Origin of the sequence: Streptomyces sp. NPDC016845 (genome assembly GCF_044332585.1) — a bacterium.
Lineage (GTDB): Bacteria > Actinomycetota > Actinomycetes > Streptomycetales > Streptomycetaceae > Streptomyces.
This window is the reverse complement of record NZ_JBIRPI010000026.1, coordinates 1-86,442: the sequence shown is the minus strand read 5'-3', so window position 1 is coordinate 86,442 and position 86,442 is coordinate 1. Positions and strand designations below refer to the sequence as shown.

Below are 86,442 nucleotides of genomic sequence, written 5' to 3'. Positions count from 1 at the left end.
ACAACCAACCCGCCCCCATCGGCATCCCCGGACACGCCCTCCTCGGCGGCATCTGCCTCGCCCGCAACTACCACAACCGACCCCAACTCACCACCCAACGCTTCACCCCCAACCCCCTCCACATTCTCGAAGACCCCCGCACCTACCACACCGGCGACCTCGTCACCCGGCGCCCCGACGGCACCCTCGAATTCATCGGCCGCATCGACAACCAGATCAAACTCCGCGGCTACCGCATCGAACTCGGCGAAATCGAAAACGCCCTCCACACCCACCCCCACATCCACACCACCACCGTCACCGTCCGAGAAGACACCCCCGGCAACAAACAACTCACCGCATACATCGTCACGAACAAGCCGGTCGACAACGACGCCCTGCGCGCCCACCTCCGGCAGCAGCTCCCGGACTACATGGTCCCGGCCACCTACGTGACCCTCGACCAACTGCCGCTCACCCCCAACGGCAAGGTCGACACCAAAGCCCTCCCCGCCCCCGGTTCGGAACGCCCCGACCTCGCCAACGCCTACACCGCCCCGCGTACCGACATCGAGCGCACCCTGGCGGCCGTGTGGACGGACGTCCTCGGCATCGAGACCGTCGGCGTCCACGACAACTTCTTCGAGCTCGGCGGGCAGTCGATCAGCGCGGTGCGGCTGGTGTCGCGGATCCGGGAGGCCGGGCTGCCCGTCGCCCTCCAGCAGATCATGCGGCATCCGACAGTGGCCGGTCTGGCCGCCGTGCTGGACGCACCGGAGGTGAAGCCCGGGACCGGACCCGGCGGGCTGGTCGTCCTGCTCTCGTCCGAGGACGACCCCGCCCTGCCCCGGCTGTTCTGCGTGCATCCCGGAGGCGGCAGCACCCATCCGTACCGCGGACTCGCGCAGCGCCTGGCCGGAGCGTTCACCGTGTACGGGGTCCAGGCACCGGGGCTGAACGAGGGTGAGTCGCCGCTCGTCGGCTTCGAGGCGATCGCGGAACGGTACTGGCGGGAGATCCGCCGGGTGCAGCCGGAGGGCCCGTGCACGATCCTCGGCTGGTCGACCGGCGCGGTGATCGCGCACGCTATGGGGGTGCGTGACCCGCAGTCGGTGGCCGCCCTGCTGCTGCTGGAGCCGGCGGTCACCGGGGACGACCAAGAGGACCGGTTCCAGCGGCACGCCGAGGTGTACCGCCGGGTGAACGACCTCTGGCGGCTGGGTCAGGACCAGACCGGCGAGCAACGGAGCGCCACAGAGCGGGAGATGAAGCGCCTGGCTCCGGAGATGAACATCGAGGAGTCGGCGATCACGCTCGACGAGTGGCTGCCCTACGCCGTCCTGGAGGCCGAGGTGCGCTCACTAGCCGCCTACCGGCCCGAGGGCTCGGCGGCTCCCGCGACCTTGTTCGTCAGCGACACGGTGCGGCATGGCAGTGGCGACGAGGTGCCGCAGGGCCGGTACGTCGCTCACTGGATGGGGCTCTACCCGCTGGGCCTGGACATCCGCCCGATGCCGGGTCGCCACATGGAGATGGTCAAGGGCGAGGAGCAGTTGTCCGTGGTGGCCGCGGCGGTACGGGAGGCCGTGACGGAGGGCGCCGGCCGCGAGGCCGGGGTGCTGTTGTCGGCCTGACAGGTACCAGCACAGCACAGAGCCGCCCCCCGCTCACGCGGGGGGCGGCTCTGTGCTGCCAGTGTCCCAAGGGCCGGTAGGAGCCGGACCGGTGGTCACGCTGCTCCGGCCGGACCCCGTTACGCATGACGACGGCGAACAGTGCCCGCGCTGTAAGGGCGAACCCTTCCTCCGCCTCGAGCGGTGCCGTCGCTGCCACATGCCCGGCGCCCGCGCACCGGAACTGCCCGGCGGCGGCAAGCGCTGCCATCCCCTCCGGTCCGTACACGCGGAAACGCCCCGGTCCCGGGTCCTCCGATGGGAGCGGAGGGAACCCGGGACCGGGGCGAAGAGGGGTCGACGCGCGGTGGTCAGTTCACCAGCGGGTCAGCTCGGGGAAGAAGTGGGGAATCTCGGTGGCGCGGCCGGTGTCCAGGGCGGTCCGGTAGATGTGGCAGCCGACCGCCAGGTCCAGGACGCCGAGGCCGAACGGGGAGAAGACGGTCGGGCGGTCGCGGTCGAGGGCGACCGTGCCGCGCAGGACGTCGGCGAGGGTGCCGTCGATGAAGTCGCGGGTGCCGTACTCCGTCTCGGTGAGGTGGGGGGAGGTCCGGGCTTTCAGGCAGTGGTCGATGTCGTCCAGGATGTTGTGGCACTTGACCATGACGGTGGGGTGGATGTCGCGCAGGGACAGGTTCAGGATGAGCTGGTCCGGCATCAGGGTCTGGCCGTCCGCGAGCCAGGGCTCCGGCGCGGTGGTGGCGAGGACCACCAGGTCGGCGGTGGCCAGGGCCGCGTCGATCTCGGAGACGGCTCTGGCCTGCCATCCGTGGTTGTCGGCGGTGTAGGCGGCGAACTTCTCGGCGTACGCGTCGACGTGGTCGTGGACGAGGCACTCGCGGACGTTGAGTCCACGGGCGGCGAGGAAGTCGGAGACCGTGCGGCCGATGATGCCGGCGCCGACGAAGAGGACCGTGCGGGGCGCCTCGTCGGGGGCCAGGGTCTCGACGGCGAGCGCGGCGGAGGCGGCCGTGCGGGCGGCGCTGATGAGGGACGCTTCGAGGCAGGCGAAGGGGTATCCGGTCTCCGCGTCGTTGAGGAGCAGGGCGGCGGAGGCGCGGGGCAGGTTCTGCCGCACGTTCTCCGGGTAGCTGGCGATCCACTTCAGGCCGGAGACGGGTGCCTCGCCGCCGAGGTGGGCGGGGAGGGCGATGATGCGGGCGCCGGGGTTGTCGGGGAAGCGGAGGAAGTAGCTGTCGGGGTTCACGGTGGCGCCGCGGCTGTGCTGGAGATAGGTGTCCCGCACGATCTCCAGGATCTCCGACGGCGCGGAGGTGATGACGTCCTGGGCGACAGTGCCGTCGATCACGTGAAAAGTCGACATGCGTGGGTGCCTTTCGCAGGTGGGAGGGGTGCGGGACGGTGATCAGGCGAGGACGCCGAGGTGCTGGCCCACCCAGGCGTCGTTGTAAACCGTGCCGAGGTAGCGTTCGCCGAGGTCGGGTGAGATGGCGGCGATGCGGGAGCCGGCGGGGAACGCGTCGGCGCACTGGCGGATCGCGGCCAGGACGGATCCGGTGGACCCGCCGACCAGGAGCCCGTGGGTGCGGGCGAGCAGCCGGCACTCGTGCACCGCGTCCTCCTCCGCGACGAGGACGACCTCGTCGGCGAGGCCGGGTTCGAAGAGTTCTGGGACGCGGCTGGCGCCGAGGCCCGGAATGCGGCGGGGTCCGGGCGGGGCTCCGAAGATGATCGAGCCGAGGGCGTCGACGGCGACGATCCGGGTGTCCGGCGAGTACTCGCGCAGGTAGCGGGAGCAGCCGACGAAGGTTCCGGTGGAGCCCGCGCCGACGAACAGGTAGTCGATGTGCTGGAGTTCCTTGAGCAGGGTGCGCGCGGTCTGCTCGTAGTGGGCCCGGGGGTTGGCCGGGTTGGCGTACTGGTTGAGCCACACCATGGAGGGGTCGGTCTCGACGCACCGCCGGATGTGGGCGATGCGGGACTGGAGGAAGCCGCCGCCCGCGTCGACGGTGTCCACGACGACGACCTCGGCGCCGAGGGCGCGCATGTGCTCGATGCTGGTGGCGTTGGTGTTGGGGTCGACCACGCAGGTGAAGGGGTATCCCTTGGTGGCGCAGATGGAGCTGAGGGCGATGCCGAGGTTTCCGGAGGACGACTCGATGACGCGGGCGCCGGGGGTGAGGACCCCGCGGTGCTCGGCGTCCTCGATGAGGCTCAGCGCCGTCTTGAGCTTGACCGAGCCGGCTGGGTTCAGCCCTTCGATCTTGAGGAAGACGTCGGCGCCGGGTACGACGCGGGCCAGCCGGACGAAGAGGTCGTCGGTGACCAGCTCGTAGGTGTGCTCGTAGATCATGACTCGGGCCTCCACAGGTCCTCGGGCCCGGTCTCGTCGGCCGCGTATCTGCCGAGCGAGCTGACGGCCATGCGCATCTCCAGGGCCATGGCGCCCAGGAGGCGTTCGAGTCCGTGGTCCGGGTCCTCGTCGGCGGCGACCAGGGCTGCGCGGCCGAGGCCGACGGCACGGGCGCCGAGGGCGAGCAGCTTGACGGCGCGGATGCCGTCCCAGACGCGTCCGCTGGCGAGCAGGGTGTGGCCGGCGGGGTCCACCCGGCGCAGGCACTCGGCGAGCGGCAGTCCGACGTGGCCGAGGAAGCCGGTGGGGGCCCAGCCGGTGCCGCCCTCGGCCCCGTCGACGGTGACGGCGTGGGCGCCCGCCTCCCAGGCGATGGCGGCGGCGCGGCCGACGTCCCGGCCGGGGAAGAGCTTCACCCAGCAGCGGGCGCGCGGGTAGTTGTTGCGCATGAGCTGGATCTGCCGGCGGAAGATCTCGTCGGTGTAGGTGCCGGGACTGGAGCAGCGCAGGACCGCTCCCCCGTCGGGGCCGAGGTGTTCGACGGCGTACTGTCCGTCGAGGTCGGCGGCGACCGTCTCGCTGATCATGGTGAGGCCGCCGAGGCCGGGCTTGGCGCCCTGGCCGACCTTCATCTCGAAGCCGAGGCGGCCGCTGGCGAGGAGTCCGGAGACGGCGGGGTCGCTGTAGACCTGGTTCCAGACCTCGGAGTCGGCGTCCTCGGTGCTCTGCTGGACGCAGACGCCGCCGACACCGTCGGGGAGTTCCTCGCAGTAGGCGAGGATGCGTTCGAGGAGGCCCTTGCGGTGGTCGTCGCCGCTGCTGCGGAAGCCGTTCATCGGGGCGACGTTCTCGCCGATGACCATGGGGATGCCGAGGCGTCCGGCCTGGCGGCTGAGGGCGAGAGAGGTCCCGGCGACGCGGGTGGAGCCGAGGGCCGACACGTACACGGGCACCGGGGCGTCGAAGCCGCCGAGGGCGGTGGTCAGGCGGACGTCGGAGTAGAGGGGTTCGCGGCCGAGGTCGATGAGTCTGGCGAGGCGGCCTGGCATGAAGACGGGCGGGGCCAGGCGCAGTGCGTCGATCTCGTCGCCCGGCTCGGGGGTGCCGCCGAAGACTGCGGTGCCGTAGCTGTCGGCCGGCGGGAAGACGGCGGCGGCTCCGTCACGGGCGCGGGCGCGGATGGCGTCCTCGGGCAGGCCGGGTGCGGTCAGGTACGTCACGGGGACACGACCCCCGCGAGCTTGGGGAAGGCCGTGGCCTGCCAGACGGAGTCGAGGCCCGCGACCCAGCGGGTGAGGCGTTCCAGGCCGATGCCGAAGCCGGCGCTGCGGGGGATGCCGTGGCGGGCGACGTCTAGGTACCAGGCGTACTTGGAGGGGTTCTCGCCGGTCTCCCGCATCCGGGTGACCAGGGTGGCGTACTCGTTCTCGCGCTCGCTGCCGCTGCACAGTTCGCCGCAGGACTCGGGGGCGATCAGGTCGAAGTTGAGCAGGGTGCCGGGCTCGGCGGGGCTCTCCTTGTCGTAGAAGCCGCGGGAGCCCTTGGGGTAGCCGACGATGAAGAACGGGGCGTCGGCCTGGCGGGAGATGCGCTCTTCGGCCTCCCACTCGATCTCCGTGCCGGCGGCCTGCGGGTAGCCGTCGGCGCGCAGGCGTTCGACGACCTCGCCGTGCGGGACGCGGGCGAAGGGCTCGGCGACGAAGCGGCGCAGGGTGTCGGGGTCCCGGCCGAGGACGGCGAGTTCGGCTGCGCACTCGTCGGCGACGGTGGTGACGGCGTGGCGGACGAGCCCTTCGGCGATGTCCATGGCGTCGTCGCGGGTGGCGCCGGAGTACTCGACGTCGATCTGCCGGAACTCGGAGAGGTGGCGGTGGGTGGAGCTGGTCTCCACCGGCTCCAGACGGACGTTGGGCGCGACCAGGAAGATCCGGTCGTAGGCCAGGAGGGACGCCTGCTTGTAGAGGATGGCGCTGGTCATCAGCTTGTAGCGGTGGCCGTAGTAGTCGACGTCCACCTGCTTGGCGCCGCGCGAGCCGGGGTCGGTGACGGGGCCGATGATCGGGTGCGCCATCTCCACCGCGTCGTCGCCGCGAAGGTAGGCGCGGGCGCCCGCGACCAGGGCCTGCTGTACGCGCAGGGCCGCCCTGGTGCGCGGGTCGCGCAGGTGTTCCAGCGGCGAGGGCAGGGCGGGAGCGGCGGCGAATGTCAGGGGGTGATCGATCTGGAGTGTCATGTCGGTCCTTGTCCGGTCGACGTACGGTTCACCGGCCCGGGAGGGCTTTGGAAGGGGGCAGTTGACGAGCGGTCAGCTCACTCGGGCCGGCGAGCCGGCGGGCCCGTCGTAGCGGGCCTTGACGTGCTGGAGCGCGCGCATCAGTCCCGACGAGGTCAGGCGTCGGGAGCGGTGCACGGTGGCGGCGGGGCCGAGCGGCAGCGATCCGGTGTCGGACCACTCGAGGCGGCCCTGCTCGCCGATGACGCTGCGGGTGCGGCCCGCGTTGTCGGGGTGCAGGCAGTAGGGGACGTCGAGGTAGCCGCGGGCGAAGGCCCGGACCAGGGCCTGCCCGAGATCGTCGTGCAGGCCGAGGACGGCCTCCACGAGGGCGCGGGCCTCCTCCTCGATGCCGGTGGACGGCGGCGGAGCGGTGCGCCGCGCGGAGAGTGCGGCGCTTGTCGCCGTCTCCAGCGCCGTGACGTTCTCGGCGATCGACGGGATGCGGGTGGCCTCGGCGGCCGTCTTGACGATGAGGCGCGCGGCTCCGGTCCGCACCGCGAGCCGGGCCGCGTCCGCGACGAGGGCGAGCGCGCCGGGTCTCGTCTCCGGGTAGACGCCCATGTAGGCGTAGACGACCACGTGCCAGGAGGTGTCCGCGAGGTGGTCGGCGGCCAGGGCGCGCAGGGCGTGGACGGCTTCCTCGTCCTGCGCCGCGCTGGTCTGCTGGGCGTAGCTCAGGGAGACGCTGTGCAGGCCGTTCTGCCGGAAGAACATTCCTTCCAGGACGGAGAGGGCGATGAGCAGCGACGGTGGGCAGAGCTGGCCCAGCATGCATCCGCCGAAGCTCTCCAGGTGCGGTTCGACACCGGACGCCCGGAGCGCGGCGAGCGTGCGGCACGCGTCGCGCCATGCCCGCACGGAGGTGGCGAGCGGGGTGCGGCCGTAGGGCAGGCAGTAGGAGACGGGGCCGCCCTCGGTGGCGTCGAGGCCGGCGTCGATCAGGGCGTCGACGATGCGGCCGGGCTGTGCGGAGCCGTGCCGGACCTGGACGGGAAAGTCCTCGCCGCGGACGCCGTCGAGCAGCCCGGTGGTGGTGGAGACGGGCATGCTCACCAGCGGGTAGCCGTTCAGCGGGTGTCCCTGGGCGGCGGCGCGGGCGGCGGCGGCGTAGTCACCGACGCGGGTGAAGCTGTCGAGGGTGAGGGTGCCGACGGTCGTGGCGTCGGCACCGCGGGTGGCGAGCAGGCCGGCGCGCATCCTGGCGGGGTCCGCGAAGCCCATACGGGGCTGGACGACGAGCGTGCCGGCGCGCGCGGCGGCGTCCATGAAGCGGTGGAACGCGCCACCGGGTGCGGAGCCCGTGAACGGTCCCGCGCCGACGGAGACAAGATCAGCGGGCGGCATGGGCGTGGACCCTTCCGTGCGCGCGCTGCGACAGGGAGTCGAGCAGGGCGAGCAGCCGCGGTACGGCGTTCGGCCCGGTCAGGACGGCGTCGAAACCGGCATCGGTGAGCTCGGGACGGGCGTCGGGGCCGGTGGCTCCCCGGGTGTCGAGCTTGCCGCCGATGACGAGCGGCACTTGAGCCAGGGCGGGCTCGGCGCGTACCGCGCGGGCCAGGGCCGGGGCCTCCTCCGCGCCGTGGCCGTTGACGGTGCTCACGACGATGAGGCCGGGGGGCCGCGCCGCGGACTCGGTGACCAGGGTGGAGACCGGGACACAGGCACCGAGGTTGGTGACCTCCCATCCCTGTTCCTCCAGGACGAGTTGGAGGAACAGCAGGTTCCAGGTGTGCGAGTCCGAGGGGATGGTGCTCAGGACCGCGTGGGGCGGGCTCTCCGAAGGCTGGTGACGCACGTACACGACCGGCTTTCCTCTCGACACCATAGGGGGCCGCGACCGTTGCGATCGGGCCGGTCATCCGGGCCTCGCCCGGCCTGATCGAGCCCTCGAAGTCGACGCCGCCTCAGGGGTGTTGGGCGGCACTTCGGTGAGCCGGCTCCAGACGTCCGGGCTGTCGGCGGGTGACGTCGTCCATCGTGGCCAGCGGTGTTCCCGCGCGGCACTGGGCACTTGTGGCCAGCCGCCGGGGCGTCACTTGTGCCCACTGGGGGCACCCTCGCCCACCTCCTAACGTGCTCATCGCGGACGTCTCGCCTTGGACCGCTTGTACCGCTTGTACCGCTGACAACGTGCTGACGATGGGGAGTGAACGGTGGCTGATCACCAGGTGGAAGAGTGGCGTCACGCGCTGGCGGGCCTGGAGCCGCTGGAGCTGCCGGCGGACCGCCGCCCGGCGAACGACGAGGCGGGGCCCTCGGACCGGGTCCTCTTCGGCGTGCCCGCCGTGACCGCGCGGGCGCTGTCCGCGGTGGCGTGCGAGCGGGGGACGCAACTCTCGGCGGTCCTGCTGACGGTGTTCCAGGCACTGCTCGCACGGCACGCCGGGCGGGGCGACGTCCCCGTGGTGGTGCGGGGCGAGGGCGGACGGGTGCTGGCGGTGCGCGGCCCCCACGGCGACCCGCCGTTCGAGGACGCGCTGGCCGGCGTCGCACACGCCATGGGAGCGCGCGGCGGACTGCCGTACGCGGCGCTCGCCGAGGCGGCCGACGGCGCGCTGGACGGTGCGCCCTGGTTCACGTGGCGCGATGCGGGTGACGAGCCGGCCGTGTGCGCACCGCAGGCGCAGGTCACTCTGGAGCTGGCCGCCGACGGTGATGTGCTGCGGGGTGTCCTGGGCTTCCGCACGGACCTCTTCGACCGGGCGACGGCGGAGCGCCTGGCGGACCACTTCGGGGTTCTCGCCAAGTCCGCAGCCGCGGCACCGGGGGCGCGGCTGGCCGCGCTGCGGATGCTGACGGCGGCGGAGCGGACGCGGATCCTCACCGAGTGGAACGGCCCCCGGTCCGCGTTCCCCGACACCTCGACCGTTCACCGCCTGGTCGAGGAGCGGGCTGCCCGGCAGCCGGACGCGGTCGCCCTGGAGCACGACGGCCGGCTCCTTTCCTACCGCGAGCTGGATGAGCGGGCGAACCGGCTCGCGCGCCACCTCGGCGGGCGGGGCGTCGGACCGGGCGCACTGGTCGCGGTGTGCCTGGACCACGGCCCGGACCTGGTGTGCGCTCTGCTCGGGGTGCTCAAGTCCGGTGCCGCGTACGTACCGTTGGACCCGTCGTACCCGGCTGAGCGGCTGCGCTACATGGTCGGCGACAGCGCCGCGCCCGTGGTGATCACCCAGTCGGGACACGCCGGTCTGTTCGCGCCGGGCTCCGAGCTGTTGCTCACCGACCGCGGCTGGCCGGACGGTGACGGCGCGGCCCCGGCGGTCGAGGTCGGGACGAACCCCGACGACCTGGCCTACGTCATCTACACCTCGGGCTCCACGGGCCGCCCCAAGGGCGTACGGGTGGCGCACCGGGGAGTCGTCAACTACCTGCACTGGTGCGACCGCAACTACCCGGCCGCGCCCGGCGCCGAGATCGGCTCACTGCTGTGCTCGTCAGCGGCGTTCGACCTGACGGTCACCGCCCTGTTCCTGCCGCTGGTGCAGGGGTTGCGGCTGGTCGTACCGGACCCCGGTCCGGGGCAGACGGTGTTCGACGCGGCCGTGGATCTCGTGGCGGCCGGCGCCCGGGTCAGCTTCCTCAAGGCGACCCCCTCCCATCTGGAACTGCTGGTCGGACGGCTGGAGCGGGAGGGTCTGCGGCACGCCGTCGCGACGGTGGTGGCGGGGGGCGAGGACCTCACGCCGGCGCTGACGTACCGGGTGCTTGCGAGCGGCGCGGTCGACACGGCCGTCGTCAACGAGTACGGGCCGACCGAGGCGACCGTGGGCAACGTGGTCAGCCGGACGGTCTCGGTGGACCCGGTGGCGGACCACGTGCCGATGGGCCGCGCGATCGACAACACCGAGGTGTTCGTGGTCGGCGCGCACGGCGAGGTCCAACCGGTGGGCGTGCCGGGCGAGTTGCTGATCGGCGGTGTGAACGTGGCCCTCGGCTACCTGGGGCGGCCGGACCTGACGGCGGAACGGTTCGTGCCCCACCCGTTCTCGGCGGACCCGGACGCCCGGGTGTACCGCACCGGGGACCTGGTGAAGTGGCTGCCGGACGGGCAGCTGGTCTACCTCGGCCGGATCGACGACCAGGTCAAGCTGCGCGGCCACCGGGTGGAGCTGGGCGAGGTCGAGAACGCCCTCCTTGCCCGGCCGGGTGTGGCGGCGGCGACCGTCGTGGTCCGCGAGGACGTCCCGGGCGACAAGCGCCTGGTGGCGTACCTGGTGCCGGCGGATGAGACCGGTCCGGCCGCGCCCGAGCTGCGCCGGGCCCTGTCGCGGGATCTGCCCGCGCACATGGTGCCCGCCCGGTACGTGACGCTGGAGCGGCTTCCTCTGACACCGAACGGAAAGGTCGACCGCAAGGCGCTGCCGGCGCCCGAGAGCGGGCGTCCGGATCTGACCACGGCGTACGCGGCGCCCCGGACCTCCACTCAGGTGGCCGTCGTCGGCATCTGGGCCGAGTTGCTGGGCGTGGAACCGGTGGGCATCGACGACGACTTCTTCGAGCTGGGCGGGCACTCGCTGCTTGCCGTCCGGGTCGCTTCCCGACTCCGCCGGGACCTGGGCGTACACGTTGCCCACCGCACTCTGTTCGAGGCACGGACCCCCGCGAGGCTGGCGGCCGCCCTCGACGCGCCCGGCATCCTCCGCGAGGCGACGGCGCCGCGCCCGGAGCGGCCCGCGGGACCGGTGCCGCTGTCGTTCGCCCAGCAACGCCTCTGGTTCCTGGACCAGCTGGATCCCGGTCGAGCCGAGTACGTGGTCCCGGCCGGGCTGCGGGTCACGGGGCCCTTCGCACCGGACGCGTTCGCGGCCGCGCTGACGGCTCTGGTCGCCCGGCACGAGATCCTGCGGACCCGGTTCGTGGCGGACGCCGCGGGCCGTCCGGTCCAGATCGTCGAGCCGCCGCGCGAGGTGACCGTCCAGGTGCACGACGCGAGGGGCCTCGGGGACGACGCGGCGCCCGGCATCCTGCGGGAGGCGGCGGGGCTGCCGTTCGACCTGGCGGCGGGAGCGCCGCTGCGGGCGGTGGCGGTGCGTGTCGCCGAAGAGGAGTGGCTCCTGCTTGTGGCGCTGCACCACATCGTCTCGGACGGCTGGTCGGAAGGCATCCTTGCGCGGGAGTTGCGGGAGTTGTACGGGGCGGTGGTCACGGGCCGTGACGCCGGTCTCGTCCCGCTGGAACTGCAGTACGCGGACTTCGCGGCCTGGCAGCGCGCGGCCTTGGAAGGCCCCGAGCTGGACGGACAGGCGCAGTACTGGCGCGAGCGGCTCGCCGGTCTCCAGCCGCTCGAACTGCCGACCGACAGGCGTCGGCCGGCCGAGCGTTCGGGCCGCGGTGACGAGGTCGCCTTCACCGTCCCCGCCGACACGGTCGACGCCGCCCGGCACATGGCGGCCGGACAGGGCGCCAGCCTGTTCATGTCGCTGCTCGCGGTGTTCCAGCTGCTCATGGCGGAGTACAGCGGGCAGGAGGACATCGCGGTCGGCACTCCGATCGCCGGCCGCAACCGGTCGGAGACCGAGGACCTGATCGGCTTCTTCGTCAACACCCTCGTGATGCGCACCGACCTGTCCGGCGATCCGAGCTTCGGTGACCTGCTCGACCGGGTCAGGGACACCGCGCTCGGCGCGTACGACCACCAGGATCTTCCTTTCGAGCGCCTGGTGGAGGAGCTGGCGCCGGAGCGGGACCTGTCCCGTACCCCCCTGTTCCAGACCATGTTCGTGCTCCAGAACACTCCGGACGGGAACGGGTGGGGCCTGCCGGGTCTCGGGGTCGAGCCGTTCGCGGTGCGGACGGAGGAGGCCAAGTTCGACCTGACCCTGTTCCTCACCGAGCGGCCCGACGGTTCGCTCGACGGGAGACTGGTCTTCGCCACGGACCTGTTCGACCCCGCGACGGCGGCCCGGCTGGCCGGTCACTTCACGACCCTGCTCGAAGGGGTGACAGCGGACCGGGGCCGGCGGCTCTCGGAGCTGGAGATGCTGACCGGGGCCGAGCGCGTCCGTGTGCTGGCCGAGTGGTCCGGGGTGGCGTCCCTGGGCCCGGACGCGGCCACGACGGCACACCGGCTCGTCGAGGAGCGTGTCGCGCGACTGCACGCCGTGACGGCGGTGTTGTCGGAGACCGGGGAGGTGACGTACCGGGAGCTGAACGAGCGGGCCAACCGCCTCGCGCGGCACCTGCGGACGCTCGGCGCCGGGGCCGGCCGGGTGGTCGCGGTGTGCCTGGAGCGCGGGCCCGACCAGATCGCCGCCCTGCTCGCGGCGCTGAAGTCGGGGGCCGCCTACCTTCCGTTGGACCCGGACCTTCCGGCCGACCGGCTCGCCTTCATGATCGAGGACTCCGGGGCGGCGCACGTGGTGACCGATGCCGCGCACGCGGCTCTGCTGCCCCGCACACCCCACCGCTTCCTCACCGACCGGGACTGGCCGCTGGTCCAGGATCTGGCGGCGCACGACCCGGAGCCCGCCGCGGCCCCGGACGACCTGGCCTACCTCATCTACACCAGCGGTTCGACCGGCCGCCCCAAGGGCGTCCAGATCGAGCACCGCAGCCTGGTCAACCTGATCCACTGGACGGTGGAGAGCTTCGGCGCGGCACCGGGCCGACGGGTCGCGCACCTCGCCGGTCTCGGTTTCGACGCCGCGGCGTGGGAGCTGTGGCCCGCGCTGGCGGCCGGCGCCACCGTGTGCGTCCCCGACGACACGGTGCGGCGCGCACCGGAGCTGCTCCAGCGCTGGCTGGCGGAGCGGCGGGTGCACGGCACATTCCTCTCCACGCCCATGCTGGAGGCGCTGGCCGCCCTGGACTGGTCGGAGCCGACCTCGCTGGCCTACGTCCTCACCGGCGGTGACGCGCTGCGCCTCCCCGCCGGGCTGCGGCTGCCGTTCCGCGTCGTCAACAACTACGGGCCGACCGAGTCGACGGTGGTCACGACCTCGGCCGAGGTGGAGCCGGGGGTGCCGGTGCCGCCGATCGGCCGGCCGGTGCGCAACACCGTCGTCCACGTCGTCGACCGGCATGACCGGCCCGTACCGATCGGCGTCGCGGGCGAACTCCTGGTCGGCGGTGCCGGGCTGGCGCGTGGCTACCAGGGGCTGCCGGAGCAGACCGCGGAGCGGTTCGTCACGGTGGAGGTCGACGGCTCGCCCCGGCGGGTCTACCGGACCGGGGACCGGGTGCGGTGGCTGCCCGACGGGCAACTGGAGTTCCTGGGGCGCCTCGACGACCAGGTGAAGCTGCGCGGTCACCGCATCGAGCCGGGTGAGATCGAGTCGGTGCTGCTGGCCGGCGACGACGTCGCGACCGCGTCCGTGATCCTTCGGGAGGACGTCCCGGGTGACAAGCGCCTGGTGGCGTACGTCGTACCGGACGGGCAGGCGCCGACCGCGGAGGGGCTGCGCGCCCGGCTCCGCCGTGACCTGCCCGCCTCCATGGTGCCCTCCGCGTTCGTCGTCCTCGACCGGCTGCCGCTCACCCCGAACGGCAAGGTGGACCGGCGAGCCCTGCCCGCGCCGGAGCCCCGCCCGGCCGAGCGGGGTGTCGCGCCGCGCACACCGGCCGAACGCGCGGTGGCCACGGCCTGGTCGCTGGTCCTCGGTACGGACGTCACCGGCGTCGACGACAACTTCTTCGAGCTGGGCGGTCACTCGCTCCTCGCCACCCAGGTCACCTCGCGGCTGCGGGCCTCGCTCGGCGTGGAGGTACCGGTACGGGCCCTGTTCGCGGCGCCCACGGTGGCCGGTCTCGCGGCCCTCGTCGCCGAGCTCGACACGCACGACCCGCACGGCCCGCACGACCCGCACGACACGGAGCGGATCACCCCCGTCGCGCGGACCGGCGGTCCGCTGCCCCTGAGCTCCGCCCAGCAGCGGCTGTGGTTCCTGGACCAGCTGGAGCCGGGGCGCGCCGAGTACGTCGTACCGTTCGCGCTGCACGTCCGTGGCGTACTCGACATAGCGGCCCTGGACACCGCGCTCACCTCGGTGGTGGCGCGGCACGAGGTCCTGCGGACCCGCTTCGTCCCCCAGGACGGTGAACCCGGTCAGGTCGTGGATCCCGCGGCACCGGTGGGCACGGCCGTCCACGACCTGCGTCACGTCGCCGATCCGGAGACACGACTCGCCGAGGCACGGCGGTTCGCGGAGGCCGAGGCCGGTCGCCCGTTCGATCTGGCGACGGGTCCGCTGGTGCGGGCGCATCTGGTGCGGCTCGCCGACGACGAGGCGTTCCTCCTGCTGTCGGTGCACCACATCGCGGCCGACGGATGGTCGGAGGGGATCCTGGCACGGGAGCTGCGCGAGGGGTACCGGGCGGCCGCGGCCGGGGTGGAACCGGCCGGTCTGCCCGAACTGCCGCTCCAGTACGCGGACTTCTCCGTGTGGCAACGTGAGCGGCTGGCCGGCGGCGTGCTGACGGACCAGCTGGCGTACTGGCGCGACCGGCTCGCCGGGGTGGAGCCTCTGGAGCTCCCGGGCGACCACCGGCGCCCGGCGGGACCGCCCGAAGGCGGCGGCTCCACCGTGGCGTTCGAGGTACCTTCCGAGGTCGCCGCACGCCTGCGGGCGCTGGCGACGGCGAACGGCGCCAGCATGTACATGGTGCTCCTGGCGGTGTTCCAGGTGCTCCTCGCGAAGTACAGCAGGCAGGACGACATCACGGTCGGCAGCCCCATCGCCGGCCGCAACCGCGCCGAGACCGAGGACCTGATCGGCTTCTTCGTCAACACCCTCGTGATGCGCACCGACCTGTCCGGCGATCCCGCGTTCACCGAGCTGCTCGACCGGGTCAAGGACACCGCGCTCGGCGCCTACGACCACCAGGACCTCCCCTTCGAGCGCCTGGTGGAGGAGCTGGCACCCGACCGCGACCCGTCGCGCAACCCGCTGTTCCAGACCCTGTTCGCGCTCCAGAACACCCCGGCCGGCCACCTCTGGACCCTTCCCGGTGTCGAGGTGGAGCCGTTCGCCGTGACGCCGCCCGACGCCAAGTTCGACCTGAGTCTGATCATGTCCGAGGATCCGGCCGGCGGTCTGCGCGCGACGCTGGAGTACCGCACCGACCTCTTCCGCCAGGACACCGTCGAGCGGCTCGCCGGCCACCTGGGCACGCTCCTCGAGACGGTCGCCGGAGCTCCTGGATCCCGCCTTTCGCAGCTGTGCCTGCTCACGCAGGCGGAGCGGCAGACGACACTCGTCGAGTGGAACGACACCGCCACCGCCTTTCCGGACGGTGCCACCCTGCACGGCCTCTTCGAGGAGCGGGCGGCCCGGCAGCCGGACACCGTGGCCGTCGAATCGGCGGAGGCCACGCTCACCTACGGCGAACTGAACGCGCGCGCCAACCGCATCGCCCACCACCTGCGGACCCGGTACGACGTACGGCCGGACATGCCTGTCGCGGTGTGCCTGGGCCGTGGCGCCGACCTGGTGACGGCGGAGCTCGCGGTGCTCAAAGCCGGGGCGGCGTATGTGCCCCTGGACCCGGAGTACCCCGTCGAGCGGCTGGCCTACATGGTGCGCGACACGCGGACCCCGGTCGTCCTCACCGACACCGCGCGGGCGGACCGGCTCCCGTCCGGTGCACCGCTGTTGTTCCTCGACGAGTGCGACGCCGAAGGGGGACCGCTGGACGGCGTGCCGGTCACCGACCCGGAGCCCGCCGCCGGGCCGCACAACCTGGCCTATCTCATCTACACCAGCGGCTCGACCGGCCGTCCCAAGGGGGTCCAGGTCGAGCACCGCAGCCTGGTCAACCTGATCCACTGGACCGTCGCCGAGTACGGACTCGAGCCGGGCCGGCGGATCGGGCTGCTCGCCGGGGTCGGGTTCGACGCGGCGGCGTGGGAGCTGTGGCTCGGCCTCACCCGGGGTGCGACCTGCTGCGTCACCGGCGAGCGGGTCCGGCTCGCTCCGCATCTGCTGCGGGACTGGCTGAACGAGCAGCGCATCCACGCCACGTTCCTGTCGACACCGATGCTGGAGTCGCTGGCGGCGCTCGACTGGAACCCGGACACCACCCTCGACTACGTACTGACCGGCGGCGACCGGCTGCGCATGCCGCCGCTCGCCCGGCTGCCGTTCCGGGTGGTCAACAACTACGGCCCGACGGAGACCACGGTCATCGTCACGTCCACCGTGTGCGTCCCCGGGGACACCGTTCCGCCGATCGGCCGGCCGGTCGCCAACACCCGGTGCTTCGTGGTGGACCAGCACGGCGCTCAGCAGCCCGTCGGGGTTCCCGGTGAGCTCCTGGTCGGTGGCGTCCAGGTGGCGCGCGGCTACCTGGGGCGGCCCGACCTCACCGAGGAACGATTCGTCCCGTTCGAGACCCGGGAGGTGAGCGGCCGGGTGTACCGCACCGGCGACCTCGTGCGGTGGCAGGAGGACGGACAGCTGGAGTTCCTGCGCCGGATCGACCACCAGGTCAAGATCCGCGGCAACCGCATCGAACTGGGCGAGGTCGAGGCCAACCTGCTCACCCACCCGGGTGTCGGCGAGGTGTCCGTGATCGTCCGTGAGGACGTGCCCGGCGACAAGCGCCTTGTGGCCTATCTGGTGGCCGCCGGGCCCGACGCCCCGAGCATCACCGAGCTGCACACGCATCTCGGACGCCACCTGCCCGACTACATGATCCCGGCGGGGTTCGTGCTCCTCGAGCGGCTGCCGCTGACCGCCAACGGCAAGGTGGACCGGGCGGCACTGCCTGTCCCGGACGGCAGGCGGCCGGACCTCGGCACGTCGTACACGGCGCCCCGCAACACGGTCGAGCGGCACATCACGGCCGTCTGGACGGAGCTTCTGGGCATCGAACGCGTCGGCGTCCACGACAACTTCTTCCAGCTGGGCGGCCATTCGCTGCTCGCCACCCAGGTCGCGTCGAGGCTGCGCAAGGCCCTGCGGGTCGACGTACCGGTCCGGGCGGTCTTCGACCACCCGACCCCCGCCGAACTGGCGCAGAACATCGCGGATCTGATGATGGCCGCGATCAACGCGCAGTTCGCACCGGCCGGATGACGCAGCACGCCCCCACCGTCGTGGCCACGGTGGGGGCGTACGGCCGGGCCCACCACAGTGGCGAAGGTGGAGGCCTACGGCCGGGGTGGATCGCGTCAGGCCACGTCCTCGGCCTGGATACCGCCCTGGGCGATGGCCAGGGCGCCGAGCTGGAAGCGGCTCTGCGCGCCGAAGCGGTCGGTCAGTTTCTCGGAGAGCCGGCGGACCGTCCGCAGCGAGACGTCCATCCTGCGGGCGGCGGCCGCGTCGGTCAGGCCCTGCGCCCACAGCCGCAGCACGTGCTGCTCCTGGAGGGAGAGACCGCCGCGGGTACGGGGGCGCGCCTCGGTCAGCGGAAGCGCCTCCTTCCAGAGCCGGGTGAACAGGGCGGCGAACGCCTCGGTGACCGACTCGACGCCGCACACCATGGCGCCGACGACGGACCGGGCGGTGGCGACCGGGACCACGACATGGGTGCGGTCGCAGAGGATCATCCACGCGGGCAGCGAAGGCAGCGTACGGACGGATGCGACGCTGTCCTCCCTCCCCCGCACCCGGTCCATCACCTCGGGATCGTTGCGAACGCTCTCCAGGACGATCGCGCGGGATGCCGCGCCGCGCCGGCGCAGGATCTCGTCGACGGGCCCGGCGGACCCGGTGACGGACTCCGCGAGCCGTTCGGTGGGACCGACGGTCAGCCACTCCTGCTCGCACCCTTCGGCCAGTTCCGTGACGCGCCGCCACACGGCGTCCGCGCCGGCCAGCCACTCGACGCCGGGCATGCCGTCCCGGCCGCGGGCGTGCTCGGACAGCAGCCGGGTCACCTCAAGGCGGCTGTCCTCCACCTGGAGCCGGTGGCGGGCGAGTTCGTCCTGCTCCCGGGCGAGCATCGCGGCCAGGCCCACCTCCGGGGCGACGGGCCGCCAGCCGGAGGCGGTGTCCCCGGGCACCACGAGCAAGAGGGCCGACAACCCCTCAAGCCGCTCCCTGACCGTCTCCTCGTCCTCCTTCAGCCGCTCCGCCAACTCGGATACTCCGGCGCCGGGCAGGTCGACCATGGCGAGATAGACGCTCCGTGCGAGGGGGTCGATACCCAGAGAGGTCCGCATTCCTTCACTCCTGTTGTCTCGGCTGTACGGCACCTGGTGGTCGGTCACGCATCGAGTCGGACGACGTTCGACGGGTCGCGGCACGCTCTCGTACCGCTGCCTGGTCATCGACCGGACATCAGTAGACGGGGAGCCCGGCCCGTGGGGGATGCGGGCCGACCACCCAAGTTGTGGGGCGGTGCTCCGAACCGCGCGCGGCTCCCCGCACGACGGCACCCGTCCCGGGCGGGCGGTTCACGGAGTCCCCGGACACCGGCCGCTCCCGTGCTGCCGCGCGAGGGCGACGGGGTGGGTGGAGAAGGTCCGAAGCCACGCCCGCAGCCGCCCGCCGGGGCACCCGCTCCGTGCGCGCGGGCGGCCCGGCGACGGGAAGGACGTACCTCAGGAACGAGCTGCCACGGTGTGCCGCGCGCCACGGAGGCATCTGGGTACGCGCTCTGACCTGCGGTTGCGCCCTTCGGCCCCGCGAGCTCGGGCCGCCTGGCCCAAGGGGCTGCGCGAGCGCCCCCACCCACCGGCGGGGGCGCTCGGAGAATATGGGGGATGCTCCCCCATGTGGGGGTCGCGCGGTGTCTGGGAGGTTCTTCCCGTGACCGAGACAGCCGCACCCACGACGCCCCGAAGCGCGCACCTGCCGCTCGCCTGGTGGGCCCCCGCGCTCACCCTCAGCGAGCGCGTCGCCGCCCCCGGACGTCCCGCGGCGTCAGCCACGACCGTCCTGTCCGGCCGTGCCCCGTGGGCGGCCGGGGACACGGCGGGCTTCACGGCCCGGCTCGCCCACCTGGGCCTCGACGAACTCGCCGTCCGGACGCTCGTCGCCGAGGCACCGGAACACCTGGCGGCCCGCGCGGGCACTCCGCGCTGGGCCGACTACGTCGAAGAGGCCCTGCTCCACGCCGACACCGCCGCACACCCGGCGCTCGGCCACGACGCCACCGGGCCCGAGCTCTTCGCACCGGTCGTGGCACCGCTGGTGGTGCCCGCCTCGGCCGACCTCGACCGGCGCCTGGCGCCGCTCCCCCCGGCGGAACGGACCATGCTGCGCGCCTCGTTCGAGCAGTGGCTGCTGAGCCGGGTGGCGCGGCAGGCGGCCCGCACACTCGTCCGCGAACTCGACGGCGCCCGGCGTGCCGGACGGCTCCCCGGGGCCACGTCCCGCGATCGCTTCGCCTCCTTCCTCGCCGCCGGCGGCAGCGCGGACGGCCTGCGGGCGCTGTTCACCTCCTACCCGGTACTGGCCCGGCTCCTTGGCCAGGCCGCACTGGACGCCGCCGACGCCGTCGCCGAACTGGGCCTGCGGCTCCACAGCGACCGGGCGGAACTGGTGGCCGTCCTGCTCGCCGGCCGCGACCCCGGTCCGCTCACCCGCGTCGACCTGGGCCGCGGCGACGCCCACTGCGGCGGGCGCTCCGTGGCGGTCCTCGAGTTCGCGGACGGCTCGCGGGCGGTCTACAAGCCGCGCCCCCTCGGGCAGCACGCCCTCCTGGACGACCTGGCGCACTGGCTCACCGGGCGGGTCGCCGGCCTCGAACTGCGCACTCCGCGCACGGTGCGGCGACAGGAGCACGGCTGGCTCGAGTACATCGAGCACCGCTGGTGCGGCTCGATGTCCGAGGCGGACGCCTTCTACCGGCGCCAGGGCGCACTGCTGTCGCTGCTGTACGCGGTGGACGGCGCCGACATGCACTACGAGAACCTCATCGCCGCCGGGGACCAGCCCGTCCTGGTGGACGCCGAGACCCTGCTGCACACCGGGCTTCCGCAGGCCGCCACGGCGGGAGCGGACCCGGCCGCCGACGCCCTCCAGGCCTCCGTGCACCGCACGTGTCTGCTGCCCCACCTGCTGATCGGTGAGCACGGCGCGCTGGACATCTCCGCGCTCGGCCGCTCCGAGCAGGGCGCGTACCCCAGCGAGGGCCTGTGCTGGAAGGACAGCGGACTGGACACCATGCGGGTCGTGCGGGGCCCGGTGATCAGTCCCGCCGCGCAGAACCAGCCACTGCCCGCCGGGCACCGCCTCCAGGGCGCCGACCACCGCGCCGCGCTCCTTGACGGCTTCCGTACCACCTACGCCGCGATCCAAGCGCACGGCGACGAACTGACGGCGCCGGGCGGTCTGTTGGCCCGGCACGCGAAGAGCCCCGCACGGCTGATCGTCCGCTCCACACGGCTGTACTCCACGCTGCTGGAGGAGTCCACGCACCCGGCCCTGCTCGGCGACGCGCTCGCCCGGGACGCCGCGTTCGCGGTGCTGTGGACCGAGTCGGCGCACGACCCGGCGCGCGGCCGCCTTGTGGAGCACGAGACCGAGGACCTGTGGCGCGGGGACGTACCCCTGTTCGTCCACCGGCCGTCCGGAACGGAAGTACGGGCATCGGGTGGGACCTGGCTGCCCAACCTGCTGCCGATGGCGAGCATCGACGCGGTTCGCGCCAAGGTCGCCCGGATGGACGAGGTCGACTGCCGCAACCAGGAGTGGATCGTCGCGGCCGCGCTGGCGGCCCGCGAGGCGGGCTCCCCGCTGGTGCGGCCACGCTCCGAGCTGGTGGCGGCTCCCCTGCCGGCCGTGGTGCCCGAGCCGTCACGGCTGCTCGCCGCGGCCTGCGGGATCGCCGACGAGATCGCTGCCCGCGCCGTGCGGTCCGGCGGCCGGGCCAACTGGATCGGCCTGGAGCGCCTGCCCGGCGGTCACTGGTCGGTCCTGCCGATGGGGGCCGGACTCGGCCAGGGATACACCGGGGTCGCGCTCTTCCTCGCGCAGGCCGGGCTCCTCGCGGGAGCGGACCGCTACACGGCGCTCGCCCACGAGGCGGTGCAGCCGCTTCCGGCGCTGCTGAAGACGCTGGCCCACGACCCCGAACTGTGTGCCGTGGTGGGACCTGGGGCGTACGACGGGATCGGCGGCATCCTGTACGGCCTGATCCGGCTGTCGGCCCTGCTCGACGCGGACCTCGCGGACTCGCTGCCCGACGCGCTCACCGCACTCGAACACGCCGTGGCGGCCTGCCCGGACCCCTGGTTCGCGGACGGAGCCGCCGGGGCTCTGGCAGCGGCGGTCGCCGCTCATGAGGCCACGGGCGCGCACCGCGCCCTGGAACTGGCCGACGCGTTGGCGGACGCCTTGGCGGACGCGGCCGCGCAGGGCGGGGGCGCCGCGGGGTTCGCCGACGGAGCCGCGGGCATCGGCTGGGCGCTGTGGCGCCACGCGCACCACCGGACCGACGGGCGGCGCCGGGAGACGGCGGCCAGGCTGCTGCGTTCGGCCGCCGCCACGACCGGGACCGCCGCGCACGGTAGGTCGTGGACCACCGGCCTGCCCGGCATCGCCGCCGCGGCCGTGCACCTGCCGCGGTACGAGGCCGGGCTCGCCGCCCGGCTGTCCGCACTCGGCGACGGCTCTGATCTGAGCGCCGGCCTCGGCGCCTTCGGCGCCGTGGAGGCCCTGTCGGTCCTCGCAGGCCGTGGCGACGCCACCGCGTCCACCACCCTCACCCGCACCGGCGGCCGACTGCTCGCGGCGATCGAAGGCCAGCAGCACCGCTGCGCGACCCCTGACCAAGTACCGTCTCCCGGCATGCTGGCCGGTCTCGCCGGCATCGGGTACGGGCTGCTCCGCCTCTGCTCCCCCGACCATGTCCCCTCAGCGCTCCTGCTGGAGCACTCCCGTCCACCGAACCCGGCCACCACGCAGACCTGTTGAGGCCGAGCCGCACGACCGGCCGCTCCCCGTCCTCTTTCCCTCTCCGTCCCCTCCCGCTCACCCGGCACACCCCCCACGAAGGAGTTCCCTCATGGACCTGCGGAACCTGCACTCCGACCACGTCGCTCCCGTTTCCGCCGAGACCGACGCCGCCCCGGCCGCCGTCGAAGAGCAGGACGCCGCGGGCGGCATCACCCTCTCGGGCCGCAACCGCGCTTGCGCCCGCGCCCGCGTCCTGGCCGGAATGGTGCTCACCAGCGGCATCGTCATCACGCTGAGCTCGATCGACACCTCGGTGTCCGCTCCCAACTGACCTCCCCCGGCGGCCCGGCCGGCCCGGCGGGTCCGCCGGGCGGAGCGCAGCGGAAAGCCGAGGACCACCCCGCGCTTCCGGACAATCCGATTATGCTTGGAGATCATGCGCCTCCAAGCATCGTCTCTTGTCGGCCGGGATGCCCAACTGGGGCTGCTCGGACGCGCCTTGTCCGAAGCTCGGCAGGGCCGCGGTGGTGTGGTGTTCCTGGTGGGCGAAGCCGGGGTCGGCAAGTCCCGGCTGGCGGCCGAGGTCGTGGGCAGCGCGGTCGGGGCCGGGATGGGCGTCCTGCGGGGACGCAGCAGCACCACCGGCCCGGCGATTCCGTTCCGGCCGCTGACCGAGGCACTGATGTCGCTGTTCCGCACCGGTGAATCGCTGGACGACCTGTCCCTGGGGCCGTACAGACCGGTACTCGGACGGCTGATACCCGACTGGAACACCGGCGCGGGCGACAGCAGTTCCATAGTCATACTGGGTGAGGCCATCCTGCGCCTGCTGATGGCCACCGACCACGGCCGGGGCCGGCTCCTGGTCCTTGAGGATCTGCACGACGCCGACCCCGAGACGCTGGGCGTCCTCGAGTACCTCGTGGACAACCTGGAGTACAGCCCGGTCCTGCTGCTCGCCACCGCACGCACGGACTTCAGCGACGCCCTGGACCTCGCCCAGTCCGCCCGCCGGCGCGGCACGGCCTCGGTCCTCGAACTGTCACCACTGACCCGCCCCCAGGTCCTCGACCTGGTGGCGGGTCAGTTGGGCACCTCCCCACAGGATGTGCCCGCCGCGGTGCTCGAGCAGTTGTGGGAGGGCAGCGCGGGCAGCCCGTACCTCGTCGAGGAGTTGCTCCAGTCGATGATCGGCGCGGGCACCCTGGTGCAGGGACCGGGCGGCTGGCGAACGGTCGGTGACCCGCGGGGCGACGTCTCCTCCGCTCTCGCGCGGGGAATCCTGCGCCGCATCGACCGGCTGGGCACGGAGGGCCTGACGCTGCTGTCGGCGGCGGCCGTGCTGGGCAGGCGGTTCCCGCTCACCGTCCTCCAGCAGATGACGGGGGTCGACGACCGAGCGCTGCTCAGCCACCTCCAGGCCGGCGTCGCCGCCCGGCTCGTGGTTCCGGACGAGCCCGCCCCGGACTGGTACTCCTTTCGCCACTCCCCCACCGTGGAGGCGCTGTTCACCCAGCTGACGCCCGGCCAGCGGGCGGACCTGGCCCGTCAGGGCGCGGAGGCGGTGGAGAAACTGCACCCGCAGCTGCCCGGCGACTGGTGCGCGCTCGCCGCCGGCCTGCGGTCCGAGGCCGGCGAGGACGCGGCGGCCGGCAAACTCTTCGCGGAGGCGGGGCGGCGGGCCCTGACGGCGGGCGCGCTCGGCTCGGCGGTGACCCTGCTCAGCCGGGCCGAAACCCTGCTGGCGCGCGCCGGTGACCCGCAGGAGAGAGCGAGCGCGCTGGAACCACTGCTGCCCGCACTGGCCGAGTCCGGCGACTTCGACCGGGCCTTCGACCTGGTCGAGCATCTGCACGCCCTGGACAGCGCCGGGCTGGGCGCGTCCCGGCTGGCGATCCTGCACACCCGGCTGGCCAAGGTGGCGCACACGGCGGGACGCTGGAACGACGGGAACCAGCAGATCGACCGGGCCCGCGAGGTACTCGGGACGAACCCGGACCCCTCGGCGGCAGCGTCCGTCGACGTCACCGCCGCCTATCTCGCCCTGGACACCCCCGGCACCGACCGCACCCAGCAGGCGGAGAGACTCGCGCGCTCGGCGGCCGACGCCGCCGAACGCTACGCCCTGCCCGCGGTCGCCTGCCAGGCCTGGGAGCTGCTGGCGACCGTGGCCCGCGAGCAGGACCCGCAGGAGTCCCGGGCCATGCTGCAAAAGGCCCTGACCACGGCCGAGCGCCACCAGCTCCCGCTGCGGCGGATGTACGCCGCGACCCGTATCGGCGGCAACGACTGGCTGTCGGAAGGTGACACCGCCGGCCTGTTGTCCGCCCGGGAGGAGGCGCTGCGCCTGGGCTCGATCAACATCGTGCACACCGTCGACGGCATTCTCGTCCTGGACGCGGTGATGCGGGGCGCACGCGAGGAGACGCGTCAGGCCGCCGTCGAATGCCTGGCGATCGTCCGCCGGCTCCGACTCGCCCCGGCTGTCCGGTATCTCCTGATGTCACTGGCGTCGCTGGAGGCACACCGGGGCGACAGGCGGGCGATGGAGGAGGCCCTCGGCTCGTTCGCGGAATGGGAAGGGGCGGGTTCGCAGGAGGAGCCGCTCACGTTCGGCATGGCCCGCGCGTTCTGCGCCCTGATGGAGGAGGACCGCGGCCTGGCCCGGGAGGAACTGGGGGCGGTGTCGGCGCTGGAACGCCACAATCCCAGCACCTACCACCTCAGCGGCACGCACGGTGTGGGGGTGCTCCTTGACGTGCTGGCCGGGGACGCGGACCGCCCCCGGTACGAGGCGGTCGCCGAAACCGCGGCCGGACAGATGCGGTGGAACCGTCAGTTCGTCACGCTCGCGGACGCGGTCCTGCTCGGCAGGGAGGGGCAGGGCGAGCGGGCGGGCGAGCGCATCGACACGGCGCTGCGCGACGCCGCCGTGTATCCGAACGCCCTGCACCTGGGCCTGCGGCTGGTCGCGGACGCGGCGCTCGAGGACGGCTGGGGCGAGCCGGTCGCCTGGCTCAGGCGGGCCGAACACCATTTCCACGAGCAGGGGGTGCCGGCCGTCACGAACGCCTGCCGGGCCGCGCTGCGGCGGATCGGTGTCCCCGTGCATCAGCACCGCAGCGGCACGGATGGCATCCCCGAACATCTGCGGGCCCTCGGCGTCACCGTGCGCGAGTACGAGGCGTTCCGGCTCCTCGCCGACCGGCTGAGCAACAAGGACATCGCCGAGCGCCTCTTCATCTCGCCCCGCACGGTCGAGAAACACATCGCCAGCCTGATGAACAAGACGGGCGCGGCCAGTCGCGCGGACCTGTGCACGCGCTCCACTCAACTGCTGAAGCAGTGAGGCGGTGCCTGGCTCGTGTGGACGGCCGCGTCCTGATCGGCCGCGGGGGCTGTCAGCGTCGGGCGATGACGACGAAGGGCATGCGTCCGCTGATCGAAGTGGTGGAGTTGCGCAGCGGCTCGGTCGGGGGCATGGGGCCGTCGAGTGAGGTGGTGACGGAGACGGATACGGCCGCGGAGTGGAAGCGACCGCGCGGCGCGGTGAACTCCGGCGCCTCATTGCCGAATCGGAAGGCGTAGCCTTCGCCGGTGGCGGCCACCATGACCCTCGAGCGGGGCGGGGAGACCGTCTCCACCGGGGACGGTGCGGCCTGTCCGGGTGACCCGCTGGCCGCCCTGGCCCGGCTCGCCCGCACCGCGCGCGATGCCGGCGATCCGCTGCGCGCGGGCCAGGTCGTGCTGTCCGGCGCGCTCGGCCCGATGGTGCCCGCCGCGGCCGGGGACGTGTTCAGCGCCGAGATCACCGGTCCCGGCTCCGTCTCCGTCCGCTTCCACGCCTCCAGCGACTCCAGCGACTCCAGCGACTCCCGGAACGAAGGAGCCTCCGTATACAGACCAAGGTCGCCGTCATCGGCTCGGGCGACATCGGCACCGACCTGCTGATCAAGGTGCTCCGGCTCTCGGACACCCTGGAGAGGGGTGCGTCGGTCGGCATCGACCCCACCTCCGACGGACTCGCGCGCGCCGAGCGGCTCGGGATCCCGGTGACCGCCGAGGGCGTCCGGGGCCTGATCGGCATGGACGGCCTCGAGCGCCCGATGCACAGGCGACGTTCGACCTGTTGCGGCAGGCTGCGCAGCGCTACAACACCGCACTGCACCAGATCGCCGCCGCCCTGACCATCACCCCGCCGCCCCGCTCCGGAGCCCAGCGATGGCTTCCCGGACGCACCCGCACCCCCGCACCACCTCTTGGGCAGCGAGGCCCCGTCAGCGGTTTCTGACGGTCTGCCGGCTCATCGGGCACATCGGAGAGTAGACAGCGGCCGAGCAGCAGCCCCCGCGCCAGGGCGATCCGAGTGCGGGCCTGCACCTGTGTGCGCAGGCTCATCACCTGCTCATCCAGCGCCCGCACCCGGCCCTGCGGCGCCCCTTCGTCTTCGTCCGCGGAGCGCGCCCGGGCCGCGGACTGCCGTCCATCATGCTCCCGCTTGGTCCCGCATCTCGCGCATCACGTCCGCGAGCCGGTGAACGCCTTCGGTGATCACCTTCTCGTTCGCGCTCAGGCTCAGGCGGAAGCACCGAGTCGCGTGGTCGGCGAGGCCAGGGGTGAGCTGCGGATTTGTGAAGAAGTGCCGGCCCGGTACAACGAAGACGTGCTTCTCCTTGAGCCGGCTGTACAGCGTGATGTCGTCGAACCAGGGGTGGTCCACCCACACCCAGCAGAACATGCCTCCGTCCCCGGAGTGCATGCGCCAGTCGATGTCCTCCGGCAGCAGTTCGTTCAGCAGTTCCTCGACGGCGCGCTTCTTCTCGCGGTAGTGCGGCGCGATCGCATCACGGGCGGTCGCGTCGAGGCGTCCGTCGTTCAGCACCCGGGCGAGAGCGAACTGGCCGAGCTGAGGCGCGTGCAGGACGGAGTTGGACATGAACGCCGTGAGCGGAGCGATGTACTCCGGATGACCGATCGCGAAACCGATCCGTTCGCCGGGCAGTCCGGCCTTCGACGCGGAGAAGCAGTTGACGACGCTGTCGCTCAGCACCGGCTCCGTGAGCACCTGCGCTATCCGGGGAAAAGGCGCGCCGTAGGCGTGGTCGACGAACAGGGGCACCTCACGCTCGGCCGCGAGTACCGTCAGCGCGTCCAGGTCGGCGCGGCTGAGGGCCCGTCCGGTGGGGTTGCCCGGACTGGAGATGAGCAACATTCCGATGTCCGCGCGACGCCGCAACGCTTCGACATCCAGCGCGTAGCGGAAGCGATGGCCCTCCTCCCGGCGGATCAGCGGGGCGACTCCCGCGATGCCGTCGTCATGCATGCACAGTCCCTGGTAGCCGGTGTAGTCGGGCACCATGGGGAGGAGGATCCGTCGCTCTCCGTGGACCCCCGGCCCGGCGAAGAGGGCGGCCGCGGCGAAGCAGACCATCTGACTGCCGGGGCCGACGGCGATGTTCTCGGGGCCGAGCTCCCAGCCGTACGCCCGGTGGAAGTAGCCGGTGATGGCCTCGACGAGGGCGTGGCTGCCACGGGACGGGCCGTAGCGGCAGCCCGCCTCGTCGAAGTCCTCGGCGATCGATTCCGTCAGGGCGGCCCGCCACATGTCGCGCACCGCGGGGATGGGGGCGGGGTTGCCCACACTCAGGTTGAGCCATGCGTCGGCCGAGGCCCCGGCCGTGCTCGCGGCGACGTCTTCCATGATGCTGCGCAGGCCGGAGAGTCCGGCCATCTTGGTGCCGCTGAGCGACAACCGCATTGATTTCTCCTTGGACAGCGACAGCGAGTGGTGTTGGTGCCGATGTACGTGGCCGGGCGGTCACTTCGCGAGGTCGGTGACGGATTCGGCGAACTCCGCGGCCGAGGACGCCTCGAGGACGAGGTGCATGGGGACCATGAGACCGGTCCTGTCCTGCAGCTCTCGCACCACGCGGACGGCCCGGAAGGAGTCCCCGCCCAGCGCGAAGAAGTCGTCGAGGGGGCCGACGTCCGAAACCCCGAGCACCTGGCCCCAGACCTCCGCGACGAGGTCGGCCATGTCGGCCGTCTCCGGCCCGCCGCTGCCGTCCTCATGACCCGCAGGGCCCACGACCGAGCCGCGGTCGGTGGCGATGGCGATGGCGGTGTCGGTCTCGGTGGCGGTGTCGGTTCCGACGGTCACGGGTACGGCGTCGGCGGCCGCCTCGGTGAGCCTGCCGTGGTCGAGCTTGCCGTTGGGCGTGAGAGGGAAGCGCTCCAGCGGCACGATCACCGCCGGCACCAGGTGCGCGGGTAGCCGGGCGGCGAGCTCGCTCCGTACCCGGTCGGACTCGCGGGCCGAGGCGTCGCCGGTGTCCAGGACGACGAAGCAGACCAACCTCGTCGCGGACCCCGTGCCGTCGGCCACCACCGCCGCCTGGCGCACTCCGGGGACGCGGAGCGCGGTGCCCTCGATCTCGCCCGGTTCGATGCGGAACCCGCGGATCTTGACCTGGCGGTCCACCCGGCCGAGGTACTCCAGGTCGCCGGAGGGATGGGCGCGCACGAGGTCCCCGGAGCGGTACAGCCGGCCGCCGGTGGCGCCCAGGGTGTCCGCGACGAAGCGCTCGGCCGTCAGCTCGGGCCGGTCGTGGTAGCCGAGCGAGACGCCGACGCCGCCGATGTACAGCTCGCCGGGCTGTCCTTCCGGAACGGGTCGTCCCTGCTCGTCGAGGATCCACAGGGTGGTGTCCTCGACGGCCGAGCCGATCATGACGGTCCGTAGCCCGGGGTCGCGCGGACACACCCACGCGGTGCAGTACATGGTGCACTCGCTCGGCCCGTACAGATTGCTGAGGGTGGCGCGGGACCGCTCGTGGAAGCGGCGGACGAGCTCCGGGCCGAGCGCCTCACCACCGGTCAGCACCTGGCGCAGGTGGTCCACCCGCTCCCCCGGGCCCAGGGCCAGGAGGAACAGTTCGAGCAGTGAGACCACCCACCAGACGGTGGTGACCTCGTGCTCCCGGATCAGCTGGGCCAGATGGCCGGGGTCACGCTGCCGGCCCGGGGCCGCGACGACGATCGGCGCACCGTGCAACAGCGGCCAGTACACCTCGACGAGAAACATGTCGAAGGTGCAGGCCGTGTGGTGCAGAACGCGGTCGTTCTCGTCGATCGGGTGGCTCTTGTGCAGGGACCGCAGCCGGGCGGTGACTCCCCTGTGGCTGAGGAGTGATCCCTTCGGCCGGCCGGTCGACCCGGAGGTGTAGATCACCACCGCGGGGCAGTCGGCGAGCGCGTCGGCCGGCCGGAACTCCGCCGGGCTGTCCGCGTCGGCGCACTCCTCCACCGTCAGGACCCGGGTGCCGAGATCCCCGGACAGGCCGGCGCGCAGGGCCGTGGAGGTCAGCAGCAGGCGCGGGGCGCAGTCCCGCAGCAGGAAGTCGACGCGTTCCGCCGGATTGCCGGTGTCGATCGCCACGTGGGCGCCGCCGGCCAGGACCACCGCCGCGACCGCGATCACGAAGTCGGCCGACCGTTCCAGCAGGACGGCCACCCGGTCGCCCGGTCGCACGCCGCGCTCGCGCAGCAGGGCCGCGATCCGCACGGCGCGGTCCCGCACCTCTCCGGCGAGGACGACGTCGTCACCGTCCAGGACAGCGGTCCGCTCGGGGTGCGCCTCCCACCGGGCCAGCAGGGCGATGTCGAGCCGGTGCTCGGCGTCGAGGGGCGTTCTCATGGTTGGGGGACCTTTCTCGTTCAGTTGCCCGCGGCGGTGATCCGGGCGATGCCTGCGGCCAGTTCACGCACCGTCGAGTAGTCGAAGAGCAGCTCGACGTCGAAGTCCGCGTCCAGCTCCGACTGGATGCGGGCGGCGATGCGCATGGCGCGCAGCGAATCCCCGCCGAGGTCGAAGAAGTCGTCGTCGAGGCCCACTTCGGGAAGGGCCAGCACGTCCCTGAAGATGCGGGCGACCGTCTCCTCCGGTCCGCCGGGCGAAGCCTTGTCCGCCGTGACGTCCGGGCCGGTCGCGGTCGCGCCGCCGGACGCCTCGCCGGACGGAACGGTCAGGGCGAGGAGGTCGGTCTTCCCCGCGGCGGTGAGCGGCAGTTCGTCCAGCGTGACCAGGACGTCGGGGATCATGTACGAGGGCAGACGGCGCCGGAGCCGTTCGCGCAGCCGGTCCGGTGCCGCCGGAGCGGCGCGGTCGGCCGGCACGGTCCAGGCCACGAGCTGGTCGTCGCGTACGGCGACGGCGGCCGCGGCGATCTGCGCTTCCTCCAGCAGTACCTGTTCGATCTCGCCGGGCTCGATGCGATAGCCGCGCAGCTTGAGCTGGCGGTCCATGCGTCCGAGGACCTCGACCCGGCCGTCCGGGAGGGTGCGCGCGTGGTCGCCCGTGCGGAACATGCGCGAGCGTCCGTCGGTGTACGGGTCGGGTACGAAGCGTTCGGCGTTCAGTTCGGGCCGGTTCCAGTAGCCTTCGGCGACGCCGTCGCCACCGATGCACAGTTCGCCGACGCAGCCGATCGGCGGGAGGCCGCCGCGCTGGTCGAGGACGCGGAGGGTGGTGTGGGAGATCGGGCGTCCGACGGTGACGCGGGTGGTCGTCGCGTGGATCTCCTCGACGCTTGAGTACACCGTGGTCTCGGTCGGCCCGTACATGTTCCACACGGACTCGCCCCGCTTGGCCAGGGGTTCCGCGAGGTCCGGCGGGAAGGCCTCGCCGCAGCTGTACAGCCGCGGCGAGCCGTCGCCCTGCCAGCCCGAGTCGAGCAGCGCCCGGTAGCGCGAGGGCGTGGCCTGCAGTGCGGTGATGCCGTGCCGGGTGACGTAGGCGTCCACTTCCCTGCCGCTCAGTCCGAGCGTCCGGCCGCCGACGTGGACCGTGGCCCCCACCGCGAGCGGCACCAGGAGTTCGGCCAGTGACGTGTCGAACGTGAGCGTGGTCAGCGCGAGGAAGCGGTGGTCGGGGCCGAGGCCGGGGTGGCGCAGCGCCAGGCTGTCCACGAGGTTGGCCAGGGCCTGGTGGCCGATGGCGACGCCCTTGGGGCGCCCGGTGGAACCGGACGTGTAGATGACGTAGGCCAGGCTGCCCGGGTCGGCGCCCGGCAGCGCGGCGGCCGCCTCGGCAGGGGCGTCCCACTCCTCGCGCGACAGGTCCAGTACGGTGCCGCTCCAGCCCTCCGGGATCAGGGCCGTCGTGGCGTCGGTGAGTACGAGGGCGGGGTCGGCGTCGCGCAGTACGTAGGCGGTGCGGCCGGCGGGGTGCGCCGGGTCCAGCGGTACGAAGGCGGCTCCGGCGCGCGCGACGGCGAGCAGGGCGGTGACCAGGTCGGCGCCGCGGCCCAGGCAGACGCCCACGCGGTCGCCGGGGCCCGTGCCGAGGGCGGCCAGACGCCGGGCGAGCGCCGTGGCCCGGGTGTCGAGTTCACGGTAGGTGTACGTGGTGTCGCCGGAGACGACCGCAGGGTGGTCCGGCCGCTCGGTCACTGCCCGGTCGATCAGGCCGGCGAGCAGCGCGCGCGGCGGCGTGCGGTCGACGTCCGTGCCGTTCCAGCGGTCCACGAGCAGGGCGCGGGTCTCCTCGGGCACCGCCAGGAGGTCGCGGACGGGCATGTCCGGCCGGTCGGCGAGCCGTTCCAGGACGGTGGTGACGTGCCGGAGGACCCGCTCCGCCTCGCCGTCACCGAACGCGGCGCCGTCGACGACGAGTTGGAACCGCAGGTCGTCGGCGGCCCGTACCACGAGTGTGGCGGTGTAGTTGGTGCGGGTCTCGTAGCGGACGTCCGTGACGCGGAGCTCTCCCCCGGACAGCACGGACCGGGAGGCGTCCGGGTAGTTCTCGAACACGACGACGGTGTCGAAGAGCTGTACTCCGCGTTCTGTTCCGGCCCAGCGCTGGACGTCGGTGAGCGGCGTGTGCTGGTGCTCGAGGACGGGGTGGCGGGAGGCCGCGTACCCGGACAGCCACTCCTCGGCGGCCAGGCCGTGGTCGACGCGCGCCCGTACGGGGACGGTGTTGATGAACATGCCGATCATGGATTCGGCGCCGGCCAGCGGCGGCCGTCCACCGACGGTGACGCCCACGACCACGTCGTCCCGGCCCGAGTAGCGGGCGACGGTACCCGCCCACGCGGCCTCCACGACGCTGCCGAGGGTGGTCGACCGGGCCGCCGCCAGGTCGCGCAGCCGGGCGGTGGCCCCGGCGGACAGGGTGCCCCGCACGGTGCGGAACTCTCCCGACGGCCTGGCGCCGGGGCGCGTTCCCCGCAGGGTGAAGACCGCGGGCTCCCGGTAGTCGGCCAGGTAGCCGCTCCAGAAGGCGCGGTCGCGCTCGGGGTCCTGTCGGCGCAGCCAGCTGATGTGGTCGCGGAACGGGGGCGGCGGGGTGGGCGCGGCTCCCCCGGGATGTGCCAGTTCGGCGGTGACCTCGGCCATCAGCAGGGCGGCCGACCAGCCGTCGAGGATCATGTGGTGGTACGTCCACACCATCAGGTGCTCGTCCGCGCGCAGTCGCAGGGCCAGCAGCCGCATCAGCGGCGGGCGGGCCGGGTCGAACGGTTCACCGCGGCGCCGCGCCACCTCCTTCTCTCCCGCCTCGGCGCGCGCCGCCTCGTCCAGGTCCGTCAGGTCGCGGAAGTCGACGCGGACTTCCGCGTCCGGCAGCACCACTTGGCGGGGGGCGCTGATGCGTTCGTGGACGAAGGCGGTGCGCAGGGCGGGGTGGCGGGCGACGACGGTCCGCCAGGCCGCCGTCAGGGCCTGGAGGTCGAGGGCACCGAGGATCTTGAAGGTGGTCGTTTCGACATAGAGGCCGTGCTCCGGCGAGGTCGTCGTGTGGTAGAGCATCCCTTCCTGAGCGGGAGAGAGAGGGTAGATGTCCTCGATGTCGTTCACTGCGTGTCCTGTCCGGACCGGAACAGGTTCATCACCTGTGCCAGGTCCTCGTTGCTGAGGTCGGCGTCCGGGAAGTGTCCCGGCACGTCGGCGGGCGGCTCGGCGGCGGGAGGGGCCGCGTCGGGCGGGCCGTCCGTACCGGGGCCGGCGGATCCGGAGGCGTCGGCGCCGAGCCGTTCCGCGAGCGCCGCGGCGGTGGGGTGGGCGAAGAGGTCGCCGGGTGACACGGCCAGGCCCACGTTCCGCATCTCGGCGGCGATCTGCACGATGGCCAGGGAGTCGGCACCGAGCTCGAAGAGGTTGTCGTCGGAGCCCACGCCGGGCAGGCCCAGCATCCGCGCCCACACCTGCGCGATCCGCCCCGGCAGGTCGTCCGGGAGGTCGTCCTGCGGTCCCTTTCCGGCGCCGGGTGCCGCGGTTGCGGCGGCCGCGCGCGGAGCGTCCGCCGGAGCGGACCGGATGGTGCGGGGGGTGACCAGGACGTGCGGCAGATGGGGGTTGGCGAGGATCGTGTCGAGGGCACGCAGGCCGTCCCGGGTGGTGATGCCGTCGCTCTTCCCCGGCCCGTCACCGCCCGGCGGGTTCTCCCCCGGTGCGGCGGGCACCGGACGCAGGACGAAACCCTCGACGGTCACGGCCGCACGGCCCTGCGGATCGGTCAGGGTGACGTCCGCCACCAGGGTGTCGTCGGTCTGCGGATCGCCTGAGACGGGCACGACGCGGGCGTACCCCGCGGCGCCCGGGTCCTGATGGAGGATCAGTCTGCGGTAAGCCACGGGAAGGTGCCGGCCGGTGCTCTCGGCGACGGCGCCGGTGGCGGCGTCGAGCAGCGCCGGGTGCAACGGATGGGCCGTGATGTCGTCGTGGTGGCGCTCGGGGAGCCGCAGCGACAGCAGAGCGTGTCCGGCACCGCGGTGAGTCTGCGTGACGCACTCCCATCGCGGCCCGGTGGTCAGCACGCCGCCGGATGCCCGGCCGCCCCGCGCCACCGTGACGGGGGTGGTCCCGGCGCGCAGCGCGGCGAGGTCGATGTCCTGCGGCGCGGGGCCGTCGTACGGGCGGACGCGGCCCTGGCCGTGTGGGCGGTCGCCGGCCGTGGAGGACCGTACCTCCCATTCGTGGCCGCCCTCCGTGTGGGGCCTCAGCCGTACGAGGACCACCGGCGGTGCGGCCTCGGCGAGCCGCACGGGGCTGGTGAAGACCGCGTCCAGCTCGACCGGTGCGGGCGCTTGGGCCCGTTCGTCGGAGCCGTCGCCCGCCTGTGTCAGCCACCGGTGCGCCGCGAGCGCCAGGTCGAGCAGCGCCGTGCCGGGGAGCACCGGCTCGCCCGCCAGGCGGTGTTCAGCGGACAGCCACGCGGTGTGCGGGCCGCGGCGCAGGCGGAACTCGGTCCACCCGTCGGAAGCGTCACGCCGGGCGTCGAACAGCGCGTGGTCGAGCGGCTCGCCCTCTTCGTCCGTCCAGTCGACGGTGGCGCTGCGCACGGCCATCCCCGTCTCGGACCAGCGGTCCCAGCCGATGGAGACGGCCGTGTCGGTGGTGTGCGCGAAGCAGTCCAGGAAGGCGTTGGCGCCGGTGTAGTCGGCCTGTCCGGCCACACCGGTCACGGCAAGGACGGACGAGCACAGCGCCATGACCGGCCGGTCCCGCTCGGTCAGCCGGTGCAGCAGCACGGTGCCCAGCACCTTCGGTTCCATGACCCGCGCGACGGCCTCCTGGCTCCGCAGGGCCAGCACACCGCCGCCGGGCAGGCCGGCCGCGTGCACGACGCCGGCGATCCGGCCGTAGCGTTCGCGGACCCGGTCGAGCGCCTCGCTCAGGCTCCGCTCGTCGGTGACGTCGCACTGGACGAGACAGACCTCGCAACCGTTGGCGGAGAGTGCCGCCAGCGTGCGGGCCAGCTCCGGGGAGCAGGCAGCGGCGGGCTTTCCCCCCTTGGGCCTGATCGCGTGCCAGGCGGGCCCGTCGGGAACCGGCCGGCGTGAGACGAGGACGAGGTGGCGGTCCGCCCGGTCGGCGAGGCGCGTGGCGACGGCGGTGCCGATGCCGCCCAGGCCTCCGGTGATCAGCCAGGCTCCGGCGGGGAGGTCGGCGGGCACCCGACTGTCTTCGCCGAGCGCCGGGCGCGCGGCCTCGGGCACGAGCCGGAGGCGGCCGCGGACGGCGACGACCGGGTCGGCCGCTCCCGCACCGTGGACGAGCGACGCGAGTTCGGCGATGACCGCGTCGGCGGCCCGGGCGTGGTCGGAGCGTTGGCCGGGCGCGCAGTCCAGGTCGAGGGCGCGCACCGCGCTGCCCGGGAGTTCCAGGGGCAGGACCCGCGCCGGTCCGACGGCGGCGGCCGCGTGCGGCGTACGGGGGCGCTGTCCGCCCACGGCGAGGGCCGCGTCGCTGACGAGGAGCGCGCGCAGGGGCCGGCCGGGGAACCGCTCGCTCAGCGCGTGGGCCAGCGCGGCGGGCACGGTGACGGCGCGCAGCGCGCAGCGCGCCACGACGTCGGCGGTGGCGAGGTCGATGGCGGGGTCGTCGACGGCCCAGCACGAGACGACCGCGTCCGGGACCGTCCCCCGGGATGCCAGTTCGGCCGCGAGGGCGCGGAAGGCGTCCGGGTGCTCGGGGTCCAGCAGGTGGCCGTCGGCCTCGGCGCTGATACCGCCCGGCAGCCCGGGCGCGCCGGGGCGCACCCGATGCACCTGGGCGCCGTCGCGGACCAGCTTCGCGGCGATCTCGTCGGCCAGGCCCGTGGCGTCGGCGAGCAGCAGGACCGTGCCGAGACCCGTTCGGGGCGCGGGGGCGGGCGGCACGGAAGGGGACCACGCCAGCACATGCAGCCGGTCCTCGGGTCGGCCCGCCGCGTCGGTCGTGGCCGCGATCGGCGGGCTCACGGAAGCCGGTCGGCCGGAGGACGGGGCGGAGGGCTCGAACCAGTGCCGGGTCCGTTCGAACGGGTAGGCCGGCAGGGGGACGCGGCGGCGTCCGGTCCGCTCGCCCAGCGCCGTCCAGTCGATGTCGGTACCGCGTTCCCACAGCCGGGCGACCGCGGTGAGCCGGGCGGGGGGCTCGTCCTCGCCGTCACGGAGCAGTCCGAGCGCGGGGAGGACCAGCCGGTCCGCGCCGAGAGTGCGGCGGGCGAAGCCGGACAGCGCTCGGCCGGGCCCCGCCTCGACCAGCGCAGCCGTCTCCGGCAGTGCCCGCAGGGCATCCGCGAAGCGCACCGTCTCGCGCAACTGCCGCGCCCAGTGGGCGGGCGAGGCCGCCTCTTCAGGGGTGAGCGGCCGACCGGTGAGAGAGGAGACGACGGGGATCCGCGGAGCCTGCGCCGGCGTGGCGGCGACGAGGGCGGCGAACTCGTCGAGCAGCCCGTCGGCGTGGCGGCTGTGGAAGGCGTGCCGGACGGACAGCGGGCGGGCCGCCACGCCCCGCTCGGCGAGCAGCTCCCGCAGCCGTTCGACGGCGGCCGGTTCACCGGTGGCCACACAGCGGTCGGGCGCGTTGACGGCGGCGAGCTCCGGCCGGAGGTCCGGGGCTTTGCCCGCGTCGCCGTACGAGGCGTCGATGATGTGGCGCAGTTCGGCTTCGGGCAGCGGAACGGCGAGCATCGCTCCGGCTCGCATCCGGCTCATCAGCGCGCCCCGGCGGGCGACCAGCCGGGCGGCGTCCTGGAGGGTGAACACCCCGGCGGCGCAGGCGGCGGTGAGTTCGCCGACGCTGTGTCCGGCCAGCGCCACCGGGCGGACCCCCAGGGCCGTCCACCACTCGGTGAGGGCGTACCCGGCGGCGAAGAGGGCGGGCTGGGCCACCTCGGTGCGGTCGAAGGCGTTGTCGTGCCCGGGGTCGAGAAGCAGTTCGCGCAGTGGGGCGCCGGTCCACTGGCGCAGGGCTTCCAGGCACCGGTCGAGGGCGGCGCGGAACACCGGTTCGGTGGCGTACGGTTCCGCCGCCATGCCCGGGGTGCCGGCGCCCTGGCCGGGATAGAGGAGCGCGACGCCGCCGAGCGCGTCACCGGCGCGCGTCGGAGCGGGCCGGGACGGGGTGGAGGCCGTGCGGCCGGGTGCCGCTGTGACGGCACGGCGCCAGGGGTGGGCCGTACGACCGGTCTGCAGGGTGTGCGCCGCGTCGGCGAGTGCGGGAGCTGCCGGGCCGGCCAGGGCCGTGTCCAGCCGGGCTGCCAGCCGGTCCAGCGCCTCGGGCGTGCGGGCGGACAGCGGCAGCACCTGCCATCCGCCGGCCGTGTCGTGGCGTGGTGCGCGACGGGCCGCGGGCGGGGCGTCCCGCAGGATGACATGGGCGTTGGTGCCGCCGATGCCGAAGGAGCTGACTCCGGCCGTACGGGTGCCGTCCTCGCCGGTCCAGGGTTCGGCGGCGGTCAGCACCCGCAAGCGGCTCCGGTCCAGGCCCGGCGAGGGGGTGTCGAAGTGTGCGGTGGGCAGCAGGGTGCGGTGCTGGAGCGCGAGGACCGTCTTGATCAGTCCGGCCATGCCCGCGCAGGTGTCCAGGTGGCCGACGTTCGACTTGACCGCGCCGAGAACCCGGCGGGGATCGGGGGCGTCGGCGAAGACCCGGTCGAGGGCGGCCAGTTCGATGCGGTCCCCGAGGGCCGTGCCGGTGCCGTGGGCCTCCAGGCAGGAGATGTCCTCGGGGCCGACTCCTGCGACGGACTGCGCGGCGCCGATGACGCGGACCTGCCCTTCCAGGCCCGGTGCGGTGAAGCCGACTTTGCGGTCGCCGTCGTTGTTGACGGCGGAGCCGAGCAGCACCGCGCGGACGGTGTCGCCGTCCGCGACGGCGTCGGCGAGCCGTTTGAGGACCACGACGCCGACGCCGCTGCCGAAGACGGTGCCGCCTGCGGCGGCGTCGAACGGCCGGCAGTGGCCGTCCGGCGACAGGATGCCGCCTTCGGTGTGGAGATAGCCCAGGCCCTGGGAGACGCCCGCCGAGACGGCCCCGGCGACGGCCACGTCGCACTCTCCGCTGAGCAGCGCCTCGCCGGCCAGGTGGAGGGCGACCAGCGCCGACGAGCAGGCGGTCTGCACGCTCAGGGAGGGGCCGGTGAGTCCGAGCCGGTAGGACGTCTGGGTGGCCAGGTAGTCCTTGTCGCCCGCGGCCAGCCACTGCACGTCCGCACGGTCGGCGAGTTCGGCGGCGTGCGGCAGCAAGTGGTGGGTCAGGTACGAGTTGAAGCCGGCCGACGCGTAGACGCCGATGCCGCCGTCCACCCCCCGGGTGGGCTGGCCCGCGTTCTCGAGCGCGGAGACGACGCACTGCAGGAACAGCCGGTGCTGGGGGTCCATCAGCGCGGCGTCGCGCGGGGTGATGCCGAAGTACTCGGCGTCGAACTCGTCGACACCGTCGAGCACTCCCCCGGCGGGCACGTAGCGGGGGTCGGCCAGCCGGTCGGCCGACACACCGAGCGCGGCCAGCTCCTCGGGCGTGCGGAAGGTGACGCTGTCCCGGCCTGCCACGAGGTTCGCCCAGAAGGCTTCGGCGTCGGGCGCGCCGGGGAACCGGCAGGCGAGTCCGGTCACGGCGATGGCGTCCGGCAGGTCCGGTACGTCTGTGGTGCTCCCGGTGCCCTGGCTGGTCATTCGGTCTGTCTCCTTAGGGGCGGTGCGTGCCGCGTTTGCGGGGGCCGGGAAGAGTGGCGGGGCCGCGGCCGCGCCACTCTTCCCGGGTTCTCTCAGCCGTCGGACGGGCTGCCGGGTTCACCGGCGCGGCGCGCGGCGCGCCGTCGCTCGTGGTGACGGCGCCGGCCGGACGCGGGGGCGGCGGAGTCCTGCGGCTGCGCCGGGGCCGCGTCCGTCGTGGCGGGGACGGGCACGGGGGCGGCGGGCCCGGCGCCCTCGAGCAGCTCGGCGAGGAGCCGGACGGTCGGGCTGTCGAACATCGCGACGACCGACAGTTCCGTGCCGAACTCCTCGGTGATGCGGCGCTGTACGCGCACCAGGTGGATGGAGGTCGCGCCGGCGTCGAAGAAGTTCGCGTCGACGTCGATCTCCTGGCCGTCCATCACTTCGCGCCACAACGCCACGAGCCGTTGCACGGTGGTGCCGGGGAGGGTGCCGGACGGCGCCGGTGCCGGGACCGAGGGGGCACTGGGCACCGCCGCCGGAGCGGCGGGCGCGTCCGACGGCGCGGGCAGCGCGGCTGCGCCGCCCAGCCGGGCGAGCGCCTTGCGGTCCACCTTGCCGTTGGCCGACAGGGGCAGCGCGTCGATCACCCGCAGGTGGCGCGGCACCATGTAGACCGGCAGGCGCCGGGCGAGTTCGTCCCGTACGACGGCCGCCCACCGGTCCTTGTCGTCGGTGGCCGTGACCGCGCCGGCCGGAACCCCGCCGAGCAGCGTGTGGAGGACCGTCTGGTCACTTTCCAGGCTCAGGACCTCGTGCAGCGGCTCGGCGTACACGTCGCCGATCGGGCACAGACCCACGCGGCAGTCCGTGGCCCGCTGGCGCAGCAGCTGGGCCATGGCCCCCGCCTCCAGCAGCCCGAACCGGTCGGCGAGTTCGCCGTACGCGGGCTTGACGGCGGCGTTGCGGACGACCAGGTGGACGGCGAACCCGGCCTGCCCGGCCAGGGGCCTGTTGGACTCCCCGTACAGCACGGGGTCCAGGGCCCGCCGGGCACCGTCCGGGCCGTCCAGCTCCACCAGGGCGGGGCCGGCCGGGTCCAGGTAGTAGGTGCCGGCCTCGATCCCCTCGACGCCGCCCGGGGCGACGGCCAGGTACGTCTGGACGGGGTAGAGCCCCCCGGCCGAGCCGTACGCGTACCGGGGCACGCCGTCGTCGTCCTGGCGCGCCAGGACGGTGAGCAGCGCGTACACGTCGGCGGCCGGGACGGGGCCCGTGCCGAAGCCGGTGGCCGCGCCGCGTGCGTTCGACGCGGCGCGCAGCGCTGCCGTGTCCGACGGCAGTGCGAACGGCATGACCCTGCGTCCCGACAGGTCCTCGCGCCGCCCCGGCTGGCGCAGCCGCGTCTCCAGCCTGCGCACCCGCTCGGCGTCGAGTCCGGCGGCCGCAGCCGCCGCGGGCGCGGCCGGACCGGCCGGCGCGTCCGGCACGACGTAGGCCGCCAGCTGGGCCGACATGCCGGAGCCCTCGACGAGCGCGGCGGCCTCGCGGACGCCCTCGGTGCGCACGAGCGCCGCCTCGATCTCGCCCAGTTCGATGCGCATGCCGCGCACCTTCACCTGCGCGTCCTCGCGGCCCAGGAACTCCAGGTCGCCGTCGGGCATCAGCCGGGCCAGGTCGCCGGTCCGGTAGAGCCGCTCCCCCGTGACGGGGTGCGTGGGGAAGGCCCGGGCCGTGAGGGCGGGCGCGTTGCGGTAGCCCGTGGCGAGGCCGACACCACCGATGTACAGGGCGCCGGGCACGCCGGTGGGGCGTAGCCGGAAGGCGTCGTCGAGGACGTACATCGTCTGGTTCCGCAGAGGACGGCCGTAGGGGATGCTCGGCCGCTCCGGGTCGACCGTGCCGACCGGGTGCAGCACGGACCAGATCGACGCCTCGGTGGCGCCGCCCATACTGATGACCTCGGCCTTCGGGGCGACCGACCGGATGTGGTCGGGCATGCCGACGGGGATCCAGTCGCCGCTGAGCATGACAAGGCGCAGGCTCTCCACGTCCACGGCCGGGTTGCCCGTGGCGTGCACGAGGAGCATCTCCATCAGCGCGGGCACCGAGTTCCACACCGTGACGCCGTGCTCGGCGACGAGCCGCGCCCAGCGGACCGGGTCGCGTTCCTCGTCCGGACCCGGCAGGACGAGGGCGGCGCCCGCGGCGAGCGTGCCGAAGATGTCGTACACGGAGAGGTCGAAGCCGAGGGACGACAGGGCGAACACCCGGTCGTCGGGGCCCACTTCGAACCGGTCGTTGAGGTCGGTGACGGTGTTCAGGGCGCCCCGGTGATCGGTCATCACGCCCTTGGGTTCGCCGGTGGACCCGGACGTGTAGATCACGTAGGCCAGGTCGGCGTGTGTGGTGGCGGGCCGCGGGTCGCTTTCGGGGCCCGCCGCGCCGCCGGCCGCCACGGCCTCGTCGAAGCGGAGGACGGTGACGCCGTCCGGCGCCCCCTCCCCCGCCGGACAGGAGGCGGGCACGAGCAGCGCCACGGCCCCCGCGTGTTCGAGGGAGCGGGCGACGCGTGCCGGGGGCAGGCCGCTGTCCAGGGGCAGGTAGGCGGCTCCGGCGCGCAGGACGCCGATGGCGGACGCGACCTGTTCCCACCCCCGGTCGGCCAGGACGCCGACGAGGTCGCCGGTCCGCACGCCGGCCCTGTGCAGGCTGCGGGCGACGGCGAGCGACGCCCGGTCGAGCTCCCCGTAGGTGACCGTGCCGGTGCCGGAGACGACCGCGACACGGTCGGGCTGCCTGCGGGCACGGTCGAGGAACGGCTCGTGCAGCAGGCCGTCCGGGAGCGGGCCCGCGGTGTCGTTGAGCGCGGTGTACCGCGCGGTCTGCCCGGGGGGCAGGACTTCCCTGTGCGCGTCGGTCCAGGCGGCGGGCTCCTGCGCGAGGGAGGTCAGGAGCGCCGTGTACGCGGCGAACATGTCGTCGAGCACGCCGGGCGGGAAGAGCGCCTCGACGGCGTCCCAGGTGAGCCGCAGGCGGCCGCCGTCCTCGGCGATCTGGTGGTCGAGCCACACCTGGGGGGTCTGGGTGATGGTGTACGCGACCCGTGCGCCCAGCCCGGACGGCGGGGTGCCCCCCGCGTCCGCGGCGCCCAGTTCGCTGGTGAAGACGACGGGCATGACGGCGTCGGCGACGCCGCGGCGGCGGGCCAGCTCGCCCGCGACCCACACACCGCTGACGAGCTGGTGGTCCAGGTCCTCCCAGAGCCGGTTCTGGATCCGGCGGGCCCGCTCCTCGAACGCCCCGGACGCGGCGCCGTCCACCTCCAGCATGGTGAGGGCGGTGAAGTCCCCGACAAGAGCGGGCAGGTCGGGATGGTCGCCCGCCCGGTTGAACAGGGTGAGGTTGAGCGTGAAGCGGTCCGTGCCCGCCCAGGTGCCGAGCACGGTGGCGTACGCGGAGAGGGCGAGCGCCGACGGGGTGATCCGCGCGGCGGCGGCCCGCTCCTTCAGCCGGCCCCACACGTCGGCCGCCAGGTGCGCCTCACGGCGCCTGAACCGGGTCTCCGTCAGTTCTTCGGGGCGCTTGGCCAGCGGCAGCGGGGGCGCGGGCGGCAGGGTGTCGAGCCGGTCGCGCCAGTAGGCCAGGTCGCGTGCGCGCTGGGGGCCGCCGCGGCGCCGCTGCTCGGCCATGACGTAGTCCCGGAAGGACAGGTCGAGCGGGCTCGGCCGGAGCTCGCCGCGGTAGACGGCGAGCAGTTCGCGCAGCAGGATCTGGACGCTGCCGCCGTCGGCGATCAGGGTGTCGATGCCGAAGTGGAGCCGTGCGTCGGCCTCCCCGGTGCGGCTGGCCCGGATGTCGAACAGCGGCCACGTCTCGGAGGGCAGCACCTGGTGGGACATTGCCCGGCGGGTCGCCTCCAGCCGGCCGACGCGTCCGGCGTCGTCCAGACCGCGCAGGTCCTCCACCTCGATGCGGTAGTCGGGGACGTCCGCCAGGATGCGCTGGGCGCCGTCCTCGTCCACCACGATGCGCAGCGCGTCGTGCCGCCGTACCAGCGCCTGCCACGACCGCTCGAGCCGGGGCAGGTCCACGTCGTCGACATCGAGTTCGACGTACAGGTGGCAGGAGACGTCGCCGCCCACACTGCCGCTGCGGCCGATCCAGTAGGCGCGCTGCACGTCGGTCAGCGGGAACGGGTCGTGCCGGTGTTCCTGGTCCGGGGTGAGCGGGGCCGGGCCGGCGGATTCCGCGTCTCCCGCCGCCGTGCCGGCGCTGACGGGTCCTTCCACGGCGCGGGCGAGCGCGGCGACCGTGGGCGCCTCGAACAGGGTGCGCAGCGGAAGGTGGACGCCCAGCGCGCGCCGGATTCCGGCGACGACCTGGGTGGCCAGCAGGGAGTGGCCGCCGAGTTCGAAGAAGTCGTCGTGGACGCCGACCCGTTCGATGCGCAGGGCGTCGCGCCAGACGGCCGCGATGAGCTCCTCGGCCGGGGTCGTCGGCGCGGTGAACTCTCCGGTGGCGCCCCTTTCCGGGCCTGGGGCGGGCAGCGCCCCGCGGTCCACCTTGCCGTTGCTGGTCAGCGGCAGCGCGTCGAGCAGGACGAAGTGGGACGGGACGAGGAACGGCGGGAGGCGGCGGGCCAGTTCGGCGCGCAGCTCGGCCGGGGTCGGCGGCGCCTCGGGGGTGGCGGGCACGAGGTGGGCGGCGAGGGAGGCGGCGGCCGTGCCGAGGCCGTGTCCCGTGACGACGCACTGGCGGACCGCGGGCAGGGCGGCGAGCACGGCCTCGACCTCGCCCGCCTCGACCCGGAAGCCGCGGATCTTCAGCTGGTGGTCGTTGCGGGACAGGTAGTCGAGCCGACCGTCGCGGCGTACGCGGACGATGTCGCCCGTGCGGTAGAGCAGTTCCGCGGGGGCGGCAGGACCGGTGACGCCGGGCGGAGGGACGAACCGTTCGGCGGTGAGCTCCGGGCGGTCCAGGTATCCGGCGGTCACGCCCGCGCCGCCGATGTACAGCTCGCCGGGGACACCGGCGGGGACACGCCGGCCGTGCGGGTCGAGCACGCGGACCGTGGTGCCGGCGACGGGCCGTCCGATGGTGACGGTTCCCGCCGCCGGGTCCACGAGGTCCGTGGTGGACCACACGGTGGTCTCGGTCGGACCGTACATGTTCCGGATCGTGCCGCGCACGTGCTCGGCGAGCTCGTGGACGAGCCCGGCGTCGAGGGGTTCGCCGCCGAGGAGCAGCTGGCGCAGTCCGCCGAGGGCGGCGGTGTCCGCCTCCTCGAGGAGCGCGCGGGCGTGCGAGGGGGTGCACTGGAGGTGGCTGACGCCGTGCGCGCGGATCAGTTCGGTGAGCGAGGCCGCCTCGCGAGGTGCGCCGCCCGCGATCGTGGCGGCGGCCCGCTTCCTGAGGTCGGCCAGTGCGGCCAGGGCCCCGATCGCGGCGTCCGCGTCGACGCCGAAGTCGAGGAGGCAGCCGAGCTCGTCCACGCCCGCCTCCGTGAGCCGGCGCACCAGGGGCAGCCGGTCCTCGACCGTGCCGATGAGCGAACTGTCCGCCAGGTAGCGGGCGCAGGCGTGGTCGAGAAGGGCTTCCTGGTCGTCCTCGGTGAAGTCGTCGGCCGTGATGTCGACGCCCATGGCGCGGGCCATGTTCTCGATCAGGCCGACGGAGGAACGCAGGTAGTCGCGGAACGGCTGCCAGGCGTGTGTGCGGACGTCCTGGGCGTCGCCGCCGATGAAGGTGTGCAGCATCAGGGTGACGTGGGGCTCGCCCGGGTGCCCGGCGCGCCGCCATGCCTCCCGGTACACCGCGATGCGCTCGGCGAGCTCCTCGACGCTCTGGCCGAGCAGGTGGGTCAGCAGCCGCGCTCCGGCCTCGCCCGCCCTGCGGCACGTCTCGGGGTTGCCCGACGAGGTGAGCCACACCGGCAGTTCGGCCTGGACGGGGCGGGGCAGTACGCCGACCTCGACGCTCCGGCCGCGGGGGCCCTCGAAGGCCACCTGCTCACCGCGCCACAGTCTGCGGACCTCGTCGAGCCCATCCAGCGTGCGGGCCTGCCGGTCCTCGTAGGCGTCCTTGGCGAGGACGAAGTCGTCCATGTGCCAGCCGGAGGCGAAGGACAGTCCGACCCGGCCGCCGGAGAGGTTGTCGACGACCGACCACTCCTCCGCCACCCGGACCGGGTGGTGGAGCGGCATGACGACGCTGCCGGCGCGGATGCCGATGCGCCGGGTGACGGTGGCCACGGCGGCGGCGAGCACGGACGGCGCGGGGAACGAGCCGCCGAAGGCGTGGAAGTGCCGCTCCGGGAGCCATACGGCGCTGAAGTCGTGCTCGTCGCCGAAGCGGGCGCCGTCCATCAGCAGCCGGTACTGGTCCGGTCCCGTCAGGCCGGAGCCGCTGGCGAAGTAGAAGAGGCTGAACTCGGGTGCCGCCGACGCCGCTTCGGGCGCGCCTGGTACGGGCGCGGACGCGGACTCCTGGACGGTGGTGGTGCCGCCGTCCGCGGTGAGGACGACCCGGTGGCCGCGGCTGACCGTCCACAGCAGTTCGAGCACCGAGATGTCGAAGGAGACGCTGGTGACGGCGAGCCAGGTCACCGGTGCGTCGCCGGTGTCCACGACGCGGTCCATGGCGGCCAGGAACGCCGTGAGGTTGCGGTGGAGTACCACCACTCCCTTCGGCCTGCCGGTGGAGCCGGAGGTGTGGATGACGTACGCCGGTGTGCCGGGGTCGGCGGCCGGTGTGGCGTCATCGGTGGCGCCGGCGTGGTCGGCGGGGCTGTCGATGTCGACCAGGGCCACGCCGTCCGGGACCAGGCCCGCGGCGAACGTCTCCCGGGTCGCGGTGTGGACGAGGACGGCGGTGGGCGTCGCGTCCTCGCACACGTACCGCAGTCGCTGCTGGGGATAGTCGGGGTCGAGCGGCAGGTAGGCCGCGCCCGTCATGAGCACACCGAGCAGCGCCGCCGGGAGGTCCGCGCAGCGGCGCATCCCGACGCCGACCCGGTCGCCCGGCCGGACGCCCGCGCCCCGCAGTCGCGCGGCGATGTCCGTGGCACGGTCGTGGAGTTCGCGGAGGGTGAGCGAGGTACCGGCGCAGACGACGGCCTCGGCGTCCGGGCGGTCGCCGGTGGCCGCGGCGAAAGCGGTGAGGACGTCCACGGTGCCTTCGGGCAACGGTCCGCCGTCACCGGACGCCTCGAGCAGTGCCTGTTCGGCGGCGGTGAGGGCCAGGAGTTCCGAAAGGCGCAGGTCCGGGTCGGCCGTGGCACGGCGCAGCACCCGTTCCAGCGCGTCGGTGAGGGTGCGCGCGGTGTCCTCGTCGAACAGGTCACGGCTGTACTCGCAGATGCCCTCGGTCTCCTCGCCCCGCCGGGCCAGTTCGAGGCTGAGGTCGGTGCGGCACAGGCCGTTGTCGAGGTCGGCGACCCGCACCTCGACGCCGGGCAGGGTGAGCGCACGCTCGGGAACGTTGCGATAGCCGAACTGCACCTGGTAGAGCGGCGCGTGGCCGAGGGCGCGGTCGGGGCTCAGCTCCCGCACGAGCCGTTCGAAGGGGACCTGGGCGTGCGCCAGCGCGCCGAGGGAGGCCTCCCTGACCCGCGAGAGGAGCTCCCCGAACGTGGGGTCGCCGGACAGGTCGGCCCGCAGGACCAGACTGTTGACGAACATGCCGACCAGGGAGGCCGTCTCCGGCCGGTCACGTCCCGCGGTGGGCACGCCGACGACGACGTCCTCCTGGCCGGAGTGGCGCATCAGGACGGCCTGCCAGGCGGCGAGGGTCACCATGAAGGGTGTGGCCCTGGCCTCCCGAGCGGCGCTCTCCACGGCCTCGCTGAGGCGGGCGTCCAGCGTGAAGCGGACGCGGCCGCCGCGGTGGGTGGGGGTCGCGGGGCGCGGACGGTCGGTGGCGAGGTCGAGCAGCGGCGGCGCGTCGGCCAGGGCTTCCCGCCAGTACGTCAGTTGGCCTGCCAGGTGCTCGTCGGTGAGTTCGCGGCGCTGCCAGGCGGCCCAGTCGGCGTACTGGACGGGCAGCGGCCGGCCGGCGGCCGAAGTGCCGTCGAGGCGGGCGCGGTAGCCGGCGCACAGGTCGTCCACGAGGACGGCCCTGGACCAGGCGTCGCCGGCCATGTGGTGGTTGACCACGACGAGCAGGGCCCGGTCGGACGCGGACCTGATCAGCAGGGCACGGAACAGCGGGCCGCCGTCCTGGTCGAAGGGGCGCGCTGCCTCCTCCTCGGCCAGCGCCCGTTCGGCGGGCAGCAGGCCGTCCTCGCCGGGTGCGGTGGCCGCGTCGGCCCCTCGTCCGGCGTCCACGACCCGCAGGACGGTGTCCGGCGTGGGCAGCACACGCTGCACCGGAGTGCCGCCGGCGGGGTCGACGACGGTGCGCAGGGCCTGGTGGCGGTCGACGAGTCCGGTGAGCGCCGCGTCGAGCGCGTCGAGGTCGAGCCGGCCGGTGAGGAGCAGCGCCACGTACTCGTTGTGGACGCCGAGACCCGGCGTGAGCTGGTCGAGGAACCACAGCCGCTCCTGCCCGAAGGAGAGCGGGGCCGGGCCCTGCGCGGGCCCGATCGGTTCCCCGGCGGCGCCGGGGGCCGTGCCGGTGGTGTCGGGTGCGGTGGCCGCGCCGGCGGCGCGGCCACGGAGGCGGGCCTCGAAGGCGGCCCGCCGTTCGGGGGTGAGCCGGGCAAGACGCTCTTCCCGGTCGGTGGGCTTGGTCACTGGTTCTCCAGTTCGGCGAGGATGTGCTCCTCGATCAGCTCGGCCAGGTCGGCGACGGTGCCGCCCTCGAAGAACGCACGGGCGGGCACGTCGACGTCGAACTCGGCGCGCAGCCGGGCCACGATCTGCGCGGCGAGCAGGGAGTGCCCGCCCAGTCCGAGGAAGTCGTCGTGGACGCCGACCCGGTCGATGCCGAGCATCTCGCCGTAGATCTCGGCGAGCCTCTCCTCGGTCGGGGTGCGCGGGGCCGCGTAGGGGATGGCGAGGTCGGGGCGGGGCAGGGCGACAGCCGCGGGGCGTGCCCCGGCGGGTTCGTCCGCGAGCCGGAGCGTTCCGTCCGTGACGGAGGCCGAGGAGCGGGCCACCACCGCGCGGCCGGCGGGTGCGTCCAGCAGGGCCGCGAAGGCGCGGGCGCCCTGCTCGGCCGTGAGGGCTCCGGCGAGCATGCGCTCCTGCAACGCCTTGAGGTCGGCGGGCACTTCGGCCTCGCCGGCCATGCCGACCTCCGCCCACATGTCCCAGTCGACGGCGACGGCGTGCCGGACCCCGCCTGCCGCCTCGGCCTCCGCCGCCGCGGCGAGGTAGGCGTTGGCCGCCGCGTAGTCCGCCTGCCCGTAGGTGGGCACGACGGTCGCCAGCGAGGAGCAGACGAGGAGTACGCGTGCCTCGTCGGGGCGCAGGGCGGCGAGGAGGTTGCGCGTGCCGGTCACCTTGGGGCCGAACACGGCCCGCGCGTCCTGGTCGTCGCGCAGGGCGACGGAGCCGCCGCCGGGCACACCGGCCGCGTGGACGACGCCGTCGATGGCGCCGAAGGCGGCGCGGACCTCGTCCAGTGCGCCGCTCAAGGAGCCGGCGTCGGTGACGTCGGCCCGCAGCGCGAGGACCTCGGTCCCGGACGCGCGCAGGTCGCGGAGGAGTGCGGCGCCCGGCCCGCCGTCGTCGCCGTCGGGGGTGTGCCGGCCCAGCAGGGCCAGCCGGGTGCCGGGGACGCCCGCCAGGCGGGTGGCGAGGGTCCGGCCGATGCCGCCGAGACCTCCGGTGATGACCCAGGTTCCGGCCTCGCGGAGGCGGGCGGCGGAGTCGGGGGCGGGACGTTCGACGGCCTCGACGGTACGGGTGAGCAGAGCACCGCCGCGCAGGGCGAGGAGCCGGGCGGGCCCGGCCAGTACGGCGTTCAGCACGGCTTCGGCGCGGGACGCGTCCAGGGCGTCGCCGGCCGCCAGGTCGACCTGGGAGCAGCTGAGGTTGGCGTACTCCTCGGGGAGGACCTGGACGGGGCCACTGAGCATGGCGGCCGCGGGGTCGGGGCGCTCCTCGGCGGTGGTGCGGAACGCGCCCCGGGTCAGGACGCCGAGGCGCACCTCGTTGACGACACTCTCGTCGGCCATGGCGCGGGCGAGTCGCACGAGCCCGAAGTAGCAGGCGGTCTCGTCGGGGGCGGCGGCCGCGGTGTCCTGACCGGTGTTCAGGCCCCAGGCGTAGAGCACGGCGGTGGGGGTGCGCACCAGTGCCCGCAGGTCGGCGAAGAGCTTGCTGTACTGGGCCGGGTCGGCAGGGTCGAGTTCGTAGACGCCGCGCCGGACGCGGCGGTACGCGGCGCCTGGCTGCACGACCGTGACGATCTGTCCGCGCGCGGTGAGCAGGTCCACGACGGGCTGGGCCGCGCCGTCGGGGTCCATCAGGACGAGCCAGGTCCTGCGGCGTCCGGAGAGCTGGTCGGCGCTCTCGTCGGCGGCGGCCGGACGCCACACGTGGGTGGCGTGCACGGCGTCGGCCGTCTCCCGCGGTACGTGCCCCGCGGGCTCGGAACCGGGCGCGGGCGCGGTGGGCAGGGCCTCGGTGAGGGGTTCAATCCAGTGGTGCCGGCGCTCGAAGGGGTAGCCGGGCAGGCCGGTCACCCGTGCGCCGGGAGCGGCGGGCTCCCACTCGACGTGGGCGCCGTGGGCCCACAGTCCGGCCAGGGACAAGGCAGCGCCGGCGGGCTCGTCCTCGGGGCCGCGGCGGCCCCGGGAGGGCAGCGGGGGCGGGGCGAGCCTCGTCCCGCCGGTGCCGGGACGGACCGAGCGCACCAGGTCGGTGAGGACGCTGCCGGGCCCGTTCTCCACCAGGACGAGACCGTCGTCCAGCGCGGCCAGGGTGTCGAGCCCCCGGTCGAAGCGGACCGGCTCGCGCATCTGGCGGGCCCAGTGGGCGGGGTCGGTGGCCAGTTCCGCGGTGATCCAGTCACCGCTCACGCCGGAGACGAACGGCACCGCGGGCGCGTGGCGTACGACGCCCGCGACCTCCTCGCCGAAGCGCGTGGCGGCCTCGTCGCACAGGGCGCTGTGGAACGCCCGGTCGACCGGCAGCCGCAGTGGGCGCAGACCGCGTCCTTCGAGGTCGGCGTGGGCTCGGTCGACCGCGGCGAGCGGGCCCGACAGCACGGTCGCCGCCGGACCGTTGACCGCGGCGAGGTCGAGCCCGTACCGGGCGGCCGCCTCGGTGGCGTCGGCCTCGCCGAGCGGCACCGCGAGCATGGCCCCGGCCGCCGTGTCCTCCATGAGCCGGCCGCGCACGGCGGCCAGCCGCAGGGCGTCGGGCAGTTCGAAGACGCCGGACAGGGCGGCGGCGGTGAACTCGCCGAGGCTGTGTCCGAGCAGGGCCGTGGGGCGTACGCCCCAGTGCTCCCACAGGCGGGCGAGCGCGTGCCCGACGGCGACGACGGCGGGCTGCAGCAGGGACGTACGCCGCAGTTCCTCCTGGCCGCCGGAGTGCAGCAGGGCGGTCAGGTCCTGTCCGAGGTGCGGTCGCAGGAGGTCGGCGCACTCGTCGAGCGCGGCCCGGAAGACCGGGTGGGCGTCGTACAGGCCCGCCGCCATGCCCGGCAGTTGGGTGCCCTGGCCGGGCAGCAGGAACGCCACGGGCGCGTCGACGCGGTCCGTGCGGGCCCGTACGGAGTCGCGGCGCCCGCCGGTGCGCAGCGCGGTGACGGCCTCGGCGGTGTCGCGGGCGAGGACGACTCTGCGGTGGTCCAGGCGGCGCCGTCCGGCGCGCAGGGTGCGGGCGACGTCCGCGAGCGGCACCTCCGGATCGGCCTCGAGGTGTGCGGCGAGCCGCTCGGCGGCGGTGTCCAGGGCGGTGGAGGTGCGGGCCGACAGCGGCAGCGCGACCGGGAACGCGGTGTTCTGCGGCGTGCCGTGCTCGCCGTCGGGCCGGCCGGCGGGGCGCGGCGCCTCCTCCAGTACGACGTGGGCGTTGGTGCCGCCGATGCCGAAGGCGCTGACGCCCGCGCGGCGGGGTCCGTCACCGGCCGGCCACGCGGTGGAACGGTCGGGCACGAAGAACGGTGTGGAGGTCAGGTCGGAGGCCGGGGTGTCGCCGTCGGCGTGCAGGGTGGCGGGGATCCTGCCGTGGCGCAGGGCCTGGACGGCGCTGATGAAGCCGGTGATGCCGGCCGCGGTGTCCAGGTGGCCGACGCGGGACTTCACCGAGCCGAGCGCGCACCAGGCAGCGGCGTCCGTGCCGGGGTCGGCGGCCCGGTAGGCGGTGGTGAGCGCCTCGACCTCGATCGGGTCGCCGAGCGCGGTGCCCGTGCCGTGGCCCTCCACGTACCCGATGGAGCGCGGCGACACGTCGGCGACGGACAGCGCCTCGCGGACCACGGCCGCCTGGCCCGCGACACCGGGAGCGGTGTAACCGGCCTTGGCGGCACCGTCGTTGTTGACGGCCGAGCCGAGGATCACCGCTTGGACGCGGTCGCCGTCGGCGAGGGCGTCGGACAGCCGCTTGAGCACGACGACGCCCGCGCCGTTGCCGAACACCGTGCCGTTGGCACCGGCGCCGAAGGGGCGGCACCGGCCGTCGGGCGACTCAATGCCTCCGTCGACGGGCAGGTAGCCGGAGCGGTGCGGCACGGTGACGGTGACACCGCCCGCCAGGGCGAGGTCGCACTCCTGCGTGAGCAGGCTCTGTGCGGCCATGTGCACCGCGACGAGGGAGGTCGAGCAGGCGGTCTGGACGCTGACGGCCGGTCCGCGCAGGTTCAGCTTGTACGCGGCGCGGCCGGCCAGCTGGTCGGGCTGGTTCCCCTGGAAGAGCAGGGGGACGCCCAGCTTGGCGCGCAGATCGGTGCGGGGCAGCAGATTGTGGATCAGATAGGTGCTGAGCAGCGATCCGGCGTAGACCGCGACGGGCCCCTGGGCCCTGTCCGGGTCGCAGCCGGCATCCTCGAGCGCCGCCCACGCGCACTCGAGGAAGATCCGCTGCTGGGGGTCGATGACCGAGGCCTCCAGGGCGTTGTAGCCGAAGAGCTGGGAGTCGAACCCGGCGATGTCCGGCAGGACGCCCTTGGCGGGTATGTAGCCGGGGGCCGCCGCGTCGGCGTCGGGGACGCCGGAGGCGCGCAGTTCCTCCGCGGTGAACCGGGAGATCGCCTCGGTCCCGTTCTCCAGGAGGTCCCACAGTTCGTCGGCTGACTCGGCTCCGGGGAACCGCCCCGCCATGCCGACGACGGCGATCCGGCCGTCGGTGTCGACCCGGTCGTCCCGATCCGGCTGACCCAGCTGTGCGTTCAAGATGTTCTCCCGTTGGTGGCTCGGTGCGGCCCTGCGTGTCGGCGGGCGGGGGCGGTGGGGTTGTCCCTTCCGGGGTCAGACCGCCATCAGGTAGCGCTGGAAGCGCGGCATCAGGTATTCGAGGGCCCGGACTTCGGTGGCGGTGAGATCCGGGTGCCAGACGTCCCACAGCAGGACGGCGCGCTGCTGGGTGCCCCGGTTCCACGCCTCGTGGATGAAGCTGTCGTCGAAGAGGATGACCTTGCCCTCCTCCCAGCCCCGCTCGTCGTCGCCGACCTTGATGACGCAGCCCGGCGGGACGACCAGCGGCAGGTGGGCGGTGAGCAGCAGGTTCACGCCGCCCGTGTGCGGCGTGATGTGGACGCCGGGGTTGAGGACGGTGAACATGCCGTCGCGCGGGCCGTGCGGGGTCGCGCCGAGCGCCTCGCAGGTCTTCGGGCAGCGCTCCCGGGCCTCGTCGCGCCAGGCGCCGTCGCGGTAGATCTGGTAGGTGTCCCAGCCCTGCCAGCCGAGTTCCTTGGTGTACAGGTCCTCGTAGGGGGCGAACCGGGCCTCCGCCTCGCGCAGGGCGAGGAACTCCGCCTTGATGTCCTCGTGGGCGGCCTCCATGCCGGCCACCCAGGGCTGCGCCGCGGTGTCGTGCCACGGAAGGGCGCTGATCTCGGGGAAGAAGAGCCGGGTGGGCTCCTGGTCGTCGTGGAGGTATTCGGGGGTCCGTTCGCCGACCAGGATGGCCAGGCACTCCTCGACCCGGTCGAGCCCTTCGGAGCCCACCGCGTTCCGCAGCTCCGTCATCATGCTCTGCACGTCCATGTCAGTCTCTCCCTGTCGGTACGTCGAACTGGTCGGCCCGGCCGCGGGCCCGGGCCCGGACGGCGGCCCGTCGGCGGCCGGCGCGCGCGGCGGCTTCGTCGACGGGGGTGGCGGGCCCGTTGCGGCGGGGGGCGTGCGGCGCCCCGTCCGCCGTGTCGGTCGTGTCGGTGCGCAGGCCTGCGACGAATTCGGCGATCGTGGGCCTGGCGAAGATGTCCACGAGCCTCACCTCGCGGCCGAGGCGGTGGCCGAGGTCCAGCTGGAGCCGGGCCGCCAGCAGTGAGTTGCCGCCCGCTTCGAAGAAGTTCGTGTGGCGGCCGACGGGCCGGCCGGTGCCCAGCACCCGCCGCCACGCCTCGGCGACGAGTTGCTCGGGGCCTTCGCGTGGTGGTACCGCGGTGTCCGGGCCGTCCGTGCGCGGGGCGGGGAGCCGGGCGCGGTCCCGCTTGTTGGTGCGGGTGCGGGGCAGCGCGTCCAGCAGCACCACGCTCTCGGGCACGACCGGGGCGGGCAGCCGTTCGGCCAGGTGGGCGCGGAGGTCGTCCCCGGTGACGGCGCCGTCCACGACCGCGTATCCGAGAAGCCGCGGCGCGGCGGGCGTGCCGTGCAGGGCCGCGGCGGCCTCGCGGACCGACGGGTGGGCCTGCAGGAGTGCCTCGATCTCCTCCAGTTCGACGCGGTTGCCGTGGATCTTCACCAGGCTGCCGGTGCGGCCGGTGAAGGCGAGTTCGCCGTCGGGCAGGAACCGGCCGAGGTCCCCGGTGCGGTACAGCGTGCCGCCGGGCCGCCACGGGTCGGGCACGTAGGCCTTGGCGCTCTCGTCGGGCCGGCGGTGGTAGGCACCGGCGAGGAAGTCGCTGCGCAGGTGGATCTCGCCCACCACCCCGACCGGGCAGGGCCGCCCGCGGTGGTCGAGCACGAGGGCCTCCCGGCCGTCGATGGGCCGGCCGATGGGCACGGAGGGCGTGAACGCCTCCCCCGGCGCCAGTTCGCGGTGGGTGGCGAGGACGCACTCGGTGGGCCCGTAGAGGTTGTGCAGCCGGGGCCGGACGGTGCGGCCGGCCCAGGCCGCGGCGAGCGAGGGCGGCAGTACCTCGCCCGCGAGCAGGACGTGTTCGAGGTGGGGCAGTGCGGCCCCGTCCCGGTCCAGTGCCTCGGTGAGCACGGCGAAGAAGCCGGGCACGGTCTGGATCTGGGTGATCCGCTCGGCTGTGAGCCAGGCGGCCATGGCCACGGGATCCCGGCGGATCCCGTCCGGCGGTACGCACAGGGTGGCGCCGTGGCAGAGGGCCGCGAACACCTCGGTGTAGGCGGCGTCGTAGGTGAACGGCGCCCACTGGGCGATACGGCTGCGGTGCCCGATGGCGAAGCGTTCTCCCTGCCAGTCGGCGAACTGCGTGAGCGCCGCGTGCGGCAGCGCGATGCCCTTGGGCGTTCCGGTGGATCCGGAGGTGTACACCAGGCAGAGGGCGTCGTCCCCGGTGACCGGTGCGGAGGGCACCGGCGGCCGCACACCGGTGTCCGGCTCGTCGGGCAGGAGCGGCTCGACGGGCACACCGGCGAACCGGCCAGTCTGCCGGTCCCACAGCTCGGGCAGGCCGGACAGACACCGCTCGTCGGCCAGCACGCACAGGGGTTCGGCGTCCGCGAGCACGGCCCGCAGCCGCAGTTCGGGGCTCTCCCGGTCGAGGACGGCGAAGGCGGCTCCCGTCTTGGCCACGGCGAGGACCGCAGCGGTCTGCGCCGTGCCGGTGGGCAGCAGGACCGAGACGAAACGGCCCGGTGCCGCGCCGAGGCCGAGCAGCCGCGCGGCGATCCGGTCGCTCCAGGCGTCGAGGGCCGCGTAGGTGACGCTCTGTCCGTCGTGGCGGACGGCGACCGCGTCGGGCCGCGCCGCCGCCTGTGCGCGGAACAGTTCGTGGACGGGCGTGGCGTACGCCGCGCGGGCAGCGCCGGCGGGGCGGGCGGGCCGCGGTGACGGTGTCTGCGTCCCGGCCGGGTCGAGCGGGGCGAGCGCGGCCCCGGCATCGGGGGCGTCGAGCGCCGTGCGCAGCAGGGTCTCCAGGTGGCGTGCGAGACGGCCCGCCGACGTGCGGGTGAACCTTCCGGCGGCGTACTCCAGCACGCCCTCCATGCGGTCGGGGTGCTCCTCCAGGGCGAGGGTCAGGTCGTACTTGGCGGTGCGGGTCGGCACGGGCCGCAGCTCTCCGGTGGCCTCGCCGAGCCGGATCAGCCCCGGCAGGGCCTCCTGGAGCACGAGTGCGGCCTGGGCGAGGGCGGGCCTTCCGGGGTCGCGCGCCACGCCGAGGCCGTCCACGAGCCGGTCGAGCGGTACCAGCGGCCGGTCGAGGTCGGCGGCGAGTTGCCGTCCCGTCCGCCGGGCGAGCTCCGCGAACGACAGGTCCCCGGTGAGGTCGACGCGGACCGGCAGGCTGTTGACGAGGGAGCCGACCAGGCCGTCCAGCTCCGGCGCACCCCGGTTGGCGGCGGGCACGCCGACGATGACGTCGTCGGTGCCGGCGTAGCGCCCCAGCAGGGAGGCGTAGACGGTCAGCAGGACGGAGAAGGGGGTGACCCGCAGCCGGGCGGCGGTGGTACGCAGCCGGGCGGTGAGGTCAGGCGGCAGGACGACGGGCACGGTGTCCCCGGTGCCCGGCGGGCAGGGGCCGGCTTCGGGGTCGGCGGGCAGGTCGAGGACCCCGGGGTGGCCGTCGAGGCGGGTGCGCCAGTAGGCGAGCTGCGCGTCGCGGATCGCGACGGCGGCGGGGCCGGCCGCGGCGGCGGCGTGGCCGAGGAACTCCCGGGCGGGGGGAGGCAGGGCGGCTCCCGTTTTGGTGTGCAGGGCGTGGAGCGCCGCGAGTTCGCGGACCGCCACGGTGACCGACCAGCCGTCGACGGCGATGTGGTGTGCGGTGAACAGCAGGACGCAGATGCCGGGGGTGCGCAGGAGGGTGACCCGCAGCAGCGGTCCTTCGGCGAGGTCGAAGGGGCGTACGGCCTCGTCGGCGATGACGGAGTCCAGCCAGGCCCGGGCCGCGTCGGCGCCTTGTGCGCCGGTCTCTTCCGGCGCGTCGTGCACGGTGGGCCGGAGGGAGTCGGCGGGCAGGCGGACGAGGACGGGGCCCTCGTCGGCGAGGTGGCAGCGGGTGGCCAGCACGGGGTGGCGGGTGGCCAGTTCGCGCAGGGCCCGGGTGAGGGCGTCGGCGTCGACCGGACGGTCGAGACGGACGGCGGCGGCCAGGTTGTAGGCGGCGGACTCGGGCGCGAGGCGCTGGGTGAGCCACAGCTGCCGCTGCTGGTCGGTGAGGGGCACCGGGGCGTCCGGCGCCGGTGGCTGCGCCATGGCCGGGACCGGTTGCGGGGTGTCCGCCGGCTCCGTCCCGGGTCCGGCCGGCGGCCGGGTGGCCAGGCCGCGCGGGGTGGGGTCGGCGTAGAAGTCCGCGAGGGACGGTGCGTGGCCGAGCGCCGCACGGACGCGGGCCAGGAGCCGGGTGGCGGCGATGGAGTTGCCGCCCAAGAGGAAGAAGTCGTCGGTGACGCCCGGAGTGCCGGCGTCCGTGCCCAGCAGGCCGGCCCAGAGGGCGATGACGGATCGTTCGTCGTCGGTGGCGGGCGCGACCCGTTCGGCCGTGGCCGCCGTATCGGGCAGGGCGCGGGCCGCCGCGGTCAGGGCGGGGCGGTCGACCTTGCCGCTGGTGTTGAGCGGGAGCTCGTCGAGCGGGGCGACGACGGAGGGCACGACCGCGGGCGGGAGCAGGGTGCGCAGGTGGCGGCGGAGCTCCGGGCCGAGGGCGTTCGTGTCCCCGGTGGTGTCCTCGGGCACGACGAACGCGACCAGCCGGGGCGTCGCGGGACGCTCCCCGTCGACCACGACTGCGGCGGCCCGCACCTGCCGGTGGCGCGTCAGCAGGGCCTCGATCTCGCCGAGTTCGACGCGGTGTCCGAGGATCTTGACCTGCTGGTCGGCCCGGCCGAGAACGACGATCCGGCCGTCCGGCAGATGGCGTGCCAGGTCACCGGTCCGGTAGACCAGGGCGCCGTCGCCGCTCAGCGGGTCCGCGCCCACCGGGTCGGGGACGAACGCGACGGCGGTGAGGTCGGGCCGGTTCCAGTAGCCGGCGGTGACCCCCGCCCCGCCGATGACCAGTTCACCGGCGGCGCCGACGGGTACCGGCCGGCCGTGCCGGTCGAGGATGTGGCAGTAGGTGCGGGCCACGGGGCGCCCGACGGTGACCGGCTCCCCCGGCAGCACGCGCCCGGCCGTCGACCAGATGGTCGTCTCGGTGGGGCCGTACAGGTTCCACAGTTCGGCGCAGCGGTCCAGGAGCCGCTCGGCGAGCACGGGGTCGAGTGACTCGCCGCCGCTGAGCGCCCGCAGCGTGGCCCGGCCCGGCCAGCCTCCGTCGAGCAGGGCGCGCCACAGGGAGGGCGTGGCCTGCATGACGGTGGCACCTGACCGGTCCAGCAGGGCGCCGAGCGCGTCGGGGTCGCGGACCGTGGCGTGCGACGCGATCACGACCCGGGCCCCCGCGACGAGCGGGGCGAAGAGTTCGAGCACCGAGATGTCGAAGGTGAGGGAGGTGACGGCGACCAGGACGTCGTCCTCGCGCAGGCCCGGCTCGCGGACGATGCTGTGCAGCAGGTTGGCGACGCGATCGTGCGGTACCGCCACGCCCTTCGGCCGGCCGGTGGAGCCGGAGGTGTACATCAGGTAGGCGAGCGTGCCGGCGGCGGGGCCGTCCGGGAACGGGACGGGCGTCGCCGCCGCCGGGTCGTCGTCCCCATGGGGCACGGCCAGCAGTTCCGCCGCGTCCGCGCACGGCACGGCGGGGTCCGGCGCCGCGGAGACGTCCGGCCCGGTGACGACCAGCCGGGCCCCGCTGTCCTCCAGGACGTACCGCATGCGTTCGTCGGGCATGGTCTCGTCGAGCGGGACGAGGACGGCTCCGGCCCGCCACACTCCGACGACGAGCGGGACGAGTCCGGCGTCGCGCGGCACCAGCAGCGCGACCCGGTCGCCGGGGCGGACGCGGTGGCGGGCGGTCAGGCGCGCGGCGACGCGGTCGGCGGCGGCGTCCAGCTCCGCGCGGGTGAGGATCTCGTCGCCGTGGACGACCGCGGGCGCGTCCGCGGACCGGGCCGCCAAGGCGCGCAGGGCCTCGGGGACGGTGGACCAGTCGGGCCGTGTCCGGTCGGAGGCGTTGAACCCCGTCAGGACGAGCCGGGTCTGCGCGGCGGTCATCACGGGCAGCTCGGAGAGGCGCAGGCCGGGCTCTGCGACGGCTGCCTCCAGCAGACACAGCAGTCCTTCCGCGATGCCCTGGACGGTCCGGGGGGAGAGCAGCGCGGTGCGGTACTCCAGCTCGGCGTCGAGGTCTCCGGACGGCCTGGGCCGCAGGAACAGGGAGAGGTCGTACTTCGCGGTGCCGCTGTGCGCCGGGGCCGGCGTGGTCTCGACGCCCGGCAGGCGCAGGGTGGTGGTCGGTCCGCTGTGGAAGGCGTACATGAGCTGGAAGAGCGGGGACCGGCCTCCGCCCACCGGGGCGAGATCCTCGACGACCAGGTCGAACGGGGTGTCCCGGTGGGCGAGGTCGCTCTTGAGGTGCTGCCGGGTGCGGTGCAGGGCTTCGTCGAAGGCCGGGTCGCCGGAGAGATCCACGCGGTGGGCCACGATGTTGAGCAGCGGGCCGATCATGGCGCCCAGGGCGGGCCGGTTGCGGGTCGCGACGGGCATGCCTACGACGAGGTCGTCCTGGCCGGTGTAGCGGTGGGCGACGGCGCAGAACGCGGTGAGCACCGCGGCGGGCAGGGTCGCGAGCCGGGCCCGGGCCAGGGAGGCGAGCCGGGTGACGAGGTCGGCGGGGACGACGAAACGGTGGACGGCTCCGGCGACGGCGTCGCCGGGGCCGCCGGCGCCGGGTCCGTCGGTGGGCAGGCGGAGCACCGGGAGTTCCCCGCCCAGCCGCTCGCGCCAGTGGCCGAGGCCGTCCGCGGCGGCGGGGTCGCTGCGCTGCCAGGCGGCGTAGTCCCCGAAGTCGCGGCCGGGAGCCGCTCCTTCGACGGCCGGGCCGCCGGTCTCGGCGGCGTACCGGGCGGCGAGCTCCTCGAGGAAGACGCCGAACGCCCAGGCGTCGACGACGATGTGGTGGGCGACGAAGAGCAGCAGGTGCCGGTCCTCACCCAGCCGGTAGAGGCGGGTGCGCATCAGCGGCGGCCGGGCCAGGTCGAACGGTGCCGCCACGGCGCTCGCGACAAGTTCCGCGAGCCGTTCCTCGCGCCGTCGCTCGGGCAGGTGAGCGAGGTCGATCCGCTCGACGGTGGGCTGGACGCGGTCCGCGAAGTGCTGCCACGGCTCGCCGTCGGCGTCCGCGACGACGGCGCAGCGCATCGCGTCGTGGCGGGCGCCGAGTGCGGCCAGGGCCCGTTCGACGGCGTCGGCGTCCACGGGGCCGTCGAGGCGGAACGCCGCGGTCTCGTTGTGCAGGGCGCTGCCGGGGACGGCTTGTTCGGCGCGCCAGATCGAGCGCTGCGCGTAGGAGAGCGGGGCGCGGCCCCGTTCGGGCCTGGACGGTACGGCGGCGGGGCTCATCGGTTGCTCCTGCTCCGGGAGGTCACGGCGGCGGCGAGACCGGAGACGGTGGGGTCGTCGACGAAGGTCCGCAGGGGGACGTCCACGCCGAACAGCGAGCGCAGTCGGTCCAGCAGACGGGCGATGGTCAGGGAGTCGCCGCCGAGCAGCGTGAAGTCGTCGTGACGGCCGACGGCCGACAGGTGCAGCAACTCGCACCAGAGTCCGGCGATCCGGGCCTCCGTGTCGTTCCTGGGGCCGTCCTCGGTGGCGGCGGCCCGTACGGCCGACGGCATCGGCAGGGCCCTGCGGTCGGCCTTGCCGTTCAGGGTGCGGGGGATGGCGGCGAGCCGGACGTGGAGCGCGGGGCGGCAGCCGGGGACGAGGCCGCTCTCGGCGTGGGCGCGCAGTTCGCCGTCCGTCACGGAGTCGTCGGTGACGACGTAGGCGACGAGGACGGGGTCGGCGCCCGCTTCGGCGACGGCGGCGGCGCACACGTCGCGGACACCGGGGTGGCGGCGCAGCGTGTCCTCGATCTCGCCCAGTTCGACGCGTACGCCGTTGACCTTGACCTGCTGGTCTCGGCGGCCGAGGACCTCCAGGACACCGTCGGGCCGCAGCCGGCCGAGGTCGCCCGTGCGGTAGCCGTGGGTGCCGGTGAACCCGCCGGCCCGGCCGTCGAGATAGCCGCCGAGCGGGAAGGGGGTGCGGATCTCGATCTCGCCGATGGTGCCGGTGACGGGTGCGCCCGCGGCGAGGACCCGGATGTCCACGCCGGGCAGGGGGACGCCCGCGGGTACCGTCTCGGCCTCGGCGTCCTCGGCGCCGAGGCGCCGGAAGACCTTGGTCATGGTGGTCTCGGACGGTCCGTAGAGGTTGACCAGTGCCTTGTCGTCGCCGAACAGGGCGCGCCACCAGGCCACATCGGCGGATCGGACCGGCTCGCCGGCGAGCAGGACGGTCCTGAGCTCGGGCAGGGAGTCGGCGGTGAGGCCGGCGGCCCGCAGGGTGCGGAAGACGGTGGGCACGCAGTGCACCACTTCGACCCGCTGCTTCTCCAGCCACTCGGCGAAGGAGGCGGCGACGGGTACTGTGCCGGGTCCGGCGGCCTGGACGCTGCCGCCGCAGCGCAGCGGAACGAGCGCGTCGCGCAGGAACGCGTCGAAGCCGGGTGAGGTGAGCAGGGAGACCCGGGTGCCTTCGGTGATGCCGAACTCGGCGCTCTCCCAGTCGAGGAAGTGCTCGACGGCCTGGAGGCTGCCCTTGATGCCCTTGGGGCGTCCGGTGGTGCCCGAGGTGAAGTAGACGTACCCGGCGTCGGGTACGTCGAGTCCCCGCCAGTCGGCGGCGCGCCAGTCACCGGGCTCGACGGCGTCGGCCGCGACGACCCGGACGCCGGCGAGGAGGCCGAGGTGGGGGCTGAGGGCAGCGCCTCCGGCCCGGTCGGTGACGACGGCTGCCGGGCGCAGGTCCTCCAGGAGTGCGGCCCAGCGCGCCTCGGGCTGCCGGATGTCGACGGGGGCGAAGGTCCGGCCGGTGGCGGCGCAGGCCAGAATGGCCGCGATGACCGGGACGGGCTCGGCGCAGGCGATGAGGACCGGTCCCCGCCCGTCGTCCTCGGCGAGCCGGGCCCTCAGTCCGCAGGCGTAGCGGGCGAGTTCGTCGCGGCTCCACTCCCGGTCGGGGGTGGCGACGGCGGGCGCCTGCCCGTCGCGCTCGACATGGTCGGCCCAGCGGTCCAGGATCGTGGTGTGGCTCACAGCTCTCCGTTCTTGATCCGTTGGGCCACGACCGTCAGCGGGTCGATGGCGGGGAACTCGTCCGACCGGCCCGTGGCGGCGATGGCGCGGGTGACCAGGTGGAGTTCGGTGCAGGCGGCGACGAAGGACCGCACCCCGTAGCGGGGCAGGGTGTCGCGGAGGAAGCCGGCCGTGCGGAGCGGGTCGCCGCCGCGCTTGACGCGGTAGACCTCGCGGTGCAGCGCGTCCTGGTCGTCCGGCCTGAGCATGACGAGGTGGCGCGCCGCCCGGTCCGCGTACGGGCCGGAGGTGAGGATGCCCGCCTGTGCGGTGCCCTTGGTGCACAGCAGGAGGTGTGGCCGGGGTGTGCGCACGAGTTCCTCGTGGACGACGTCCACCAGCGACACGCAGCGCGTGAGGAGGTCGGGCGGCAGGTCACCGAGCACCTTGTGCGCCGTGACGCACGCGACGACGACCCGTTGCGCGCCCGCGGTCACCAGGCCGCGCACGGCGTTCTCGACGGCCCGGTACAGCGGTTCGAGGTCGCCCGTCCCGATGGCCTCGGTGCGGTCGACCACGGCGGGGTCGGACCACAGCAGCACCCGGGGCGTCTGCTGTTCGGGGCGTCCGTCACCGGTGTGGTAGACGGTGCGCAGCAGTTCGGTGGAGGCCAGGGGGCCCATGCCGCCGACGATTCCGACCAGGGGCAGTGACGGCTCCACGCCGTACGGCCGGGTCCCGGTGGCGCTCTGGCCGCCGGGCGCGGCGGGGTGGGTCATCCGAGACACGGCAGGCCGAACTCCTCGACGAAAAGGGCGAAAGTCGCGATGACCATCAGGTAGTCCGTGTCGAGGTGGGCGTGCACGTGGCTGCCCTGTTCCCGCTGGCGCCGGACGAGCGCCGCCACGGTGTCGGGGTGGAAGTACCCCTGCTTGCGCACCAGCGACGGTGAGAGCAGCTCCTCGAACCAGTCGGCGCCGCCGCCGAGCAGGTGACTGCTGGTCTGACCGCGGAAGCCGAACTTGCTGCGGGCCAGCACCTCGCCGGGCACGCGCCCCTCGGCGACCCGCCGCAGCACGGCCTTCTCCGCCCCGCCGGCCACCATCAGGGCCGGGTGCAGGGTGGTGGCGTGGTCCACGACGCGGCGGGCCAGGAACGGGAAGCGCAGTTCGACGGAGTTGGCGAGGGCCATCCGGTCACCGTGGTCACCGAGGAGGTGGTCGGCGAGGCGCAGGTGGAAGTCGAGATAGGAGCGCTGGTGCAGGGGGTGCCGGCCGCGCAGCCGCTCGGCGTCGACCAGGCGCTGGGAGGTGACGGTGAACTCGTCGAAGGAACCGGCGACGTCGTCGGAGTACAGGTCGCGGCGGAAATCCTGCGCGACGAGCTGGTCGGTCTCGTACCCGAGGTCGACGCCCCACATCCGGTGCCGGATCTCCCGTTCCAGTTCGGCGTCGAGGCCGCTGAGCCGGCCGGCCCCGAGTCCGGCGGCCTCGTAGCGGTACCCGGGGTAGCCGCCGAAGAGTTCGTCGGCGCCCTCCCCCGTGAGCACGGCGACGGTGCCGTCGGCGCGTACCGCACGGGACAGCATCAGCGAACAGACGTTGTACGACTCGCGGACGGGCGTCTCGGCGTGGCGCACCATGGCGGTCAGGCGCGCCGCGAGGTCGTCGTGCCGGATCGGCACCTCGTGGTGGCGGGTTCCCAGCTTGGCCGCGACCAGCCGCTGGTGGGGACTTTCGTCGAAGTCGTGGTCGGGGAAGACCGCGGAGTAGCTCGGCCAGGCGTGATCCGGCCGGGAGTCCGCCGCGAGCGCGGCGATGAGGCTGGAGTCGAGCCCGCCGCTGAGATAGAGGCCCACGGGAACGTCGGCGGCCAGCCGGGCGCGCACGGCGTCGTCCAGGAGCTGCGTCATCTGCCCCGCGGCGCGCCCGAGTTCGGCGTCGAGGTCGCCGTCGCGCACCGGTTCCAGGGCCTCGGCGATCGGGTAGTCCAGGTCCCAGTAGCGCTGCGTGGTCACCCCGGACGAGTCCGCGATCAGCCTCTCCCCCGGCCGCAGGGCCTTGATGCCCTCGAACATGGTGCGCGGGCTGACGAGCCCCGGGAGGCTGAGGATCTGGTCGAGGCCGCGGAGGTCGACGCGGGGGCTCACCGCCGGGTGGCGCAGGATGGCCTTGATCTCCGAGGCGAACAGGAGCAGTCCGTCCACGACCGTGTAGAAGAGAGGCACGATCCCCGCGTGGTCGCGGGCGAGAAGCAGGCGTCCGGCGGGGGCGTCGTGGAGGGCGAAGGCGAACTGGCCGTCGAGGTGGGCGGTGAGATCGGTGCCGTACTCGCGGTAGAGGTGGACGAGCACCTCGGTGTCGCACGCGGAACGGAAGCGGTGACCCGCGCCTGTCAGCTTCTCCCGCAGCCGCCGGTGGTTGAAGATCTCGCCGTTGCAGACGGAGACCAGGGTACGGTCCTCCGAGAAATGCGGCTGATTGCCTCGCTCCAGGTCGTTCAGAGCAAGTCTGCGAAAGCCCAGCGCAATACCATTACCGGTGTGGTATCCCTCGTCGTCCGGGCCCCGGTGAATTAGCTCGGATGTCATTCGAGAAATGACCTGGCTATCGATCCGATGCGCTCCACCGAGGGAGAAAGCACCCACTATTCCGCACACGTTTCAATATCCCCGTTTCACACCTGCACATCACCAGATGCAAGTTCGACGCTATCCCACGAAACAGAGCAGGGTCAATGAAAAGTTATCAGCAAGGCACCTGCGCAGCACTTTTGTCGGCCCGTCAGACCTGGCTGCCGGGCGAATTCCCGAATAGGGTCGATCCGCGGGCCGCGGGCCCGCACGGAAATCCTTGAGGACAGAAGGGCAGAATGCAGTGACACGGAACCGATGGACACCTTGGGACGACGCCCCCGGCACGGACGGCGGAGCGGAGACCGTCCGTGTCTACTGTCTCCCGCACGCCGGCGGCTCGGCCGGTTCGTACCTCGCCTGGTCGCGCTCCCAGGAGCCGCCGGCGGGGCTGACGTTCATACCCGTGGAGCTGCCCGGCCGGGGCACACGCCTGCGTGAACCCCTGCTCGCCTCCATGGACGAGGTCGTCGACGGCCTCCTCGCGGTGCTGGCCGAGCGCCCGGAACAGGAGAAGTTCCTGCTCCTGGGGCACAGCATGGGCGCCCAGATCGCCTACGAGACGACGCGTCGCCTGGCGGAGCGCGGCCGGCCGCTGCCCCGCGCCGTGGTGGTGTCCGGCTGCCGTCCGCCGGGCGCCCCCGTCGCCCTGCCCCTGCACGAGCGGAGCGACGACGAACTGCTGCGCGGGGTCGTCGAACTGGGAGGCACTCCCGCCGAGATCCTGGAGCACCGGGAACTCCTCGAGATGCTGCTGCCGGTGATGCGGGCCGACCTCGGGCTGCTGGCCCGGTACATGACGGACGTCAGGCCGACCGTACTGCCCTGCCCGATGGTGGCCCTGGGAGGAGCCGACGACCGGCTGGCGGGTCCGGAGTGGATCACCGGATGGCGGGCGGTGACGGCTGCCGGGTTCCGCCACCGGGTCCTCCCCGGTGACCACTTCTTCCTGCACACCCAGGCGGCCGAGGTCATGGCCGAGATCGCCGCCGTGGTGCGGGAGCACGCGGCGCCGACCGCGGGCTGAGCCGGTCACCGCCCGTCCGGACGCCTTCGGGGCGTCCGGACGGGCGGCGCCGGCACGGTGCGTACGCGCACTGGCGGCGTGCCGGGGGTCCGCCGCGGTCACCGGTCGTCCCGGCGCGCCAGTTCACCGGCGACGACCCCACCGATGAAGTCGATGTGCCCCGGCTCGACGAGCTGGAGATGCTGGGCGTCGACGGGGTGGTCCACGACCGGCCCCCGCACGTAGGGGCCCCACAGTTCGGCGGCCGTCGCCCGCCCCACCGTGCCGGCCCGTCGCGCCTCGGCCGTCGCGGTGAAGGTGAGCAGGTCTCCGTCGTACACCCGCGGCACCCAGCGGACCATGAGTTCGCCGTGGTAGCGGCAGGTGTCGATGAGGGCGTCCAGCGCCGCGGGGCCGGCGGGCGCCGAGGCCCCGAGCGCCGGGGCGAGCAGCGTCAGCAGCTCCTGCGGCCCGGGCGCCCGGCCGTCGTCCACCGCGGCGATCTCCTCCGGGGACGCGCCCACGGCGTCGAGCAGGGCCCGGACGATGTCGGCCTCGCTGACCGCGTCAGCGTGCGCCCGCCGGTCGTGCTCGCTGGGCGGCACGCTGTCCAGCATCGCCAGCAGTTCGACCCGCTCACCGCGCTCCCTGAGCTGGACCGCCATCTCGTGGATCAGCACACCGCCGAACGACCAGCCGAGGAGCCGGTACGGCCCCTTCGGCTGCACCGCCAGGATGCGGGACACGTACTCGGCGGCGAGTCCGCCCATCGTGGCGGGCCGTCGCCGCCCGCCCGCCGGGCCGGTGCCCTGGAGCGCGTAGACGGGCTGGTCAGGGCCCAGGGAGCGCAGCAGCCCCACGTAGCCGAAGCCGTCGCCGACGACCGGGTGGACGCAGAAGAGCGGCGGACGGGTGCCCTGGGCGCGCAGCGGCAGCACCGGCTCCCAGGGCGTCGTGCCGGTGGCGAGCCGGGCCTCCGCGCCGGGTTCCCGCGCGATCCGCAGCGCGAGCGCGCTCGGTGACGGGTTGTCGAAGAGGGTGTGGATCGGCAGTTCCACTTCGAGTTCGGTGCGGATGCGTTCGACGAGCCTGACCATCATGAGCGAGTGTCCGCCCAGCAGGAAGAAGTCGTCCTCAGGATCGACCTTCGGAAGGTCCAGGACCTCGGCGAACAAGGCGGTCAGGGCCGCTTCCAGGGGCGTGGCCGGCTCCCGCGGCGGCTGCTCGCCCCGGGCGGCCGGGGCGGCGGGCTCGGGGAGCGCGGCACGGTCCAGTTTGCCGTTGGGTGTGACCGGCAGGCTGTCGAGCGTGACGTAACCGGTGGGCACCATGTGCTCGGGAAGGCGGCTGCGCAGGTGCTCTCGGAGCTCCTCCGCGGTGGGCGCCGCCGTGTCGGCCACCGGCACCGCGTAGGCGACGATCCGGGGGGAGCCCTTGTCCTGCCGGATCATGACGATCCCCGCCGCGACGGCCGGGTGCTCCCCCAGCGCGGCCTCGATCTCGCCGAGTTCGATGCGGAACCCGCGAACCTTGACCTGGCCGTCGACCCGGCCCAGGTACTCCACGGCTCCGTCGGGACGCCAGCGGGCCAGGTCGCCCGTGCGGTACATCCGGGATCCGGGCTCGCCGTACGGGTTGGCCACGAACCGCTCGGCGGTGAGCGCGGGGCGCCCGAGGTAGCCGTCGGCCAGTTGCGCACCGTCCAGGTACAGCTCTCCGGCGACACCCGGCGGGACCGGCTGGAGTTCGCCGTCGAGGATGTGGACGCGTGTGTTCCACACCGGCCGCCCGATGGGGACGGGCCGGCCGTCGTCGTCCTCGGGGCGGCAGGTCCAGGCGGTCACCTCGATCGCCGCCTCGGTCGGACCGTACTGGTCCACCAGCCGCACGCCCGGCAGCACCTGGTGGAACCGGCGCGCGGTGGCCGTCGTGAGGGCCTCGCCGCCGACGATCACCAGACGCAGCGAGTCGCACCGGCCGGCGTCGGGGTGCTGGAGGAAGGCGTCCAGCATGGAGGGCACGAACTGCGCGACCGTGACTCGCTCCCGGCGGATCAGCTCGCACAGGTAGGCCGGGTCCCGGTGACCCTCCGGCCGCGCGACGACCAGGGTGGCGCCGGTTCCGAGCGGCCAGAAGATCTCCCACACCGACACGTCGAAGCTCGACGGCGTCTTGTGCAGCACCCGGTCGGCGGAGGTCAGCCGGTACTGCTGCTGGCCCCAGCGCAGCCGGTTGGACACGGCGCTGTGCGGGACCACCACGCCCTTGGGCCGGCCGGTGGAGCCCGAGGTGTAGATGACGTAGGCCGGGTCGGCCGGGTCCGGTCCCACCACGGCCCCGTGGCCTGTGTCCGCCGGGTCGTGCGGCGCAAGGAGGCGCACGCCCTCGGGCACACGGAGCTTCTCGGCCTCCTCCGGGGTGGCGATCACGGCGGTGGGGCGGGAGTCCTCCAGCATGAACGCCAGCCGGTCGGCCGGGTAGTCGGGGTCGAGGGGGACGTAGGCGGCGCCCGCGCGGTGCACCGCGCACACGGCCACGACCAGGTCGAGCGAGCGCGGCACGGCGACGGCGACCAGGGATCCCGGGCCGACGCCGCGCGCGGCGAGTCTCCCGGCCAGCGCCCCGACCAAGGCGTCGAGCTCGGCGAACGTCACCGTACGGCCCTGGTCGACGACCGCGGCGGCGTTCGGTGTCCGCGCCATCTGCTCGGCGACGGATGCGGCGAGCGTGGTGGGCTCCAGGTCCTGGCGGGTGTCGTTCCACTCGGCGAGGAGGCGCCGCTCGTCGTCGGAGAGGAGGTCGATCCGGCCGATGCGCCGGTCCGGGTCGTCCGCGACGGCGGTGAGCAGCCGCGTGAGCCGCTCGGCGACGGCCACGACGGTGGACTCGTCGAACAGGTCGGTGCGGTACTCGATGGTGCCGCTGAGCGGTCCCTCGGCGCCGTCGGCGGCGCGCTCGGCGGCCAGCGTCACCGTGAGGTCGAACTTCGCCGGCGCGAGCTGGACGGTGAGCCGCTCGGCGGTGACGCCCGGGATGTCCAGAACGGTGTCGACCCCGTGATCCACCACCAGGGCCACCTGGAACAGCGGATGGCGTCCGGGCTGCCGCTCCGGGCCGGCCAGGTCCACGAGCTGCTCGAAGGGCAGGTCCTGGTGGGCGTAGGCGGCGATGTCCGCGTCCCGCACCCGGTGCACCAGCTCCCGGAAGGTCGGGGCGCCCTCCGTGCCGGTGCGCAGGACCAGCGTGTTGACGAAGAAGCCGACCAACTGGTCGAGCCCTTCGTCGGTGCGGCCGGCCACCGGCGTACCCAGCGGGATGTCCGTCCCGGCGCCCAGCCGGGTGAGGAGGGCGGCCAGGGCGGCCTGGACGGTCATGAAGAGGCTGCCGCCGCTCTCACGGGCGAGCCCGGCGAGCGCACGGTGGACGCCGGCATCTACGCGCACGGGGACCGCGCGGCCCTCGTGCCCGGTCTCGGGCGTGCGGCGCCGGTCGACCGGGAGCGGCACCTCGTCGGGGAGGCCGTCGAGCGTCTTGCTCCAGTGGCCCCACTGCTCGGCCGCGAGGCTGCCCGGGGTACGGGCGTCCCCGAGGAGCTGGTTCTGCCACAGGGTGTAGTCGCCGTACTGGACCGGCAGCGGCGCCCAGCCGGGCTCGCGCCCTTCGGCGCGCGCCCGGTACGCCACGCTCAGATCGGCGGCGAGCGGGCCGAGGGACCAGCCGTCGCAGGCGATGTGATGGACGGTCAGGAGGAGGATGTGGCGGCCGGGCCCGAGCAGGTACAGCCGGGCGCGCAGGGGTGGACTGCTCGCCAGGTCGAACGGGGCGGAGGCCGCGGACCGCAACTCCGCCTCCAGGGCCTCGCCGTCGGCGCGAGCCGCGGCCAGGGGGACGATGTCCAACAGCGGCGGCAGCTCGTCGGGGTCGAGGACCCTCTGGTGGGGCACGCCCTCCCGGTCGGGGAACACGGTCCGCAGCGCCTCGTGCCTGACGACGACGTCGAGCAGGGCGCCGCTCAGCGCGCTGATGTCCAGCGGGCCGTCCAGCCGCAGGGGCAGCGGGATGTGGTAGGCGGCGCTTTCGGTCTCCAGGCGCTGGAGGAACCACAGCCGGCGCTGGGCGTACGAGAGCGGGATCTCCTCGGGGCGTTCGGCCGGCACCAGCGCGGGCCGCCGGCCGGTGGTGCCGAGCAGCCGGGCGAGGCCGGCCGGTGTGCGCGCCTCGAAGACCGCGCGGATGGGCAGTTCGGCCCCGGTGACCGTCCGGACACGGCTGACCAGGCGCATGGCGAGCAGAGAGTGGCCGCCCAGGCGGAAGAAGTCGTCGTCCGGGCCGACCTCCGACACCCTCAGCACGTCGGCGAAGATCTCGCAGAGGGCCGACTCGCGGGCGTCGGCGGGACGCCGGCCGGACGCGCCGGAGACGCGCAGGTCCGGTTCGGGCAGGGCCTGCTTGTCCAGTTTGCCGCTGCTGGTGAGCGGCAGCCGGTCGAGGTGGGCGAAGGCCGCGGGCAGCATGTACTCGGGCAGGTGCGCGGCCAGGTGGTCGCGGAGCGCGGCGGCGTCGGCCGGCGGTTCGGCGGCCGGGACGACGTAGGCCGCGAGGAACGGCTCGCCCGCGTCCTCGCCGCGGACGACGACGGCCGCCTGCGCGACGCCGGGGTGGCGGGTCAGCACGGCCTCGATCTCGCCGGGTTCGATGCGGAAGCCGCGGATCTTGACCTGCTCGTCGGCCCGGCCGAGGTACTCGACCTGGCCGTCACGGCGCAGCCGGGCGAGGTCGCCGGTGCGGTACATACGGGATCCGGGCGGTCCGTACGGGTCGGCGACGAACCGCTCGGCGGTGAGGGCGGGGGCGCCCAGGTAGCCGCGGGCGAGCTGGGGGCCTGCGAGGTAGAGCTCGCCGGGCACGGCGAGCGGCGCGGGGCGCAGCCGCTCGTCGAGGACGTAGGCGCGGGTGTTGTCGAGTGGGCGGCCGATGACCGGCGTGGCGCTGTCGCCGAGGTCGCAGGCGAGCGCGTCGACGGTGAACTCCGTGGGCCCGTAGTAGTTCTGGACCTGGGTGCCGGGGACGGCGGCGAGCCGGTTCCACAGCTCGGGTCCGACGGCTTCGCCGCCCAGCATGACGACGCGGGGGCGGTGGTGGTCGCCCTCGTCAAGCAGGCCGGCGGTCAGCAGCGCCTGCGCGTACGTCGGGGTGAGGTCGAGGAACTCGATGCGCTCGCGTCGTACGTAGGCGACCAGGGCCTCGGGGTCGAGGCGCACCTCGTCCGCGAGGAGGTGCAGGCAGTGCCCTTCCAGCAGCCAGAAGAAGGGTTCCCAGGCGGTGTCGAAGGTGAGGGAGGCGACCAGTGCGGTATGGACGCGCGGGCTGCCCTCCGGGACGTGCCGGCGGATCTGACGGACGCGATGGTGGTGCGCCAGGTGTGCGAGGGCGTCGTGTTCCACGACCACGCCCTTGGGCGTGCCGGTCGAGCCGGAGGTGTGGATGACGTAGGCGGGGTCGCGAGGGCCCGTGACACCGGCCCGGTCGGCGTCCGTGAGGTCGGTCGGGGGGTGCGCCGCGATGCGCTCCCGCTCCTGCGGCCCGTCGAGGGCGAGCACCGGCACGGCGTCGGACAGCCGGTCCGCGGTCTTCCCGGTCGTGAGCGCGCACACGGGCCGGGTGGCGGCGCTGATGGCGGCGAGCCGTTCGGCGGGGGTGTCGGCGGCGAGGGGAACGACGGCGGCGCCGGACTTGAGCACCGCGAGGACGGAGACGACCACGTCGGCTTCGCGGTCAAGGAGCAGGAGGACGTGGCGTTCGGGCGCGGCGCCGCGCAGGACCAGTTCCCGGGCGAGGCTGTTGGCGCGGGCGTTGAGCTCTGCGAAGGTGAGCCGGGTGCTGCCCGCGACCAGGGCCGGCGCGTCCGGGTCGGCGGCTGCCCGCTCCTCGAACGCCTGGTGGTAGCTCTGGGCGGGAACGGCGAGTTCGGGGCCGCGCCACAGGGTGCGGACCGCGTCCAGGTCGTCGCCCGTGAGCAGGTCGATGTCGCCGATGCGCTGGTCGGGATCGCGTATGACGCTTTCCAGCAGGAGCGTGAGCCGCCGCATCAGCGCCTCGGCTCCCTCGCGTTCGAACAGATCGCTGCTGTACTCGACGAAGCAGGTCAACCCGGCCGGGCCGCCGTCGGCGTCCTTGCGTTCCATGACGTTGAACGACAGGTCGAACTTGGCACCGCCCGGGTCCGCCTCGACGACCTCGCAGGCGACGCCGGGCAGGGAGAGGCTCGCTTCGGGAAGGTTCTGGAAGGCGAGCATGACCTGGAACAAGGGGTGCCAGGCGAGGGACCGCGGCGGGTTGAGCGCCGTGATCAGCCGTTCGATCGGCATGTCCTGGTGTGAGAAGCCCTGCAGGTCGGTCCGGCGCACCCGCTTGAGCAGCTCCCGGAACGTGGGGTCGCCCGAGGTGTCCATGCGCAGGACCAGCGGGTTGACGAAGTAGCCGACCACGTCGTCGTAGCGGGAGTCCCCGCGGCCCGCGGTGGGACTGGCGAGGGGGATGTCGGTACCGGCCCCGGACCGGGTCAGCACGGCCGCCAGCGCCGCCTGCACCACCATGAAGAGGCTGACGCGGCAGGTACGGGCGAGGGCCAGCAGGTCGCGGTGGAGGCCGGTGTCGAAGTCCCAGGGGAAGTAGTCGCCCTCGTGGGACATGACGGCGGGCCGTGGCCGGTCGGCGGGCAGGTCCAGGCATTCCGGCAGCCCGGCCAGCGCCTCTTTCCAGTAGGCGAGCTGGCGGCTGATGCCGCTGTCGGGGTCGTCGAGACTGCCGAGGCTCTCGTGCTGGTCGAGCGCGTAGGAGGTGAAGTCGGCGGACAGCGGCGTCCACTCGGGAGCGCGCCCCTCGGCACGGGCCACGTACGCCGCGCTCAGGTCGCGGCCCAGCGGGGCCATCGACCAGCCGTCGCCGGCGATGTGGTGCTGGACCATCAGCACCAGATGGTCCTCGGGGCCGAGGACGAACACCCGCAGTCGCAAGGGTGGTTCGGAGGCGAGGTCGAAGGTTTCGCGACAGGCGGCGGCGATGAGTCCGTCCAGGTCGTCCTCGGTGGCGTCGGCCACCGTGAGGGGGACCGTGAAGTCACCGGGGGCGAGAACCCGCTGATACGGCGTGCCGTCGCGGTCGGGGAAGACGGTGCGCAGCGCCGCGTGGCGCGCCATGACGTCGGCCAGGGCCGAGCGCAGGGCCTCGGTGTCGAGAAGGCCCCTCAGGCGCAGTGCCACCGGCATGTTGTAGGAGGCGTCGCCGTCCTGGAGACGGTCGTTGAACCACAGCGCGAGCTGCGCGTAGGACAGCGGGATCTCCCCCGGCACCCTGCTTTCACCGAGCACTTCTTCGTTCCTCCCCCGTGTCGCGGCCACCCCGGCGGGGGCCACGCCCACTCTTTGCCGATGCGTGAAGGCGCCGGGTTCCGTACGGTCCCGGTCTGTCGTCGGTGGATGTGCGGTGTGTGCGGCCGGGGCGCGATCGGCCCCGGCCGCCCTGCACCTCAGCGAGTCAGCGAGCGGTCCAGTGGTAGGTCACGTCCGGCTCGTTCTCCTCGTTGCGGCTGCCGTCGTTGAATTCGCCGGCGGTGAAGCCATGGCGCTCGTAGAAGGCGCGGGCCGCTTCGTTGCGCTGGAAGACGTGGAGCGAGAGCTCGTACGGGGACGCCTCCTTGACGGTGGCGAGGAGGGCCGAGCCGATGCCCTGCCGCCGTACCTCCGGCCGCAGGTAGAGGTGGTCGAGCATGGTGCCGTCGAGCGCGGCGAAGCCGACGATCTCGGGCTTCTCCCCGGTCTCGGCCACCCACACCGTGCTGCCGGGCAGGACGACGGCCTCGATGAAGGCCAGGGTCTGCTCGTCGCTGTACAGCCTGGGCAGATAGGGCATGGCCGCGGCCCGCGAAGCGAGGAAGACGTTCGTGATCGCGGCGGCGTCCGCCGCTTCCGCCTTGCGCAGCCGCGGCTCCTGCGGTGCCGTGGTGCCCTCGGCGCTGTTCGGGTTCGACGACATGGGGGGTCGCTCTCTTCTGTCGGTTGCGATGGGGGGGCAGAACTTGTTCAGAGCTTGTACAGGCGGCTGGCGAAGGAGATGCCGGCCGCGTCGGGATTCCAGGTGAGTTCGTCGGGGCGTGGCCGGTCCAGGGCGGGCAGGCCCGCGTCCTCGGTCATGGCCAGCAGACGGACCGGACGGCCCGTGTCCCGGACGGTGAGGGACACTTCGGTGCCCTGCGAGGGTGGGGCGACGAGCAGGAGCCCCCACTTCCACACGGAGCCGGCATGCGGCCGGTTGACGCCTCCGCCGAGGGAGCCGGTGCCCGCGGGCGCGCCGGCCACCTGGGCGCCCACGACCTGAGTGGCCGTGGTGTCGACGTACAGGGTCATCAGCGTGGGCTTCCCCGCCTCGGGCCGCACCGACAGGCGCAGGGTGCGGTTGCCGCTCTTGCGCGTGTCGGAGACCGTGGTCACGACGGGGCGGGAGACCGGGGCGACGGGGGCCGGACCGGCGAGCAGTCCCCCGGGCGGCGCCGCCAGTGCGGGAGACCACTCCTCCAAGGAGTCCGTTCGACGGTCACCCGTGTAGTGAGTCACCCATGAGTGCGGGTCGGCGTCCTCGGAGACCCAGACCGCCTTCTCCCGGTCGGCGTCCAGGGCGTACATCAGGCTCACGGGGCGCGGGTGTTCACCGTCGGGCGTGTCGACGGCGGCGTTGACACCCACCAGGGCACCGCCGATCACTGCCAGGGCGGCGCCGCCCGCCACGGCGCGTCGGGCGTGAGCGGCCGCGATCCGGCCGGTGAGGGGCAGCAGCACCACCGCGGCGGTCAGCGAGGCCAGGGCCAGCGGCGCGGCGGCCGAAGCGAGCCCCACCGTCGGGAACAGCAGGGCGACCAGCGGTGCCGTCACCGCGACGCCCGGCAGCGCCGACGCCGCGAGGGCGGCGCTTCGCCAGGGGGAACGCTCGGCCGTGCGGGCTGCCATCGCGACACCGGCCGCCCCGCCCAGGGCGGTCCAGGTGAACACATAGGCGGCGCCGGGCAGCAGCGCGGCGGCGACCACGGCCAGCAGCGCCGCCCAGGTCGCCGTTCCGGCGGCCGTGTCCAGCGCGGTGGCCCGTTTGCCGACCCACAGGATCCACAGCCATACGACGGCGGTGGTGAGCAGCAGCAGTCCCGCGACGGCGGGACCGGTGCGGTACGGGTCGCCCATGTGGAAGAGCGCGTAGGTGGGCCGGACGACGAGCAGCGCCTGCCAGGCCGCCCAGCCGAGCGCGGCGGCGGCCAGGAGCGGCAGGGGAAGCGTCAGGGCAGCGCGTGCGGCCGCGCGGAGGCTCAGTGCGCGGCGGCGCCGGGCGTACCAGACGGCCGCGGCCAGCGCGACCGCGGCGATCAGCGCCAGGGGCAGGACGGCGCCCGCCGGGTAACGGACCAGTACCGGGCCGAGGTTGAACCAAGTGGCCTCGGATGCCTTCTCGACCTGTGTGAGGTCGGTGGCCGACAGGGCTCGGGTGGCCGAGATGGCGGTGTCGCCCAGGTCCTGGAGGCTGCCGGGGTCGACGTGGTCCACATCGTCCTCGGGACCGTGGTAGCGGGCACTGTCGCCGATGACCGCGAAGTTGAGCCCGGTCGCGCCGGACGCGCGGAGCCGGGTGAAGTCGGTGTCGTTCGGCAGCAGGCGGTAGATCTCGTCGGAGAGGGACGTGGCGACGGGCGGAGTGTCGCCCAGGGCGGCCACCAGCGCCGCACTGTGGGGGCCTGCCTCGAACATGACGGCCCGTCCGCTGGTTCCGCGCGCTTCGAGATTGATGACGACGTCGGGGCCGCGACGGGTCTTGGCGAGCTCGCGCGCCGCCGCCCGGGCGCCGAGCTGTGCCGTCTCCTCGATGTCGGTGAAGAGCAGGACCACGTCGTTGCGCGGAGGGGGTCCTTCGCCGAGGGCACGTGCGATCTCCAGCAAAGAGCTCACGCCCAGGCCGTCGTCGGAGGCGCCGGGCCCGGTGACCACAGAGTCGGTGTGCGCGACGAGCAGTACGCGGCCGGTGGAGGACCGTCCGGGGATCGTGGCGGTGATGTTGTGGACACGGCCCGCGAGGTGCGAACCCCCCTCCCCGGGGAGCACCTCGGTCGACTCGTGCTGCTTCGGTGAGAGCCCGAGGCGGTCCAGTTGCCCGGTCACATAGGACCGGACCGCCTCGGCCTGCGCCGTACCGGACGGATGCGGGGAGCGCGCGATGTGCTCGATGTGCTTCGCGGCACGCGCCGCGGAAAAGCCGGAAGGCGCGCTGTCGGCCGGCTTCGGCTCCAGGGGAACGCGCACCTGGAGTACGCAGCCGAGCGCGACGACACACAGCAGCAGAACACCGCAAAGCGCGGATACGCGCGACTTCATCCATCCCCCGTTTCGACGAAGCACCCTCGTGGGGCGCTTGATCGTTTGGCAACCTAGCAGCGCTTCACAGAGGGAAACAAGGACTTCACAAATCACTGGGCGTGCGCTTCTATGGGCCGATGCGACCGGGTTGACGCCACCGCGCCCCGGACCGCGCAGCACTTTCAAGTGGGGGGGAATCAGGGGTGAGCATCCCCGTCGTTCGTTTTCGGGATGTCGTGAAGACCTATGGCTCGACGAACGCCGTCAATGGGCTGGACCTCAATATCCCGGAAGGGAAATTCTTCGGGTTGCTGGGCCCCAACGGCGCGGGCAAGTCGACCACCATGCGCCTCATCACCGGGCAGACCAGGCCGACCGGCGGGACGGTGGAGGTTCTCGGGCACAGCATGCCGAAGGGCTCCCGGAGGGTCCGGTCCATGCTCGGCGTCGTTCCTCAGGAAAGCGACCTCGATCACGAACTGACGGTGCGCCAGAACCTTGAGGTGTTCGTCCGGTTCAGCTCCCTGCCCGCGCGCCGGTATGCGGAGTCGGTCGACCGGGCATTGTCCGCGGTGCGCCTCGCCGACCGGGGCGACAGCCGGGTGGAGGCGCTGTCCGGCGGTATGCGGCGCAGACTGCTGCTCGCCCGGGGCATTCTCACCGCTCCCCGCCTGCTGCTGCTCGACGAGCCCACAGTCGGCCTCGACCCGCAGATCCGCCAGGACCTGTGGGACGTCATGGAAACGCTGCGGGCCTCCGGCACGACGGTGCTGATGTCGACGCACTACATCGAGGAGGCCGAGCGCCTCGCCGACGAGGTCGCCGTGGTGTTCGCCGGCCGTCAGATCGCCCGGGGCACGCCGCAGGAGTTGCTGCGGGCCCACGCCGGGGCGCAGGCCGCCGAGTACAGGGGCGACGCGGCCCGCCGCGCCGCAGTCGAGGAGCACGTCGCCCGGGCGGGACTGACAAGCCGCCGCACCGGACTGTCGGTGTCGGTCCTGCGGGCCGAGACCATGCCGGGCGACCTCCATGAGGTGCTGGGCCCTGCCGACGTGCTGCGCCCCACCACACTCGAGGACGTGTTCGTCGCCCTGACCGGCGAGCTCTTCGTCTGATCCCGCGACACCCCGCCGTACCCCCACCAGAAGGGAACAGCCTCCATGACGAGGGTCGCACCGGCGCGCCCTGCCGAGACACCGACGAGCGCCTTCGAGGACGAGGGAGAGGCGGCGACACCCGCGCTGCTGCCGACGTTGCGGGCGGTGTGGCTCCGGGAACTGCTGCTCTTCCGGCGCTACTGGCCCGCCATCACCTTCGGCTCGCTCATCGAACCCCTGGTGTACATGGCCGGATTCGGCCTCGGCTTCAGCGCCCTGGTGGAGTCGGCCGAAGGCCGGCCGTACCCCCAGTTCGTGGGCGTCGGCATGGTCGTGACCTCCCTCCTGTTCGCCGCCGCCTTCGCCGGCATGTTCGAGACCTACAACCGGCGCTGCCACCAGCGCCTGTACGACGCGGTGCTCAGCCGGCCGGTGGACGTCTGGGAACTCGTCACCGCCGAGGCGTCCTGGATCGCGGTCAAGTCGTCCGTCTACAGCTCCGTCCCCCTGCTGGTCACTCTCGCCATCGGTCTCCCCGCTCACCTCACTCTGCTGCTCGTGCCGGTCGTCACCCTGGTGTCGGGGCTGGCCTTCGCCATGTGCGGGATGTGGGTGTCCACCCTGGTACCGGCCATCGACTGGCTGCGGCTGGTCGTCTCGGGTGTGCTGACGCCGCTCGTCATGGCCGCCGGTGTCTTCTTCCCGCTCGACGGCCTGCCCGACTGGATCCAGACCGTCGCCGTCGTCAACCCCATCTACCACTGCATGCAGTTGGTGCGCCACTCCGCTTTCGGCGTGCTGGGCGCGGGTGACTGGCTGCACGCCCTCGTGCTCGTCGCCTTCACGGCGGTCGTCTGGTTCCTCGCAGTGCGAGGCATGAGCCGCCGACTCCTCGACTGACCCCCAAGACCGACCGACACAGGAGCCACCATGACCAACCCCTTCGAGGACCCGGACCGCTCTTACCTCGTGCTGCGCAATGAGCGCCTCGAGTACTCCCTGTGGCCGGCGGGCATCGACGTGCCCAAAGGCTGGGACGTCGCCCACGACGAGCACTCCCGGGACGCCTGCCTGACCTACATCGAGACGCAGGCCGCCTGATTGCACGTCAATTCCACACGCGATTGCGGGAAAAAGAAACAGGGGCCCGGCCACCACTGCCAGGTCCCTGTGGCATAAAAGCGCCGGCTAGTGTCCTGCTCGCAGCTTGCTAGTTGCCCGAGCTCGCCGCGTCACCGCCTCCACCGACGACCGCCGTCCCCATGCGAAACCGTGACGCCGAGGGTGGGAAATTGCGTGACGCTGATCATGTAGATCGTGGGGAATTACGTGACCGCTGACATGCGTAGTTCATCGCCCACTTGTCGGCCTGCGTGCGGCGCGGCGACGGCTTCTCGTCCTCGCTGGCGGGCTCGATCCCGAGGATCTGTTCGCACATCCACTACTGCACGGTCGTGAGCTGGTCCCACCCGAGCCGCACTGATTGCACCCACCGCCCGAGATCCTCGCCCTGGCGCAGGACTTCGCCCGCCGTGGTGGGCAGCGCCTCGCCCGCGTCCAGGTGCATCCGCACCAGGTGGAAGCAGCGCTGCCACGTCACCGGCCAGCTCGGGCACCAGGACGCGTCGATCTCCTCCAACTGCTCACGCCGCTCGTCCGACAGCGCCCCGGCCGACGACTCCACCGGCAGCCCCTCGGCACGCCGCTGCTCGTTCTCCTGCGCCTTCCGGGCGGCGGCCCGCGCGTTCTTCAGGAGGATGCCCACCTTCGCGCCCTGGAAGGTGGCGTCCAGTGGGGCCAGGAGGTGCCCGTGTTCGGATGCCCACCCGCGCGCGGCGGACAGGCCCTCCTCCCACGCGACGTCGAAGTGCGACCAGATCATGCCGAGCTTCTCCAGCTGCGCGACGCGGTCCTCGTCCATGTCGCCGCGGGCGTAGAACCGGCGCGCGTCGGCGGTCCACTGCCCGAGCGGGAAGTTGGCGAGCGAGGCCGGCCACCCGGTGGCTTCCGCCTTCTGGTCGTCGACGGCGGGCACCCGGAGCGTGAACGGCACTCGGAGGTCACCGTGCTCGCCGGCGTAGATGACGGCGGCCTCCACGCCGTGCCTGTTTCAGCCAGCGCCGCGTCGTAGATCCGATGCGATCAGGGCCGAAGTCGCAGATCGGGCACGCGCAACGGCTCCCGTCGTAGACGCCCCGACGTAAACGGTGGCCCCCTCAGAGAACGCAGCAAAAACCGCTGCATCCATTGCGCAAAATGCTGTCGGCGATGCCGATTTGCCCGCAGGATCTACGCGAAATTAGTTCGTTTAGAAGGCCCCCAACCAGCTACGAAGCGCCTGGACCGGCCGGGCGAATGGCTGCAACCGTCGGTCGTGAGCGCAACCTGGCGCTCCTTGAGCAAGGGGAGTTCATGGAGATCATCGTGGCTGCTGCGATCACTACCGTCGGAACGGTCATCGTTGCCTGGCTCGGCAGAGGAGGCGGCGGTACCGAGAGCTGATGAGGAGATCCCGAAAAGTGACTCACGAGGTGAGGTGACGTGAGGTGGCGTCTTGAGCCGCGTCACCTCAACTCGCGAAAACGCGAGCGAACAGGCCGCGCCCGGCTGGGCGGCGAAGACCGAAGTACCGTTCGGTCTCGGCATCGAGGACCTCCCGGCCAGCCGCCGGGAACAGCGTCAGTGCCTGGTCGAGCTGCCCAAGGTCAACGCTCTGCCTTGGCTGTTACCGGTTCGGATGAGTTTGGGGGATGTATCCGCCGGGGTGGTCTGGGCCACGCGATCCTCGCGTCAGGCCCTGCGGGGGCTGTCCTCAGCGAAAGGCAGACGCCAGTGCACCCAGTGACCCGTGTGGCTAGGACGCTCCTGCCGGTGGTGGCTCTGCTGGGTGCCAGCATGGTGGCTGCTCCTCCCGCTGTTGCCGCGGCGACTCCGGCGGGGTGCGGGGAGCTGAGCCACGGCAATCTGTGCATCAACGGAGGTCGGCTCGGACGGCACGCCACCTACACCTGGACCGTGCACTACTCTCGCAGCGCCGACGGGCAGATCACCGTGCTGCTCGGTGACCAGCGCAAGAACGGCCGGATGACGGCCCTGCCGAACTACTACGGCAAGGCCAGGACCAGCAGGGTCAGCGGCCATGCCGAACGCAGCCAGAAGCACTCCGTGGACGCGGGCGACTGCATTCGCGGCGTGATGGAGTACCGCAACAAGATGTACGTCACCAAATGGCGCTGCCCCTGACCCCGCCAACCGATCACAAGGAAACGTCCCGTGTGGGAGATCGTCCTCTATCTCAGCCCCGCCACCGTGGGCGGATTCCTGCTGCTGTGCGCTGCCCTGCCCTGGGCAGCCGCCGCCCTGCAGCGCCGCACCCGCGACGCGGTGGCGCTCCTGGCCCGCGGGTGTCTCCTGCTGTGCTTGCTCACGGTGGCCTGCGCGACCCTGCTCCCCGACCAGGCGCTGGGCAGCGGCGGTGAACGCTTCATCATCTGGATGCCGGGTGAGGGCCTGTGGGACACCAGTGCGAGCGGGCTCGGCGTAGGTGACATGGAACGCGGCATGATCCTTCGGCTGCAGCTGGCGAACGCCCTGATGTTCGTGCCCCTGGGGATGTTCCTCGTCCTAGCCGGCCGACGGCAACGCCCCGGCCGTGCGGTGGCGGCCAGTCTGGCGCTGAGCCTGGTCATCGAGGCCGCGCAGTACGCGATGAACGCCGGCCGCGCCGTCGACATCGACGACGTCCTCTTCAACACCCTCGGCGCCGGCTTGGGGGTGCTCCTCGCCCATCTGCCGCACCGCCTTCTGCGGCCTGCTGTTCCGCCAAGACACGCCCACGATCCCTCCCACAGCGGCTCAATGCTGCGGACGTAGCCGTACGGCGCCGGGCGCCAGGAGGGAACCACGAGTTCAGCGTGCTGGGACACCGAGTCCACGTCACAGGGCCGGCCCGCCTGAAGCTCGCAGCCGAGCTGAAGAAGGCATACGGCAAGAGAGCGTCGATCCGGGCCCTGGCGCACGGGTGCGGACGCTCCTACGGATTCGTCCACCGCATCCTCACCGAGGCCGAGACCCCGATGCGCACGCGCGGCGGCCCTACCGCACGCCGTCACCCACCCGCTGACGGACAACCGTACGTAGCCCCGCGGCCGCGCCCATCCGGCTGCGTGCCAGGGCACTGTGGCCGCTTGGCCCCAAGCCTGCGCCATCGGCGGCCGGAGAACGCTGCCATCGTCGCTGACTGGTGCCGAAACCCGGCGGCGCGCGAACAAAAAATCTACTGTGGGAGTGTGCGTGACTCACGGCTCGTACAGACAGCAGTGATCGGCAATGAGCACTCCGACGTGCCTGTGGTCCTGCCGACGCAGGCCATTGAGCTCGATGGCTTCCGGCGCGTCCATCGCCACGACACCTTCTGGTGCGGGCTGCTCCTGGGAGGCTGCGGGGCTCGTCTTGCCGACAAGCTGTATACCGATCGCGCCTGTCACTTTCAGCACTATCCCCACGGACAGGGCAGCGCCCCCATCTGCCGGCGCCGCGGCATCGGCGAATCCAGCGCGGACCACCTGTACGTGAAACGTGCCCTGGAGACGTCCCTTGAAGGCCACGGGCGGGCGGCCCGCTTCTCCTACCCGGACCCGCTGGGCTCGCTGCTCGACATCGACCTGGACGACGGTCGCCGACTGCGTGTCCACCTGGATGCCCAGATCAGACCGGCGTGGGACGGCGGAACGCCGATTCTCGCCGCTGGCGTGCCACTGGAGCCGGGCACGCTGTCGCGTTGCAGGTACGTCTACCGGGTGCGGCTGGAGAGCGATGGAGCCGACCGCCGCGTCTGGATCGGGACCGAGAGCCTGGCGCACCGCACCGAGTGGACTCCGCTGGCCAACTGCGGGTGGGGAGCGGACGGCCTCATCACCGAAGCCGCCACCCGGATTCTCACGGAACGTCCCGCCCCGCCCGCGGCCGCACCGTCCAGGACGTTACCGGAGCCGGCCACCCGGCTGATCCGAGGGCTGGAGACCGCCCAGCGCTCCGGGACGGTCGAGCACGTGCGCCGCCTGTGCGACGGCGCCGTCCCGTTCCTGGACGAACTCGAGCCGGCTGCCCGGGCGGAGGCGGAGGAGGCGCTGGTGGAGGCACGCGCGTGGCTTGAGAGCCATGCGTCATACCAGCAGGGAGTGTTCGAGGCTCTGGAGCGCTCCGTGCGCGAGGGCCGGACGTGGGACGCCCGTGCGCAGCTGACCCAGGCGCTCACGCTCACACGTAAGGGCGCCAGCGAGGCCGAACGGCAGGTACTCGACAGGGCCCGCCGATATCTGCGGGAGAAAAACCAGGTTCCGACGACGGCTCCGCTGCACCGGGCGGCGCCGCTCCTCGTCGCACAGCCCCGTCGGCCGCGTCCGCGCATGACCGCATCCTCACTGCTGGAGCAGCAGGCGGAACGTGAGTACCGAGCGCAGTTGGCGGCCGCCGAGCGGGTCCGCCGCTTGATGCGGTATCTGGAGCGGCGTCAGTTCACTGCCCTGCAACGGGAAGCAAAGATGGGCGAGTTGCGTCGGGCGATCGAGGCTTCCGGAAACGCGCTGTCGCTGTCCGAACTGCGCCAGGCCCGCGCAATGGTCCAGGGAAAATCCCGACGGGAGGTTCCGCCGGCGCCTGGCGCGGCAGCGCCCGTAAGGGACAAAGCGCACGAACAGGCATCCCGTCATCGGCCCGAAGCGCTGCCGGAAAGTGTGCTCAGGTCGGCGGCCGCGGCGGTCCGGGGTGCGCTGAAACGCACGGCCCGCCAACAGGGCACCGTGACCTGGGACAAGCTGTGCGATCAACTAGGGTCTGCACTGCCCCGAATGTCGCAGGCAGACCGTCAACGGGTGCTTATTCAGGTGGATGCGGCAGCAGCCCCGGACGAGCCGCTGCTTTCGTCTGTGCTTGCAGCCGGTGACCCGGCGATGGTCGAGGCCTACCGGCTCAGCGCGAATGCCCAAGGCCTCGAGCTACCGAGCGACGACCGGGAGCTGCTGCGGGACGTGATCGACGCCGACCTGCGGCAGGCCCATGAATACTGGTGGGGCCGCTGACTGACCCGACTCGGACACGGACGTGGTGTGCGCAGGGTTTATCGCGCTGGTCACCCCGAACCGGCGCCAGCCCGTCCAACCCCCGACGTCTAGCCTTCTCGCATGGGGAAACAGCGAGGCCGGTCCGTGCTGCGACCAGGAGGGTCGAAACGGCGGCGGCACGCAGCGTGGCCGTACCCGTAGCGGTCGCGCTCGGCGGCATCGTTGGTGTTGCTGACGGCGGTCGGGGTCTACGGGCGGCGGGGCGCGGGTGATGAGAGGCGGACGGGTCAGGGGCCGCGTTCGTGCAGGGTGTCGTCGGGGTTGAGGAGCAGGCAGGCCCTCATCGACAGGCAGCCGCAGCCGATGCAGCCGGTGAGCTCGTGCTCGAGGGCCTCGAGGACGCGTCGGCGTTCCTGCGACTGCTTCTTCCAGCGCCGGGAGACACGCTGCCACTCCCGGTGGGTGGGCGCGCGGTCGGCGGGCAGGCCGGCGAAGACCTCGGCCACGTCCGCCAGGGGAATGCCGAGGCGCTTGGCCACGATGATCAATGAGATTCTGCGGAGCATGTGGCGCGGGAAGACGCGCTGGTTGCAGCCGTCGCGATCGCTGAGGATCAGGCCCTTGCGTTCGTAGAAGTGCAGAGCGGAGGCGGATACGCCGGTCCGGCGGATCACCTCCCCGATCGTCAGGGGGTCTTGCGGACTCGTGCGCATGACGTCATCTCACCTGCCCTGCGCTGGGTGCGATGTGCGGCGCGAGACCGGCCCACGGCCGTGGATCAGGACGATCACGGCCGCTGACAGGACGGGGCAGCACAGGCCCACGCCGAGCTGGGTCAGCCGCCAGGACCAGGTGAACGCGTCCAGCTCGACGATGTGTTCCGTGCCGCTGAGGCGTCCGGCTCCGACCTCGGCGGCGCGGGCCGCGTCATCGCGCCTGGCCGACAGCAGACCGGTGAGCGAGGCGCTGTAGGCGGCGATGACCAGGGCCTCGGCCGCTCCCCTGAGGGTGTTGAGGAAACCCGCCGCCATCCCGACGTCGTCCGCGTCGACCAGCGCCATGGCCTGACCGTCGGTGAGACCGAAGGAACCCCCCATACCGACGCCGATCAGCACCAACGGCGCCGCGACGGTCACGACCGTGTCCCGCGCGCTGAGCGTGACCAGCCACAGGTTCCCGGCGACCACCAGCAGCAGGGCGATGACGATCAGCAGGCGGGCCGGGGCGCCCTTGTTGACCAAGGCCACGGCGGCCATGGGCATAAGCAGGACGGGACCGGTCAGCAGCAGCATCGTCACCCCGGCGGCCGCGGGTGAGAGATCCGCCGCCTGCAAGTAGGTGGGCAGAAAGACCAGGACGCCCAGAAAGCCAATGGACGTGGTCAGGGTCGCCAGACTCCAGCCAAGGAAGCGGCGGTTGGTGACCAGGGCGGGCGCCAGCACCGGAGCGGCGCTGCGGAGCCGGACCAGATTGCTGCCGTAGAGCACGAGGTGCTTGACCGCCGTCAGCTGGCGATGCTCGGCGGCAGCGTGATGATCTGTCGCCGCTCTTCTGGGCTGAGCCCGGTCAGGGGGCGAAACTCTTCGCGCCCGTCGGCGGCGGCCTCGTCGATCAGATCCAGCAGGTGGCGCCGGCCCGAAGCGGAGGTGTCCTGCCGCTCGGCGTGGAATCCGACTCGTGCTCGCGGATGCGGCCTGGACTGATCGAAGCACGAGCGCGCGTCCTGGCGGGTACCCCGCCGCTCCGTGGCCGGGTCCGATGTGTCGCCCCAGCGGTTCACATAGATGGCTCTGCCTCGTCCGTCATGGCGCCAAGACACGGAGGTTGCTGCAGGCCGTCTCAGGATTATCCGGGCGGGAGCGCAGACGACACCCATCGCCGTACTCGAACGTTTGGCTGGGGAACCTGATGCTGTTGATGGGGAATTACGTGGAGTTCCACACTCGGCGCCTGCTACCGCCGCATCGTCAAACGTTGCGGGCACGCCAGAGCCCTGGTCGCCGTCGCCCGCTCGAAACTCGTCATCGCCTGGCACCTGATCAACGACCGGGACGCCTCCTACCAGGAGCTCGGCGCCGACTGGCACCGACGCCATCTTGGACCCGCCGCAAGACCCGTGATCTCGTCCGCCAGCTCCAGGCCCTCGGCAACCGGGTCGCCCATTACCCTTTCGACGGCACCTCCACCGAACCGAGGCCCCGTCCGCGACTTCGGGCAGTGTGGCAACCGACGGACCTCGTCGGTGACTTGGTCGCCCACGTTCCTGCAGCTCCGGCCTGGCGCGGACTATTGCGCGCTGTTGCGCCACGAGTGGGGCTCAGTCGCTCGCAGAACCCATCGGGGAGGCCCACCGGATGACCGCGGAGCGCCTGTACCTGATGGAGAACCGCTACGTCACCGGACCGCGCCCACCGTCAATCCCCGCTCCAGCCCTCGCGGTTGCGTTGTAAATTAGACTGTACAGTAAAGTCAAAGTACTGACCGTGGAGGAACGCGGCATGGATGCTGTCGTGTTGCGGCAGCGGGCCGGTTCCGGGGCTCCGGTGTTGCTCGGCCGCCGAGGCGCGCATCGCGAAGATTCACGACTCGCGCGACACGCTGATGCACGCAATGCGAGGGGGAGATGTCGATGATGATGGCCGCGCACCCCGACCTCGTGGACCACGCCCGTATCGCCCCTCCAGTCGCGGCCCGGCCACTTCATGCAGCGGGCCCGGCCTTTCAACGCGGTGACACCGGCCGACATGGCAGGAGACGCGCGCCCGGCGACGCCCGCGAAGGGGGACGCCATCCTTGACGTCTGCGCTGCGGTGAAGGCGGACTCGCTGATGCGGTGGGGGGCCCCGGCCGCGACCACACCGGCACCGGCGCTCCGGCCGACCAGGAAACCAACATGCGAGCGAGAAACGGACCGGCAACATGGATGGGTTGAGCGCGGACCGACCGGGGACGCGGCGGAAGGAACCCGGACGCCGCAGGTCGGCCTCCGACGAGAAGATTCTCGCAGCGGCGAAGGAGCTTTTCCTGGCGGACCGCTACGACGGCGTCACCCTGGAGCGGGTCGCCGAGAGCGCCGGTCTTTCGCGGCAGACCGTCTACAACCGCTTCGGGTCGAAGGAGACAGTCTTCCGGGAGATGGTCCGCTACCACTGGTCGGCGTTCGCCGGCCCGGACCGACGGCTCGTCGAGCGCGATGCCGGTGCGAGCGCCGAGGAGATTCTGCGCGGGTTCGCCCGCTCGCTCCAACGCTTCGCCGCCGATACGGACCAGATCCGCTTCGCCCGGCTCGTGGTGACCGAATCAGCTCGTCTGCCGTGGATCGCGGACGAGTTCTACCGGTTGGGGAAAGGGCCGGTCGTGGCAGCATTCGTCGTCAGTCTGGACGCCCTGGTCGACAGCGGCCGCCTGCGCTGCCCGGACACCTACCTCGCGGCGCGCCAGTTCATGGGGCTCGTCCAGGAGTTCCTCGTCTGGCCGAGGGTCATGGCCTTCGAGGAGGAGACCGCCGTCCAGCCCGCAGCGGAAGTGGTGATCGAGGAGGCTGTACTCAGCTTCCTGGCCCGCTACGCACCCGCGTCGGACGGCCCGGCGCGGTCTGGCTGACCCGCCCGCGCCCTAGTCGCCATCAGTACGCGTATCCGACCCGCCCCGCAATCCCAGGAGGCCCCGTCGTGCCCGCACACAGCATCACGCTCGGCGATGTCGAGATCACACGAGTCGTCGAGTGGTCCGGCCCGATCCGTACCGCTCGCTTCATCGTCCCGGACAGTGACGAGAAAACCTGGCGGCGCAACGAGGACTGGCTGGCGCCGGACTTCTGGACCCCCGCTGATGACGCCTACCGCTGCCACATCCAGACCTGGGTCCTGCGCAGCGAGGGCAGGACCATCCTGGTGGACACCGGAGTCGGCAACGACCGCGAGCGCCCGCAGGTCCCGCAGTTCGCCGGGCTGCGCACCGACTACCTCATCCGCCTGCGCGAGGCCGGCGTCGACCCCGAGGACGTCGACATCGTCGTCAACACACACATCCACTACGACCACGTCGGCTGGAACACCGAGTTGCGTGACGGGCAATGGGTACCCACCTTCCCCAAAGCCACGTACCTCATCCCCCGCGCCGACAACATGTACTTCGACCCGAAGAGCTCCGGTCGCAGCCGGGCGCCGCGTGACGAGCACGAGCGCCTCCGCTGGGAGGGCAGCAAGCTCGTATTCAACGACAGCATCGCCCCCATCCACCAAGCCGGACAGGCAGTGCTGTGGGACGACACCCACCGCATCGACGGCAATCTCACATGGGTGTGGATCCTCTCGAGGGATGACTGACCTGGGAAGACGCTGATCGGTGGTGCCGGGGCGACGGCTTGCTTCTACCGTGTTGGGGTGGAGGT

General features: G+C 73.2%; 43 protein-coding genes and 2 pseudogenes. 19 read left to right on the top strand and 26 right to left on the bottom strand.

The features are described 5' to 3' along the window. Nucleotides 1-1,613, top strand: a 1,613-nt coding sequence (locus ACH4RC_RS36755; RefSeq protein WP_398208577.1) for an alpha/beta fold hydrolase, incomplete at its 5' end; no start/stop codon positions are given. A gap of 355 nt (nt 1,614-1,968) precedes the next feature. Here the strand turns inward: ACH4RC_RS36755 and sbnB are convergent. From sbnB to ACH4RC_RS36725, 6 genes are all read right to left on the bottom strand, one after another. Next, the gene (gene sbnB / locus ACH4RC_RS36750; protein WP_398208575.1) at nt 1,969-2,976 is read right to left on the bottom strand and encodes a 2,3-diaminopropionate biosynthesis protein SbnB; all 1,008 of its coding nucleotides are present in this window, start codon (nt 2,974-2,976) and stop codon (nt 1,969-1,971) included. A gap of 42 nt (nt 2,977-3,018) precedes the next feature. Beyond that, the gene (sbnA, locus tag ACH4RC_RS36745; RefSeq protein WP_398208574.1) at nt 3,019-3,966 is read right to left on the bottom strand and encodes a 2,3-diaminopropionate biosynthesis protein SbnA; all 948 of its coding nucleotides are present in this window, start codon (nt 3,964-3,966) and stop codon (nt 3,019-3,021) included. Beyond that, nucleotides 3,963-5,186 (bottom strand): glutamate synthase-related protein, encoded by a 1,224-nt coding sequence (locus tag ACH4RC_RS36740; RefSeq protein WP_398208572.1) that lies wholly within the window; start codon nt 5,184-5,186, stop codon nt 3,963-3,965. The genes sbnA and ACH4RC_RS36740 overlap by 4 nt, the downstream gene beginning before the upstream one ends. Then, nucleotides 5,183-6,199 carry an asparagine synthetase A gene (locus ACH4RC_RS36735; protein ID WP_398208570.1) on the bottom strand — a complete coding sequence of 339 codons (1,017 nt, stop codon included), beginning with the start codon at nt 6,197-6,199 and terminating at the stop codon, nt 5,183-5,185. The genes ACH4RC_RS36740 and ACH4RC_RS36735 overlap by 4 nt, the downstream gene beginning before the upstream one ends. A 72-nt stretch (nt 6,200-6,271) precedes the next feature. Further along, on the bottom strand, nt 6,272-7,585 hold the full coding sequence (locus tag ACH4RC_RS36730; protein WP_398208568.1) for a methylaspartate mutase: 1,314 nt from the start codon (nt 7,583-7,585) through the stop codon (nt 6,272-6,274). Next, nucleotides 7,572-8,042: a cobalamin B12-binding domain-containing protein gene (locus tag ACH4RC_RS36725; protein ID WP_398208567.1), complete on the bottom strand. Its 471-nt coding sequence runs from the start codon at nt 8,040-8,042 to the stop codon at nt 7,572-7,574. Before ACH4RC_RS36725 ends, ACH4RC_RS36730 begins: the two co-directional genes overlap by 14 nt. 352 nt (nt 8,043-8,394) lie before the next feature. Between ACH4RC_RS36725 and ACH4RC_RS36720 the strand changes: the two genes are divergently transcribed. Further along, nucleotides 8,395-17,259 carry an amino acid adenylation domain-containing protein gene (locus tag ACH4RC_RS36720; RefSeq protein ID WP_398208566.1) on the top strand — a complete coding sequence of 2,955 codons (8,865 nt, stop codon included), beginning with the start codon at nt 8,395-8,397 and terminating at the stop codon, nt 17,257-17,259. Between the two features lie 95 nt (nt 17,260-17,354). Here ACH4RC_RS36720 and ACH4RC_RS36715 read toward each other — a convergent pair whose 3' ends face one another. Continuing rightward, complete coding sequence (locus ACH4RC_RS36715) at nt 17,355-18,347, bottom strand: helix-turn-helix domain-containing protein (RefSeq protein ID WP_398208564.1); 993 nt, start codon at nt 18,345-18,347, stop codon at nt 17,355-17,357. A gap of 589 nt (nt 18,348-18,936) precedes the next feature. Between ACH4RC_RS36715 and ACH4RC_RS36710 the strand changes: the two genes are divergently transcribed. From ACH4RC_RS36710 to ACH4RC_RS36700, 3 genes are all read left to right on the top strand, one after another. Continuing rightward, nucleotides 18,937-22,047 carry a type 2 lanthipeptide synthetase LanM family protein gene (locus ACH4RC_RS36710; RefSeq protein ID WP_398208562.1) on the top strand — a complete coding sequence of 1,037 codons (3,111 nt, stop codon included), beginning with the start codon at nt 18,937-18,939 and terminating at the stop codon, nt 22,045-22,047. Between the two features lie 91 nt (nt 22,048-22,138). Continuing rightward, complete coding sequence (locus ACH4RC_RS36705; protein ID WP_398208560.1) at nt 22,139-22,360, top strand: hypothetical protein; 222 nt, start codon at nt 22,139-22,141, stop codon at nt 22,358-22,360. Nucleotides 22,361-22,465: 105 nt separating this feature from the next. Next, entirely contained in the window at nt 22,466-25,378 is a 2,913-nt protein-coding gene (locus ACH4RC_RS36700) for an AAA family ATPase (RefSeq protein ID WP_398208559.1), read from the top strand. Between the two features lie 52 nt (nt 25,379-25,430). Here ACH4RC_RS36700 and ACH4RC_RS36695 read toward each other — a convergent pair whose 3' ends face one another. Beyond that, nucleotides 25,431-25,640 carry a hypothetical protein gene (locus ACH4RC_RS36695; RefSeq protein WP_398208558.1) on the bottom strand — a complete coding sequence of 70 codons (210 nt, stop codon included), beginning with the start codon at nt 25,638-25,640 and terminating at the stop codon, nt 25,431-25,433. Here ACH4RC_RS36695 and ACH4RC_RS36690 point away from each other — a divergent pair. Both ACH4RC_RS36690 and ACH4RC_RS36685 read left to right on the top strand, forming a co-directional pair. After that, a complete protein-coding gene (locus ACH4RC_RS36690) occupies nt 25,627-25,980 on the top strand; it encodes a fumarylacetoacetate hydrolase family protein (RefSeq protein WP_398208557.1) in 354 nt (117 codons plus the stop codon). The two genes, ACH4RC_RS36695 and ACH4RC_RS36690, sit on opposite strands and share 14 nt — an antisense overlap. Further along, nucleotides 25,926-26,123: pseudogene (locus tag ACH4RC_RS36685) on the top strand (acetaldehyde dehydrogenase); the annotation flags it as partial. The gene ACH4RC_RS36690 and the pseudogene ACH4RC_RS36685, both read left to right, overlap by 55 nt. Before the next feature lie 392 nt (nt 26,124-26,515). Here the strand turns inward: ACH4RC_RS36685 and ACH4RC_RS36680 are convergent. The 11 genes from ACH4RC_RS36680 to asnB all read right to left on the bottom strand — a co-directional run bounded on the left by ACH4RC_RS36680 (nt 26,516) and on the right by asnB (nt 63,508). Beyond that, complete coding sequence (locus tag ACH4RC_RS36680; RefSeq protein WP_398208555.1) at nt 26,516-27,787, bottom strand: valine--pyruvate transaminase; 1,272 nt, start codon at nt 27,785-27,787, stop codon at nt 26,516-26,518. A gap of 60 nt (nt 27,788-27,847) precedes the next feature. Then, nucleotides 27,848-29,725 (bottom strand): non-ribosomal peptide synthetase, encoded by a 1,878-nt coding sequence (locus ACH4RC_RS36675; protein ID WP_398208553.1) that lies wholly within the window; start codon nt 29,723-29,725, stop codon nt 27,848-27,850. Between the two features lie 20 nt (nt 29,726-29,745). Further along, nucleotides 29,746-32,886, bottom strand: coding sequence for an amino acid adenylation domain-containing protein (locus ACH4RC_RS36670; RefSeq protein ID WP_398208551.1), 3,141 nt, complete (start codon nt 32,884-32,886; stop codon nt 29,746-29,748). After that, nucleotides 32,883-38,471 (bottom strand): SDR family NAD(P)-dependent oxidoreductase, encoded by a 5,589-nt coding sequence (locus ACH4RC_RS36665; RefSeq protein ID WP_398208550.1) that lies wholly within the window; start codon nt 38,469-38,471, stop codon nt 32,883-32,885. The genes ACH4RC_RS36670 and ACH4RC_RS36665 overlap by 4 nt, the downstream gene beginning before the upstream one ends. A gap of 92 nt (nt 38,472-38,563) precedes the next feature. Continuing rightward, on the bottom strand, nt 38,564-47,188 hold the full coding sequence (locus ACH4RC_RS36660; RefSeq protein WP_398208549.1) for an amino acid adenylation domain-containing protein: 8,625 nt from the start codon (nt 47,186-47,188) through the stop codon (nt 38,564-38,566). Next, nucleotides 47,185-51,741, bottom strand: coding sequence for an SDR family NAD(P)-dependent oxidoreductase (locus ACH4RC_RS36655; RefSeq protein ID WP_398208548.1), 4,557 nt, complete (start codon nt 51,739-51,741; stop codon nt 47,185-47,187). The genes ACH4RC_RS36660 and ACH4RC_RS36655 overlap by 4 nt, the downstream gene beginning before the upstream one ends. Nucleotides 51,742-51,816: 75 nt before the next feature. Next, the gene (locus ACH4RC_RS36650; protein WP_398208547.1) at nt 51,817-52,554 is read right to left on the bottom strand and encodes an aspartyl/asparaginyl beta-hydroxylase domain-containing protein; all 738 of its coding nucleotides are present in this window, start codon (nt 52,552-52,554) and stop codon (nt 51,817-51,819) included. Nucleotide 52,555: 1 nt separating this feature from the next. Beyond that, nucleotides 52,556-59,143, bottom strand: coding sequence for an amino acid adenylation domain-containing protein (locus ACH4RC_RS36645; protein WP_398208546.1), 6,588 nt, complete (start codon nt 59,141-59,143; stop codon nt 52,556-52,558). Continuing rightward, nucleotides 59,140-60,882, bottom strand: a complete 1,743-nt coding sequence (locus ACH4RC_RS36640) for an AMP-binding protein (RefSeq protein WP_398208545.1) — start codon at nt 60,880-60,882, stop codon at nt 59,140-59,142. The genes ACH4RC_RS36645 and ACH4RC_RS36640 overlap by 4 nt, the downstream gene beginning before the upstream one ends. Then, nucleotides 60,879-61,640 carry an aspartate/glutamate racemase family protein gene (locus ACH4RC_RS36635; protein ID WP_398208579.1) on the bottom strand — a complete coding sequence of 254 codons (762 nt, stop codon included), beginning with the start codon at nt 61,638-61,640 and terminating at the stop codon, nt 60,879-60,881. Before ACH4RC_RS36635 ends, ACH4RC_RS36640 begins: the two co-directional genes overlap by 4 nt. Beyond that, on the bottom strand, nt 61,637-63,508 hold the full coding sequence (gene asnB / locus ACH4RC_RS36630; RefSeq protein WP_398208544.1) for an asparagine synthase (glutamine-hydrolyzing): 1,872 nt from the start codon (nt 63,506-63,508) through the stop codon (nt 61,637-61,639). The genes ACH4RC_RS36635 and asnB overlap by 4 nt, the downstream gene beginning before the upstream one ends. 229 nt (nt 63,509-63,737) lie before the next feature. Here asnB and ACH4RC_RS36625 point away from each other — a divergent pair, with 229 nt between their 5' ends. After that, nucleotides 63,738-64,520, top strand: a complete 783-nt coding sequence (locus tag ACH4RC_RS36625; RefSeq protein ID WP_398208542.1) for a thioesterase II family protein — start codon at nt 63,738-63,740, stop codon at nt 64,518-64,520. A 98-nt stretch (nt 64,521-64,618) separates the two neighbouring features. Here the strand turns inward: ACH4RC_RS36625 and ACH4RC_RS36620 are convergent, their stop codons facing one another. The 3 genes from ACH4RC_RS36620 to ACH4RC_RS36610 all read right to left on the bottom strand — a co-directional run bounded on the left by ACH4RC_RS36620 (nt 64,619) and on the right by ACH4RC_RS36610 (nt 74,908). Beyond that, nucleotides 64,619-71,869: an amino acid adenylation domain-containing protein gene (locus ACH4RC_RS36620; RefSeq protein WP_398208540.1), complete on the bottom strand. Its 7,251-nt coding sequence runs from the start codon at nt 71,867-71,869 to the stop codon at nt 64,619-64,621. A gap of 166 nt (nt 71,870-72,035) precedes the next feature. Beyond that, complete coding sequence (locus ACH4RC_RS36615; protein ID WP_398208538.1) at nt 72,036-72,533, bottom strand: GNAT family N-acetyltransferase; 498 nt, start codon at nt 72,531-72,533, stop codon at nt 72,036-72,038. Between the two features lie 47 nt (nt 72,534-72,580). Further along, on the bottom strand, nt 72,581-74,908 hold the full coding sequence (locus ACH4RC_RS36610) for a M20/M25/M40 family metallo-hydrolase (RefSeq protein ID WP_398208536.1): 2,328 nt from the start codon (nt 74,906-74,908) through the stop codon (nt 72,581-72,583). A 218-nt stretch (nt 74,909-75,126) separates the two neighbouring features. Between ACH4RC_RS36610 and ACH4RC_RS36605 the strand changes: the two genes are divergently transcribed. Genes ACH4RC_RS36605 through ACH4RC_RS36595 form a run of 3 tightly spaced genes read left to right on the top strand, consistent with a single transcriptional unit; the run spans nt 75,127 to nt 77,088 of the window. Then, a complete protein-coding gene (locus ACH4RC_RS36605) occupies nt 75,127-76,005 on the top strand; it encodes an ABC transporter ATP-binding protein (RefSeq protein ID WP_398208535.1) in 879 nt (292 codons plus the stop codon). A gap of 45 nt (nt 76,006-76,050) precedes the next feature. Next, the gene (locus ACH4RC_RS36600) at nt 76,051-76,887 is read left to right on the top strand and encodes an ABC transporter permease (protein WP_398208533.1); all 837 of its coding nucleotides are present in this window, start codon (nt 76,051-76,053) and stop codon (nt 76,885-76,887) included. 30 nt (nt 76,888-76,917) lie between these two features. Beyond that, on the top strand, nt 76,918-77,088 hold the full coding sequence (locus ACH4RC_RS36595) for an MbtH family protein (protein ID WP_398208532.1): 171 nt from the start codon (nt 76,918-76,920) through the stop codon (nt 77,086-77,088). A 340-nt stretch (nt 77,089-77,428) separates the two neighbouring features. On the opposite strand, the gene ACH4RC_RS36590 is transcribed toward ACH4RC_RS36595, so the two are convergent. Then, nucleotides 77,429-78,085 carry a helicase associated domain-containing protein gene (locus tag ACH4RC_RS36590; RefSeq protein ID WP_398208530.1) on the bottom strand — a complete coding sequence of 219 codons (657 nt, stop codon included), beginning with the start codon at nt 78,083-78,085 and terminating at the stop codon, nt 77,429-77,431. 257 nt (nt 78,086-78,342) lie between these two features. Here ACH4RC_RS36590 and ACH4RC_RS36585 point away from each other — a divergent pair, with 257 nt between their 5' ends. The 6 genes and pseudogenes from ACH4RC_RS36585 to ACH4RC_RS36560 all read left to right on the top strand — a co-directional run bounded on the left by ACH4RC_RS36585 (nt 78,343) and on the right by ACH4RC_RS36560 (nt 82,067). Then, nucleotides 78,343-78,489 (top strand): hypothetical protein, encoded by a 147-nt coding sequence (locus tag ACH4RC_RS36585; protein WP_398208529.1) that lies wholly within the window; start codon nt 78,343-78,345, stop codon nt 78,487-78,489. Between the two features lie 52 nt (nt 78,490-78,541). Beyond that, entirely contained in the window at nt 78,542-78,832 is a 291-nt protein-coding gene (locus ACH4RC_RS36580; RefSeq protein WP_398208528.1) for a hypothetical protein, read from the top strand. 5 nt (nt 78,833-78,837) lie between these two features. Beyond that, nucleotides 78,838-79,230: a hypothetical protein gene (locus tag ACH4RC_RS36575; RefSeq protein WP_398208526.1), complete on the top strand. Its 393-nt coding sequence runs from the start codon at nt 78,838-78,840 to the stop codon at nt 79,228-79,230. A gap of 30 nt (nt 79,231-79,260) precedes the next feature. Beyond that, nucleotides 79,261-79,860, top strand: coding sequence for a VanZ family protein (locus ACH4RC_RS36570; RefSeq protein ID WP_398208525.1), 600 nt, complete (start codon nt 79,261-79,263; stop codon nt 79,858-79,860). Between the two features lie 41 nt (nt 79,861-79,901). Beyond that, nucleotides 79,902-80,108, top strand: a pseudogene (locus ACH4RC_RS36565) (helix-turn-helix domain-containing protein); the annotation flags it as partial. Nucleotides 80,109-80,174: 66 nt separating this feature from the next. Next, complete coding sequence (locus tag ACH4RC_RS36560; protein ID WP_398208580.1) at nt 80,175-82,067, top strand: hypothetical protein; 1,893 nt, start codon at nt 80,175-80,177, stop codon at nt 82,065-82,067. A gap of 269 nt (nt 82,068-82,336) precedes the next feature. On the opposite strand, the gene soxR is transcribed toward ACH4RC_RS36560, so the two are convergent. Genes soxR through ACH4RC_RS36545 form a run of 3 tightly spaced genes read right to left on the bottom strand, consistent with a single transcriptional unit; the run spans nt 82,337 to nt 83,829 of the window. Then, a complete protein-coding gene (gene soxR / locus ACH4RC_RS36555) occupies nt 82,337-82,762 on the bottom strand; it encodes a redox-sensitive transcriptional activator SoxR (RefSeq protein WP_398208523.1) in 426 nt (141 codons plus the stop codon). A gap of 9 nt (nt 82,763-82,771) precedes the next feature. Next, nucleotides 82,772-83,536: an MFS transporter gene (locus tag ACH4RC_RS36550; RefSeq protein ID WP_398208521.1), complete on the bottom strand. Its 765-nt coding sequence runs from the start codon at nt 83,534-83,536 to the stop codon at nt 82,772-82,774. Between the two features lie 17 nt (nt 83,537-83,553). After that, on the bottom strand, nt 83,554-83,829 hold the full coding sequence (locus ACH4RC_RS36545) for a hypothetical protein (protein ID WP_398208519.1): 276 nt from the start codon (nt 83,827-83,829) through the stop codon (nt 83,554-83,556). A 1,148-nt stretch (nt 83,830-84,977) separates the two neighbouring features. Here ACH4RC_RS36545 and ACH4RC_RS36540 point away from each other — a divergent pair. Next, nucleotides 84,978-85,652, top strand: coding sequence for a TetR/AcrR family transcriptional regulator (locus tag ACH4RC_RS36540; protein ID WP_398208517.1), 675 nt, complete (start codon nt 84,978-84,980; stop codon nt 85,650-85,652). Nucleotides 85,653-85,720: 68 nt separating this feature from the next. Further along, complete coding sequence (locus ACH4RC_RS36535) at nt 85,721-86,377, top strand: MBL fold metallo-hydrolase (protein ID WP_398208515.1); 657 nt, start codon at nt 85,721-85,723, stop codon at nt 86,375-86,377. Nucleotides 86,378-86,442 lie beyond the last annotated feature (65 nt).

Excerpts from the sequence above, each read along its gene's own strand:
- ACH4RC_RS36680 (WP_398208555.1), bottom strand. The coding sequence starts at position 27,787 with ATGCGGTTGTCGCTCAGCGGCACCAAGATGGCCGGACTCTCCGGCCTG.
- ACH4RC_RS36610 (WP_398208536.1), bottom strand. The coding sequence starts at position 74,908 with ATGAAGTCGCGCGTATCCGCGCTTTGCGGTGTTCTGCTGCTGTGTGTC.
- ACH4RC_RS36735 (WP_398208570.1), bottom strand. The coding sequence starts at position 6,199 with ATGACACTCCAGATCGATCACCCCCTGACATTCGCCGCCGCTCCCGCC.
- ACH4RC_RS36615 (WP_398208538.1), bottom strand. The coding sequence starts at position 72,533 with ATGTCGTCGAACCCGAACAGCGCCGAGGGCACCACGGCACCGCAGGAG.
- ACH4RC_RS36705 (WP_398208560.1), top strand. The coding sequence starts at position 22,139 with ATGGACCTGCGGAACCTGCACTCCGACCACGTCGCTCCCGTTTCCGCC.
- ACH4RC_RS36585 (WP_398208529.1), top strand. The coding sequence starts at position 78,343 with ATGGCTGCAACCGTCGGTCGTGAGCGCAACCTGGCGCTCCTTGAGCAA.
- ACH4RC_RS36665 (WP_398208550.1), bottom strand. The coding sequence starts at position 38,471 with ATGACCAGCCAGGGCACCGGGAGCACCACAGACGTACCGGACCTGCCG.
- ACH4RC_RS36645 (WP_398208546.1), bottom strand. The coding sequence starts at position 59,143 with ATGAGCCCCGCCGCCGTACCGTCCAGGCCCGAACGGGGCCGCGCCCCG.
- ACH4RC_RS36700 (WP_398208559.1), top strand. The coding sequence starts at position 22,466 with ATGCGCCTCCAAGCATCGTCTCTTGTCGGCCGGGATGCCCAACTGGGG.
- soxR (WP_398208523.1), bottom strand. The coding sequence starts at position 82,762 with ATGCGCACGAGTCCGCAAGACCCCCTGACGATCGGGGAGGTGATCCGC.
- ACH4RC_RS36650 (WP_398208547.1), bottom strand. The coding sequence starts at position 52,554 with ATGGACGTGCAGAGCATGATGACGGAGCTGCGGAACGCGGTGGGCTCC.
- ACH4RC_RS36635 (WP_398208579.1), bottom strand. The coding sequence starts at position 61,640 with ATGACCCACCCCGCCGCGCCCGGCGGCCAGAGCGCCACCGGGACCCGG.
- ACH4RC_RS36595 (WP_398208532.1), top strand. The coding sequence starts at position 76,918 with ATGACCAACCCCTTCGAGGACCCGGACCGCTCTTACCTCGTGCTGCGC.
- ACH4RC_RS36600 (WP_398208533.1), top strand. The coding sequence starts at position 76,051 with ATGACGAGGGTCGCACCGGCGCGCCCTGCCGAGACACCGACGAGCGCC.
- ACH4RC_RS36715 (WP_398208564.1), bottom strand. The coding sequence starts at position 18,347 with ATGCGGACCTCTCTGGGTATCGACCCCCTCGCACGGAGCGTCTATCTC.
- ACH4RC_RS36675 (WP_398208553.1), bottom strand. The coding sequence starts at position 29,725 with ATGAGAACGCCCCTCGACGCCGAGCACCGGCTCGACATCGCCCTGCTG.
- sbnB (WP_398208575.1), bottom strand. The coding sequence starts at position 2,976 with ATGTCGACTTTTCACGTGATCGACGGCACTGTCGCCCAGGACGTCATC.
- sbnA (WP_398208574.1), bottom strand. The coding sequence starts at position 3,966 with ATGATCTACGAGCACACCTACGAGCTGGTCACCGACGACCTCTTCGTC.
- ACH4RC_RS36730 (WP_398208568.1), bottom strand. The coding sequence starts at position 7,585 with ATGCCGCCCGCTGATCTTGTCTCCGTCGGCGCGGGACCGTTCACGGGC.
- ACH4RC_RS36695 (WP_398208558.1), bottom strand. The coding sequence starts at position 25,640 with ATGGTGGCCGCCACCGGCGAAGGCTACGCCTTCCGATTCGGCAATGAG.